Source organism: Frateuria sp. Soil773 (genome assembly GCF_001428405.1).
Classification (GTDB): domain Bacteria; phylum Pseudomonadota; class Gammaproteobacteria; order Xanthomonadales; family Rhodanobacteraceae; genus LMSL01.
This window is the reverse complement of sequence record NZ_LMSL01000014.1, coordinates 1-110,340: the sequence shown is the minus strand read 5'-3', so window position 1 is coordinate 110,340 and position 110,340 is coordinate 1. Positions and strand designations below refer to the sequence as shown.

108 protein-coding genes, 1 pseudogene and 1 riboswitch (1 of these 110 only partly in view) are annotated in these 110,340 nt (G+C 70.8%); of the genes and pseudogenes, 44 read left to right on the top strand and 65 right to left on the bottom strand.

From position 1 onward, the window contains the following. Positions 1-1,869: the 3' portion of a CocE/NonD family hydrolase gene (locus ASG87_RS07070; RefSeq protein ID WP_056002922.1), read on the top strand. Its footprint begins 69 nt before the window's first position; the window shows 1,869 of its 1,938 coding nt (coding positions 70-1,938); the start codon falls outside the window, past its left edge; it ends in the stop codon at positions 1,867-1,869. A gap of 46 nt (positions 1,870-1,915) precedes the next feature. Here the strand turns inward: ASG87_RS07070 and ASG87_RS07065 are convergent, their stop codons facing one another. The 13 genes from ASG87_RS07065 to folE all read right to left on the bottom strand — a co-directional run bounded on the left by ASG87_RS07065 (position 1,916) and on the right by folE (position 13,680). Next, positions 1,916-2,512, bottom strand: a complete 597-nt coding sequence (locus ASG87_RS07065) for a DUF938 domain-containing protein (RefSeq protein ID WP_056002919.1) — start codon at positions 2,510-2,512, stop codon at positions 1,916-1,918. A 7-nt stretch (positions 2,513-2,519) separates the two neighbouring features. Further along, positions 2,520-2,717, bottom strand: coding sequence for a hypothetical protein (locus ASG87_RS07060; RefSeq protein WP_056002916.1), 198 nt, complete (start codon positions 2,715-2,717; stop codon positions 2,520-2,522). 97 nt (positions 2,718-2,814) lie between these two features. Continuing rightward, entirely contained in the window at positions 2,815-3,393 is a 579-nt protein-coding gene (locus ASG87_RS07055; RefSeq protein WP_056002913.1) for an NnrU family protein, read from the bottom strand. Positions 3,394-3,464: 71 nt separating this feature from the next. Next, the gene (locus tag ASG87_RS07050; RefSeq protein ID WP_056002910.1) at positions 3,465-4,022 is read right to left on the bottom strand and encodes a HutD family protein; all 558 of its coding nucleotides are present in this window, start codon (positions 4,020-4,022) and stop codon (positions 3,465-3,467) included. A 141-nt stretch (positions 4,023-4,163) separates the two neighbouring features. Then, the gene (dinG, locus tag ASG87_RS07045) at positions 4,164-6,269 is read right to left on the bottom strand and encodes an ATP-dependent DNA helicase DinG (RefSeq protein ID WP_056002907.1); all 2,106 of its coding nucleotides are present in this window, start codon (positions 6,267-6,269) and stop codon (positions 4,164-4,166) included. A 92-nt stretch (positions 6,270-6,361) separates the two neighbouring features. Next, positions 6,362-7,021 (bottom strand): DsbA family oxidoreductase, encoded by a 660-nt coding sequence (locus ASG87_RS07040; RefSeq protein ID WP_056002904.1) that lies wholly within the window; start codon positions 7,019-7,021, stop codon positions 6,362-6,364. A gap of 83 nt (positions 7,022-7,104) precedes the next feature. Then, positions 7,105-8,472, bottom strand: a complete 1,368-nt coding sequence (locus ASG87_RS07035; RefSeq protein ID WP_235499586.1) for a type II toxin-antitoxin system HipA family toxin — start codon at positions 8,470-8,472, stop codon at positions 7,105-7,107. Between the two features lie 2 nt (positions 8,473-8,474). Continuing rightward, entirely contained in the window at positions 8,475-8,732 is a 258-nt protein-coding gene (locus ASG87_RS07030) for a helix-turn-helix transcriptional regulator (protein ID WP_056002898.1), read from the bottom strand. 75 nt (positions 8,733-8,807) lie between these two features. After that, positions 8,808-10,466, bottom strand: coding sequence for an NAD(P)/FAD-dependent oxidoreductase (locus tag ASG87_RS07025; RefSeq protein WP_056002894.1), 1,659 nt, complete (start codon positions 10,464-10,466; stop codon positions 8,808-8,810). A 232-nt stretch (positions 10,467-10,698) separates the two neighbouring features. Next, positions 10,699-11,205, bottom strand: a complete 507-nt coding sequence (locus tag ASG87_RS07020; RefSeq protein WP_056002891.1) for a DUF1993 domain-containing protein — start codon at positions 11,203-11,205, stop codon at positions 10,699-10,701. A 48-nt stretch (positions 11,206-11,253) separates the two neighbouring features. Then, positions 11,254-12,597: a TCR/Tet family MFS transporter gene (locus tag ASG87_RS07015; RefSeq protein ID WP_056002889.1), complete on the bottom strand. Its 1,344-nt coding sequence runs from the start codon at positions 12,595-12,597 to the stop codon at positions 11,254-11,256. A gap of 151 nt (positions 12,598-12,748) precedes the next feature. Beyond that, complete coding sequence (locus tag ASG87_RS07010) at positions 12,749-13,078, bottom strand: EF-hand domain-containing protein (protein ID WP_056002886.1); 330 nt, start codon at positions 13,076-13,078, stop codon at positions 12,749-12,751. Next, positions 13,078-13,680 (bottom strand): GTP cyclohydrolase I FolE, encoded by a 603-nt coding sequence (folE, locus tag ASG87_RS07005; protein WP_056002883.1) that lies wholly within the window; start codon positions 13,678-13,680, stop codon positions 13,078-13,080. Before folE ends, ASG87_RS07010 begins: the two co-directional genes overlap by 1 nt. A gap of 250 nt (positions 13,681-13,930) precedes the next feature. Between folE and ASG87_RS07000 the strand changes: the two genes are divergently transcribed. Together ASG87_RS07000 and ASG87_RS06995 are read left to right on the top strand one after the other, a co-directional pair. Continuing rightward, positions 13,931-14,575: a hypothetical protein gene (locus ASG87_RS07000; protein ID WP_157510931.1), complete on the top strand. Its 645-nt coding sequence runs from the start codon at positions 13,931-13,933 to the stop codon at positions 14,573-14,575. Continuing rightward, positions 14,572-14,784: a helix-turn-helix transcriptional regulator gene (locus tag ASG87_RS06995; RefSeq protein ID WP_235499585.1), complete on the top strand. Its 213-nt coding sequence runs from the start codon at positions 14,572-14,574 to the stop codon at positions 14,782-14,784. The genes ASG87_RS07000 and ASG87_RS06995 overlap by 4 nt, the downstream gene beginning before the upstream one ends. A 237-nt stretch (positions 14,785-15,021) precedes the next feature. Here the strand turns inward: ASG87_RS06995 and rmuC are convergent, their stop codons facing one another. The 6 genes from rmuC to ASG87_RS06965 all read right to left on the bottom strand — a co-directional run bounded on the left by rmuC (position 15,022) and on the right by ASG87_RS06965 (position 21,224). Then, positions 15,022-16,470: a DNA recombination protein RmuC gene (gene rmuC, locus ASG87_RS06990; protein ID WP_056002877.1), complete on the bottom strand. Its 1,449-nt coding sequence runs from the start codon at positions 16,468-16,470 to the stop codon at positions 15,022-15,024. A gap of 45 nt (positions 16,471-16,515) precedes the next feature. Further along, on the bottom strand, positions 16,516-17,607 hold the full coding sequence (locus ASG87_RS06985; RefSeq protein WP_056002874.1) for a DNA topoisomerase IB: 1,092 nt from the start codon (positions 17,605-17,607) through the stop codon (positions 16,516-16,518). Positions 17,608-17,711: 104 nt separating this feature from the next. Continuing rightward, positions 17,712-18,884, bottom strand: a complete 1,173-nt coding sequence (locus ASG87_RS06980; protein ID WP_056002871.1) for a class I SAM-dependent rRNA methyltransferase — start codon at positions 18,882-18,884, stop codon at positions 17,712-17,714. A 57-nt stretch (positions 18,885-18,941) separates the two neighbouring features. Further along, on the bottom strand, positions 18,942-19,376 hold the full coding sequence (locus ASG87_RS06975) for a hypothetical protein (protein ID WP_056002868.1): 435 nt from the start codon (positions 19,374-19,376) through the stop codon (positions 18,942-18,944). A 457-nt stretch (positions 19,377-19,833) separates the two neighbouring features. Beyond that, complete coding sequence (locus tag ASG87_RS06970; RefSeq protein WP_056002865.1) at positions 19,834-20,787, bottom strand: serine/threonine protein kinase; 954 nt, start codon at positions 20,785-20,787, stop codon at positions 19,834-19,836. Continuing rightward, positions 20,784-21,224: a hotdog fold thioesterase gene (locus tag ASG87_RS06965; RefSeq protein WP_056002862.1), complete on the bottom strand. Its 441-nt coding sequence runs from the start codon at positions 21,222-21,224 to the stop codon at positions 20,784-20,786. The genes ASG87_RS06970 and ASG87_RS06965 overlap by 4 nt, the downstream gene beginning before the upstream one ends. Positions 21,225-21,286: 62 nt before the next feature. Between ASG87_RS06965 and ASG87_RS06960 the strand changes: the two genes are divergently transcribed. Next, positions 21,287-22,342: a 2Fe-2S iron-sulfur cluster-binding protein gene (locus ASG87_RS06960; protein WP_056003062.1), complete on the top strand. Its 1,056-nt coding sequence runs from the start codon at positions 21,287-21,289 to the stop codon at positions 22,340-22,342. 287 nt (positions 22,343-22,629) lie between these two features. On the opposite strand, the gene ASG87_RS06955 is transcribed toward ASG87_RS06960, so the two are convergent. The 3 genes from ASG87_RS06955 to ASG87_RS06945 all read right to left on the bottom strand — a co-directional run bounded on the left by ASG87_RS06955 (position 22,630) and on the right by ASG87_RS06945 (position 24,101). Next, positions 22,630-23,073 (bottom strand): rhodanese-like domain-containing protein, encoded by a 444-nt coding sequence (locus ASG87_RS06955; protein WP_056002860.1) that lies wholly within the window; start codon positions 23,071-23,073, stop codon positions 22,630-22,632. Positions 23,074-23,164: 91 nt separating this feature from the next. Beyond that, positions 23,165-23,578: a hypothetical protein gene (locus ASG87_RS06950; RefSeq protein WP_056003059.1), complete on the bottom strand. Its 414-nt coding sequence runs from the start codon at positions 23,576-23,578 to the stop codon at positions 23,165-23,167. 52 nt (positions 23,579-23,630) lie between these two features. Further along, positions 23,631-24,101 (bottom strand): YiiD C-terminal domain-containing protein, encoded by a 471-nt coding sequence (locus ASG87_RS06945; protein WP_056002857.1) that lies wholly within the window; start codon positions 24,099-24,101, stop codon positions 23,631-23,633. 76 nt (positions 24,102-24,177) lie between these two features. Between ASG87_RS06945 and ASG87_RS06940 the strand changes: the two genes are divergently transcribed. The 7 genes and pseudogenes from ASG87_RS06940 to ASG87_RS21175 form a co-directional block, all read left to right on the top strand. Then, a complete protein-coding gene (locus ASG87_RS06940) occupies positions 24,178-25,017 on the top strand; it encodes a uroporphyrinogen-III synthase (RefSeq protein WP_082582804.1) in 840 nt (279 codons plus the stop codon). Between the two features lie 486 nt (positions 25,018-25,503). Further along, positions 25,504-27,021 carry an oligopeptide:H+ symporter gene (locus tag ASG87_RS06935; protein WP_056002854.1) on the top strand — a complete coding sequence of 506 codons (1,518 nt, stop codon included), beginning with the start codon at positions 25,504-25,506 and terminating at the stop codon, positions 27,019-27,021. A gap of 220 nt (positions 27,022-27,241) precedes the next feature. Then, positions 27,242-28,402: a uroporphyrinogen-III C-methyltransferase gene (locus ASG87_RS06930; protein ID WP_082582803.1), complete on the top strand. Its 1,161-nt coding sequence runs from the start codon at positions 27,242-27,244 to the stop codon at positions 28,400-28,402. Continuing rightward, complete coding sequence (locus tag ASG87_RS06925; RefSeq protein ID WP_056002848.1) at positions 28,399-29,655, top strand: heme biosynthesis HemY N-terminal domain-containing protein; 1,257 nt, start codon at positions 28,399-28,401, stop codon at positions 29,653-29,655. Before ASG87_RS06930 ends, ASG87_RS06925 begins: the two co-directional genes overlap by 4 nt. A gap of 69 nt (positions 29,656-29,724) precedes the next feature. Further along, complete coding sequence (locus ASG87_RS06920) at positions 29,725-30,357, top strand: HAD family hydrolase (protein WP_200949022.1); 633 nt, start codon at positions 29,725-29,727, stop codon at positions 30,355-30,357. A gap of 103 nt (positions 30,358-30,460) precedes the next feature. Next, a pseudogene (locus ASG87_RS06915) lies at positions 30,461-31,403 on the top strand (alpha/beta fold hydrolase); the annotation flags it as partial. A 4-nt stretch (positions 31,404-31,407) separates the two neighbouring features. After that, positions 31,408-31,471, top strand: a 64-nt coding sequence (locus ASG87_RS21175; RefSeq protein ID WP_268761801.1) for a hypothetical protein, incomplete at its 5' end; no start/stop codon positions are given. 3 nt (positions 31,472-31,474) lie between these two features. Here ASG87_RS21175 and ASG87_RS06910 read toward each other — a convergent pair. The 3 genes from ASG87_RS06910 to polA form a co-directional block, all read right to left on the bottom strand. Then, a complete protein-coding gene (locus ASG87_RS06910; protein ID WP_056003054.1) occupies positions 31,475-33,859 on the bottom strand; it encodes a 3'-5' exonuclease in 2,385 nt (794 codons plus the stop codon). A gap of 74 nt (positions 33,860-33,933) precedes the next feature. Then, entirely contained in the window at positions 33,934-34,152 is a 219-nt protein-coding gene (locus ASG87_RS06905) for a hypothetical protein (RefSeq protein ID WP_056002839.1), read from the bottom strand. Positions 34,153-34,620: 468 nt separating this feature from the next. Continuing rightward, on the bottom strand, positions 34,621-37,368 hold the full coding sequence (polA, locus tag ASG87_RS06900; RefSeq protein ID WP_056002837.1) for a DNA polymerase I: 2,748 nt from the start codon (positions 37,366-37,368) through the stop codon (positions 34,621-34,623). A 93-nt stretch (positions 37,369-37,461) separates the two neighbouring features. Here polA and ASG87_RS06895 point away from each other — a divergent pair, with 93 nt between their 5' ends. Next, positions 37,462-37,905 carry a DUF2782 domain-containing protein gene (locus tag ASG87_RS06895; protein ID WP_056002833.1) on the top strand — a complete coding sequence of 148 codons (444 nt, stop codon included), beginning with the start codon at positions 37,462-37,464 and terminating at the stop codon, positions 37,903-37,905. 12 nt (positions 37,906-37,917) lie between these two features. Further along, positions 37,918-38,349: an EamA family transporter gene (locus ASG87_RS06890; protein ID WP_056002830.1), complete on the top strand. Its 432-nt coding sequence runs from the start codon at positions 37,918-37,920 to the stop codon at positions 38,347-38,349. A gap of 204 nt (positions 38,350-38,553) precedes the next feature. Here the strand turns inward: ASG87_RS06890 and ASG87_RS06885 are convergent, their stop codons facing one another. The 13 genes from ASG87_RS06885 to cutA form a co-directional block, all read right to left on the bottom strand. Beyond that, on the bottom strand, positions 38,554-39,264 hold the full coding sequence (locus tag ASG87_RS06885) for a glutathione S-transferase (RefSeq protein WP_056002827.1): 711 nt from the start codon (positions 39,262-39,264) through the stop codon (positions 38,554-38,556). Between the two features lie 160 nt (positions 39,265-39,424). Further along, entirely contained in the window at positions 39,425-41,035 is a 1,611-nt protein-coding gene (gene purH, locus ASG87_RS06880; RefSeq protein WP_056002824.1) for a bifunctional phosphoribosylaminoimidazolecarboxamide formyltransferase/IMP cyclohydrolase, read from the bottom strand. A gap of 135 nt (positions 41,036-41,170) precedes the next feature. Beyond that, the gene (locus ASG87_RS06875) at positions 41,171-41,452 is read right to left on the bottom strand and encodes a helix-turn-helix domain-containing protein (protein WP_082582801.1); all 282 of its coding nucleotides are present in this window, start codon (positions 41,450-41,452) and stop codon (positions 41,171-41,173) included. A 208-nt stretch (positions 41,453-41,660) separates the two neighbouring features. Next, a complete protein-coding gene (locus tag ASG87_RS06870) occupies positions 41,661-42,500 on the bottom strand; it encodes a zinc-ribbon and DUF3426 domain-containing protein (protein WP_056002821.1) in 840 nt (279 codons plus the stop codon). A 94-nt stretch (positions 42,501-42,594) separates the two neighbouring features. Beyond that, positions 42,595-43,494 carry a 50S ribosomal protein L11 methyltransferase gene (gene prmA, locus ASG87_RS06865; RefSeq protein WP_056002818.1) on the bottom strand — a complete coding sequence of 300 codons (900 nt, stop codon included), beginning with the start codon at positions 43,492-43,494 and terminating at the stop codon, positions 42,595-42,597. Positions 43,495-43,542: 48 nt separating this feature from the next. Next, complete coding sequence (locus tag ASG87_RS06860) at positions 43,543-43,812, bottom strand: hypothetical protein (protein WP_056002815.1); 270 nt, start codon at positions 43,810-43,812, stop codon at positions 43,543-43,545. A gap of 128 nt (positions 43,813-43,940) precedes the next feature. Then, on the bottom strand, positions 43,941-45,308 hold the full coding sequence (gene accC, locus ASG87_RS06855) for an acetyl-CoA carboxylase biotin carboxylase subunit (protein ID WP_056002813.1): 1,368 nt from the start codon (positions 45,306-45,308) through the stop codon (positions 43,941-43,943). Between the two features lie 46 nt (positions 45,309-45,354). Beyond that, positions 45,355-45,738: a four helix bundle protein gene (locus ASG87_RS06850; protein WP_056002806.1), complete on the bottom strand. Its 384-nt coding sequence runs from the start codon at positions 45,736-45,738 to the stop codon at positions 45,355-45,357. Positions 45,739-45,754: 16 nt separating this feature from the next. Next, positions 45,755-46,228: an acetyl-CoA carboxylase biotin carboxyl carrier protein gene (gene accB, locus ASG87_RS06845; protein ID WP_056002802.1), complete on the bottom strand. Its 474-nt coding sequence runs from the start codon at positions 46,226-46,228 to the stop codon at positions 45,755-45,757. A gap of 56 nt (positions 46,229-46,284) precedes the next feature. Further along, complete coding sequence (aroQ, locus tag ASG87_RS06840) at positions 46,285-46,743, bottom strand: type II 3-dehydroquinate dehydratase (protein ID WP_056002799.1); 459 nt, start codon at positions 46,741-46,743, stop codon at positions 46,285-46,287. A 143-nt stretch (positions 46,744-46,886) separates the two neighbouring features. Continuing rightward, positions 46,887-47,408, bottom strand: coding sequence for a TlpA disulfide reductase family protein (locus ASG87_RS06835; RefSeq protein WP_326937884.1), 522 nt, complete (start codon positions 47,406-47,408; stop codon positions 46,887-46,889). Beyond that, the gene (locus ASG87_RS06830; RefSeq protein ID WP_056002792.1) at positions 47,408-49,612 is read right to left on the bottom strand and encodes a protein-disulfide reductase DsbD; all 2,205 of its coding nucleotides are present in this window, start codon (positions 49,610-49,612) and stop codon (positions 47,408-47,410) included. Before ASG87_RS06830 ends, ASG87_RS06835 begins: the two co-directional genes overlap by 1 nt. Before the next feature lie 331 nt (positions 49,613-49,943). Next, the gene (gene cutA, locus ASG87_RS06825) at positions 49,944-50,270 is read right to left on the bottom strand and encodes a divalent-cation tolerance protein CutA (protein WP_056002789.1); all 327 of its coding nucleotides are present in this window, start codon (positions 50,268-50,270) and stop codon (positions 49,944-49,946) included. Between the two features lie 227 nt (positions 50,271-50,497). Between cutA and ASG87_RS06820 the strand changes: the two genes are divergently transcribed. The 5 genes from ASG87_RS06820 (at position 50,498) to ASG87_RS06800 (ending at position 54,271) form a co-directional block, all read left to right on the top strand. Then, positions 50,498-50,791 carry a co-chaperone GroES gene (locus ASG87_RS06820; protein ID WP_056002787.1) on the top strand — a complete coding sequence of 98 codons (294 nt, stop codon included), beginning with the start codon at positions 50,498-50,500 and terminating at the stop codon, positions 50,789-50,791. Between the two features lie 125 nt (positions 50,792-50,916). Continuing rightward, positions 50,917-52,560: a chaperonin GroEL gene (gene groL / locus ASG87_RS06815; protein WP_056002784.1), complete on the top strand. Its 1,644-nt coding sequence runs from the start codon at positions 50,917-50,919 to the stop codon at positions 52,558-52,560. Positions 52,561-52,843: 283 nt separating this feature from the next. Continuing rightward, positions 52,844-53,020 (top strand): CopG family transcriptional regulator, encoded by a 177-nt coding sequence (locus ASG87_RS06810; protein ID WP_056002781.1) that lies wholly within the window; start codon positions 52,844-52,846, stop codon positions 53,018-53,020. 1 nt (position 53,021) lies between these two features. After that, the gene (locus ASG87_RS06805; RefSeq protein WP_056002779.1) at positions 53,022-53,369 is read left to right on the top strand and encodes a glyoxalase/bleomycin resistance/dioxygenase family protein; all 348 of its coding nucleotides are present in this window, start codon (positions 53,022-53,024) and stop codon (positions 53,367-53,369) included. Positions 53,370-53,410: 41 nt separating this feature from the next. Then, on the top strand, positions 53,411-54,271 hold the full coding sequence (locus ASG87_RS06800; RefSeq protein ID WP_056003047.1) for a class I SAM-dependent methyltransferase: 861 nt from the start codon (positions 53,411-53,413) through the stop codon (positions 54,269-54,271). Positions 54,272-54,504: 233 nt separating this feature from the next. Here the strand turns inward: ASG87_RS06800 and ASG87_RS06795 are convergent, their stop codons facing one another. Then, entirely contained in the window at positions 54,505-56,409 is a 1,905-nt protein-coding gene (locus ASG87_RS06795; protein WP_056002777.1) for an LTA synthase family protein, read from the bottom strand. Between the two features lie 123 nt (positions 56,410-56,532). On the opposite strand from ASG87_RS06795, the gene glnE reads away from it, so the two are divergent. Both glnE and ASG87_RS06785 read left to right on the top strand, forming a co-directional pair. Further along, positions 56,533-59,373 carry a bifunctional [glutamate--ammonia ligase]-adenylyl-L-tyrosine phosphorylase/[glutamate--ammonia-ligase] adenylyltransferase gene (gene glnE / locus ASG87_RS06790; RefSeq protein WP_056002775.1) on the top strand — a complete coding sequence of 947 codons (2,841 nt, stop codon included), beginning with the start codon at positions 56,533-56,535 and terminating at the stop codon, positions 59,371-59,373. A gap of 296 nt (positions 59,374-59,669) precedes the next feature. Further along, on the top strand, positions 59,670-60,365 hold the full coding sequence (locus ASG87_RS06785; protein WP_056002772.1) for an MgtC/SapB family protein: 696 nt from the start codon (positions 59,670-59,672) through the stop codon (positions 60,363-60,365). Positions 60,366-60,386: 21 nt separating this feature from the next. On the opposite strand, the gene ASG87_RS06780 is transcribed toward ASG87_RS06785, so the two are convergent. Beyond that, the gene (locus ASG87_RS06780) at positions 60,387-61,373 is read right to left on the bottom strand and encodes a mitochondrial fission ELM1 family protein (RefSeq protein ID WP_056002769.1); all 987 of its coding nucleotides are present in this window, start codon (positions 61,371-61,373) and stop codon (positions 60,387-60,389) included. 128 nt (positions 61,374-61,501) lie between these two features. On the opposite strand from ASG87_RS06780, the gene ASG87_RS06775 reads away from it, so the two are divergent. The 6 genes from ASG87_RS06775 (at position 61,502) to ASG87_RS06750 (ending at position 66,425) form a co-directional block, all read left to right on the top strand. Then, the gene (locus tag ASG87_RS06775) at positions 61,502-62,095 is read left to right on the top strand and encodes a malonic semialdehyde reductase (RefSeq protein ID WP_056002766.1); all 594 of its coding nucleotides are present in this window, start codon (positions 61,502-61,504) and stop codon (positions 62,093-62,095) included. Between the two features lie 42 nt (positions 62,096-62,137). Then, entirely contained in the window at positions 62,138-62,731 is a 594-nt protein-coding gene (locus tag ASG87_RS06770; protein WP_056002763.1) for a YceI family protein, read from the top strand. A gap of 135 nt (positions 62,732-62,866) precedes the next feature. Beyond that, on the top strand, positions 62,867-63,076 hold the full coding sequence (locus ASG87_RS06765) for a zinc-finger domain-containing protein (RefSeq protein WP_056002760.1): 210 nt from the start codon (positions 62,867-62,869) through the stop codon (positions 63,074-63,076). A gap of 82 nt (positions 63,077-63,158) precedes the next feature. Next, positions 63,159-64,286 carry a glycosyltransferase gene (locus ASG87_RS06760; RefSeq protein WP_056003044.1) on the top strand — a complete coding sequence of 376 codons (1,128 nt, stop codon included), beginning with the start codon at positions 63,159-63,161 and terminating at the stop codon, positions 64,284-64,286. A 71-nt stretch (positions 64,287-64,357) separates the two neighbouring features. After that, a complete protein-coding gene (locus ASG87_RS06755; RefSeq protein ID WP_056002757.1) occupies positions 64,358-65,656 on the top strand; it encodes an O-antigen ligase family protein in 1,299 nt (432 codons plus the stop codon). After that, a complete protein-coding gene (locus tag ASG87_RS06750) occupies positions 65,646-66,425 on the top strand; it encodes a glycosyltransferase family 2 protein (RefSeq protein WP_056002754.1) in 780 nt (259 codons plus the stop codon). Before ASG87_RS06755 ends, ASG87_RS06750 begins: the two co-directional genes overlap by 11 nt. On the opposite strand, the gene ASG87_RS06745 is transcribed toward ASG87_RS06750, so the two are convergent. Further along, positions 66,408-67,295 (bottom strand): DUF535 family protein, encoded by an 888-nt coding sequence (locus tag ASG87_RS06745; RefSeq protein WP_235499584.1) that lies wholly within the window; start codon positions 67,293-67,295, stop codon positions 66,408-66,410. The two genes, ASG87_RS06750 and ASG87_RS06745, sit on opposite strands and share 18 nt — an antisense overlap. Before the next feature lie 130 nt (positions 67,296-67,425). Further along, positions 67,426-68,340, bottom strand: coding sequence for an LpxL/LpxP family Kdo(2)-lipid IV(A) lauroyl/palmitoleoyl acyltransferase (lpxL, locus tag ASG87_RS06740; RefSeq protein WP_056003041.1), 915 nt, complete (start codon positions 68,338-68,340; stop codon positions 67,426-67,428). 104 nt (positions 68,341-68,444) lie between these two features. On the opposite strand from lpxL, the gene waaA reads away from it, so the two are divergent. After that, positions 68,445-69,710: a lipid IV(A) 3-deoxy-D-manno-octulosonic acid transferase gene (gene waaA / locus ASG87_RS06735; protein WP_056002748.1), complete on the top strand. Its 1,266-nt coding sequence runs from the start codon at positions 68,445-68,447 to the stop codon at positions 69,708-69,710. 79 nt (positions 69,711-69,789) lie between these two features. Here the strand turns inward: waaA and ASG87_RS06730 are convergent, their stop codons facing one another. The 3 genes from ASG87_RS06730 to ASG87_RS06720 form a co-directional block, all read right to left on the bottom strand. Beyond that, positions 69,790-71,136, bottom strand: coding sequence for a TolC family outer membrane protein (locus ASG87_RS06730; RefSeq protein WP_056002745.1), 1,347 nt, complete (start codon positions 71,134-71,136; stop codon positions 69,790-69,792). Between the two features lie 33 nt (positions 71,137-71,169). Further along, positions 71,170-71,829, bottom strand: a complete 660-nt coding sequence (locus ASG87_RS06725) for a protein-L-isoaspartate O-methyltransferase (protein ID WP_056002741.1) — start codon at positions 71,827-71,829, stop codon at positions 71,170-71,172. Positions 71,830-71,991: 162 nt separating this feature from the next. Then, positions 71,992-72,324: a hypothetical protein gene (locus ASG87_RS06720; protein WP_157510929.1), complete on the bottom strand. Its 333-nt coding sequence runs from the start codon at positions 72,322-72,324 to the stop codon at positions 71,992-71,994. Positions 72,325-72,424: 100 nt separating this feature from the next. On the opposite strand from ASG87_RS06720, the gene ASG87_RS06715 reads away from it, so the two are divergent. The 4 genes from ASG87_RS06715 (at position 72,425) to ASG87_RS06700 (ending at position 76,588) form a co-directional block, all read left to right on the top strand. Next, on the top strand, positions 72,425-73,075 hold the full coding sequence (locus tag ASG87_RS06715; RefSeq protein ID WP_056002735.1) for a TetR/AcrR family transcriptional regulator: 651 nt from the start codon (positions 72,425-72,427) through the stop codon (positions 73,073-73,075). A 39-nt stretch (positions 73,076-73,114) separates the two neighbouring features. Next, positions 73,115-73,209, top strand: a riboswitch (TPP riboswitch). A 108-nt stretch (positions 73,210-73,317) separates the two neighbouring features. Continuing rightward, positions 73,318-75,195 carry a phosphomethylpyrimidine synthase ThiC gene (thiC, locus tag ASG87_RS06710; protein WP_056002732.1) on the top strand — a complete coding sequence of 626 codons (1,878 nt, stop codon included), beginning with the start codon at positions 73,318-73,320 and terminating at the stop codon, positions 75,193-75,195. 149 nt (positions 75,196-75,344) lie between these two features. Next, a complete protein-coding gene (locus ASG87_RS06705; RefSeq protein ID WP_056002729.1) occupies positions 75,345-75,926 on the top strand; it encodes a ferritin-like domain-containing protein in 582 nt (193 codons plus the stop codon). A gap of 83 nt (positions 75,927-76,009) precedes the next feature. Continuing rightward, positions 76,010-76,588: an HdeD family acid-resistance protein gene (locus ASG87_RS06700; RefSeq protein WP_056002726.1), complete on the top strand. Its 579-nt coding sequence runs from the start codon at positions 76,010-76,012 to the stop codon at positions 76,586-76,588. A gap of 16 nt (positions 76,589-76,604) precedes the next feature. On the opposite strand, the gene ASG87_RS06695 is transcribed toward ASG87_RS06700, so the two are convergent. The 3 genes from ASG87_RS06695 to ASG87_RS06685 all read right to left on the bottom strand — a co-directional run bounded on the left by ASG87_RS06695 (position 76,605) and on the right by ASG87_RS06685 (position 80,179). Further along, positions 76,605-77,639 (bottom strand): zinc-binding alcohol dehydrogenase family protein, encoded by a 1,035-nt coding sequence (locus ASG87_RS06695; protein WP_056002723.1) that lies wholly within the window; start codon positions 77,637-77,639, stop codon positions 76,605-76,607. Beyond that, entirely contained in the window at positions 77,636-78,700 is a 1,065-nt protein-coding gene (locus tag ASG87_RS06690) for an aldo/keto reductase (RefSeq protein ID WP_056002720.1), read from the bottom strand. Before ASG87_RS06690 ends, ASG87_RS06695 begins: the two co-directional genes overlap by 4 nt. 282 nt (positions 78,701-78,982) lie before the next feature. Next, entirely contained in the window at positions 78,983-80,179 is a 1,197-nt protein-coding gene (locus tag ASG87_RS06685) for an MFS transporter (protein WP_056002715.1), read from the bottom strand. A 99-nt stretch (positions 80,180-80,278) separates the two neighbouring features. Between ASG87_RS06685 and ASG87_RS06680 the strand changes: the two genes are divergently transcribed. Both ASG87_RS06680 and ASG87_RS06675 read left to right on the top strand, forming a co-directional pair. Continuing rightward, positions 80,279-81,199 carry a LysR family transcriptional regulator gene (locus tag ASG87_RS06680; RefSeq protein WP_056002712.1) on the top strand — a complete coding sequence of 307 codons (921 nt, stop codon included), beginning with the start codon at positions 80,279-80,281 and terminating at the stop codon, positions 81,197-81,199. A gap of 93 nt (positions 81,200-81,292) precedes the next feature. Next, positions 81,293-82,315 carry a DUF2333 family protein gene (locus ASG87_RS06675; RefSeq protein WP_056002709.1) on the top strand — a complete coding sequence of 341 codons (1,023 nt, stop codon included), beginning with the start codon at positions 81,293-81,295 and terminating at the stop codon, positions 82,313-82,315. Positions 82,316-82,369: 54 nt separating this feature from the next. Here ASG87_RS06675 and ASG87_RS06670 read toward each other — a convergent pair whose 3' ends face one another. Then, complete coding sequence (locus ASG87_RS06670) at positions 82,370-83,083, bottom strand: hypothetical protein (protein ID WP_056002706.1); 714 nt, start codon at positions 83,081-83,083, stop codon at positions 82,370-82,372. A 250-nt stretch (positions 83,084-83,333) separates the two neighbouring features. Here ASG87_RS06670 and ASG87_RS06665 point away from each other — a divergent pair, with 250 nt between their 5' ends. After that, complete coding sequence (locus ASG87_RS06665) at positions 83,334-84,218, top strand: AraC family transcriptional regulator (protein ID WP_056002703.1); 885 nt, start codon at positions 83,334-83,336, stop codon at positions 84,216-84,218. Between the two features lie 19 nt (positions 84,219-84,237). Here ASG87_RS06665 and ppa read toward each other — a convergent pair whose 3' ends face one another. The 8 genes from ppa to gcvA all read right to left on the bottom strand — a co-directional run bounded on the left by ppa (position 84,238) and on the right by gcvA (position 93,138). Further along, positions 84,238-84,777 carry an inorganic diphosphatase gene (ppa, locus tag ASG87_RS06660; protein WP_056002700.1) on the bottom strand — a complete coding sequence of 180 codons (540 nt, stop codon included), beginning with the start codon at positions 84,775-84,777 and terminating at the stop codon, positions 84,238-84,240. A gap of 96 nt (positions 84,778-84,873) precedes the next feature. Further along, on the bottom strand, positions 84,874-85,704 hold the full coding sequence (locus ASG87_RS06655) for a 2OG-Fe(II) oxygenase (RefSeq protein ID WP_056002697.1): 831 nt from the start codon (positions 85,702-85,704) through the stop codon (positions 84,874-84,876). A gap of 125 nt (positions 85,705-85,829) precedes the next feature. Beyond that, positions 85,830-87,890, bottom strand: a complete 2,061-nt coding sequence (locus ASG87_RS06650; RefSeq protein ID WP_056003038.1) for a prolyl oligopeptidase family serine peptidase — start codon at positions 87,888-87,890, stop codon at positions 85,830-85,832. Between the two features lie 184 nt (positions 87,891-88,074). Continuing rightward, complete coding sequence (locus ASG87_RS06645) at positions 88,075-90,123, bottom strand: sodium-translocating pyrophosphatase (protein WP_056002694.1); 2,049 nt, start codon at positions 90,121-90,123, stop codon at positions 88,075-88,077. Positions 90,124-90,300: 177 nt separating this feature from the next. Continuing rightward, a complete protein-coding gene (locus tag ASG87_RS06640) occupies positions 90,301-90,705 on the bottom strand; it encodes an RcnB family protein (protein ID WP_056002691.1) in 405 nt (134 codons plus the stop codon). A gap of 272 nt (positions 90,706-90,977) precedes the next feature. Further along, positions 90,978-91,496: an RcnB family protein gene (locus ASG87_RS21230; protein ID WP_056002688.1), complete on the bottom strand. Its 519-nt coding sequence runs from the start codon at positions 91,494-91,496 to the stop codon at positions 90,978-90,980. Positions 91,497-91,632: 136 nt separating this feature from the next. After that, entirely contained in the window at positions 91,633-92,019 is a 387-nt protein-coding gene (locus ASG87_RS06630) for a VOC family protein (protein WP_056002685.1), read from the bottom strand. A 219-nt stretch (positions 92,020-92,238) separates the two neighbouring features. Continuing rightward, positions 92,239-93,138: a transcriptional regulator GcvA gene (gene gcvA, locus ASG87_RS06625; protein ID WP_056002682.1), complete on the bottom strand. Its 900-nt coding sequence runs from the start codon at positions 93,136-93,138 to the stop codon at positions 92,239-92,241. A gap of 86 nt (positions 93,139-93,224) precedes the next feature. Here gcvA and ASG87_RS06620 point away from each other — a divergent pair, with 86 nt between their 5' ends. Further along, positions 93,225-93,932 (top strand): NAD(P)H-dependent oxidoreductase, encoded by a 708-nt coding sequence (locus tag ASG87_RS06620; protein WP_056002679.1) that lies wholly within the window; start codon positions 93,225-93,227, stop codon positions 93,930-93,932. Between the two features lie 367 nt (positions 93,933-94,299). On the opposite strand, the gene ASG87_RS06615 is transcribed toward ASG87_RS06620, so the two are convergent. Together ASG87_RS06615 and ASG87_RS06610 are read right to left on the bottom strand one after the other, a co-directional pair. Beyond that, positions 94,300-95,568: a 6-phosphofructokinase gene (locus ASG87_RS06615; RefSeq protein ID WP_056002676.1), complete on the bottom strand. Its 1,269-nt coding sequence runs from the start codon at positions 95,566-95,568 to the stop codon at positions 94,300-94,302. Between the two features lie 16 nt (positions 95,569-95,584). Then, a complete protein-coding gene (locus ASG87_RS06610; RefSeq protein WP_056002673.1) occupies positions 95,585-96,013 on the bottom strand; it encodes a VOC family protein in 429 nt (142 codons plus the stop codon). Between the two features lie 226 nt (positions 96,014-96,239). Between ASG87_RS06610 and ASG87_RS06605 the strand changes: the two genes are divergently transcribed. Together ASG87_RS06605 and mpl are read left to right on the top strand one after the other, a co-directional pair. After that, positions 96,240-96,824, top strand: coding sequence for an adenylate kinase (locus tag ASG87_RS06605; RefSeq protein WP_056002670.1), 585 nt, complete (start codon positions 96,240-96,242; stop codon positions 96,822-96,824). Between the two features lie 78 nt (positions 96,825-96,902). Beyond that, positions 96,903-98,351: a UDP-N-acetylmuramate:L-alanyl-gamma-D-glutamyl-meso-diaminopimelate ligase gene (mpl, locus tag ASG87_RS06600; protein WP_056002667.1), complete on the top strand. Its 1,449-nt coding sequence runs from the start codon at positions 96,903-96,905 to the stop codon at positions 98,349-98,351. Positions 98,352-98,354: 3 nt separating this feature from the next. Here the strand turns inward: mpl and ASG87_RS06595 are convergent, their stop codons facing one another. Continuing rightward, positions 98,355-99,770: a hypothetical protein gene (locus ASG87_RS06595; protein WP_056002664.1), complete on the bottom strand. Its 1,416-nt coding sequence runs from the start codon at positions 99,768-99,770 to the stop codon at positions 98,355-98,357. Then, positions 99,767-100,699, bottom strand: a complete 933-nt coding sequence (locus ASG87_RS06590) for an ABC transporter ATP-binding protein (protein ID WP_056002661.1) — start codon at positions 100,697-100,699, stop codon at positions 99,767-99,769. Before ASG87_RS06590 ends, ASG87_RS06595 begins: the two co-directional genes overlap by 4 nt. 138 nt (positions 100,700-100,837) lie before the next feature. On the opposite strand from ASG87_RS06590, the gene ASG87_RS06585 reads away from it, so the two are divergent. The 6 genes from ASG87_RS06585 (at position 100,838) to ASG87_RS06560 (ending at position 106,545) form a co-directional block, all read left to right on the top strand. After that, positions 100,838-101,443, top strand: coding sequence for an LON peptidase substrate-binding domain-containing protein (locus ASG87_RS06585; RefSeq protein ID WP_056002659.1), 606 nt, complete (start codon positions 100,838-100,840; stop codon positions 101,441-101,443). Between the two features lie 34 nt (positions 101,444-101,477). Then, positions 101,478-102,296, top strand: coding sequence for an NAD(P)-dependent oxidoreductase (locus ASG87_RS06580; protein ID WP_056002656.1), 819 nt, complete (start codon positions 101,478-101,480; stop codon positions 102,294-102,296). A gap of 226 nt (positions 102,297-102,522) precedes the next feature. Beyond that, a complete protein-coding gene (locus tag ASG87_RS06575; RefSeq protein WP_056002653.1) occupies positions 102,523-103,887 on the top strand; it encodes a sigma-54 dependent transcriptional regulator in 1,365 nt (454 codons plus the stop codon). A 502-nt stretch (positions 103,888-104,389) separates the two neighbouring features. After that, positions 104,390-105,625 (top strand): acetylornithine/succinylornithine family transaminase, encoded by a 1,236-nt coding sequence (locus tag ASG87_RS06570; RefSeq protein ID WP_056002651.1) that lies wholly within the window; start codon positions 104,390-104,392, stop codon positions 105,623-105,625. Continuing rightward, positions 105,622-106,056 (top strand): HIT domain-containing protein, encoded by a 435-nt coding sequence (locus ASG87_RS06565; RefSeq protein WP_056002649.1) that lies wholly within the window; start codon positions 105,622-105,624, stop codon positions 106,054-106,056. Before ASG87_RS06570 ends, ASG87_RS06565 begins: the two co-directional genes overlap by 4 nt. Positions 106,057-106,125: 69 nt before the next feature. Next, complete coding sequence (locus ASG87_RS06560) at positions 106,126-106,545, top strand: VOC family protein (protein ID WP_056002648.1); 420 nt, start codon at positions 106,126-106,128, stop codon at positions 106,543-106,545. Between the two features lie 28 nt (positions 106,546-106,573). On the opposite strand, the gene ASG87_RS06555 is transcribed toward ASG87_RS06560, so the two are convergent. The 3 genes from ASG87_RS06555 to thiE are packed head-to-tail and all read right to left on the bottom strand — an operon-like array spanning position 106,574 to position 109,103. Next, a complete protein-coding gene (locus ASG87_RS06555) occupies positions 106,574-107,188 on the bottom strand; it encodes an HAD family phosphatase (RefSeq protein WP_082582798.1) in 615 nt (204 codons plus the stop codon). Continuing rightward, positions 107,185-108,471: a glutamate-1-semialdehyde 2,1-aminomutase gene (hemL, locus tag ASG87_RS06550; protein ID WP_056002645.1), complete on the bottom strand. Its 1,287-nt coding sequence runs from the start codon at positions 108,469-108,471 to the stop codon at positions 107,185-107,187. Before hemL ends, ASG87_RS06555 begins: the two co-directional genes overlap by 4 nt. Further along, entirely contained in the window at positions 108,468-109,103 is a 636-nt protein-coding gene (gene thiE / locus ASG87_RS06545; protein ID WP_056002642.1) for a thiamine phosphate synthase, read from the bottom strand. Before thiE ends, hemL begins: the two co-directional genes overlap by 4 nt. Before the next feature lie 95 nt (positions 109,104-109,198). On the opposite strand from thiE, the gene ASG87_RS06540 reads away from it, so the two are divergent. Beyond that, positions 109,199-109,393, top strand: a complete 195-nt coding sequence (locus tag ASG87_RS06540) for a rubredoxin (protein ID WP_056002639.1) — start codon at positions 109,199-109,201, stop codon at positions 109,391-109,393. Positions 109,394-109,623: 230 nt separating this feature from the next. On the opposite strand, the gene ASG87_RS06535 is transcribed toward ASG87_RS06540, so the two are convergent. Continuing rightward, positions 109,624-110,079, bottom strand: coding sequence for a DUF192 domain-containing protein (locus tag ASG87_RS06535; RefSeq protein WP_056002636.1), 456 nt, complete (start codon positions 110,077-110,079; stop codon positions 109,624-109,626). Positions 110,080-110,340: the final 261 nt, after the last annotated feature.

Genomic DNA, 110,340 nt, shown 5'->3' with positions numbered 1-110,340 from the left:
GGCCTCGCCAACGCGCAGACCGCGCCGCTGACGCCGGACATCCCCGCCAAATACGACGCGCCGACCACCGCCAACGACTACGTCAAGCGCGAGGTGATGATCCCGATGCGCGACGGCGTGAAGCTGCACACCGTCATCGTGATCCCCAAGGGCGCGAAGCACGCGCCGATCCTGTTCACCCGCACGCCGTACAACGCCAGCGGCCGCGCCGAGCGGCTGGATTCGCCGCACATGCTCGACCTGCTGCCGCAGGGCGACGAGGTGTTCGTGCGCTCCGGGTACATCAGGGTTTTCCAGGACGTGCGCGGCAAGTACGACTCGGAGGGCGACTACGTGATGACGCGGCCGCTGCGCGGCCCGCTCAACACCAGCGAGGTGGACCACTCCACCGACGCCTACGACAGCATCGACTGGCTGGTGAAGCACCTGCCCGAATCGAACGGCAAGGTCGGCATGCTCGGCTCCTCCTACGAGGGCTTCACCGTGGTGATGGCGCTGGTGAATCCGCATCCGGCCCTGAAGGTGGCCGCGCCGGAGAGCCCGATGGTGGACGGCTGGATGGGCGACGACTGGTTCCACTACGGCGCCTTCCGCCAGACCAACTTCGACTACATCAGCGGGCAGACCGCGCAGAAAGGCAAGGGCAGCGGCCTCGCGCGTGAGGGCTTTGACGACTACACGAACTTCCTGCGCGCCGGCTCGGCCGGCGACTATGCGCGCGCCCACGGCCTCGAGCAGCTGCCGTTCTGGCGCAAGGTGCACGAGCATCCGGCCTACGACGGTTTCTGGCAGGGCCAGGCGCTGGACAAGGTGATGGCGGCGCAGCCGCTGAAGGTGCCCATCATGTGGCTGCAGGGCCTGTGGGACCAGGAAGACATGTGGGGCGCGATCCACAGCTACGAGGCGGTCGAACCGAAGGACAGCGGCAACACGAAGAACTTCCTGGTGATGGGGCCGTGGCGGCACAGCCAGGTCAACTACGCGGCGTCCTCGCTCGGTGCGCTGCAATGGGACGGCGATACCGCACTGCAGTTCCGTCGCGACGTGCTCAAGCCGTTCTTCGACCAGTACCTGGTCGACGGCGCACCCAAGGCCGATACGCCGCCGGTGCTGATCTACAACACCGGCGAGAACCACTGGGACCGCTACAAGGCGTGGCCGCTGAGCTGCGACAAGGGCTGTGCCGCGAAAGCGCAGCCGCTGTACCTGGAGGCGAACGGGACGCTGTCGTTCGAGGCGCCGGCGAACACGGACGCGAAGTACGACGAGTACGTCTCCGACCCGGCCAAGCCGGTGCCATACGTGCCGCGCCCGGTGAGCTTCGCCGATCGCATATCGTGGACGACCTGGCTGGTGCACGACCAGCGCTTCGTCGACGGCCGTACCGACGTGCTCACCTACGTCAGCGAACCGCTGAAGGCGCCGCTGCACATCGGCGGCGCGCCTCAGGTGAACCTGTATGCCTCCACCAGCGGCAGCGACAGCGACTGGGTGGTGAAGCTGATCGACGTGTATCCCGACTCGGTGGCATCGAACCCGGACATGGGCGGCTACGAGCTGCCGGTCTCGCTGGACATCTTCCGTGGCCGCTACCGCACCAGTTTCGAGCATCCGCAGGCGATCGCGCCCGACCAGCCGCTGCCCTACCGCTTCGGCCTGCCCACCGCGAACCATGTGTTCCAGCCCGGCCACCGGATCATGGTGCAGGTGCAGTCCAGCCTGTTCCCGCTGTACGACCGCAACCCGCAGACCTACGTGCCGAACATCTTCGACGCGAAGCCGGCGGACTACGTCAAGGCGACCCAGCGCGTATGGCACGCGCCGGACACGGCGAGCTTCATCAGCCTGCCGGTGGTGCCGGCGAAGTAGGCGGTTGCCGGGCGAGGCATGGCCTGCGTGCGGGCCATGCCTTTCCTCAGGCGGAACCGCGGCGCCAGATCCGGCAGCGGTTGTTGGCCGGCATGGCGCGATCCTCCACCAGCGCGAAGCCGGCGGCCAATGCCAGCGCATCGGCCGCTTCGGCGTCGCGGATGGCCATGTGCGCGCCGCGCGCCTTCAGCCACTGGTCGAAGGCCGCATTGCTGTCGCTGCCGTAGCGGCCGCCCTGGTTGAAGGGGCCGTAGATCGCCAGCACGGCGTCGGCGGTGGTGACCTGCGGCAGGCGCGCGAACAGTCGCTCGACCTCGTGCCACGCCATGATGTGCAGCGTGTTGGCGCTGAACACGGCGTCATGGCGCGTGGACGGCCAGTTGCCGGCGACGTCCAGCTCGATCGGCGCCGGCGTATTGGGCAGCGCCGCCTCGTCCAGCCAGGCCCGGATGCCGGGCAGGTTCTCCGCACGGTCCGAGCACTGCCACGCCAGGTGCGGCAGCGCGGCGGCGAAGTGCACCGCGTGCTGGCCGGTGCCGCTGCCGATCTCCAGCACGCGGCGGCGGTCGGCGAAATGCTCGCGCAGCACCGCGAGGATCGGCTCGCGGTTGCGCTCGCAGGAGGGCGAGAAAGGCTTCTCCAACGGCGGATCAGGCCGGGCGGCCGCGCAGTACACGTGCCGGCAGCATCAGCAGTGCGCCGAGGAAGGCGAACACCGCGGTAACCGTGATGCCGACCAGGCGGAAGGGCAGCATCAGCAGCCACACGATCGGGTACAGCACCAGTGCCAGCAGCGCGATCGGCCAGCAGAACACCAGCAGCAACAGCCAAAGCAGGAAACCGGCCATGGAGGAACCTCGCGGCGAAGTAGGGTAGGCCGACTCTAGCGCCGCACGTGCGCTGCGCGTAGATGTCTTGCGGCACCCCCTGCCCGCAGACAGGCTTTCACACCATCGGGTTCACGCCGATCAGCCATTGATGCAGCAGGAAGGCGAAAAGCGCCCAGAGGGCGAGGCCGGCCACCACGCTGATGGCATCCCCCTTCGGCGTGCCGGCCGGATACGTGGTGCCGGCCAGCCGGTCGCGCCGGCGCGATACGGCGAACAGCACGATCGACCACGCCAGGAATGCCCCGAACAGCACCACGTCGTGCAGCATGCCGGCGGCGAGCAGGTGGCCGAATGCCCACACCTTCACGCCCAGCACCTGCGGATGGCCGAGCTTCGCCTTGAAATGGTTGTTCGGCACGCGCGCCGCCGCGAACAGCACGAAGGCGATCAGGGTGAACAGCGCATTGAGATGGCGCAGCCACAGCGGCGGCACGTAAAGCAGCACCGGCTGCTGGCGCGCCAGCCCGAAGCCCCAGCAGATCAGCACGAAGCCGACGATCGCCACGACCGAGTACGCGGCCTTCCAGGGCTTCTCGCCCAGCCGGGCGAACTGCCGGTTGCGCCAGTCGTTGGCGAAGATGCGCAGCGAATGGACGCCGAGAAAGATCACGAGGCCGAGGATCAGCACGGGCATGGCGATTGTCTCCGGGGAGCGGGGCGGGCACGAGTATAGGCAGCCCTGCGCCGCGCAGAGGGTGACATTTGTCAGGCCGCGGGCATGATGCGCACGACCAAAGCGATGGCCTCGTCCCGCAGGACGAGGCGGCTTCCATCCGGCTGCCAGGCGTCGCCGGCGTGCAGGCGGCCGGCTTCGGTATCGATGGCGCCGCGCGCGCAGTAGACCAGGGCCACGGCCGGATCCGGCCGGTATTCGCCCGGCTCGCGCCGCACCTGCAATCCGCCGCGCGCCTGCGCGCGCCGCACCATCAGGTTGAAGTCGCGGGTGGGGCCGCCGGCCAGCCTTACCGCCACCTGCGCCTCGCCGGGAAAGGCGAACGGCTCGCACGGCGCGGTCAGTGCGTGGGTGCGGCCGTCGTCCAGCGTCATCGTGAAGCCCTCGCCGTCGAGCAGGGCGATGGTGCGGTCGATGCCGGGAAAGGACGAGAACGGCGCGGCGCTGCCGACCTCGGCGATGCTCACGCGCCACAGGAAATCGTCCATGCCCGCGGCCGGCGGATGGACGGCTATTTCGCGGGTGCGGCCGAGGCCGTTCTTCCAGGGCCGCGGCGGGCAATCGTGCAGGCGGATGATGGGATGGGGCATGGGCGGTCAGGTGTGCTGGCTAGGCGCCTCTCCGTGCTTGCGCGAAAGAGGCCGGGAAAGGAGCGGTTCGGGCTTGCGGCGAGATCTGGCGTTGCGCCCGGCACTCCGCAGGCGTTCGACGGCAGCGGCGGCGCGGCCCGCTCACGCGGTGTGCTCGATCACCCGCCGGAACGGCGGCAGCGCCTTGAGCATGCCGCTGCCGTAGCGCTTGGTGACCACGCGGCGGTCGAGCAGCACGATGCGGCCGCGGTCGTTCTCGCTGCGGATCAGGCGGCCGCAGTACTGGGTGAGCAGGCGCGTCGCCTCGGGGATCGAGACCTCGATGAACGGGTTGCGGCCGCGCGATTCCAGCCACTCGGCATAGGTCGCGCCGACCGGGTCGGTCGGCACCGCGAACGGCAGCTGGGTGATCACGACGGTCTCGCACAGCTTGCCGGGCAGGTCGAGGCCCTCGCCGAACGAGGCCAGGCCGAACAGCGTGCTGCCCTTGCCGGCCTCGATGTCGGCGGCGTGCTCGGCGATCAGTTGCGCCTTGCCCAGCGAACCTTGCGCGCGCACCTTGCGCACGTGTTCGATCGGCAGCTTCTGCAGCACGCGGTCGAGCTTCGCGCGCGAGGTGAACAGCACCAGGTTGCCCGCGTCCCAGTCGAGGTTCGCGGCCAGCCAGTCGCTGATCTCCTGCGCGTGGGCCTCGCGCGCGTCGGGCAGCGAGGCCATCGCCGGCACTTCGAGCCGTGCCTGCGCGGCGAGGTCGAACGGCGAGGGCAGGCTCAGCGTCACCGCGTCGTCCGGCAACCCCACCGCGTCGGCGAAGCCGCGGAAGTTGCCGCCGGCGCTCAGCGTCGCCGAAGTCATCACCACCCCGCTGGCGTTGCCCCACAGCACGTTGCGCAGCAACCCGCCGGCGGACACCGCCGAGGCGTGGCAGACCAGTTGCTGGTCGTTCGCCAGGGTGACCCAGCGCGCCAGCGGCGGCCCGTTGTCCGGATCGTCGCTGGACCAGGCGCGCCAGGTGCTGGCCTGCTTGCCGATGCGCTCCAGCGCGATGCCCAGCTCGCGCGACAGCGCCTCCTGGGTCGGGCCGCCGTCGGTCATCTCCACCACCGCGCGCCGCACCGCGGTCAGCCAGCGCTGCACCTCGGCGGTGAGCAGGTACAGCGCGCGCGCGTGCTCCACCCAGGCGTCCGGCAACTGGCCGAGCGAGCCCCGGTACATCGGCTCGGCCTCGCCCGGGTCGGGCAGCCAACCCAGGCGGATTTCGCGTTCGAGTTCCTCCAGCGTGTCGCTGAGTTCCTGCAGCTTGGCGTCGCCGGCATCCAGCGAGAGCTTGCCGAGGGTTTCCTTGTCGGTCAGCGAATAGGCCGCGTGCACCTGCCGGCCGAGCCGGCTCAACTGGCGCACGGTGGCGGTCATGTAGACCTCGGCGGCGCCGCGGTCGATCGCCTTGCCCGGCACGTGGTGGCCTTCGTCGAAGATGTACAGCGTCTCGTCCGGCCGCGGCAGGATCACCCCGCCCCAGCCCTCGTCCTCGCCGGGCATGGTGAGGTCGGCCAGCACCAGGTCCTGGTTGGCGACGATGATCTCGGCGTCGCCCACCGCGCGGCGCGCGGCGAAGAACGGGCAGGCCATGAACTGGCCGCACTTGCGCCCGGTGCAGCCGCCGGCGCTGGTGGTCACCATCGGGCGCAGCAGGTCGCCGACCGCGTCCGGCGCGCTGTCCATGTCGCCGTTCCATTCGCCCTTGTCGAACGCGCTCGCGAGCTTGGCCAGTGCCTGCTTGTCGCGCGCCTGCGGCGGCCGGCTCCACAGCGCCAGGTCCGCATCGAAACCGGCCAGGCCCATCTGCGCACTGTCGTTGAGGCTGTTGGCGGCCATCGCCAGGTTGCGCGGGCACAGGTAGCGGCCGCGACCCTTGGCCAGCGCCACCTTCGCCTCGATGCCGTTGAGCTTGAGGTAGAGCGGGATGTCCCGCTGCACAAGCTGTTCCTGCAAGGCCACGGTCGCGGTGGCGATCAGCAGCTTCTTCTTCTGGAAGCGCGCCACCGCGACGCCGGCGATGAGGTAGGCCATCGACTTGCCGGTGCCGGTGGGCGCCTCGATCGCCGCCGCGCCGCCCTGGCGGGCCAGCGCCTTGGCGACCTCGGCGATCATCTTTCCCTGCGAGGCGCGCGCGCGGAAGCCCGGCAGGCCGTCTTTCAGGCGCGCGTAGGCGGCGCGGATGGCGTCTTTGGTGGTGTCGGCAAGCATGGGTGGACCGGTGGCGGGCCGCCCATGTTAGCGGGCATTGGCGCCGCCGTGCCGTGAGGCTTCCGCCGGCGCAGGGCTGCCGGCCGTACCTCTCAGCCGGCCGCGGCGATCTGCCGCAAGGCCTGCTCGAACACCTCCGGCGGCTGGCCGCCGGAGATCAGGTGCTGGCGGTCGATGATGATCGCCGGCACCGAGTGGATGCCGTGGCCGGCGTAGAACTGCTCCTGCGCGCGCACCTCGTCCGCGTACAGGCCGTCGGCGAGTACGCGGCGCGCCTGCGCGCCGTCCAGGCCGGCCTTTTCGGCCACGCGCGCCAGCACGTCGTGCGAGCCGACGTCTTCGCCGTCGGTGAAGTACGCCGCGAACAGCGCATGCTTCAGCGCCTGCTGGCGCCCTTCGAGCTCGGCCCAGTGCAGCAGCCGGTGCGCGTCGAAGGTGTTGTAGATGCGGCCGCGCCGTTCCATGTCGAAGGTGAAGCCCACCGCCGCGCCGCGCTGGCGGATGCCTTCGCGGTTCTGCGCCAGTTGCGCGGCCGACATGCCGTATTTCTTCGCGAGGTGTTCGCCGACGTCCTCGCCTTCCGGCGCCATCTGCGGGTTCAGCTCGAACGGCTGGAAATGCAGCTCCGCCTCCACTTCGCCGTCGAGCCGCGCCAGCGCCTGCTCCAGCGAGTTCAGCCCCACCGCGCACCACGGGCAGGACACGTCGGAAACGAAATCGATGCGCAGTTTCCTGGCGGCGGGGGTGTTCATCGGGACATCTTCCAGGCGGGGAATGCCGCAAAGGTTGGGGTGGCCCCGGCTTGTTCAAGGCGCGGGCGCGGACCGCCGCCTGCTCAGGCCTTCCGGCGCGACGCGCCGGCGCGGCGGTCCGGCTCCTTCGCCAGCCGCTTGACGGCCGACGTCATGCCGTCCGCCACGCTGTCGAACAGCGCCGCGGGAAAATCGTCCGGCAGGCGCTTCGCCACCGCGTCGAGCACGCGCGGGGTGCGCTCGACGAGATCCCCGACCATCGCCACGGCGCGGTCGGCGAGGCCGAGGCTTTCGGCCATGCCTACCCAGTGCCAGCGGTGGATGTCGTGGATCAGGTAATGGCGGTTGCCGCCTTCCACCGCCATGGCCAGGCGGGCCTTGCGCGGGTCCATCCGGTTCGCGCCGCGGCCCTGGATCGGCCAGGTGGACAGGATGTCGTACAGCGGTGTGCGACGGTAGCGCCCGCCGGCGAGCAGGGCGAGGCTGAAGTTCTTGGCGTGGCCGTCGGTGGCGGCCATGATCCAGAACAGCAGTTGCGCCTTGAAGAAATCCTCGCGGTCCGTGCCGGCATTTTCGGAGCCGCGCAGGATGTCCATGATCCGGCGGATGCCGGGGCCGCCGTCGCTTTCGTACTTGCGGCCGGGAGGCAGGCCGGTGGCCTGGCAGAAATCTTCCTGCGGGATGCGCAGCCAGTAGTTTCCGTCGCGCGCGCGAATGCGGTCGAAGCGTTCGACGATCAGCGCCTTCCGGTCCTCGAACCGGCCGATCTCGACCCGGGCGACCGGCAGGCCGTATTCGCGCACCAGCTCCATGCACAGCCATTCCAGCTCGACCGACATGCGCATGTCGGCCTGCACGTTGCCCACCAGCCCCAGCGGCAGCTTGAAGATGTGGGTGGACGGCGTGGCGCCGTGCGGGATGCACCAGCGCCCGCGATGCCGCAGCAGCGCGGTCTTTTCCTGCGCGCCGGCGATGGACAGGCGGAACGCGTCGTCGTCGGGCGGTTCGCCCGGCAACCGGAGCGCGGTGGCGCTGCGCAGCACGTTCGCCACGCCGGCCTCGTCGAGCGGCGTGGCCTCGACGCGGCGGATGTCGCCCGGTTCCGTCCCCGCCGGCAACAACTGGATGGCGCCGACGCAGTCGCGGCCGATCGCGGCGAGCAGGTCGAACGGGGCGGTGGAGCGCGCGCCGTACCGGTCGCGCAGGCGTTGCAGGATGCGCTCGTTGTCCGGGATCAGGTTTTCGAAATACGCGGCCACCCGGTCGCCGCGCAGCGACTGGTCTCTTCCGTTGGCGGGACCGAAGGGCAACGACAGCGACAGCGGCCGCCCTTCGGCCGAGCGGATCCAGCCGGCGTCGTAGGTCAGCCGGTCGGCGCTGCCCCTGGGACGTTCCCAGGTGCCGACGAACCGGCCGTTCATCCAGATGTCGAGGGCCAGGCCGGAGGCCACGGCTACCATTCCGGCTCGGCGGCATCGCGCAGGTTCATCGCGGACTTCTCCTGCAGCAGGAGCTCCAGTCCCAGGACCTGGCACAGCCGGCAGATGCGCTCGAAGGATGCCTTGCTGGCATTGTTCTCGAGCCTGGAGAAGGCCTGCACGCTGATGCCCAGCTGCCTGGCGACGTCGGACTGGGTAAGTCCGCGGCTCAGGCGCGCGCCGCGCAGCAGGTCGCCCAACTGGGCGGGAAGGCGTATCGGCATCTGGCGCATGGTTCAACCTTCAGGTTGATTCGGCGAGATTCAATGTACAGGTTGATTCGACGCATTTCAACCTGGAGATTGAATTCAATGGCCGCCGCCATGGCCTGTCATGTCCAGCGCCACCGCCTCGGCCACCCGGATGCCGTCGACCGCGGCCGAGAGGATGCCGCCGGCGTAGCCGGCGCCTTCGCCGGCCGGGTACAGGCCGCCGGTGTTGAGGCTTTGCAGGCTGTCGTCGCGCTTGATCCGCACCGGCGAGGAGGTGCGCGTCTCGACGCCGGTAAGCACGGCGTCGTGCATGGCGAAGCCCTTGATCTGGCGGTCGAACGCAGGCAGCGCCTCGCGGATCGCGGCGATCGCGTAGTCGGGCAGCGCGCTGTCGAGGCTGCCCAGGGTGACGCCGGGCTTGAACGAGGGCTGCACCTCGCCGAACGCGTGCGAGGCGCGCGCCGCAAGGAAATCTCCGACCAGTTGGCCGGGGGCGTTGTAGTTCCCGCCGCCCAGCGTGTAGGCATGGCTCTCCAGCGCGCGCTGCAGCGCGATGCCGGCGAGCGGGCTGCCGCTGCCGTCGAAGGGCGCGAAATCGACCGGGTCGATGCCGACCACGATCGCGGCGTTGGCGTTGCGCTCGTTGCGCGAATACTGGCTCATGCCGTTGGTGACCATGCGGCCGGGCTCGCTGGTGGCCGCCACCACGGTGCCGCCGGGGCACATGCAGAAGCTGTACACCGAGCGGCCCTGGCCGGGATGTGCGCCCTTGCAGTGGTGCACCAGCTTGTAGTCGGCCGCGCCGAGGATCGGGTGGCCGGCCTGCGGGCCGAAACGGGCGCGGTCGATGAGCGACTGCGGATGCTCGATGCGGAAGCCGATCGAGAACGGCTTGGCCTCCACGTAGACGCCGCGCGCGTGCAGCATGGCGAAGGTGTCGCGCGCGCTGTGGCCGATCGCCAGCACCACGTGGTCGGTGCGGATCTGCTCGCCGCCGGCGAGCACCACGCCGCGCACCTGCCGGCGGCCGTCGCCGGCCGGTTCCAGCAGCAGGTCGTCCACGCGCTGGCCGAAGCGGATCTCGCCGCCGAGCGACTCGATCGTGGCGCGCATGTTCTCCACCATCGTCACCAGCCGGAAAGTGCCGATGTGCGGCTTGCTGACGTAGAGGATCTCCTCCGGCGCACCGGCCTCGACGAACTCGGTGAGCACCTTGCGGCCGTGGTGCTGCGGATCGCGGATCTGGCTGTACAGCTTGCCGTCGGAGAAGGTGCCGGCGCCGCCCTCGCCGAACTGCACGTTCGATTCCGGGTGCAGGTTGCGCTTGCGCCACAGGTCCCAGGTGTCCTTGGTGCGCTCGCGCACGGACTTGCCGCGGTCCAGGATGATCGGGCGGAAGCCCATCTGCGCCAGCACCAGCCCGGCGAACAGGCCGCACGGGCCGGTGCCGATCACCACCGGACGCAGCGGCAGGTCGCGCGGCGCCTGCGCCACGAAGCGGTAGCCGGTATCCGGCGCCGGCTGCACGTGGGCGTCGCCGGCGTGCCGGCGAAGCACCGCCTCCTCGTCCGCCACGTCCACGTCGAGTGCGTAGATCAGCACGATCGCGCCGCGCTTGCGCGCGTCGTAGCTGCGCTTGGCCACGCTATAGCGGATCGGCGCCTTCGCCCCGATGCCTAGTTTCGCGCGGATCGCCGCCGCGATCGCGTCCTGGGCATGGTCGAGGGGCAGCTTGATGTCGGTCAGGCGCAGCATGCGGGGTCCGTGGAAGGCAGCGATGGTTGCGGGCGGGCGGATTTTCGCATGCCCGGCGCATGCCGTTCGCGCCGCCGGTTGGTGAGGACGGCGTCTGCGTGCGCGGCATGTCGCGCGGGGCGGGCTGCTTCCCGGTCTCGTCGTGGCTGGACGCCCCACGGCACCGGCGCAAGGCGCCCGGGAACCGGGGCTCGCGCGCCCCGGTTCCCCGCGCGCGACGCGCGGCCCGAGCTCAGTTGCGGCCGATGTAGTCGTTCTTGCCGATCCCGACGCCGGCCTGGCGCAGGATCGCGTAGGCCGTGGTGCAGTGGAAATACAGGTTCGGCAGCACGAAGCCGAGCAGGTAGCTCTCGCCCTCGAAGTCCAGCTCGCCGCTGCGCATCTTCAGGTGGATGGCGCGCGTCTCGCTGCCATCGATCTGATCGGGGCGGAAGGTCTTGAGATAGTCGACCGCGCGCTCGATCCGCGCGTACAACTCGGCGAAGCCGGCCTCGTTGTCCTCGAACGTGGCCGGCTCCACGCCGGCCAGCCGCGCGGCGCCGCGCGTGGCCATGTCGGTGGCGATCTGCACCTGGCGCACCAGCGGCAGCATGTCTGGGGTCAACCGGGTCTGCAGCAGTTGCTCGGGCGGGTACTGCTTGTGCGTGGCGTGCGCCTCGCCCTTGCGCAGCACGTGGGCGAGGTTGGTCAGCGCCCGGATGAAGCCGGGAACGGATGCGGAATACATCGAAATGGTCATGGGTCGACTCCGGTGGCGGATGCCGCGGCCCGCAGGCCGCGGCGGGGATCAGGACGTGCCCGGCGGCAGCTCGGCGCCGCGGGCGGTCAGCGCAGGCGGCACGTCGCCGGGCAGAACCGCCGGCAGCGGCTCGTCCGGCGCGTTCGACAGCGGCGCGGTCTCGTGGCGGGTGACCCGCCAGGCGATCGCCGTGCCGACGACCAGCAGCGCGGCCGCCAGCACGAAGGCCAGGCCGGGCAGGTGCCACGGCGCCTGCGGCGCGATCGAGAACGCGAACACCTGCGCGAACAGGTAGGGTCCGAAGATGCCGGCGAAGCTGCCCAGGCTGGTGATCGCGCCCTGCAGCCGCCCCTGTTCGGACGGATCGACCTGGTGCGTCATGATCGACTGGATCGGCGGCCCCGAGAGACCCCACAGCGCCATCAGCGGAATGCCGAACAGGAACAGCCAGCCGGTGCCGGCCAGCCCCATCAGCAGGAACGAGCCGACGCCGCAGGCCATGCCGGCCAGCAGCACGCGGCGCTCGCCGAAGCGCGGCGTGAGCCGGCCGGTGAGGAAGGCCTGCACCGAGCCGTCGCAGGCGCCCACCAGCATCAGCACGAAGCCCACCGCCTGCGGGCCCCAGCCGTAGCGGTAGTCCGCGTACAGCACGAAGGTGGTCTGCAGCACGTAGTGCGCGAGGTAGACCAGGAACATCACGACCGCCAGCCCCAACACCTGCGGGTAGCGCCGCAGCAGCTTCAGCGAACCGAGCGGATGCGCGCTGTGCAGCTCGAAGCGCGGCGTGCGGCGTTCCTTCGGCAGCGACTCGGGCAGCACCAGCAGGCCGTACAGGAAGTTGCACAGCGCCAGCCCGGCGGAGACCCAGAACGGCAACCGCAGCGAGATGTCGCCGAGGAAGCCGCCCAGCCCCGGCCCGACGATGAAGCCGAGCCCGAACGCGCCGCCGAGCATGCCGAACGCGGCCGCGCGCTTCTCCTTCGGCGTGATGTCGGCGATGTAGGCGTTGGCCGTGGTGAAGCTCGCCGCGGTCATGCCCAGCACGATGCGCGCGACGAACAGCAGCCACAGCGTCGGCGCCAGCGCCAGCACGATGAAGTCCAGCGCCAGGCCGAGGTTGGAGATCAGGATCACCGGGCGCCGCCCGAAGCGGTCCGCCAGCGCGCCCTGCACCGGCGAGGAGACGAACTGCACGAAGGCGAACACGGTGCTGAAGATGCCCACCCACCAGGCCGCGTTGGCGATGCCGCCGCCGGCCAGTTGCTCGATCAGGTGCGGCAGCACCGGGATGACGATGCCGAACGCCAGCATGTCCAGCAGCACGGTGACGAAGATGAACGCGACCGCCGCGCGGCGGCGCGGCTCGCTGATCGGGGTGACGGGCTGGTCCATGGAAGGAGTGGCTGGGGAAAGGCGAACGATAACCCAATGCCCGGCCCGGTGTTCGAGCCGTTTCGTCATTTTCGGAGGAGGGCGCTCGCGCGGTCTCCGCCATGGCGGGAGGCCCGCCGCCGGGAGATTTCCGGGGCGCTTTCTCCCCGGGCTACGCCTGCGGCGGCGCGGTCAGTTCGCGCGCATCGAGGTGGCCGTCATGGTTGCGGTCGAGCTTGCGGAACTGCGCGCGCAGGTTGGCCCGGTAGCCTTCCAGCGTCACCTCGCGGCCGCGGCCGCCGGGCAGTTCGCTGCGTTCCAGCACGCCGTCGCCGTTGGCGTCCATGCGCTGGAAGCCGGCGCTCATGTAAGCGACGTACTCGGCTTCGCCGACCCGGCCGTCGCCGTCGGTGTCGAACCGCCGCAGGTAGTCCTCGCGCGAATCCTGCGCGGCGGCGGCCAGCGGCAGCAGCAGCGCCGCGCACGCGAGGATCCGCCGCATCAGCGCACGCCGCCGTGGATGCCGATGAACTGCAGGAACTCGGCGCGGGTGCGCGCGTCGTCGCGGAACGCGCCGAGCATCTGGCTGGTGACCATCGACACGCCGCGCTTGTGCACGCCGCGGGTGGTCATGCATTCGTGGCTGGCGTCGACCACCACCGCCACGCCGGCCGGCTGCAGGTTGTCCTGGATGCACTGCGCGATCTGCGCGGTGAGCTTTTCCTGCACCTGGAAGCGGCGCGCATAGCCTTCCACCACGCGCGCGAGCTTGCTGATGCCGACCACGCGGTTGGTCGGCAGGTAGCCGACGTGCGCGCGGCCGACGATCGGTGCCATGTGGTGCTCGCAGTGGCTCTCGAACTCGATGTCGCGCAGCACCACCATCTCGTCGTAGCCGGCCACTTCCTTGAAGGTGCGGCGCAGGTACTCGCCCGGGTCTTCCAGGTAGCCGCTGAACCAGTCGCGGTACGCCTTCACCACCCGCCTCGGCGTGTCCAGCAGGCCCTCGCGCGAGGGGTCTTCGCCGGACCAGCGCAGCAGCGTGCGTACGGCTTCCTCGGCCTGTTCCTGGCTGACGTCGTTCGGGTTGCGCGGGTCGCTCATGCGGATGCCTCGGGTGTGCGGACCTGCGAGTTTAGCGTCCGTGCCGGATCGCGTCTGCGTTGCGGGGATGCGGTGCGGTCGCGCCGCATCCCACGGCCGCGCCGCGGGAATCGCCCGGCCGGGTTGCCTCGGCCGAAGCCCGGCACGGGAGCGCGCCGGCCCGGGATGCCTGCCCAGGCGCGTCTTCGAGTACGTTTGACATTACATGATGTAATTTATAGATTACATATCGTCCTGTGGAGTAGACATCATGCCTCGATCCCTGCGCTATGCCGTGCTGGTTCCGCTGTCGGTCCTCGGGTTCTACGTGCTGTTCGTGCTGCCGGACATCGACCTGGGCTGGCCCGGCGGGCTCGCCCTGCTCGCCGGCGCGTGGACCGTCTGGTACCTGCTGTGGGCCACGCTGCAGGAATCCGCCGCCGCGGCGAAGGCGGGCGAGTCGGCGGCACCGGTATCGCCCGGCGAGCAGCGGGCCTGGATCGGCGCGGCCTTCACCGCCGCGATCCTCCTCTACTACGCCCTGCGCGGCCCGCAGATGGTGGCCGCCGACGGCACGATGGCGCCGGAAGCGTCGGCGATCGGCAGGCACATCGGCATGCTGGTGGTCGGCTGGCTGGTGGTGATGCGGGTGCTGCGCGGCCGCCAGCGCGACACGGTGGAACTGGACGAGCGCGACCGCCAGATCGAGGCGCGCGCCGGCAACTGGGCGCGCTGCGGCCTGTCGGTGTTCGTGATCGCGCTGGCCGTGATGCTTGCGTTCTCGCCGCTGGAGCGGCTGCGCTGGGCGGGACCGGTGGCGGTCTCCATCGTGCTGGTGTGCGGCCTGATCGCCACCAGCCTGCTCGAATACGCGGTGGCCGGCGTGGCCTACTGGCGCGACCGGCGCGGATCGTGACCGGCACGCCGATCGACAACGTCATCCGCCGGCTGCGCTTCGAGCACGGCGAGATGACCCAGCAGGCGCTGGCCGATGCCTGCGGCATCACCCGGCAGACCGTGATCGCGCTGGAGGCGGGCCGCTACGCGCCGTCGCTGGAACTGGCCTTCCGCATCGCGCACGCGTTCGGCGTGGGCGTGGACGACGTGTTCCAGTGGAAGCGCTGAGCGCCCGCGCCGAAAGCCTGTTCAAAATCTCCCTGCCGAATTGGAATCCCTTGTGCTCCCCGCTTGTCATTCCTGCGAGGCGCTTTTCAACAGCCGAAGGGCCGGTCAAGCAGGAATCCAGCGACTTTGATGCCTCCAAAAAAACCAAAGGCACCGGATCCCAGCTTGACCGGCCCTACGGCCGTTGAGAGCCGCTGGGATGACGCTTCGTAGGAGATGCTTGGGGAGAGCGGGCTTTCAGATCTCCGCCTCGTCGTCGCCGCCCTCGTCCGGCGCCGGCAGCACGTCGCCCAGAAGTTCCCGCGCCTGGTCGCCGGGCAGCGACTCGACGCCGCGCAGCTTCTTCTCGATGGTGCGGGTCTTGCGGCCGGCGTCGCTGATGCTCTTGCTCACCGTGTTGAGCTGGCGCTCGGCCTTCTCCAGCACCAGCCCGAACTTGCCGAACTCGCTCTTCACCGCGCCGAGGATCTTCCATACCTCGCTGCTGCGCTTGGCGATCGCCAGCGTGCGGAAGCCCATCTGCAGGCTGTTGAGCAGGGCGCTCAGGGTGGTGGGGCCGGCGACGGTGACGCGGTGGTCGCGCTGCAGGCCCTCGAACAGGCCCGGGCGGCGGATCACCTCGGCGTACAGGCCCTCGGTGGGCAGGAACAGCACGGCGAAGTCGGTGGTGTGCGGCGGCGCCACGTACTTGCCGGCGATCCGCCGGGCCTCCTCGCGCACGCGCGCCTCGAGCGCGCGCCCGGCGACGGCCGCGGCCTCGGCGTCGGCGCCGTCCTGGGCGTCGAGCAGGCGCTGGTAGTCCTCCACCGGGAACTTCGCGTCGATCGGCAGGTAGACGCGTTCGCCCTCGTCCTGCCCGGGCATGCGGATGGCGAACTCGACGCGCTCGTTGCTGCCCGGCACGGTGGCGACGTTGGCGTCGTACTGGTCGGCGGTGAGCATGTCCTCGAGCAGGGCGCCCAGTTGCACCTCGCCGAAGATGCCGCGCTTCTTCACGTTGGTCAGCACGCGCTTGAGATCGCCCACGCCGGTGGCCAGGTTCTGCATCTCGCCCAGTCCGCGCTGCACCGCCTCGAGCCGCTCGGAGACCAGTTGGAACGACTGGCCCAGCCGGGTCTCCAGCGTGCTTTGCAGCTTCTCGTCGACGGTGGCGCGCATCTGCTCCAGCTTCGCCGCGTTGTCCTGCTGGATCGCGCCGAGCTTGGCCTCCAGCGTGGCGCGCACCTCGGCCATGCGCTTTTCGTGCTCGGCGCTGAGCGCGGCGAAGCGCTGCTGCTGCTGCTCGCCGAAATGGTTGAGCGCCAGCGTGGTTTCCGCGCGGCTCTTGCGCGCGTCCTCGGCCAGCCGCTGCGCCAGCGCCTGCAGGCCGTTGTCGGTGCGCTCGGTGAGCTGGTGCAGGCGCTGGCCGAAACCGTCGATGCGCTCGGCCTGCTGCTGCGACATGCCGGCGAGCTGCTCGCCGACGTGGCCGCGGAAGCGGTCGAAGCCCTGCTGCAGTTCCTCGCGCCCGCTGCGCTGCTCCTCGCGCAGCGTGCGCTGCAGGCGCTCGCCGTCGTCCTTCAGCGCGTCCAGCCGGGCGGCGAGCCCGGCGTCGCCGCGCCCGCGCAGCAGCACGATCGCCTGCAACACGAGCACTGCCAGCACGGCGACGAGGAGGAGGGACAGCAGCAGTTCGACGGCAGGCATGGCAGGTTCCGCAGGGCGATGCCGGCCAGTTTACGCGTTGGCGTATCAATCGCTGCGACCGGGCGCGGCGCGCAGGCGCCGGCGCAGGAAGCGCAGGGTGCGTTGTTCCGACTGGCGCGGATGGGCGGCGGCGGTGGCGGGAATGGCGCGCCGCAGGCTGCCGTCCGTCCAGCCGGCAATGACCTGCGGGTGGATGTACGAGGCGCGGCACACCGCGGGCGTGTTGCCGAGCAGGGCGGCGACCTCTTTCACCGCCGCGGCGAGGGCGTTGCGCACGGCCCGCTCGCCGCCTTCGGGCAGGGGCGTGCGGGCCAATACGCGGGCGGCCTGCACGGTGCCGCCCCAGGTGCGGAAGTCCTTGGCGCTGAAGTCGCTGCCGCAGGCATCGCGCAGGTAGTCGTTGACCTGGCCCGAATCGACCGGCTGCCGCCGCCCGTCGTCGTCGACGTACTGGAACAGCCGCTGGCCGGGCAGTTGCTGCACGCGGCGCACGATCCGCGCGAGGCGCCGGTCGTCCAGCGCCACCTCGCGCTCCTGGCCGCTCTTGCCGCGGAAGGCGAAGCGCAGCCGGCCGCGTTCGGCGCGCACGTGACGCGAGCGCAGCGTGGTGAGGCCGTAGCTGCCGTTGTCGCGGGCATAGCCCTCGTTGCCGATGCGGATCAGGGTGTCGTCGAGCAGCCGGACGACCAGCGCCAGCACCTTCGCGCGCGGCAGGCCGGGCAGCGCGAGGTCGCGCCGGACGCGTCGCCGCAGGGACGGCAGCGCCGCGCCGAACGCCAGCAGCCGGTCGAACTTGCCGTGGTCGCGCACGCTGCGCCAGCGCGGGTGGTAGCGGTACTGCTTGCGCATCCGCGCGTCGCGGCCGGTGGCCTGCAGGTGGCCGCGCGGATCGGGGCAGATCCATACCTGCGTATAGGCCGGCGGGATCGCCAGCGCACGGATGCGCGCCAGCTCGTCGCGATCGGCGATGCGCCGGCCGCGGGTGTCGCGGTAGCTGAAGCCCTTGCCGCAGGCGAGCCGCCGGATGCCCGGCCGGGCATCGCTGACATAGACCAGCCCAGCGGCGCGTGCCGTGCGCCGTTGCTCCGGCGTGGACGGTTCCGGCGCGGGGGGCTTGTCGGGTGGCTGCGCGGGCATATGCCGGCCGAGTCTGGCGATCGGCGATCAAGGCGGCGTGTACGCCGACGCCGCATGCCGGGGGAAGGGCCGCGCGACGCCGGCGCCGCGGGCGGGCCGCCGCTTCAGTCCACCCGGCAGAACAACGCCTTCAGGTAGCGGCTTTCCGGCACGTCGGCGCGCACGGGATGGTCGGCGCCGGCGCCGCGCACGTCGAGGATCTGGATCTCGCGGCCGGCGTTGAGCGCCACCCGGCGCAGCATCTCCAGGAAGTCGGCCTCGCTCACCAGGCCGGTGCACGAGCAGGTCAGCAGCAGGCCGCCGCGCGGGATCACGTCCAGCGCCATGCGGTTCATCGCGAAGTACTTCTTCAGCGCGTCGAACACCTTGTTGCGGTCGCGGGTGAGCTTGGCCGGGTCGAGCACGACCGCGTCATAGGTCTCGCCGCGCGCGGCGGCTGCGCGCACCCAGTCGAAGATGTCGGCCTGCTGGAAGTCCACCGCGACGCCGTTGGCGTCGGCGTTGGCGCGGGCGATGCCGAGGATGCCGGCGTCCATGTCGACGCCGGTGGCCGAGCGCGCGCCGGCCGCCATCGCGTGCACGGCGAAGCCGCCGGCGTTGCAGCACAGGTCCAGCACGCGGCGGTCCCGGGCCAGTTCGGCGAAGCGGCGGCGGTTGTCGCGCTGGTCGGCGAAGAAACCGGTCTTGTGGCCGCAGCCGGGCGCCGCGTGGAAGCGCAGGCCGTGCTCGTGCACCTCGACCGCCGCCGGCACCTCGGCGCTGCGGCAGTCGAACGATTCCTGCTTCTGCACGTGCGATTCGGCGAACCAGTACAGCCGCGCGCCGGGGAAGTGCGCCTGCAGCGCGTCGTGGATCGCCTCGCGGAATTTCCACATGCCGGCGGCGAAGTACTCGACCACCAGGATGTCGGCGTAGCGGTCCACCACCAGGCCGGACAGGCCGTCGCCCTCGCTGTGCACCACCCGCCACGCGTCGCTGGCGCGGTCGAGTTGCAGCAGTTCGCGGCGCAGTTGCACGGCGCGGCCGATCCGGCGCGCGATCCAGCCGGCGTCGATGGTTTCGGCCGGGTCGGCGCTGAGCAGGCGCAGGGCGATGCGCGCGTGGCCGTTCCAGAAGCCGCGGCCGACGAAGCGGCCCTTGGCGTCCTGCACCTCCACCACGCTGCCCGGCGGCAGCCGCGCTTCGGGCTTGTGCACCTGCGCCGACCAGACCCAGGGGTGGCCTGGGGCGCGGTCGGATTTCAGGCGGATCGCGGGGAGCTGTTGGGGCGTGGTCATCCGCACATGATAGCTGCTGCGCGGCGGTTTCCCGCGCCGCGGCAAGTGCGGGCGAGGTCAGCGCAGCCGCAGCACCAGCCAGGACAGCAGCGCCAGCAGGTTGATGCCGAAGCGCGACACCGCCGGGCCGGCGATGGCCAGGCCGAAGCCCTGGCTGCCGAAGCTCCAGTCCAGCCAGGGCCGGGCCAGGTGGGCGGTGGTGACGAGGTTGAGGTAGGCGCCGCAATGCAGGGCGAAGCTGAAGACGGGCGTGGCGATCAGCGGCAACTGCAGCAACTGCGCCCAGCGCGACAGCGCGACGCCGCGCTCGCTGCCTTCCACCAGCAGCACGCCGGCCACCAGCACGAAGCCGAACAGCAGCAGGCCGACCAGCGCGTGCAGCGTGTCGTAGGTCGAGCCCAGCGGCAGCAGCCGGCGCAGCATGGCGCCCGTGCCGTACAGGCCGCCGGCGATTTCGAGGATGCCGATCAGGCGGAACAGGAAGCTGCGCACGCGTCACTCCGGGCAAAGCGGCAAGCTTAAGCCCGGGCGGGGTCTCCGAATACCCCGCGCTGCCGGCGGGTGGGCTGGACAGGGCATGCGCAGGGCCGGTCGCCGGGAAGCAGGCCGCGTGCCGCCGCACCGCAGGGCGGTCGTCCGTTAGTTGCAGAGGTTCTGCCGGGGGTGCGTTCTCCCGTCGCTGGCCGGGGGCGATGGGCGTGGATGGATAGACGTCCATTCGACACTCGCCCGAAGACGTGCCGGGATTGCCTCGGTGCCTTGTTTGCGGTCTGTCTGTCGATCCGGCCGCCTTCCCGTCATGCCTGCGAAAGTGGGCGTTCGAAAACGCAACGACGCTGGATCCCGGCTTGACCGGCCCCGCGGCCGTTGAAAGCCGCCGGGGCGACGGCGACGCCCCGCGTGGGAATGCCTGGGGATTGCAGGCAGGCTCCTGGACAGCCGGTACGGTTCAGTCCGCGCCGAGTTCCGCAGCCAGCTCGTGCAGGTCGGCGATGTGCTGTTCCCACCAGCGCGCCTCGGCGGCGAACGGGAACGCGGCGGGAAAGGCCGGATCGTGCCAGCGCGCGGCGATCCAGCCGGCGTGGTGCAACTGGCGCATCGCGCGCAGCGCGGGGACCAGCGCCAGCTCGGCGTGGTCGAAGTCGCGCATCGAGGTGTAGCCCTCCAGCAGCGCGTCCATCGCCGCGTCGTCGGTCGCGAGCATCCACAGGTCCTGCACCGCCGGCCCCATGCGTGCGTCGTCGAGGTCGACGAAATGCGGGCCGTGGTCGGTCCACAGCACGTTGCCGGGATGGCAGTCGCCATGCAGGCGCAACTGGCGCAGCGGTCCCAGCGCCGCCTCGCGGGCGGCGATCGCCGCGTCAAGCCGCTGCGCCGCGGCGCGGTAGTGCGCATGCAGCGCAGCGGGCAGCAGGCTCGATGCGAGCACCGCCTGCATCGGCTGTCCGACCATCGTGGCGCGGTCCAGCCGGCCGCGGTGCGCGAACGCGGTGCGGGCGCCCACGCCGTGCATCCGCGCGATCAGCCGGCCCAGCCACGCCAGTTGCTCGGCCGATTCCAGCGAGGGCGCGCGGCCGCCGCGGCGGGGCGAGAGCGCGTAGCGGTAGCCCCGGTGCGCCAGCAGGGTGCGGCCGCCGAAGGCCAGCGGCGCGACCACCGGCAGCTCGGCGTCGGCCAGTTCCCGCGCGAAGGCGTGTTCCTCCAGGATCGCCGCGTCGCTCCAGCGGCCCGGGCGATAGAACTTGGCGATCACCGGCGCGCCGTCTTCCAGGCCCACCTGCCAGACCCGGTTCTCGTAGCTGTTCAGCGCGAGCAGGCGGCCGTCCGGCCACAGCCCGCAGGCCGCCACGGCATCGAGGATCAGGTCGGGGGCCAGGCTGGCGTAGGGCGTATCGCTGCTCAACGCGGGCCGACCACGCGCGCCGGCACCACCGCCATGGTGAGGCGCGAGATGCACACCAGCGCGCCTTCCTCGTTCTCGATGCGGATTTCCCACACCTGGGTGGTGCGGCCGATGTGCAGCATCCGCGCGGTGCCGGTCACCGTGCCCGCGCGCACGCCGCGGACGTGGTTGGCGTTGATGTCCAGGCCCACCGCCAGCTCCTGTGCCGGATCGAGCGTGAGCATGGCGGCGGTGCTGCCCAGCGTCTCGGCCAGCGCCACCGAGGCGCCGCCGTGCAGCAGGCCGTAGGGCTGGTGCGTGCGCCGGTCCACCGGCATGGTGCCCTGCAGCCAGTCGTCGCCGACCGCGGTGATGCGGATGCCGAGCGCCTCCATCATGGTGTTCGCGCTCCAGCCGTTGAGGCGGGCCAGGTCGGTAGGCTGCTTCCACAGGCTCATCGTTGATTCCTTTGCGTCGAGCCCACATTGTTGTCCGCTCCCGTCGCCGCGACAATGTGCAGGTGCATACCGTTACCCTCAAACCGTCCGGCCACCGTTTCCAAGCGGCCCCCGGCGAAACCGTGCTGGAAGCGGCGCAGCGCGCCGGCGTGGCGCTGCCGTATTCCTGCCGGGCGGGCGTGTGCGGCAGTTGCAAGGCGACCCTGCTGGAAGGCCGCTGCGAGTATCCGTTCAACCCGCCGGTGGCCCTGGATGCGGGCGAACTGGCGCACCACGCGGTGCTGCTGTGCCAGGCCGTGCCGACCACCGACCTGCTGCTGCAGGCGCGCGAGGTGCCTTCGGTGGAAGACATCGTGCGGCGCCAGCTCGAGGTGCGGGTGGCCGACAAGTGGCGGCTTGCGCCCGACGTGGTCGGCCTGCGCCTGCTGCCGCACGACGGCGAGCCGGCGCTCAAGCGGCTGCCGGGCCAGTACCTGGACATCCTGCTGGAAGGCGGCAAGCGCCGCCCCTTCTCGATCGCCAACGGCCCGCAGCCCGACGGCGCGATCGAGCTGCACGTGCGGCACGTCGCCGGCGGCGGCTTCACCTCGTGGGTCAGCGACCGCCTGCGTATCGGCGACCGCCTGCGCATCGAGGGCCCGCTGGGCACCTTCGTGCCGCGCGAGGATTCCGAGCGGCCGATGATCTTCATGGCCGGCGGCACCGGTTTCGCGCCGATCAAGGCGATCGTCGAGCATTTCATCGGGCTGGGCACGCGCCGCCCGATGCAGGTGTACTGGGGCGCGCGCAGCGAAACGGAGCTGTACCTGCGCACCCTGGCCGAGGGTTGGACGCGCGACGTGCCGAACCTGCGGTTCCATGCCGTGGTGTCGGAGCCGGGGGCCGCCGCGGGCGTGCGCCGCGGGCTGGTGCACGAGGCGGTGCTGCAGGACCATCCCGACCTGTCGGCCTGGGATCTCTACATGAGCGGGCCGCCGGCGATGATCGACGCCGGCCGCCAGCGTTTCCTCGGCGCGGGCCTGCCGGAGGAGCGGCTGTACTACGACTCGTTCGAGTACGCGCCCGACGTGCTGGCGCAGATCCTCGCCGCGCGGGCGGGGATCAGGCACGTGCGCTAGCTGTCCGTCCGCCTGAGGCGGGCCGGAACGCCGCGATTCGCGGTGCATGGCTGGAATGCCAAGTCGCTGGATGACCAGCCCTTCGGCTGTTGAAAAGCGCCTCCGGCCTGACCGGCCCTGCGGTCGTTGAAAGCCGCCAGGATGACGAGCATGAGCCGGGGTGACCGATATGGGCCGGAATGACGGGTACGAGCCAGTATCGGGAGGCGTCGCGGCACGCCGCGCCGGATACCGTATGTCCGAGGGCCAGGGCGAGGTGGCCCAGGGCCATGCCTCCGGCGAGTCGCCTACTTGTTGCCCTTGGCCACCGGCAACTGCGCCTGCTGCCACGCCATCACGCCGCCGCCGAGCGTGTAGACCTTGGCGAAGCCGGCCTTGACCAGCCGCTGCGCGGCCTTGTCGGCGCCGCGGCCGTCCTTGTCCATCACCACCACCGGCAGTTCCTTCGCCTTGGCGAGGTCCTTGTGCTCCGGGTCGAACTGGCTCATCAGCACATGGCGCGCGCCCGGCACGTGCGCCTTCTCGAAGTCGGCGCGGGCGGACAGGTCCACCAGCAGCGGGTTCTCGCGGTTGATCAGCAGGGTCAGCCCGGCCGGGGTCAGTTCCTTGAACTTGCGCAGCAGGCGGGTGGCCTCCATCGCCACCAGCGCGACCAGCAGGATCACGAACAGCGCGGCCAGCGCGAAATGGTTGCCCAGGAAGGTGGGCAGCTGATGCAGGAAGTCGTTCATCGCCAAGGGTCCGCCGGCGCGGGGCATCCGCGCAAACGACGGATTATCCGGCACCGGCCGGGCGCGCGCAAAGCGGGGGCGGCGGCGCGGGCTATTCGCCGGTGATGTCCGGCAGGCCGGACATCAGCCACCAGCGGTTCTTCTCAGGGTCGTAGCGCCACACCTGGCGATCGATCACGCTGCGCTCGGACTGGGTGTGCAGGTTCACCAGGTTGATCTGCACCACCTGGCGCACCTCGTTCTCGCCGCTGGGCTGGGGGCCGGCGTCGTCGTTGTAGTCGCTCACCTTGAGCTGCTTGTAGCGCTCCATGTCCAGCGCGCTGGGCGGATGCGCCGCACGCTCCTTCGGATCGACGAACTGCAGCGCGGTGGAGAAATCGCCCCAGCGCAGCGTGTTGGCGTAGGCGTTGAGCGTGTGGATCAGCGCCTGGTTGCGCTGGTCGGAGGCGCAGCCGCCGAGCAGCACGGCGGCGAGCAGGGTGAGCAATAGCGGCAGGCGTCGCATGCGGTGGTCCCCCATCGAGAAGCCCCCATTCTGCCGCAAGCGGCCGCCGGCATCAGCCCCGGCGCTTGGCGACGAAGCGCGCCTCCAGCACGGCCGCGGGCTTGCCGTCGGTGCCGGGCACCTCGCAGGCGACCTCGATGCGCGCCTTGCCGCGCGCCGCCAAGGTGTCGAAGAACGTCGCCCAGCCGGCACCGTCGGCCAGCCGTGCCTCGGCCAGGAAGTCGTTCCACACCGGTTGCAGGTAGCGCACGCCGGATTCGGCGACGAACACGTCGCAGTCCTCGCCGCGCTGGCGCAGGGCCAGCTCCACCAGTGCCCAGCCGGCCAGGGTCATCGCACTGACCAGGCTGCCGCCGAAGGCGCAACCCTTGTCGTTGACGTTGGGCGCCAGCGGCAGGGCGAGGCCGAGCCGATCGCCGTCGTAGTGCTCCAGCCGCAGGTCCATTGCGCGCGCCAGCGGGATTTCGCGGCGGATGAAATCGGCCAGCGCCAGGGCCTGGGCATGCGGGGCGGTGGTGGTCACGGGAAGCGAGGATCCGGCAGGCATCGGGCCGCAGAGTGTAGGGCAACGGGCAGATGCGACGGCTACACTGCGCCGCATGAAGCCCGAACGCGCAGGCGCCGACAAGCCAGTCACCGCAGCCCGGGAGAATGCAGCCCGGGAGAACGCAGCCCGGGAGGGCCTGCGCGGCCGCGTCGTGGTGATCACCCGGCCCGCCGGCACCGCGGCCGCGCTGGCGCGCCAGGTGCGCCGGCACGGCGGCGTGCCGCTGCTCTTGCCCGGGCTGGCCCTGCGCGCGGCGGACGATCCGGCAGCCGCGCGCGCGGCGTTGCGCGATGCGCTGGACGCCGAGTTGCTGCTGTTCACCAGTCCCGCGGCGGTGCGCTTCGCCGCCGCGCTCTGCGAACTGCGCACGTCCGCCGACGTCTTCGCGGTCGGCCAGGGCACCGCGCGCGCCTTGCAGCGGCACGGCCTGCAAGCGCAGGCGCCGCGTCAGCGGCAGGATAGCGAAGGCGTGCTCGAACTGCCGGCGTTCGCGCAGTTGCACGGCCGCCGCGTGGCCCTGGTCGGTGCCGACGGCGGCCGCGGCGTGCTGCGCCGGCAACTGGCGGCGCGCGGCGCGCGGCTGCGCGAAGTGCATGTATACCGCCGCACCGCGCCGCGGCTGGATCGCCGGCACACGCAGGCGCTGATGCGGCTGCCGGCCAGCGCCCGCGTGCTGCTGTCCAGCGCCGAGGCGCTGCAATGCCTGCGGCAGCGGTTGCCCGCGCCGGCGTGGAGGCACTTGTGCGCGGCCACCGCCGTCGTGAGCAGCGAGCGGCTGGCGGCGGCGGTCGGAGCGGCCGGTTTCGCCCGCATCGTGCTGGCTTCGTCGGCGTTGTCCGCCGACCTGCTGGCGGCCGCCGCGCGGCGTGCCGGGCCGTCCGCGAAGGCTTGAGGCGCGCCGCATGTCGATCCATCCGTAGGTAGCGTTCCGGCGCGGCAGTGGGATGCCTGGGCCTTGCCCGGCCCGTTGCGGCTTTGCCCGGATTCGAGCGGCTGCCGGAGCAGCCTCGGGGCGACCGTGGACGCGATCCGGGCGGGTGCTGCCCGCCCGGATTTGTGCGGAACTCGGCACGGATCGCGCTGGCATACGACAAGACATCGCCAGAGCGCGCGGGCCACGATGAATGCCGGGTTCCGATGCCAGGCGCCAGGCTGGCGGCACGGGGATGCCGCACGGTCGGGATCGCCGCGGCCGGAAGGTCTGTCCGAATGAGCGGCGTGCCTGTCCCGACCGATGCGGCCATCGTCCCGCGGACGGTCCGTCGGTCGATCGCGGCGGTTTCGGCCAGTGGCCCGCCGGTCGGTGCGTATCGACGACGGCCGGCCGTCCACGCACTCGCATCCCGTCGCCGGCGCGTTGCGCGCCAATTCGTCAACCATGGGGGAGTCCGTGAGCCAGCCCATCGACATCGTGCCGGCGGCGGAGCCGGTCTATCCGCAGTGGCTCGGCCATCCGCGTCCGCTGTGGATGCTGTTCATGACCGAGTTCTGGGAGCGCTTCGCCTTCTACAGCGTGAGCTGGGCCATCGCGCTGTATGCCGTGGCGCAGTTCTACCACGGCGATGCGGCCGGCCAGGGCTGGGCCGGCGCGATCTTCGGCACCTATACGGCGTTGATCTTCAGCACCGGCATTTTCGGCGGCTACGTGGCCGACAGGATGATCGGCTGCCAGCGCGCGATCCTGATCGGAGCCCTGGTGATGGCGGCGGGATTGTTCGTGCTGACGATACCGAGCAAACCGGCCTTCATGGGCGGATTGTCGATGGTGGTCGTCGGCAACGGCCTGTTCAAGCCGAACATCTCCTCGATGGTGGGCCGGCTCTACGGCCGAGACGACCCGCGCCGCGACCGCGGCTTCACGCTGTTCTACATGGGCATCAATGCCGGCGCGCTGGCCGCGCCGCTGCTGACCGGCTGGCTGGCCTCCACGTTCACGGCCACGCCGCTCGAACAGAACTATCGGCTGGTGTTCGTGGCCGCCGGCATCGGCATGGTGCTCAGCTTCCTGTGGTTCTGGTTCGGGCGCCGCCAGCTGGGCGAGGTAGGGCGACCGCTGCCCGGCCAGGCGGCCCGTTCGCGCGCCTGGCTGGTGCTGGCCGGGGCCCTGGCGTCGATACCGCTGGTGTACCTGCTGCTGTCGCGGATGGGGACGGTCGCGTTGCAGTGGCTGATCGGGGCGCTCGCGGTGGCGGTGTCCGCGCTGCTGGTGCGCGAGGCGCTGTCGCACGGCCGCATCCAGTTGCACCGCGTATGGGCGATGCTGATCGTCTTCGGCTTCAACGTGCTGTTCTGGATGTTCTATTACCAGCTCGGAAGTTCCTTCAACTTCCTGGCGCAAAATCTGGTGGACCGCAGGATGTTCGGCTGGGAGTTCCCGGTGAGCTGGTTCCAGTCGATCAGCCCGCTCACCATCATCGTGCTGGCGCCCGCGGTCAGCGTGGCCTGGGGGTGGCTCGGCAGGCGCCGGGCCGAGCCCTCGATCCCGTTCAAGTCCGGGTTGGGGCTGGTCTTCAACGGGCTGGGTTTCCTGGTGCTGACGTATGCGCTGGCGCACCTGCTGGGGAGCCGCGGCCTGATCCCGTTCTGGCCGCTGGCCGCCTGCTACGCCTTGCAGACGGTGGGCGAGCTGTGCCTGTCGCCGATCGGGCTGTCGATGGTGACCAAGCTGGCGCCGCCGCGGCTGGTCGGGCTGGCGATGGGCGGCTGGTTCCTGTCCACGGCGGCGGGCGGCAACCTGTCCGGCCTGCTGGCCTCCCGCATCAGCGGCGAGCACGGCATGACGGCGGCTTCGGCCTTGTCCGGCTTCGGCTTCGGGTTCTGGCTGTTGCTGGGTACGGGGAGCGTGCTGCTGCTCGTATCGCCGCTGATCAACCGGTTGATGCATGGAGTCAGGTGAAGGCTCTTTCGCGGGAGCGCCTGTCGTGGCGGCCGCGGGGATGGCGCGAGGAGATGGATCGCGTCGGAGGCCGTGCCCGCGCCGGCCCTGCCACGGTGCGCCGGTTTCGCCCGCATCGCGCAGGCGCCGCCGGTGCTGTCCGCCGGCCGTCGCGTGGCGTGCCGGACCGTTCACAAAAGCTTGAGGCGGCGCCGCGACGCGGGCTGCTAGCATGGCGCGCATGAGCCAAGACACGCCTGCCTCCGACCACGCCGCGCCGTCCGCGGCGGTTCCCGCTCCCCGCCCTGCGCCCGCGCCGGTGCGCGCGCCCGCGCCGCGCCGCGGCGGCAGCCTCGCGCTGGCCGTGGTGCTGGCCCTGATCGCCGTCGGCGGCAGCGCCTACGTCGGCTGGCGCCAGTGGCGGCAGGAACAGGGCAGCGCCGACGACAGCCGCGCCGTCGCCGCGCTGCAGGCCCGTGTCGGCACGCTGGAAGGCACGCTCGACACGCTCGGCAGCGAACGCAGCTCGCTGCGCCAGCGGCTGGCCGATGCCGACCAGGTCAACCGCTCGCTGCGCGAGGAACTGCTCGGCCAGGCCGAGCGCCTGCGCAACATCGAGGATGCGGTGACCAAGCTGTCGGAGAAGAGCCTGTCCGGCCACGACACCATGCTGCTGGACGAGACCGAATCGCTGCTGCGCATGGCCGGCCAGCGCTACCTGCTGTTCCACGATGCCGAAGGCGCGGCCGCCGCGTACGCGCTGGCCGACCAGAGCCTGGCCGCGGTCAACGACGGCGCGTTCTCCGGCCTGCGCCAGAGCATCCAGGCCGAGCGCGAGGCGCTGGCGCGCAGCCAGCCGCAGACCCGCGACGCGCAGTTGGCGACCCTGGGCCGCCTGCGCGACGGGCTGGCCCAGCTGCCGCTGAAGCCGCTCGACGCCACCGCCGCCGCGCCGGCGGACGACGCGTGGTCGCGCATCCGCCGCGCGCTGGCCGGCGTGGTCAGCGTGCAGCGCGACAACGGCGCGCCGCTGGCGGTCGCCGATGCGCGCTTCGCGCGCGAGCTTGCCGCGCTCGACCTGGCGCAGGCGCAGGCCGCGCTGCTCGCCTACGACAGCGAGGCCGCGCAGGCGGCGCTGCGGCGGGCGGATGCCGACCTGGCCGGCCAGTTCGATGCCGCCGACGCCTCGGTGCGGCAGGCGCGCGGCGAACTGGCCGCCCTGCTCGCCAACCTGAAGCCGGCCGCGCCGGTGCAGCTCGGCGCTGCGCTGGCCGAACTGCGCAACCTGCGTGCGGTGCACGCCCTGAAGCCGGCCGAGGCGCCGGGCGCCGGCGCGGCCAACGGCCCGTCCGCCGCACCGGCGGCCAGTTCCAGCGCCGCGCACGCGGAGGCGAAGCCGTGAGGTTGTGGCGCTGGATCCTGCTGCTGATCGCGGTCGCCGCGGTGGCCGCGTTCGGCTGGCACTGGGTGGCGGACGATCCCGGCTACGTGCTGGTGCGCCTGCGCGGCTGGCGGGCGGAAACCACGGTGGTCGCCGCGCTGGTCATCCTGCTGCTGGCGTGGGCGCTCATCACCTTGCTGTGGCGGCTGGCGCGCTGGCCGTTCGGCGCGATCTCGCGCCGGCACCGGCGGGTCAGCCAGCAGCGGCTGGGCGAGGGCCTGGTCGCGCTGATGGAAGGACGCCACGGCGACGCCGAGCGCGACCTGCAGCGCGCCTCGCGCTTCGAGGCGCTGCGCGGCCCGGCGCTGCTCGCGGCCGCCGAGGCCGCGTCGCGCCGGGGCGAGCACGGCCGCGCGCTGGAGGCGCTGGCCGAGGCCGGCCAGTCGGCGCCGCGCGCAGCCCGCGTGCTGCGTGCCCGCGTGCTGCGCCGCGACGGCAAGCCGGCCGAGGTGCTGGCCCTGCTGGCGCCGGAGGCCGACAGCGGCAGCCTCACCCCCGGCGGCTGGCGCGAGCTTGCGCTGGCCGCGCTCGCCGCCGGCGACTACCGCCGCGCGCGCACGGCGCTGGAGCCGCTGCAGAAGAGCGGTGCGCTCGGCAGTCGCGGCTACGCGGAGCTGGAGGCTGCCGTGCTGGTCGCCTCGATCCGCAACGCGGCGGACGGCGAGGCACTGAACACGTTGTGGTCGCAACTGCCCAAGAGCCAGCGCCGGCTGCCGGCGGTGATCGACGCCTACGCCCGGCGCGCGGCCGGCTTCGGCCTGGTGCTGCCGGCCATGGACGAACTCGAATCCGCGCTGCGCCGCGAGTGGTCGCCGCTGCTGGTGGAGACCTGGGGCGCGCTCGGCAACGAGGATCTCGACGCGCGCCTGCGCCGCGCCGAAGGCTGGCTCGACGCGCACCCGAACGACGCCGGCCTGCTGCTCGCGCTGGGCCGCATGTGCGTGCGGCAGAAGCTGTGGGGCAAGGCGCAGCAATACCTGGACCGCGCGCTGGCGCTGCAGCCGGGCGCGGGCGTGTGGGAGGCGCTGGGCGATGCCTATGCGGGGCAGGGCGACGCCGTCCTCGCGCAGCGCTGCTACCGCAATGCGCTGGCGTTCGCGCGCGGCGACGCGGTCGAGCCGCTGCCGGCCGGCCTGCGCCCGACCCGGCTGGATACGCGCCCGATCGCGGTGGAGGAGCGCGACGAACATGGCGTGCCGCGGTTGCGCGAGTGAACGTCCCGGCAGCCTGAGGCCGCCGATGGCATGCCCTCCGTTCCACCGGCCTGGCGCGGGGAAGTCCCGGTGAGCCTGGATGCCGTGATCTTCGATTGCGACGGCACGCTCGTCGACAGCGAGTCGCTGAGCAACGAGGTATTCGCCGAGGCGCTGTCCGCGCACGGATTTCCCCTGACCGGCCGGGAGGCGATGGAGCGGTTCCGCGGGCTGGAACTCGCCGCGTGCCTGCGCGAGATCGAGGCGGCGCTCGGCAGGAAGCTTCCGGCGCATTTCGCCATCGAGCTGCGCCGGCGCACCGCCGCGATCTTCCGCGAAAGGCTGCGGCCGGTCGACGGCGCGATGGAACTGGTGCAGGGCCTGGCGCTGCCGAAATGCGTCGCCTCCAGCGGGCCGCGCGAGAAGATCGAGCTGAGCCTGTCGCTCACCGGCCTGCTCGCGTTCTTCGAGGGGCGCATCTTCAGTTGCTACGAGATCGGCGCATGGAAGCCCGACCCGGACATCTTCCTGCACGCCGCGGCGCGGCTGGGCGTGCCGCCCGGGCGCTGCGCCGTGGTCGAGGACAGCCTGCCGGGCATCCGGGCCGGGCTGGCCGCGGGGATGCGGGTGTTCGCGTTCCAGCCCGACGCGGTCGACCCGCGCATTCCCGAGGGCGTGCCGGTGATCCGCCGGCTGGCGCAACTGCGCGACGCGCTGGCGTAGCCGCGGCGGGAGCGGGGCGGTCCGGCCGGCAGCACGCCCCCCCGAACCGTGAACTTTCCCTCCGGTGCGCCGGTCCCAGGCTCGACCCGAACCGGAGAGACGTATGGGACATGCGCGTTCTGGATGCCTGGGCATGGCCTGCACCGCCCTGCTGGCTGCCACGGCAGCCGCTGCCTCGCCGGTGCCGGCGAAGACGCCGGACAGCTATGCCGGGCCGGGCCGGATGGTCGCCATCGGCCAGGGGCGCAGCCTCGATCTGCGCTGTAGCGGCAAGGGACCGGCGACGGTGCTGCTGGAATCCGGTTCGCAGGCCGATTCGGCGAGCTGGTTCCGGGTACAGCCGATGCTGGCGGCGCAGGCGCGCGTCTGCTCCTACGACCGCGCGGGCTACGGCTTCAGCGCCGAGGGGCCGCTGCCGCGCGGGCTCGACGCCGACGTATCCGACCTGCACGCGCTGATCCGCGCGGCCGGCCTGCATACGCCGCTGGTGCTGGTGGGCCATTCGCTGGGCAGCAACATCGTGCGGCGCTATGCGGACGAGCATCCGGGCGATGTCGCCGGGATGGTGCTGGTCGATCCACCGGCGCAGGGCCTGGGCCGTTTCATGCCGGCGCAATGGATGAAGGACGACGCGACGTTGAACGGACAGCGCGACGCATTCATCGCAGGCTGCGAGCGAGGCGCCGAACGCGGCGAGCTGGCCAAACCGTCGCCGGCGCTGGCATCGTGCATCGACGGGCCGGCGCCGTGGCAGAGCGCGGCCGTGGCCGTGGCCGGCCATGCGCGCATGCTGCGCCCGGCGTTCTGGCACACCGTGCGCTCGGAACTGGCGCAGAACGTGCGCGTGTTCGCGCAGCCGGTGCCGAAGGGCGAGGCGCATGGCGACATGCCGCTGGTGGTGCTGCAGGCCGCCGGGACGTATGCCGATGCCCCCGCGGACGTGCGCAAACCCCTGGAGGCGGCGCGCGACGCCACCCAGCGGAGCATCGTGGCGACCTCGACCCGCGGCGAGCTGCGCAAGGTGGCCGACACCACGCACGACATCGNNNNCCAGCCGCAGGCCGTGGCCGATGCGGTGGCGCGGGTGCTGAAGCGGCTCGCCGCCCGCGGCTGAGCGCTACAGCGGCGTGAGGTTGGCGTAGGCCGCCACCAGCCACTTGCTGCCGGCGTCGGCGAAGTTTACCTGCAGCCGCGTATGCGCGCCGCTGCCTTCGGCGCTGATCACCACGCCCTCGCCGAAGCTGGGGTGGCTGACGCGCTGGCCCAGCTTCACCGGCAGCGGTTCCTCCAGCGAGGCGGCTGCGGCGAGGCGGCCGGCGCCGGCGTACAGCGGCCGGGTCACCTGCACGCGCGGGCGCACCTCGTCGATCAGCTCGGCCGGCATCTCGGCGAGGAAGCGCGACGGCCGCGCCAGCATCTCGGTGCCGTGCATGCGGCGCGATTCGGCATGGGTCACCACCAGCCGCTCGCGCGCGCGGGTGATGCCGACGTAGGCGAGCCGGCGCTCCTCTTCCAGCCGGCCTTCGTCCTCGACCGAGCGCTGGCTGGGAAACAGCCCTTCCTCCATGCCGACCAGGAACACCAGCGGAAACTCCAGCCCCTTGGCCGAGTGCAGCGTCATGAGCTGCACGCAGTCGTCCCACGCCTCGCCCTGGCCCTCGCCGGCTTCCAGCGCGGCGTGGGATAGGAAGGCGGGCAGTTCGCCGAGGCCGGCCTCGACGTCGTCGGGCGTCAGCTCGAAGCGGCTGGCGACGTTGACCAGCTCGTCCAGGTTCTCCACTCGCGCCTCGCCGTTGCCGCGGCTGTCCTTCTCGTAGTGGTCGCGCAGGCCGGTGCGGGTGATTGCGTGTTCGACTTGTTCGGCGAGGGTGAGGACGGGATTCGGGATTGGGGGTTCGGGATTTGCAAGAGCAACTGCATCCGGCGCCGTCACGGTTCCTGCTTTGACGAATCCCGAATCCCCAATCCCGAATCCCGCAAAAGTCTGCGCCATCTGGTCGACCAGCGCGAGGAACGCCTTGACCGCATTCTTCGCGCGCCCGGCGAGTTCGCTGCCGCCGGAGAGTTCGCCCAGCGCGGCTTCCCACAGCGAGGTGTTCTCGCCGCGCGCCCGGCGGCGCAGCGCGTCCAGGGTGCGGTCGCCGATGCCGCGCGGCGGGGTGTTCACCGCGCGCTCGAAGGCGGCGTCGTCGTGGCGGTTGGCGGTGAGGCGCAGGTAGGCCAGCGCGTCCTTGATCTCGGCGCGCTCGAAGAAGCGCAGGCCGCCGTAGACGCGGTACGGGATGTCGCGCTGGATCAGTTGTTCCTCGAAGTTGCGCGACTGCGCGTTGGAGCGGTACAGGATCGCGCAGTCCTTCGCCTGCCCGTGCTCGGCGATGTACTCGCGGATGCGCTCGACCACGAAGCGTGCCTCGTCCTGCTCGTTGTAGGCGGCGTACAGCGCGATGCGCTCGCCCTCGCCGCCGGCGGTCCACAACTGCTTGCCCAGGCGGCCGCCGTTGCGCGCGATCACGCTGTTGGCGGCGTTGAGGATGGTGGAGGTGGAGCGGTAGTTCTGCTCCAGCTTGATCGTGCGCGCGCCGGGGAAGTCGCGCAGGAACTGCTGCATGTTCTCCACCCGCGCGCCGCGCCAGCCGTAGATCGACTGGTCGTCGTCGCCGACGGCGAAAACCTGTCCGGTTTTCGCGGGAATCGGGAATGGGGAATGGGGAATGGGGAGAGCAGCAGCCGAAAGCGCGGCATCCGCTTCTCCGATTCCCGATTCCCGATTCCCGATTCCCAGGTGCGCGCCCGACAGGACGCGCACCCACGCGTACTGCAGCGTATTGGTGTCCTGGAACTCGTCGATCAGCAGGTGGCGCCAGCGCTGCTGGTAGTGCTCCAGCACGGCTGGGTTCTTCAGCCACAGCTCGTGCGCGCGCAGCAGCAGCTCGGCGAAATCGACCAGGCCGGCGCGCTGGCAGGCCTCCTCGTAGGCCTGGTAGATCTGCACGAAGGTGCGCGTGACCGGGTGGTCGCGGTGTTCGATGTCGCGCGGGCGCTTGCCCTCGTCCTTCCAACTGTTGATCTGCCACATCGCCTGGCGCGGCGGGAACCTCGCGTCGTCCAGCCCGAGTCCGGCGACCACGCGCTTGATCTGGCGCTGCTGGTCGTCGGCGTCGAGGATCTGGAAGCCTTCGGTGAGGCCGGCCTCGCGCCAGTGCCGGCGCAGCAGCCGGTGGGCGATGCCGTGGAAGGTGCCCACGGTGAGCCCCTGGGTGCCGCCGGGGATCAGCGCCTCCAGCCGCGCGCGCATCTCGCCGGCGGCCTTGTTGGTGAAGGTGACGGCGAGGATGGCCCGCGGCGGCACGCGCTCGACCTGGGTGAGCCAGCCGATGCGGTGGGTCAGCACGCGGGTCTTGCCGGAGCCGGCGCCGGCCAGCACCAGGTAGTGGCCGGGCGGGGCGCAGACGGCTTCGCGCTGCGCGTCGTTGAGCGAATCGATCAGGTGGGAGACATCCATCCGCGCCATTGTAGCGGCGCCGACGAAAACCGCCGCGCAAGGCGGCGGTTTTCGTCGCTCGTGCGGGCCGCCGGTCAGCTTTTCTTGACGAAACCGCCCACCGCAAGCAGTCCGCCCAGCACGATGCCCGCGATGCCCAGCCACTGCGGCACGGCTTTCTCGTGGGTCGCCTCGATCTTGGCGGGGCCGAGCTGGGCGACGGTGTCGGTCTTCTTGTAGCTGCCGTTGCCCAGGGTGACCCAGATGCCTGCGATCAGCAGGATGATGCCGGCGATGATGAGTCCTGCGCGCATGGATGCCTCCCGTGGTGTGTCGGTGCAGGATAGGCGACGGTTCCGTGCAGAAAACGTGGAGACGGAAGGTAAAAAAAAGCCCCGAAGGCTAGGGGGGAGCCTTCGGGGCCGGGTAGCGGCGAAACCCAGGGGAGAGGTCCGTCGCCATGGCGATCCGTACAGGGAGGTGTGCGGATCCGTGGATGCCGTTGCGTGCATCCGGATACTTCGAACGCGCGGCTGCGGAAAAGTTGCAGCGGGTGCGGCGAAAATGTTTAGCGCGGATTCATTTGACGAAAATTCAACGGAATTCGGGGTGGGCGCATGGAGATGCGGCCGGTTTTTCGCGATGGCCGTCTGAATGGAGTCCTTGCGTCGAGGGGGAAGGCACCGGATTCCGGCTTTCGCCGGAATGACGGCGGGGCGGATGGCTGGCGGTCCGGTGGGGATGGGGCGGCATGGTGCAGTCCGCCCCTCCCCTCGTTGGGCTCAATGCGCCTCGTCCCAGTTGGCGCCCACGCCGGCCTCGACCAGCAGGGGCACCGACAGTGCGGCGGCGCCGGACATGCGCTCGACCACCGCGGCGCGCACCGCCTCCACGGCGTCCTCGCGCACCTCGAACACCAGTTCGTCGTGCACCTGCATCAGCATGCGCACGTCGTCGCGCCCATCGATCCAGGCGGCCACGGCGATCATCGCGCGCTTGATGATGTCGGCGGCGCTGCCCTGCATCGGCGCGTTGACCGCGGCGCGCTCGGCCCCGGCGCGATGGGCCTGGTTGCGCGAGTTGAGGTTCTCCAGGTACAGCCGGCGGCCGAAGATCGTTTCCACGTAGCCGTCGCGGTGCGCCTGCTCGCGGGTGGCGTCCATGAAGGCGCGCACGCCGGGATAGCGCGAGAAGTAGCGCGCCATGTAGTCGCCGGCCTCGCCGCGGTCCACGCCGAGCTGGCGGGCCAGCCCGAACGCGCTCATGCCGTACATCAGGCCGAAGTTGATCGCCTTGGCGGCGCGGCGCTGGTTGGGCGTCACCTCGTCGGGCTTCAGGCCGAACACCTCGGCGGCGGTGGCGCGGTGCACGTCGCCGCCTTCGCGGAAGGCGCGCAGCAGGCCCTCGTCGCCGGACAGGTGCGCCATGATGCGCAGCTCGATCTGCGAGTAGTCCGCCGCCAGCACCTTCCAGCCCGGCGGCGCGATGAACGCCTGGCGGATGCGCCGGCCCTCCTCGGTGCGCACCGGGATGTTCTGCAGGTTCGGGTCGGACGAGGAAATCCGCCCGGTCGCCACCGCGCCCTGGTGGTAGCTGGTATGCACGCGGCCGGTGCGCGGGTTGACGATGCCGGCCAGCTTGTCGGTGTAGGTGGAGCGCAGCTTGGCCAGGCCCCGGTAGTCGAGGATCAGCCGCGGCAGCTCGTGCTCGTCGGCGATCGCCTCCAGCGCCTCCTCGTTGGTCGAGGGCTGGCCGGTCGGCGTCTTCAGCCGGGCCGTCAGTCCCAGCTCGTCGAACAGGATCGCCTGCAACTGCTTGGGCGAGTCGAGGTTGAACTCGCGCCCGGCCAGGCCCCGGGCCTGCTGCTGCAGTTCCAGCATGCGCTTGCCGAGCTGCTGGCTCTGCAGGCGCAACTGGCCGGTGTCGATCAGCACGCCGCACTGCTCCATCGCCGCGAGCACCGGCACCAGCGGAATCTCGATCGACTCGTAGACCGCGCGCAGCGTCGGCACGCTTTCCAGCAGGGGCCACAGCGCATGGTGCAGGCGCAGGGTGACGTCGGCGTCCTCGGCGGCGTAGCGGCAGGCGGTGTCCAGGTCCACCTGCGAGAACGGGATCTGCTTGGCGCCCTTGCCGGCCACCTGTTCGTACTTCACCGTTTCGTAGCCGAGGTATTTGCGCGCCAGCGAGTCCATGTCGTGGCGGGTCGCGGTGGCGTTCCACACGTAGGATTCGAGCATGGAGTCGTGGCGCAGGCCGCGCACCGCGATGCCGTAGTGCGACAGGATGTTGATGTCGTACTTGGCGTGCTGGCCCAGCTTGCCCTTGGCCGGGTCCTCGAAGACCGGCTTGAGCGCGCGCAGCACCTCGTCGCGGTCGAGCTGCTTCGGCGCGCCCGGGTAGTCGTGGCCCAGCGGGATGTAGCAGGCCTTGCCGGGCTCCACCGCGAAGCTGACGCCGACGATGTCGGCCTGCATCGCGTCGATGCTGGTGGTCTCGGTGTCGAACGCGATCAGCTCGGCCTCGCGCAGCTTCCGCAGCCAGGCGGCGAACCGTTCCGGCGTGGTGACCAGCTCGTAGTCGCCGGGGCGCGCGAGCGATTCGTCCGGCGCCGCGGGCCGGTCGGGCAGGACGACGGCGGCGGCGACCTCGACGATCACGCCGCCCGCCTCGGGCGCCGGCGCGGCCCCCGCGTCCAGGTCCTTCAGCGCGGCCTTGAATTCGTAGCGGGTGAACAGCGCGCGCAGGGCATCGGTGTCGCGTTCGCGCAGGGTGAGGTCGGTGGCGGACAGTTGCAGCGGCACGTCGGTCTTGATCGTTACCAGCTCGCGCGACAGCGGCAGCGCCGGCAGCGCCGCGCGCAGCGCCTCGCCGATCTTGCCGCCGACCTTGTCGGCGTTGGCGATCACACCGTCGAGCGAGCCGTACTCGGCAAGCCATTTCGCCGCGGTCTTGGGCCCGCACTTGGGCACGCCGGGCACGTTGTCCACGCTGTCGCCGGTGAGGCTCAGGAAATCGACGATGCGTTCCGGCGGCACGCCGAACTTCTCGGTGACGCCGGCGACGTCCAGCGTGCTGCTGGTCATCGTGTTGACCAGGGTCACGTGCGGGCCGACCAGTTGCGCGAGGTCCTTGTCGCCGGTGGAGATCACCACGTCGATGCCCTGCGCCTGGGCCTGGCGCGCCAGCGTGCCGATCACGTCGTCGGCCTCCACGCCGGGTTCGCACAGGATCGGGAAGCCGAGCGCGCCGACGATCGCCATCATCGGCTCGACCTGCGCGCGCAGGTCGTCCGGCATCGGCGGGCGGTGCGCCTTGTACTGGTCGTACAGGGCGTTGCGGAAGGTCGGCCCGGGCGCGTCGCAGACGAAGGCCAGGTAGTCCGGCTTCGCCTTCAGCGTGGAGCGCAGCATGTTGACCACGCCGAACAGCGCGCCGGTGGGCTCGCCCTGGGCGTTGCTCAGCGGCGGCAGGGCGTGGAAGGCGCGATAGAGATAGGACGAACCGTCGATGAGGATGAGCTGGGCCATGCGGGCATTCTCGCATGCGCGGCGCAGGCGGGCGTTCACCCGCCGCGGGAGCGGGGCGCTGCTATGCTCGGCTCCCCTTCGGAGATTGCCGCCATGAAATCCGTCGCGATGCTCGTTGTCGCCTGCGCGCTGTCCGTTCCGGCCGCGTTCGCACAAACTTCCGCCCCGCCGCCGCCGGGCATGCACGACCCGGGCGTGAAGGCGTCGGCGCCGGCGAAATCCGCGCCCGCGGAAAAGCTGAACCTGAAGGCGCCGCCCCAGGCCGGCGCGCCGGTGCCGCGGGACGCCCGCGGCGAGGCGCCGCCGGAGGTAAAGGTGCGCCAGGAAGGCGACAACACCGTGCAGGAGTTCAGCCGCAACGGGCAGGTCTACATGGTGGTGATCACGCCCAAGGCAGGCGTGCCGCAGACCTACATGGTCGATCCGCAGGGCCGGCTGGTCGACGAGCACGGCCAGAAGCCGCCGGGCACGGTGATGTACAAGGTGCTGGAGTGGGGCAAGAGCCGCCCGGCCGAGGCGGACGACGGTGGGCGCTGATCCCCTGCCGCGATGAACCTGCGCGAAAGCTGGCTTTTGTTCGCCCTGGGTTCGGCGTTCTTCGCCGCGCTCACCGCGCTGTTCGGCAAGCTCGGCGTGGCGGGGATCAATTCCAACCTCGCCACCTTCATCCGCACGCTGGTGATCCTCGTCGTCACCGCCGGCATCCTCAGCCTGCGCGGCGAATGGGCGAAGCCGTCCGGATTGCCGGCCGGCAGCTGGCTGTTCCTGGTGCTGTCGGGGATCGCCACCGGGCTGTCGTGGCTGTGCTACTACCGCGCGCTGCAGCTGGGCCCGGTGAGCCGGGTCGCGCCGATCGACAAGCTGAGCGTGGCGATCGCGATCGTGCTTGGCCTGCTGTTCCTCGGCGAGACGCCGAGCCTGCCGCTGCTGGTCGGCGGCGCGCTGATCGTGGCCGGGGCGGTGGTGATCGCGCTGTTCTGATCTCCGTCTCTATCCAGGCATTCCGGCCACCCCCGTCATCCCAGCGAAAGCCGGGATCCAGCGTCGTTGAGCTTTGGAGCATAAAGTCACTGGATTCCTGCTTGACCAGCCCTTTGGCTGTTAAAAAGCGCCTCGCAGGAAGGACGGCGAGGCGGTTGGAGCGGCGGACAGCGTGAACAGCCCTTTGAGCCCCTATGAGCTTGTTCAGTCCGGGTCGTCCAGTTCCGGGTAGTGGCGGAAAATGCCGTCCTCGTTGAAGGCGAGCCTGCGCGGCGAAGCGAGGTAGGCCGCGATGCGCGGCCGTTCGGCGACCCGCTGCGCGAGCGCGTACAGGCGCGGCAGCCGCGGCCGCAGCCGCCGCATCGCGTTGGGGTAGGCGTAGTCGAGCCCGGCCATCAACTGGAACAGCGACAGGTCGACGTAGGAGTGCTCGCGCAGCACGCAGCGCCCGCCGCCCAGTTCAAGCGCCTGCTCGAAATAGCCGAGGAACTTGGGCAGGCGCTCGCTGCGCAGGTGCCGGGCGCGGCGCTTCGCCTCCGCGCGCTGGTCCTCGTAGTACAGGCTGGAGGCGATCGGATGGTGGCTGTCGTGGATCTCGGCGACCAGGTCGGCGAGGGTGAGCTGCAACTGGTTCGCGTACAGCCGGCGCGCCTCGCTGTCCGGTACGAGGTCCAGCCTGGGGCCGAGGTACTGCAGGATGTTCGCCACCTGCGCGATGACCAGGCGCCCGACCTTGAGAAACGGCGGGGCGAACGGCAGCGCGCCGCCGTGGCTGCCGTCGAGGAAGCCGTTCATGGCCTGGTCGCCGTGCTGGCGCGCCACGTCGTCGTAGTCGGCGGCGGCGTCCTCGAGCGCCAGCCGGACGAACTCGCCGCGGCCCTGGATGCCGGTCCAGTAGTACAGCTCGTAGCGCATGGCAGTCTCCGGATCGAAGACTCCGATGCTGGGACGCGCGACCTCAACGAGGCGTGAGCATGGCCCGGGGCCCGCAGGCGGAGGCGACTTGGGCCGCGACGCCGCCGGCCTTCGCAAGAGGGCGGGGCGCCGCGGCCGGAGCCGCTCCGGTGCACGGCGATCAGTGGCGGAAGTGGCGCATCCCGGTTAACACCATCGCCATGCCGTGCTCGTCGGCGGCGGCGATCACCTCGGCGTCGCGCATCGAGCCGCCCGGCTGGATCACCGCGGCGATGCCGGCCGCCGCGGCCGCGTCGATGCCGTCGCGGAACGGGAAGAAGGCGTCGGACGCCATCACCGAGCCGCGCACTTCCAGCTTCTCGTCGGCCGCCTTGATGCCGGCGATCTTCGCGCTGTACACGCGGCTCATCTGGCCGGCGCCGATGCCGATGGTCTGGCGGTCCCTGGCGTAGACGATGGCGTTGGACTTCACGAACTTCGCCACCTTCCACGCGAAGATGAGATCGTCGATCTGCTGCGGCGTGGGGGCCGCTTTCGTCACGATCTTCAGGTCATCGGCCTTGACCATGCCGGTGTCGGCGGTCTGGATCAGCAGGCCCGAGCCCACGCGCTTGGACTGGTTGCCGGGATGCGCGCCGATCAGGTCGCCGTCGGCCGGCAGCGGGATCTCCAGCACGCGCACGTTGCCCTTCCTGGCGAACGCTTTCAGCGCCTCGTCGGCGTAGCCCGGCGCCAGCACCACCTCGACGAACTGGCGCGCCACGATCGCCTGCGCGGTGGCGCCGTCCACTTCGCGGTTGAACGCGATGATGCCGCCGAAGGCGGAGGTGGGGTCGGTCCGGTAGGCGAGGTCGTAGGCCTTGCCGATGCCGTCCAGGCTCACCGCCACGCCGCAGGGGTTGGCGTGCTTGACGATCACGCAGGCCGGCTTGGCGAAGCCGCGCACGCATTCCCATGCGGCGTCGGCGTCGGCGATGTTGTTGAACGACAGTTCCTTGCCCTGGAGCTGGCGGAAGGTCGCCAGGGTGCCCGGCGCCGGGTACAGGTCGCGATAGAACGCGGCCTGCTGGTGCGGGTTCTCGCCGTAGCGCAGGTCCATCAGCTTCACGAAGCGGCCGTTGGCCTGGCCGGGGAAGGCGGCATGGCCGGCGACCGCGTCGTGCGCCTCGTTGAGTTCCAGGCCGGACAGGTAGTCGCTGATCGCGCCGTCGTAGTTCGCCACGTTGTTGAACGCGGCGACCGACAGCCTGAAACGCGTGGCGCGCGAGAGGCCGCCGTGCCGCTCGATCTCGGCCATTGCCTCGTCGTACTGCGCCGGATCGGTGAGCACGCCCACGTCGTTCCAGTTCTTCGCCGCCGAGCGCAGCATCGCCGGGCCGCCGATGTCGATGTTCTCGATGGCCTGCTCCAGCGTGCAGCCGGGCCGGGCCACGGTGGCCTCGAACGGGTACAGGTTCAGCACCAGCAGGTCGATCGGCTGGATGTCCAGCTCGGCCATCACCGCGTCGTCGGTGCCGCGCCGGCCGAGCAGGCCGCCGTGCACCTTCGGGTGCAGGGTCTTGACGCGGCCGTCCATGATCTCGGGGAAGCCGGTCAGCTCGCTGACGTCCTGCACCGCGATGCCGGCCTCGCGCAGCGCCTTCGCGCTGCCGCCGGTGGACAGCAACTGCACGCCGGCGGCGGCCAGCCGGCGCCCCAGATCGACCAGGCCGGTCTTGTCGGAGACGCTGAGCAGGGCGCGGCGGACGGGGGTGACGGCAGGGCTGGGCATGACGGCTTCCAAGGCGGTGAAACCGCGCATTATAGCCGAGCCGGCCGGGGCCGGAGGCCGGGGCCGCGCGATTGGGTTTGGACGTCTATCCGCCCGAATGCAAGGCGTTGCGCGGAGGCCGGAGGCCGCGCGGGATCAGAGCAGGCCGTGCTGGGCCAGCTTCTTGCGCAGGGTGGCACGGTTGATGCCGAGCACGACGGCGGCGCGGCTCTGGTTGCCGTCGTGGAACGCCAGCACCTCGCGCAGCAGCGGGCCTTCCACCTCGCGGATCACCAGCGCGTGCAGGCCCTCGTCGCAGGCGGTGTCGCCGATGTCGGCCAGATAGCGGCGCACGGTGCGGCTGACGCATTCGCTCAGCGCGCTCTGCGACGAGGTCTCGCGGGCAGCCTCGGAAGCAGGCAGTCTGACGGCGTTCACGGCATTCCCTCTCAACTTGCGACGCAGCGGCTACGTGGGCCACTGCCATGGTTTTTGCTGGTTGCCGCGGAAGGCGGCGGGCGCATCGTGCCGGTGGGTGGCCGTTGCGAAGGGGTCGAGTGTACCCGCGCGTGTGGATAAATTTAAGTGCTTGCATCGCAGGCCGGAAGATGCCTGCGCCGTCCATCGGACGAGTCCGAAATCGCCGCTATTCGAAGCCGAATTCGAACGCCACCGCCTTGCCGTCCGGGTCCTCGACCTCGAACAGCAGCGCGGCGTTCGCGCCAGGCGCCAGGCCCGCGCGCTGCAGCGCGTCGTCGCCCAGGTATTCGGACGGCCGCAGCCGCCGCATCGCCACCCGCTTGCCGGCGGCGTCGGAGAGCACCAGGGTCACCACCGGGTAAGGCTGGGCGAACGCGGCCGTGTTGCGCACGGTGGCGCTGATCATCAGTGCGTCGCCCACGCTGGGATGCGCCTGCACGTCGCGGGCGACCAGCCGCAACTGGCGCACGTCCTGCACCAGCGGCAGCCGGCAGCCGAGGCTCTGGCAACTGCGGCGCAGCCAGGGGCCGACGTGCGGATCGGCGATCAGCGCGTCGCGCTTGGCCCAGGCCAGTTGGACGCCGAGCAGGAGCAGCAGCACCAGGCAGACCACGATCCACGGCCAGCGCCGCTCGCCGTGCCGCTCGCGCCGGGGGCGGGCGCGCCGTTCGCGCCGCGGCTTGCGCGATTCGCGCGCGAATCGCGGCGCGAAGACCAACTGGGTGAAATCCTCCGCGGCGGCCGCGGGCTCCCCGGTGGCCTCGGCGGCCGCCGCCGGCGCATCGGCGCGGGGGCGGTAGACGGCCAGCTCGACGCGCGGCGGCTGCAGCGCCTGCTCGTTCGGCACCAGTTCCATGAACGGTTCCGGCGGCAACTGGCCGGTGAGCGTGGCGATGCTGTCGAAGCCGGCGCCGCAATGCCCGCAGGTGACGTGCCCGTGTGCCTGGACCAGCACATGCACGTCCAGCGAGAACACGGTCAGGCATTCGGGGCATTGCGTATACATGCGGTCCGTTACGTCCGGGATCGGGCAAGCCTAGTGCAGCGTCCGCGACAAATCACCCGCGGCGGCACCCGGGTCGGCGCGGGTGAGACCTGGCTCAAGCGCGCCGGCGCCCGCTGATGCGCACCCAATCCTCGCGCGTGTCCACGCGCAGTTCGTCGAACCATTCGGCGTAGCGCTGCAGCAGCTCGTCCTGCTGGCCGTCGAGGATGCCGGAGATGGCGAAGGGCGCGCCGGGCCTGGCGGCGGCGGCGAACGTCGGCGCCAGCTCGCCCAGCGGGCCGGCCAGGATGTTGGCGACGAAGACGTCGGCGGGCGCGCCGGCGAAATCCTCCGGCAGGTACAGCGCGAGCCGTCCGGCGACGCCGTTGCGCCCGGCATTGTCGGCCGAGGCGACCAGCGCCTGCGGGTCGTTGTCCACGCCGGCGGCGCTGGCGGCGCCGAGCTTCAGCGCGGCGATGGCGAGGATGCCCGAGCCGCAGCCGAAGTCGGTCACCGTCCTGCCGGCCAGGTCGAGGCTATCCAGCCATTCCAGGCACAGCGCGGTGGTGGGATGGGTGCCGCTGCCGAAGGCGAGGCCGGGGTCGAGCCGCACCACCACGATGTCGTCGCCGGCCGGCGGTTCGATGTTCCAGGGATAGATCCACAGCCGCCGGCCGAACGGCATCGGCTTGAACTGGTCCATCCAGGCGCGTTCCCAGTCCTCGTCGGCGACCTCGCGGAAGGCGAGGTGCGCCGGCTCCAGCCAGGGCAGCAGCTCGCCCAGCGCCTCGCCCAGCCCGCGCCGGTCGGTGTCCGCCTCGAACAGCGCGTTCAGGGTGATCGTGGGCCACAGCGGCAGCTCGCCCACGCCGGGCTCGAAGATCGCCTGCTCGTCGGGCGTTTCGGCGTCCGCGTCCTGCAGCGTGATCGACAGGGCGCCGAGGTCGTCCAGCGCCTCCTCCGCGCGGGGCTGCTGTTCGGCACGGACGGTGAGCGAGAGTTCAAGCCAGGGCATGGTGGGGATCCTGCGGAAGGCCGGCGCGGTCGCCGGAGGATGGCGCGTTCAGCCCGGCGGCGTGCCGAGGAAGGCGTCGTGGCGGTGGTAGTGGTCGAGCGCGCGGGCGAAGTCGGCCAGGCCGGAACGCGGTTCGCGGCTGCGCTGCACGGCCAGCACCTCGGCGAAATCGGCCGCCGCGAGGAAGTGCCGCAGGCGCTGGTCGGCGGCGAAGGGCGGCAGCGCCTCGCCGTGGTCGTCGATCAGCGCGGCTTCCTCGTCCTCGGCGTGCGAGAGGTACAGGCGGCAGGAAGGCTCGCCGATCGCGCCGCCAGGCATAGCGGTCCCAGCCGTCGCCTTCGTCGAAGGCGGCGGTGACGGCGTCGATCGCTTCGCGCAGGGTCAGCAGCTCGAGCATGGACGTTGCAGGTCGGCGGGCCGCGCCGGGGCGGCCCGCCGGCGGGGCCTCAGCCGCCGCCGGCGGCTTTTTCCTTCTGCTCGGCCATGCGCTTTTCCAGGTAATGGATGTTCTGGCCGCCGTGCTGGAAGCCGGCGTCGGCCATGATGCGCTGCTGCAGCGGGATGTTGCACTTGACCCCTTCGATCACCGTTTCGGCCAGCGCCATGCGCATGCGCGCGATGGCGGTGTCGCGGTCCGGGCCGTGCACGATCAGCTTGCCGATCATCGAATCGTAGTTGGGCGGGATGCGGTAGCCGTCGTACAGGTGCGTGTCCACGCGCACGCCGGGGCCGCCCGGCGCCTCGAAGCGCTTCACCGTGCCGGGGCTGGGCATGAAGGTGTCGGGATCCTCGGCGTTGATGCGGCACTCGATCGCATGGCCGGTGATGACGATGTCTTCCTGCCGGATCGAGAGCTTCTCGCCGCCGGCGATCAGCAGCTGTTCGCGCACCAGGTCGATGCCGGTGATCAGCTCGGTCACCGGATGCTCCACCTGGATGCGGGTATTCATCTCGATGAAGTAGAAGCGGCCGTTCTCGAACAGGAACTCGAAGGTGCCGGCGCCGCGATAGCCGATGCGGAGGCAGGCGTCCACGCAGACCTTGCCGATCGCGGCGCGCTGCTCCGGCGTGATGCCCGGCGCGGGCGCCTCCTCGACCACCTTCTGGTGGCGGCGCTGCATCGAGCAGTCGCGCTCGCCCAGGTGGATCGCGTTGCCCTGGCCGTCGGCGAGCACCTGGATCTCCACGTGGCGCGGGTTCTCCAGGAACTTCTCCATGTACACCTGATCGTTGCCGAACGCCGCCTTGGCTTCCGACTTGGTCATGGTGATGGCGTTGCCCAGGTGGGCCTCGGTGCGCACCACGCGCATGCCGCGGCCGCCGCCGCCGCCGGCGGCCTTGATGATCACCGGGTAGCCGATCTCGCGCGCGATCTTGATGTTGGCGTCGACGTCGTCGCCGAGCGGGCCGCCGGAGCCGGGCACGCACGGCACGCCGGCGGCCTTCATCGCGCGGATCGCCTCCACCTTGTCGCCCATCAGGCGGATCACGTCGGCGGTCGGGCCGATGAAGACGAAGCCCGACTGCTCCACCTGCTCGGCGAAGTCGGCGCGCTCGGAGAGGAAGCCGTAGCCCGGATGGATCGCCTGGGCGTCGGTGATCTCCGCCGCGGCGATGATGCGCGGGATGTTGAGGTAGCTGTCGACCGACGGGCCGGGGCCGATGCAGATCGACTCGTCGGCGAGGCCGACGTGCTTGAGGTTGCGATCCACGGTGGAGTGCACCGCCACGGTCTTGATGCCGAGGCTGTGGCAGGCGCGCAGCACACGCAACGCGATTTCGCCGCGGTTGGCGATGACGACTTTTTCTAGCATGGGAATCGGGAATCGAGAATGGGGAATGGGAAGATCAACATCGTATTCATCGCGCCCCCTTGGGCTTGTCGAGTGCGTTGAGCAGTGCAGTGAGTCTTGCGAAAACGCGGTTGATGAGATCACTCGTGGGCTGGCATGCCCGTGCAAGGCCCAACCGGATCGCGACCTGGTACTGAGTATCCAACTCCGACAGCGAGCCCCTGGCGATCGAGAGAAAGCGCTGGTACTCCAGTCTGGAACGGCGTCCAGCGCCTTCCGCGATGTTCGATGGGATGCTGATTGCCGCGCGGCGAATCTGCGACGTCAAGCCGAAACGCTCAGTGTCGGGAAAATTTGAGGAGAACTGGTAGATCGCTTCGACCAAGTGCATGGCGTCTTGCCATACATGCAGATCCTCGTGCGGTCGCTTGAACGATTCCCCATTCTCCATTCCCTATTCCCGGCCGTCAGGCAATCACGAACATCGGTTCGTCGAATTCCACCGGCTGGCCGTTTTCGATCAGGATGGCCTGTACGGTGCCGGCCACGTCGGCCTCGATCTGGTTGAACATCTTCATCGCCTCGATGATGCCCAGCGTCTCACCGGCCTTGACCTGCTGGCCGACCTTGACGAAGGCGGGCGCGCCCGGGGTGGCGGAGGCGTAGAAGGTGCCGACCATCGGCGCCTTCACCACGTGGCCGGCGGGCAGCGCGGCGGCGGCCGCGGGCGCCTCGGCGGCCGGCGCGGCGGCCACCGGCGCGGCCGCGGCGGGCGCGCTGGCGATCTGCGCTGGCGCGGCGGCCGGTGCCGGGGCCAGCTGGGTCATGCCCTTGGGCACGCGCGACAGGCGCACGACTTCCTCGCCTTCCTTGATTTCCAGTTCCGCGAGGTTGGATTCCTCGAGCAGGTCGATCAGCTTCTTGATCTTGCGCAGATCCATGGGATGGCCTTCTGTCAGGTGCCGCGCGGGGCGGCATGAAGTGAGATGGGTGGAATCTAGGGTGCCGTCGGCGCGGGGCGGCCGAGCCGGCCGATCGCCGCTTCCAGCGCCAGCGAGTAGCTGTCGCCGCCGAAGCCGCAGACGACGCCGACCGCGAGGTCGGCCAGGTACGAATGGCGCCGGAACGGCTCGCGCGCGTGCACGTTGCTCAGGTGCACCTCGATGAACGGGATCGCCACCGCGGCGAGGGCGTCGCGCAGGGCGATGCTGGTATGGGTGAATGCGCCGGGGTTGATCAGGATCAGCGCCACCCGCTCGTCGCGCGCCTGGTGGATGCGCTCGATCAGGGCGTGCTCGGCGTTCGACTGGAAGCTGTCCAGCGCGTGCCCGGCCTCGGCGGCGCGGGCGGCCAGGCGGCCGTCGATGTCGGCCAGGGTGTCGTGGCCGTAGACCTCCGGCTCGCGCGAACCCAGCAGATTGAGGTTGGGTCCGTGCAGGACCAGGATCTTCGCCACGCTTCTTACCTTGGCACCGCCGGGGCAGCCCGGACCGGCGCAGTGTGCGCGCAGCGAGGGATGTTGTCCAGTTCGGCGCAGATCGGCGCAGATCGGCGGAGAAGCCCGGATTAGACTGTGCGCCGGCGTATGTCGCGCTTCGCTCAGCCGCCGTCGGGGGCGGCCAGCCAGCGGTCGAGCAGGGCGTCATCGAGCATGCCGCGGCGGGTCGCGAGGATGCGCCCCTGCGCATCCAGCAGCACGCTGTAGGGCAGCAGTTCGGGTTCGTTGCCGAGCTGGCGCGAGGTATCCGGGGCGCCCAGCAGGATCGGGTAGTTCACCGGGTGCCGGGCGAGGAAGGCGCGCACCCGGTCGGGCTCGTCCATCGCGATGCCGACGACGATCGCCCCGCGTTCGCCGAACTTCGCCTGGGCCCGCGCCAGCGCGGGCATTTCCTTGAGGCAGGGCGTGCACCAACTGGCCCACAGGTTCAGCAGCACGCGCCGGCCGCGGTAGTCGGCGATCCGGTGCGGGCGGCCGTCGAGGTCGCGCAGCCGCAGGTCGGGGCCGGGCCGGCCGGCCACCGCCGTGCCGGCCCGGCTCTGCCGCGAGGCATGCTGCAGCCAGCCGCCGGCCGCGGCGGCGAGCACCGCCAGGCCGAGGATCAGCCAACTGGCCCGGCTCATCATTCCGCGGCCGCCGCGGTCAAGGCCTGCTCGACCAGCGACGCCGTCAGCACGGTGGGCAACTGCCTGCCTTCGCCGCCGTGCTTCGGGAACACCACGTACAGCGGCACGCCCGGCGAGTGGTACTGCTGCAGGAAGGCGCTGATGGCCGGGTTGACGTCGGTCCAGTCGCCCTTCATGTAGACCGCGCCGGTGCGCTTGAGCAGCGCGCGGAAGGCGTCGGTGTCGAGCACGGTGTGCTCGTTGGCCTTGCAGGTGACGCACCAGTCGGCGGTCATGTCGACGAACACCGGCGTGCCGGCCTGGCGCAGTTCGGCGAGCTTCTCCGCCGAGTAGGCGACCGTGCCATCGACCTTGGCCGCCGCCGCATTGGGCCGCTGCACCTGGGCGAGGTAGTACAGCGGCACGGCGACGAGCACGGCCAGCACCACCACCAGGGCGCGCGCCAGGCCGCCGCGTCCGCGGCTGCGCTCGAACCACCACAGGGCCATCGCCAGCAGCACGGCGGCCACCAGCAGCAGGCCCACCGCGTCGGCGCCGCGCTGGTTGGCCAGCACCCAGGCCAGCCAGGCCGCGGTGAGGTACATCGGGAACGCGAGCACTTGCTTGAGCGTTTCCATCCAGCGCCCGGGGCGCGGCAGCAGGCGCGCCAGCGCGGGCACGAAGCCGATCGCCAGGAACGGCAGCGCCAGCCCGAGCCCCAGCGCCAGGAACACCAGCAGCGCCGACAGCAGCGGTGCGGCGAACGCATAGGCCAGCGCGCTGCCCATGAACGGCGCGGTGCAGGGGCTGGCCACCACCACCGCGAGCACGCCGGTGAAGAAATCGCCGGCCGGGCCGGTGCGGCCGGCCAGCGCGGCGCCGGTATTGCCCAGCGAAGCGCCGAACTGGACCATGCCAGACATCGACAAGCCCACCGCCAGCATCACCAGGGCCAGGATGCCGACCAGCAGCGGCTGCTGCAGTTGGGTGCCCCAGCCCAGCGCGTGGCCGGCCGAGCGCAGCACGACGATGCCCACGCCCAGCGCAGCGAAGCTGAGCAGCACGCCGGCGGTGTAGTACAGCGCGTGCCGGCGCGCCGCGGCCGGGCTCTCGCCGCTTTCCAGCACGCCGACCGCCTTGATCGACAGCACCGGCAGCACGCACGGCATCAGGTTCAGCACCAGGCCGCCGCCCAGCGCGAGCAGCAGCGCGGCGAGCAGGCTGACCTGCAACGGACCCGCGGCGCCGGCGGGTGGCGACTCCGGGGCCGGCATGGCGGCGGTGCCGGCAGTGGGCGTCGCGCTGCCCAGCTCGACGGTCAGTGCGCGGGTCATCAGCGGGTAGCACAGGCCGCCTTCCTGGCAGCCCTGGAAGCTGGCCTCCAGCGCCAACTGCTTGCGGCCGGCGAGGTCGCCCTCCACCGCCACCGGCAGTTCGAGCTGGCCGAAATACACGGTGACGTCGCCGTAATGCTCGTCGTGGTGCGCGGTGCCGGCCGGCCAGGCCGGCTTGAGGCTGAGGCCGGGTGCGTCCTTGAGCTTGAGCGTGGTCTGGTCGCGGTACAGGTAGTAGCCGTCCGGCATCGTCCAGCGCAGCAGCAGCCGGCGCGGGTTCTGCGCCAGCGCCTCGAAGCGGAACGCCTGCTCGGCCGGCAGCGGGGCGCTGTCCATGCCGGCCGCGGCGGGTGCGGCGCTGCTGCCCAGTTGCTTGAGCGCCGCGCCCAGGGTGCCCGCGCCGGCCGCCGCATCGCCCGCGGCGGCCGTGCCGGCGGGCAGCGGCAGGTCGAGCTGCTCGGTATGCGGCGGGTAGCAGATCTTCGGATCGACCTCATGGCAGCCCTGGTACTGCACGCTCAGCTTCAGCCGGCCGGTGCCGGCGGCGACGCTGTAGGGCAGGGTGGCGTCGACGCCGTGGTGGTAGGTCTCCACGTCGCCCAGGTATTCGTCGTGGTGCTTCTCGCCGTCCGGCAACCGTGCCTCGCCCAGGGTCACACCGTCGCCGCCCTTGAACTTCATGCGGCCGCGGTAGAGGTAGTAGTCCGGCGCGATCGTCCAGTGCAGCTTGAGCACGCCCGGGGTGGAGGCGTCGGCGCTGAGTTTGTAGGCCTCGGTCACCGGCAGCAGATCGTCGACGTCCTGCGCGGAGGCGGCCGGCGCGGCAGCCAGCGCGGCGAGCAGGATCAACAGGTACGAGGCCAGGCGGCCGTGCAGGGAGGAACGCATCGCAGCTCCAGCGGGTAGGGATCGCGCGCGGGTGCGTACCGGCAGGCGCGTATAGGGGTGATTATGGCCCAGCTTCCGGCCGCGGGCCGGGTATGCGGCGTCATGCCCGTTCCGGCTGCCGGGGCGCTAAGGGCAGCGGCCCGGCGGTGAGCGCCACGCTGAGCTAAGGTTGTCGCGCGGCCGCCTGCCCACGCGCAGAGGAGGATGGCCTGGCCGCCGCGCTGGAAGCGTTGCGACCAGCGGCACACTAGCCAGAAGGTCGCCGGATCGATGGCGGCGTTCGCCGCCGCGTCGCGGCCGCCGCCGGCCGCGGCCGCGCCTCCGGCCCGGTTCAGCCGGCGACGCCGGCGCGCACCCAGTCCAGATAGGCGGCATGGCCGCGTTCCACCGGCACGGCCACCAGCTCCGGCAGCTCGTATGGATGCAGGGCGAGCAGGCGCGTGCGCAGGGCCTCGAAGCGGGCGGCGGTGGTCTTGATCAGCAGCAGTTCCTCGCTGTCGGTGACCACGTCCCCCTGCCAGCGGTAGGTCGAGCGGACGCCCGGCAGCCGGTTCACGCAGGCGGCCAGCGCCTCGCCGACCAGTGCCTCGGCCAGCCTGCCGGCGCTGGCGGCATCGGGACAGGTGCAGAAGCAGAGCAGGACGTCGTCGTCGGACATGGCGGTGGATCGCTGGCGGGACCGCTAGCGTAGCGCGCCGGCAAGCCCCGGACCCGCGGGCCTTGAAAGGCGCCGTCCGCTCCCCCATTGCAGGTCCAGTCGCCGGTCGGACCTCTTGCAGAGGCGCTTTGCGGCGCTAGAATTGGCACTCATCGGCATCGAGTGCTAACAATGCGCCGGTCCGGTCCGCTTTTCCGTCCAACAAACCCCAAGCTGGAGTCCCGTCCATGAGCAAACTGCGTCCGTTGCACGATCGCGTCATCGTCAAGCGCCTGGAAGAGGAGCGCGTCTCCGCAGGCGGCATCGTCATCCCCGACAGCGCCACCGAGAAGCCCACCCGCGGCAAGGTCATCGCTGCCGGCACCGGCCTGATCCAGAGCGACGGCAAGGTCCGTCCGATGTCGCTGAAGGAAGGCGACGTGGTGCTGTTCGGCAAGTACGCCGGCCAGGAAATCAAGATCGACGGCGAAGAGCTGGTCTTCCTGAAGGAAGACGACATCGTGGCGGTCATCGAGGGCTGATCGGCTTGATTGGCTGAGCGCGAGAAAAGAAAAACCGCGCACGCCAGTCGCCTTCGGCTCCTTCTTGCGACGCTTTCGCAAGCTTTCCCCTTACTCAATTTCAAAATTTTTCAAGGAAAAATTTTATGGCAGCCAAAGAAGTCCGCTTCGGCGAAGACGCCCGCTCGCGCATCCTGAAGGGCGTGAACACCTTGGCCAACGCGGTCAAGGTCACCCTCGGCCCGAAGGGCCGCAACGTCGTGCTCGAGAAGAGCTTCGGCGCCCCGACGATCACCAAGGACGGCGTGTCCGTCGCCAAGGAGATCGAGCTGTCCGACAAGTACGAGAACCTGGGCGCGCAGATCGTCAAGGAAGCCGCCTCCAAGACCTCCGACGTGGCCGGCGACGGCACCACCACCGCCACCGTGCTGGCGCAGGCGTTCATCCAGGAAGGCCTCAAGGCCGTGGCCGCCGGCATCAACCCGATGGACCTCAAGCGCGGCATCGACAAGGCCGTGACGGCCGCCGTGGGCGAGCTGAAGAAGCTGTCCAACCCGACCGCCGACGACAAGGCGATCGCCCAGGTCGGCACCATCTCGGCCAACTCCGACAGCGCCATCGGCGACATCATCGCCACCGCGATGAAGAAGGTCGGCAAGGAAGGCGTGATCACCGTCGAGGAAGGCTCGGGCCTGGACAATGAACTCGACGTGGTCGAGGGCATGCAGTTCGACCGCGGCTACCTGTCGCCGTACTTCATCAACAACCAGCAGAGCCAGCAGGTCGAGCTGGACGACCCGTACATCCTGATCCACGACAAGAAGGTCTCCAACGTGCGCGAGCTGCTGCCCGTGCTGGAGGCCGTCGCCAAGGCCGGCAAGCCGCTGCTGATCGTCGCCGAGGAAGTGGAAGGCGAGGCGCTGGCCACCCTGGTGGTCAACACCATCCGCGGCATCGTCAAGGTCGCCGCCGTCAAGGCGCCGGGCTTCGGCGACCGCCGCAAGGCGATCCTCGAGGACATCGCGATCCTCACCAACGGCCAGGTCGTGTCCGAGGAAGTGGGCCTGTCGCTGGAGAAGACCACGATCAACGACCTGGGCCGCGCCAAGCGCGTGGTGATCACCAAGGAAAACACCACCATCATCGACGGCGCCGGCGAAGCCGAGCGCATCCAGTCGCGCATCGGCCAGATCAAGGCGCAGATCGAGGAGACCTCCTCCGACTACGACCGCGAGAAGCTGCAGGAGCGCGTGGCGAAGCTGGCCGGCGGCGTGGCCGTCATCAAGGTCGGCGCCGCCACCGAGGTCGAGATGAAGGAAAAGAAGGCCCGCGTCGAAGACGCCCTGCACGCTACCCGTGCGGCCGTCGAGGAAGGCGTGGTCCCGGGCGGCGGCGTTGCGCTGATCCGCGCGCTGAAGGCCGTGGAAGGCCTCAAGGGCGACAACACCGATCAGGACCTGGGCATCGCGATCACCCGCCGCGCGCTGGAAGCGCCGCTGCGCGCGATCGTCGCCAACGCCGGCGAAGAGCCGAGCGTGGTGCTGAACAAGGTGAAGGAAGGCAAGGGCAACTACGGCTACAACGCCGCCAGCGGCGAGTACGGCGACATGGTCGAGATGGGCATCCTGGACCCGACCAAGGTCACCCGTTCGGCCCTGCAGCACGCTTCGTCGGTCGCCGGCCTGGCGATCACCACCGAGGCGATCGTGGCCGAGCTGCCGAAGAAGGAAGAGCACAGCCACGGCGGCCCCGCCGGCGGCATGGGCGGCATGGGCGGCATGGATTTCTGAGCCCCCGGGGCTGCAAAGCCTCCGCGCCAAGTGCGATCGAAAGCCCCGCCTCGTGCGGGGCTTTCTTTTTGGCGCAAGCGGCTGTCGCCCAAGACGGCGGGCGCATCGCCGGTCGCCGGCGCGGATGCGCTCCCGCGCTTTCCCGCAACAGGCCTTGCGCGAGGCGGGCGAGTGGTGGTCGGCGCATCGTGCCTTCGGTGAATCGCCCGTGTGACGAATCGCCTGTGTGCCGCTTTGGCGCGGCATCATTGACAGCAAGCTATATTGCTAGCAATATAGCCTCATGGCCAATGAGGACGTCAAACAGTTCAACGTGTACTTGCCGGTCGGATTGATCCGGCAGGTGAAGCATTACGCCATCGAGTCGGAACTGTCCTTGTCGGCGCTGGTGGCCGAGGCCTTGCGCGCCTACCTCGCCTCCGGTGGCAGCGACGGCGCATATCCGCAGAAGGAGCAATGACATGGTGACCGAGGGCATCGAGGCCATCTTCCTGACCACCCACAACTGGGGGAAGGCGGCCAGGTTCTTTCAGACGCTGGGCTTCACCCTGGAATTCGAGACCGACCATCACTCCGGCCAGCTTCGCAGTGGCGCCGGCCCCTATCTTTTCATCGCCGAGATTCCCGAGAGCCAGCCGCCCGAGGCGCATCCCGTGCTGAAGATCGCCGATGCCGACGCTTTCCAGCCCGAAAGCGCGGTCGAGGTGGTCACGCCGTTCGAGGACACCCATTGGGGAACCCGGGAAATGACGGTCCGCGATCCCGACGGGCGCATCTGGAGAATCCAGGCACCGGGCAGGCAGGCTTGAGCCGGGTCGATTCCACGTTCCGGCCGGACACGGACAAGCGCATGCCTGACAAGCCAACCGCAATCCCGGACAGCACGGCGGTGCGGGTCGCCCTGTGGCGCGCCCTGCACCTCGAGGCCGATCCGCCGCCGCACGTGCTCGAAGACCGGGTCGGGCTGCAACTGGCGGCGCCGGAAGCCGGGTGGCGCAACCGTCCGGACATGGAGCCCCGGTTCACCCGCAGTTTCCGCGCGGCCATCGTGGCGCGCGCCCGCTTCATCGAGGACCTGGTCGCCGAACGGGCCGGCCTGGGCGTCGAGCAGTACGTCATCCTCGGCGCCGGGCTGGACACGTTCGCCCAGCGCCGGCCGGAGATCGCCTCGCGCCTGCGGATATTCGAGGTCGATCCGCCCGGCCCGCAGGCGTGGAAGCGGCAGCGATTGGCCGAGCTGGGCCTTGGCGTGCCGGAGGGGCTGCATTTCGTGCCGGTCGACTTCGAGGCGGGCGACGCCTGGTGGCGGAAGCTGGCCGAGGCGGGCTTCGACGCCGCACGGCCCGCGGTCGTGGCGTCCGCCGGCGTCAGCATGTACCTCACCCGCGACGCCATTGCGGCCACCCTGCGCCAGGTGGCGATGCTCGCCCCGGGGACGACGCTCGCCATGACCTTCCTGCTGCCGCTGGAACTCGCGGAGCCGGAGGCGCGTCCCGGGCTGGAACTGGCGGTACGCGGCGCGCAGGCAAGCGGGACGCCCTTCGTCAGCTTCTTCACGCCGGCGCAGATGCTGGCGCTGGCCCGCGAAGCGGGCTTCAGGGAGGTCCGGCACGTGTCGGCCGCTGCGCTTGCCCAACGCTACTTCGCGGGCAGGCAGGATGGCCTCAGGCCGCCGGAGAATTCGGAGGAACTGCTGCTGGCGAGCGTCTAGCCGGAGGTGGCGATAGCGGCTCCGGCGCGTAGTGCATGCCGCGCGAGTTCCTGGCCGCAGCCGCCTGCGTCCGCGCGGTTGCCGGCGCCGGCATCGCCGGCTACGGGCGGGCCGCCATCACGGGCGTTGTTGCCTACGCGCATCATCGAACGTGCCGCATCGACGATCCGATGCCTGACATCGCGGGCGCACACGGAAGGAGCGTGTCCTCGCCGGCAGGCGTGCTGCGGATCTTACTGGCGGGCGCCGTTCGCGGCGGCCTCCATCATGCGATCCGAGCCGTTGGCATAGCGGACCTCGGTCGTCGTCGGCTGGACGGACGCGGGCAGCAGCTTGCCCAGCTTGCCCTTCAACTGCAGCATTGCCACGCTGGCCATCTCGCGGTCGGTCTGCTGTTCGGCCGCGTCCACTTCCTGCTGCGGCGCGCCCGGCGCACGGGTCAGCGAGGCCAGTTCGGGCGCCAGCACCTGGGTCAGCGCGAAGTAGGCGTCGTCGTGGATGCCGGCCTGCTCCAGCAGCTTGCCCGGCAGCATCCAGGAGGCCAGGCTCTGCTCTTCGGCCTTGCCGGGGTTGCGGGGATCGATCAGCAGCCAGGTGCCCGGCTCGCTCAGCATGTCGCCGTCGTCGACGAAGCCGGCGATCTGGTAGCTGTTGCTCAGCGCCGGCAGGTGGTCGCCGTAGAACAGCAGCAGGGTCGGGCGCTCGCGCTGCGCCAGCAGCTTGGCCAGCCGGCCCAGTTCGGCGTCGGCGTGGCCGATGTGGAACAGGTAGTTCTGCAGCTCCAGCTTGTCCTTGCCGGTGATGCCATCCGGCACCGGGATCGCGTCGCGCGCGGCGGTGTCGCTGGGCGTGGTGTCGTACGGGCCGTGCGCCTCGATGCTGATCGCAAACAGGAACTGCGGCGGGCCGGCGTTCTCCAGCTGGGCCATGATCTCGTCGGTCATCGCGCTGTCGGCCATGTACATGCCGTCGTTCGGCGAGCCCTTGGGGAACGCCGACTGCGACACGAAGCGGTCGAAGCCGATCGCCTTGAACGCGGTGTTGCGGTTCCAGAACGCGGGATCGTTGCCGTGGATGGCGACGGTCTCGTAGCCGTGCGAGCGCAGCGTGCGCACCAGGCCCGGCACCACCTTGTTGTTCATCTGCAGGTACGGGAACTGCAGCTCGTCGAAGTAGCGCAGCGACAGGCCGGTGAGCACCTCGAACTCGGTACGGATGGTGCCGCCGCCGAAGGTGGGCACGTGCAGCGGGCCGCTGCTGCCGTGCCTGGCCAGCCGCTTCAGGTTCGGCGTGAAATCGCTGTGCTCGTAGCCCTTCACGATGGACGGGTCGAAGAACGATTCGCTCTGCACCACCACGATGTCCGGCCGCTCGCCGGGGCTGGGGGAGGCGGCCTGCAGGCGCTCGCGCAGGGCCGGGTCGATCCGGCCGATCAACTGCTTCGCCGCGTCCGGGTCGGCCTTGCGCTGGCCGTGGCCGTATTGCAGGTGGAACATCATCAGCGAGCTGATCAGGCCCGAGTGGGTCGCCGTCGAGCTGGCCGACCACGGCTCCAGCCACAGCTTCTGGCCGTTGTAGAGCTTCGCCCAGGCCTGCGCGCCGCCGAACAGGCTGGCCAGGCCCAGCGCCAGCGCGATGCCGCCGGCCAGCCGCTTGCCGTGGGTGCGGCGGGCGAACAGCGGCGGCTCGTAGCGCCACAGCGCGATCACCGCCAGCACGCCGGCAAGCAGCGCCAGGTAGGGCCACGGGCTGTGCGGCAGGTAGCCGCCGAGCAGGTGCGCGCCGCCCTTGCGCAACTGGCCGACCATGCGGAAATCGGCCGGCATCAGCGGCGTGCCCAGGTTGCTGACCTTCAGGGCGTTGACGCCGTAGACCAGCCCCTGCAACAGGAACACCAGGCCGAACGACAGCACCAGGCGCCGGGTCAGCACCAGCAGCAGGCTGGCCACCAGCAGGCCGGGCCACGCGTTGGCCAGCAGGAACAGCGGCTGGTCGAGCAGGCGCTGCGGCGACACGCCGATGCCGCCGTCGACCAGGCCCGTCAGCAGCGTGAAGACCAGGCTCGCCAGCAGCAGCAGCGCCACGCGGCCCAGCGCCGCGCGCTTGTCGTTCGTGTTCGCAGGTACGGTGTTCGGCATGGCAGTCCCGGCTGTCATGGCTTGGATGTTGGACTGTAACGGGACGGAAATGAATCATTTGTTCGAGCCGGACCCCGGGTTGCTGCCGGTTCATGATGCGCCGCACTGCGGCACAATGGCCCGATGCCTGCCACTGAATCCCCGGCGCTACAGGCGCTGATCGACGACCGCTATGCCGAGCTTTCGGCCCGCTGCCGCGCCGCCGGCGTGCCGCTGCACGACGATGCCGGCGTGTCCGAGCGGATCCGCCGCACCCTGCTGGCCAGCGATTTCGCCTTCGAGGTCTGGTGCCGCCAGCCGCAACTGCTGGCGCCGGCCGGGCTGGAGCGGCTGCGCGCCGGCGGCGACGCGGCCGCGCGGATCGAGGCGCTGAAGCTGCCCGACGACGAGGCGGCCTGCCTCGCGGCGCTGCGCCGGTTCCGCCACGCCGAGGCGCTGCGGCTGGTGTTCCGCGACGTCAACGGCCTGGACGACCTGCCTGAGACGCTGTCGGCGACCAGCGTGCTGTACGAGGCCCTGCTGGGCGCCGCGCTGGACTGGTCCGAGCGCATGCTGGCCGGGCGCTACGGCCATGCGCACAGCGGCGACGGCGAGCGCCAGCGGCTGGTGGTGGTGGGCTTCGGCAAGCTCGGCGGCGGCGAGCTGAACTTCTCCTCCGACATCGACCTGGTGCTGGCCTATCCGCGCGGCGGGCAGAGCGACGGCGCGCGGGCGCTCGACAACAGCGAGTACTTCGTGCGGCTGGGCCGGCAACTGGTGCGGCTGCTCAACGAGCCCACCGTCGACGGCATCTGTGCCCGGGTCGACCTGCGCCTGCGCCCGTTCGGCAACGCCGGCCGGCTGGCGCTGTCGTTCGCGGCGATGGAGCAGTACTACCAGAGCGAGGGCCGCGACTGGGAGCGCTACGCCTGGATCAAGGCGCGCCCGGTGGCCGGCGACCGCGCCGCGGGCAAGCAGTTGCAGGAGCTGCTGCGCCCGTTCGTGTACCGCAAGTACCTCGACTACACCGCCTTCGCCGGCCTGCGCGAGATGAAGGCGCTGATCGACGCGGAAGTCGCGCGCAAGGACCTGGCCGACAACCTCAAGCTCGGCCCCGGCGGCATCCGCGAGATCGAGTTCATCGTGCAACTGACCCAACTGATCCGCGGCGGCCGCGAGCCGTCGCTGCGCGTGCGCGGCCTGCTGCCGGCGCTGACCGCGTGCGAGGCGCGCGGGCACATCGTGGCGTCGCGGGCGAAGGCGCTGCGCGAGGCCTACGTATTCCTGCGCCGGGTCGAGAACCGCGTGCAGATGCTGCGCGACGCGCAGACCCACGACATCCCCGACGACGCGCTCAGCCGCGAACGCATCGCGCGCGGCCTCGGCCTCGCCGACTGGGAGCAGTTGGCGACCGAGCTGGCGCGCCATCGCGCCAACGTCAGCGAGGAGTTCGCCGCGGTGCTGATGCCCGAGGGCGGCCGCAGCGCCAGCGTCGCGGTGGCCGATGCCGCGCTGTGGCAGCAGGTCTGCGCCGAGTCGCTGGAGGCATCCGCGCTGGAGCATTCCGGCTTCGTGCCCGGCGCCGACCTGGCCGAATGCCTGCTCAAACTGCCGCAGGCGGCCACCGTGCGCGCGATGTCGGCGCGCTCGCGCGAGCGGCTGGACCGGCTGATGCCGCAACTGTTCGCCGCCGCGCGCGCCAGCGCCGCGCCGGTACCGTGCCTGCTGCGGCTGTGCCGGCTGGTGCAGGCGGTGGCGCGGCGCTCGTCGTACCTGGCGCTGCTGGAGGAGCAGCCCGCCGCGCGGCTGCGGCTGGCGAAGCTGTTCGCCGAAAGCGCCTTCCTGGCCGAACGGGTGATCGCGCAGCCGCTGCTGCTGGACGACGTGCTCGATCCGCGCATCGACCAATTGCCGCTCAAGCGCGCCGACATCACCGCCGAGATCGCGCGCGTGCTGGGCACGCTGGACGAGCGCGAGGCCGAGGCGGAGCTGGAGCGCATCAACGAATTCAAGGCCAGCAACGCGTTCCGGCTCGGCCTCGCCTTCAACGACGGCCGCGCCGACGCGGTGGCCACGGCGCGCCGGCTGGCGGCGCTGGCCGAGTCGGTAGTGATCGCGGTGACCGCGCTGGCCGAGCGCGAGCTGGCCGCGCAGCACGGGCGCCTGCCAGGCGAGGGCTCCGGCTTCGCCGTGCTCGGCTACGGCAGCCTCGGCGGCGAGGAGCTCGGCTTCGCCTCCGACCTGGACCTGGTGTTCGTCTACGACGGCAGGCGCGCGCATGCGATGAGCGACGGCGCGCGGCCGCTGGAGGGTTCGCGCTGGTACCAGCGGCTCGCCCAGCGCGTGATGAACTGGCTGACCGTGCTGACCCGCGCCGGGCGCCTGTACGAGGTCGATACGCGGCTGCGCCCGGACGGCTCCAAGGGCCTGCTGGTCGGCAGCCTGGACGCCTTCGTCGCATACCAGCAGGGCCGCGCGTGGACGTGGGAGCACCAGGCCCTGCTGCGTGCGCGCCCGGTGGCCGGCGATGCCGCGCTCAACGCGGAGCTGGCCGAGGTGCGGCGCACCGTGCTCGCGGTGCCGCGCAAGCACGATGCCGTGCTGGCCGAGGTGGGCAGCATGCGCCAGCGCTGGCGCGCGGAGCGCGACCGTTCCGATGCGGCCCGGTTCGACCTGAAGCAGGGCCATGGCGGCCTGCTCGACATCGAGTTCGCCCTGCAGGGGCTGGTGCTGGCGCATGCGGCGGGATCGCCCGAACTGCTGGGCACCACCGCCAATGCGGGCCTGATCGAGGCCTGCCGCGCGGCCGGCCTGCTCGACGCCAACCAGGCCGCGATCCTCGCCGTGGCGCATGCCGACCTGCTGCAGCGCGCGCTGGCCTGCACGCTGGACCTGCGCTCGCGCATCGCCCCGCGCGACGAGGCGTTGGAGCAGCTATGCGCGAGCGTGCGCGAAGTGACCGGCGCGCTCGGTTTCGCGTTCTGAGAGCCTGTTCAAAGTCTCCCTGTCGGACTGCATCCCCTCGCGCTCTCCGTTCGTCATTCCTGCGCAAGCAGGAGGCGCTTTTCAACAGCCGAAGGGCTGGTCATCCAGCGACTTTTCCCTTCCCCAAAACCTTAGAGGCACTGAATCCACGGTTGACCGGCCCTTCGGCCGTTGAAAGCCGCTGGGATGACGCTTCGTTGGGATGCCTGGAGGCTTTAAACAGGTTCTGGGCGGAACGCGCGCGGCTTGCGCCGACGCCTGCAGGCGCCGTACGGTGAGGCGGCACGGGAGGCGACATGATCGATACGTGGGAAATTCTGCTGCGCCTGCTGCTGGCGGCCCTGCTCGGCGGCGTGATCGGGCTGGATCGCGAGCGGCGCGAATGGGCCGCCGGCCTGCGCACGCACATGCTGGTGTGCATGGGCGCGTCGCTGGTCATCATCGTCTCGGCGTTCGGATTCGCCGACGTGCTGGAGCAGCCGCACGTGGTGCTCGATCCCTCGCGCATCGCCGCCCAGGTGATCAGCGGCATCGGCTTCCTCGGCGCCGGCACGATCCTGTTCGTGCAGCGCGAGCAGGTGGTACGCGGGCTGACGACGGCGGCGGGGCTGTGGGCGGTGGCCGCGATCGGCCTGGCGGTCGGTGCCGGGCTGTACGCCGCGGGCGCGCTGGCGACGCTGGTGGCGTGGGCGATCCTGGCGGTGCTCAAGCCGCTGCAGCGGCGCCTGTTCGCGCGGCGCAACGGCCGGCCGCGGCTGCTGCTGCGGATCGGCGGGCCGCAGGCGCTGGCCTCGGTGGAAGCGGTGGTGACCCAGCAGCACCTGCCGCTGCTGAAGATCGTGCTGCGCCGGCGCGAGGACGGCGAGGACGAGCTGTCGCTGCTGTTCGACCGCCGCGTCCGCAGCGAGCAACTGGTCGCGCTGGCCGATGCGCTGCGGGCCATCGACGGCCTGGCCTCGATCCAGTTGGACGCCACGCCGCGACAGGCGTGAGCGGGGCGGCCGGCGGCGCGCTCAGGATGCGTCCGGCCCGGGATCGATGCGGGCCTCGATCCGCTGCCGCAACTGCGCGGCGATCGTCGCGGTCTCGCGCAGCGGCGCCGGCTGGCCTGCGACCTCGGCGTCCAGGTCGTGCAGCCATCCGCCCGCGCGCAGCGCGCGGTGGAAGGATGCCAGCTTCGCCGGCAGCGGCGCGGCGACGAAGGTGTGCACCGGGCAGCCGACCGCGCAGGCCTCGCTGAGCATGTTGACCGAATCGGGGGTGACCACCAGGCGGTCGGCCCAGCCGAGCACGCCGGGATAGGGATTGCTGCCGTCGTCCGAGCCGGCCCAGTGCAGGCCGGGGACGTCGCCGAGCCGCTGGCGGAGCAGGTCGGACACGGCCGGCGGCGTGCGCCGGGAGGCCAGCACCAGCAGGCTGCCGCCTTCGCGGCGCTGGCGCGCGCGCAGCCGCTCGGCCAGTGCGGCGGCGTAGCCGGCGTCCAGCGCGATGCCCTTGCGCGGGCCGCCGAGCAGCACGCCGACGCGCGGCCGCGGCAGGTCGGCCAGGCCGGGGCAGGCATCGCGGCCGTCCGCCAGCCAGTCGTCGTCGACCGGGTTCAGCGAGCCCAGCGGCTGCAGCACGTTGGGTCCGCACAGCCGGTCGTGGCGGGGGGCGATCACGCTGTTCCAATGCGCCGGGTCGATGCGCGGGTCGAGGATCTGCACGGTATGGCAGCGGCCCTGCGCGAGACGGCGCAACTGGCGGGTGAACAGCGCGGCGGCGCGGCCGCAGCCGATCGCCAGGGCGGGCCAGGGCGGGGCGAACAGTTCGCGCTGCGCGGCCGGCAGCGCCAGTCGTCCGCCGATGGCGAGGCGCGGGGCGAGCCAGGACCACGGCCAGCGCGGTTCCAACTGCAGGTGGCGCACCGGCACGCCGAGCCGCCCGGCCAGCGCCAGCGCCTGGCGCTGGTTGCCGGTGGCGTCGTCGGTGATGACCCAGCAGGGGCCGGGCAGTTTCATCGTGGGCGGCATCGTGGCGGCATTGTTTCCCGAAACGGCACGGTACGTTCCCCTGGTGCCCGGTCTGCACGGCGCCGCGGGCCTTTACACTAGGCGCTTGTCGCGCCCCTGCCCCGAGAAGGATACCCATGCACGAGCTGCTTTCCGATACCGCCCTCGACCAGTTGTTCCGCCAGGCCCGCACGTTCAACGCCTTCCTGCCGAAGGAAGTGAGCGACGAGCAGTTGCGGCAGTTGTACGAACTGGCGAAATTCGGCCCGACCAGCGCGAACTCCTCGCCGATGCGGGTGGTGTTCGTGAAGTCGCCGGAGGCCAAGGCGAAGCTCTCGCCGTTCATGTCCGACGGCAACCGCGCCAAGACGCTGGCGGCGCCGGTCACCGCCATCGTCGGCAGCGACCACGCCTTCCACGAGAGGCTGCCGCAGTTGTTCCCGCACGCCGACGCGAAGAGCTGGTTCGAAGGCAACCAGCCGCTGATCGACACCACCGCGTTCCGCAACGCCACGCTGCAGGGCGCCTACCTGATCATGGCGGCGCGCGCGCTCGGCCTGGACTGCGGTCCGATGTCCGGCTTCGACAACGCCGGCGTGGACGCGGCGTTCTTCGCCGGCACCGCGGTGAAGTCCAATTTCCTGATCAACATCGGTTACGGCGACGCCAGCCGCGACCTGTTTCCGCGCAGTCCCCGGCTGCCGTTCGACGACGCCTGCCGGATCGCCTGAGCTCCGTTACGCTTGCCCCGCCACCCCGCAAGAGGAATTGCCATGCGTGCATTGAAGTATCTCGCCCTCGCCGGCCTGCTCGGCGCCGCCGCGTCGGTCCAGGCCGCCCCGGTCACCTACAAGCTCGACCCCACCCACACGATGGTGTTGTTCAGCTGGAGCCACTTCGGCTTCTCCAATCCCACCGCGAACCTCGGTCTGGGCGAGGGCACCTTGGTGTTCGACGAGAAGGATCCGGCCAAGTCCTCGGTGGAGGTGACGCTGCCGCTGGCCAACCTGGACACCCACGTGACCAAGCTCGACGAGCACCTGAAGAAGCCGGATTTCTTCGACGCCGACAAGTTCCCGGTGGTGACCTTCAAGAGCACCCAGGTGCAGGCGCTGGGCGGCCGCAGGTACAAGGTCGTCGGCAACCTGACCGTGCACGGCGTGACCAGGCCGGTAACGCTCAACGCCACCCTGAACAAGGTCGGCCCGCATCCGATGAGCAAGGCGCAGTCGATCGGCTTCGATGCCACCGCCATGCTCAAGCGCACGGATTTCGGCATGGGCGCCTACGTGCCGAACGTCAGCGACCATATCGATATCCGCATCACCACCGAAGGTTCGGTGGAGAAGGACGCGGCGGCCAACTGAGCCGGCCGCGCGCGGCGACGGGTCGCACCCGCGAGGGTGCGGCTTTTTCGTGTCCCGCCGTCGTCGTCGCAGGCTCCGGCGCGCAGCGGCGGCCTGCTACCATTCGGCCCTGATGTGTCCTGTTGGAGCCCTGCCATGTCGCGTCCCCTTGCCGCGGCGGCGCCGCTGATCCCGGCCAATGCCGAGAACCGTTACGAAGTGACGCGTGCGGACCTGCCCCTGTCCTGCCCGATGCCGGGCATGACGCTGTGGAATTCGCACCCCAAGGTGTACCTGCCGATCGTCGACGACGGCGGCGAATCGACCTGCCCCTACTGCGGCGCGCACTACGTCTTGCGCGACTGATTGCCGGTTCGGGTGCGGTTGAGGTGGCGGCAGGCATGATCGCTGCTTGTCTTCAGGGATGAAGGTCGCCATCCAGGAGCTCATGTCAGCCGTTACCGCCCCCGCACGACGCCTGACCGTCGTCCAGTTGATCCCGGCGCTGCAGTCGGGCGGCGCCGAGCGCTCGGCGCTGGAGATCGCCCGCGCCCTGGTGGCGGCGGGCCATCGGTCGGTGGTGGTTTCGGCCGGAGGCCGGCTGGTGGCGCAGCTCGAAGCCGAAGGCAGCGAGCACGTGACGCTGGACCTGGGCCGCAAGTCGTTGCGCACGCTGCTGCAACTGGGCGCGCTGCGGCGATTGCTGCGCGAGCTGAAGCCGGACATCGTGCACGCCCGGTCGCGCCTGCCGGCCTGGCTGGGCTGGTGGTCGCTGCGCGGCATGTCCCCGGTGCCGCATTTTGTCACTACTGTGCACGGATTGAACTCGCCGGGTCGCTACAGCTCGATCCTGCTGCGCGGCGAGCGGGTGATCGCGGTATCGCAGACCATGCGTGACTACGCGCTCAGCCACTACGCCTGGCTGGACCCGGCTCGGGTGCGGGTGATCCCCCGCGGCATCGACCCGCAGGCGTTTCCCTATGGCCACCGCCCGGACGATGCCTGGCGCAAGGCGTTCTTCGCCGAATTCCCGCAGTTGGCCGGTGCGCCGCTGCTGACCCTGCCGGGGCGCGGCACTCGCCTGAAGGGCCACCACGACGCGATCGAGCTGGCCGCCGACCTCAAGCACCGCGGCATCGAGGTGCGCCTGCTGCTGCTGGGCGTGATCGAGCCCGGCCGCGAGGCCTACGTCGAGGAGTTGCGCCAGCTGGTCCGCGCACGCGGGCTGGAGGCCCAGGTGGTGCTGACCCCGCCGCGCAACGACGTGCGCGACATCTACGCCAGCTCGGCGCTGATCCTGCAGCTTTCCAACCGGCCCGAATCGTTCGGCCGCACCGTGGTCGAGGCGCTGTCGCTGTGCCGGCCGGTGCTCGGCTACGCGCATGGCGGCGTCGGCGAGCTGCTGGCCGAGCTGTACCCGGCCGGCCGGGTGCCGCTGGGCGACCGCGAGCGGCTGGTCGAGCGCGCCGCCGAACTGCTGCGGGTGGCGCCGCCGATCCCGATGCTGCAAAGCTACCGCCTGGACGACATGCAGCAGGCCACGCTGGCGCTGTACGACGAGCTGACGAGCGCCTGAGGTTCCGCGGCGGGGCGCCACCGCGTCGCGGCGGTCACCTACAATCGGGCCTGTTCCCGACAGGCCCCGTGATGCCACTCATCGACCGTCTCCGCGCCGCGCTGCGTTCGCCCCTGCTGCCGTACTGGCTGGTCGTCGCCTTGCTGCCGCTGGCGCGCAGCGCCGAGATCGGTACCTTCCTGTGCCTGCTCGGCTGCGTGCTGCTGTTCGCGCGCCATCCGCAGGCGCTGCGCCAGCACGCCGGCGCGCGGCTGCTGCTGTGGCTGCTGGCGGCGTACGTGGGGGCGGCGCTGCTGTCGGCGTTCGATGCGCTCGTGCCCGGCAAGAGCTGGGGCACGGTGGCGGCGCTGCTGCGCTACGTGCCGCTGGGGCTGTATGCGTGCTTTGCGATCCGCCGCGAAGCGCGCCTGCATGCGCTGTACCTGGGCGTCGCCGCGGTGGTCGGGCTGTGGGTGCTTGATGCATGGCTGCAGGCGCTGACCGGCTGGAGCCTGGGCGGCCATGCCGAGGCGGAGCGGATCTCCGGCATCTTCGGCGCGGACAACCTCAAGCTCGGCCCGGCGCTGGCGGTGCTGTCGCCGTTCGCGTTGTGGGCGGCGCGGAGGCGCTGGGGCTGGCGGGGGCTGGCCGCGGCCTTCCTGCTGCTGCTCGGCCCGGTGCTGCTGGCCGGTTCGCGCGCCGCCTGGCTGAGCTTCGCCCTGGTGGCGCTGGCGTTCGGCTGGCGCGAGGCGCGCTCGCCGCGGCGCTTCGCCGCGATCGCTGTCGCCGGCGTGCTGGCGCTGGCGCTGGCCGGCGCAGTCGCCTGGCAGGCCTCCACGCGCTTCCACGAACGGATGACGCGTACGCTGGCGGCGTTCGACGGCCACGAGCAGGGGCTGGACCAGGCGCTGTCCGGCCGGCTCGACATCTGGCGCACCAGCGCGCGGATGATCGCCGCGCATCCGTGGAACGGCGTGGGCGTGCGCGGCTTCCGCTACGCCTATCCGCACTATGCGCCGGCCGGCGACCACTTCCTGGTGGCCGAGCCCTGCGGTCCCGGCGAGGGCGCCTGCCATGCCCACCAACTGGTGCTGGAGGTGCTGGCCGAAACCGGCGCGGTCGGGCTGCTGCTGTGGCTCGCGGCCGCCGCGTGGGCGCTGCGGGCCTGGCGGCGCGCGGGAGCGGCGGCGCGGGAGCGGGCGTTTCCGGTGAGCGTGGCGCTGGGCGCGATGCTGTTCCCGCTGAATACGCACCTGGCGTTCTATTCGGCCTGGTGGGGGCTGCTGTTCGCCTGGCTGCTGGGGCTGTGGTGCGCCAGCCTGTATGCGGCCGGCAACCCCACCTGGCCGCACGACGAAAATCTCTCGCTGGAGACTCGCGATGGCGCGTGAGCCGCTGTCGGTGGTGCTGATCACCTACAACAATGCCGACACCCTGGAAGCCTGCCTGCGCGAGGTGGACTGGGCCGAGGAGATCGTGGTGCTCGATTCGGGTTCCACCGACGCCACGCTGGCGATCGCCGCGCGGCACGGTGCGCGCATCGCGGCGCACCCGTTCGACGACTACGGCCCGCAGAAGCAGCGTGCCTACGCGATGGCCAGCCACGACTGGATCCTCAACCTGGATGCCGACGAGATCCTGTCGCCGGGCACCCGCGAGGTGATCGAGCAGGCGCTGGAATCGCCGCGCCACGCCGGCTTCCGGTTGCCGCGGCGCGAGCGGATGTTCTGGACCGTGCAGCACCGGCGCAGTTGGCGCAACGGCCACCTGCGCCTGTTCGACCGCCGCCGCGGCGGCATGAACGACGTGGAGGTGCACGCGGCGGTGGAAGTGCGCGGCCCGGTGAAGACGCTGCGCCGCGCCGACTTCGTCAACGACGGCGACAGCGACATCGCCACCCGGGTGGAGAAGATCAACCGCTACACGACCGGCATGGTGGCGCACAAGCTGCGCAAGCGGCAGCGTTTCACCGGCCTGCGCATGGTGTGCTACCCGCCGCTGTTCTTCCTGCGCCAGTACGTCGGCAAGCGATACTTCCTCAGTGGCTGGGCCGGCTTCATCGCCAGCGTGTGCGGCGCGTTCTACGCTTTCCTGAAGTACGCCAAGCTGCACGAGGCGCGCGAACGCGCGCGCCGCGAGGATTCAGGCGGCCTGCGCTAGCGCCGTCTCCAGCTTCAGCGTCTGCAGCAGCATGTGGCAGGCATGGCGGCGCAGCGCCTCGCGCCTGCGGAAGGCCGAGCGGTGGCGACTTTCCACATCGCGCTCGTCGCGCTCGGCCTCCCGTGGCGGCAAGTCGTAGTAGCCCCGCCTGCCGGCCGTGCCGCCGCACTCGTTCCAGAAGCCGTCGTAGTCGGCCTTGATCTTGTCGGGCTTGCCAGCGAAGGGGTGCGAGGCATTGTCCACGCCTCGCACCCGTTCCACGTCCAGCGCCCCGGCCAGTGCGTAGGCCATCGACAGCAGCAGGTTCTTCGGCCGCAGGTTGTACGCCTGCCGGGTGAACTCGCGCACCGCTTCCAGCCCCATGCCGGGCTCGGCGCCCTGCACGCATCCGATCAGCAGGCTGCGGCCCTGGTCGCCCAGGGTGAAGATCAGCGAGGACAGCCGCCGTCCCTGCATGTCGAGCAGGTAGAGGCCGAGCTCGCCTTCCAGGCCCTTGTTGGCCGGACGGCGCAGCGCCAGCACGGCGTGGCCGCCGTCCTTGAGCGAGAGCCGCCCGTCCAGGCGCAATTCGCCGTCGACGTAGATCGCCTTCACCGTCGTCGCGGGCAGGCGCTGGATCAAGGTGGCGTAGTGGTCGCGCACGATGGCCAGGCGCTCGCCGGGGCGCAGCTCGCGGTTGATGTAGCCGTGGTGCCAGCGCTCGTGCAGGCGCGGCTGCACGGCGACGATGCGGCGCATCGGCAACGAACCGTAGAGGCATTCCAGCCACTCGCGCTGCGCCCGGTGGCGCAGCAGGCAGCGCCATGCGTATTTGGCGGCCTTGGCCCAGCGCCTGGCGCCGCGCGCGCCCCAGTCCCCGCGGTTGCGCATGGATCGCGCAAAGATCCGCCATGCCATAGTCGTCCTGCCTCGATATTGAAATGAGGCTATCTAGCGATGGCTTCCTTGCGCCAATCTGTCGGCGCCGCGAGGCCGGTAGGGCGAAGTTCAGCCTCGCCGCTCAATACACCGGCGGCGCGCCCGCCGGGCGGGTCTTGAAGCGCTTGTGCACCCACAGGTATTGCTCGGGCGCCTCGCGCACCATCTGTTCGATGCAGGCGTTGACGCGCGCGGTGTCGTCCAGCACGTCGCCGGTGGGGAACGGCTGCAGCGGCGCGCCCAGCCGCATCGCGTAGCCGCCCTCGGGCAGGCGGCGGTGGAAGAACGGGATCACCACGGCGCCGGACATCCTGGCCAGGTGGTGGGTGGCGGTGATGGTTGCCGCGGGGACGCCGAAGAACGGCACGAACACGCTGTCCTTGCTGCGCATGTCCTGGTCGGGCGCGTACCACAGCGTGCCGCCGCCGCGCAGGTATCTCACGGTGCCGCGCAGGTCGTCCTTCTCGAACATCGCCTCGGCGTAGCCGAGCCGCGCGCGCAGCACCGCCCACTCGAACACGGCCGAATCCATCCGCCGGTACATGCCGGCGATCGGGATGCGCCGCGAGACCAGCCGCGCGCACAGTTCCAGGTGCGAGAAGTGCCCGCCGACCAGCAGCACGCCCTTGCCCTGCGCGCGCGCCGCCTCCAGGTGCTCGATGCCTTCGAGGCTGACCGGCAGGCGCGCGACGGCCCGGTCCGAGCCCATCCAGCCCAGGGCGAACTCCACCATCATCAGGCCGATGTCACGCAGGTGCGCGTCGACCAGCGCCGCCCTCGCCGCGGCGTCGAGCGCGGGAAAGCACAGCGCGATGTTGGCCTCGGCGATCCGCCGCCGCGGCGAAGGAATGCGCATGACCAGGCCGCCGAGCCGGCGGCCCAGCCACAGCAGGGCCGGATAGGGCAGCCGCGCGATCAGCCAGATCGCGGCCGCGCCCAGCCACGCCGGCCAGTGGCGCGGCGCGAGCAGGGAGCGCGGGAAGGAAGGTCGGGGCATGCCGGGCATCGCGGCATTGTAGCGGCGCGGTGCCGGTCCGGCTCGCACGTGGACCGCTCGCTATACTGCGAAACCGCCAGGTGCCTCGCGGCAGGGGACTTTCGTTGCGCTATCTCTATATCTTGGTGATGTACCTGGTGACGCCGTTGATCGTGCTGCGCCTGCTCGCGCGCGGCGTGCGCTACCGCAACTACCACCGGCGCTGGCGCGAGCGCTTCGGCTTCTTCGAGACGCCCGGGCTGCGCGGCAGCATATGGGTGCACGCGGTCTCGGTGGGCGAGGTGAATGCGGCCGAACCCCTGATCAAGGCGCTGCGCACGGACTATCCGAACGCGCCGCTGGTGCTCACCACGGTGACGCCGACCGGCTCGGCGCGGGTGCGCCAGTTGTTCGGCGACAGCGTGTTCCACGTCTACCTGCCGTACGACCTGCCGTTCGCGGTGTCACGCTTCCTGCATCGGGTGCGGCCACGGCTGGCGATCATCGTGGAAACCGAGATCTGGCCGAACCTCTACCACGCCTGCAAGCGGCGCGGGATCCCGCTGATGATCGTCAACGCGCGCCTGTCCGAGCGGTCGCTGCGCGGCTACAAGCCCATGCTGGGGCTGGTGCGCTCGGCCCTGCGCAGCGTCCGGCAGATCGCCGCGCAGTCGCGCTCCGATGCCGCGCGCTATCGCCTGCTGGGAGCCGACCCCGAGCGGATCGTGGTCAGCGGCAACCTGAAGTTCGACATGCCGGTGCCCGACGGCGCCGTGGCGGCCGGCGCCGAACTGCGCTGCCAGTGGGGCGCGCGGCGGCCGGTATGGATCGCGGCCAGCACCCACGAGGGCGAGGAACTGCCGGTGCTGGAGGCGCACCTGGACGTGCTCAGGCGCCTGCCCGACGCACTGCTGCTGATCGCGCCGCGGCACCCGGAACGCTTCCGTGCGGTCGAGGGCTCGGTACGCAGCCTCGGCTTCTCGATGGCCACCCGCAGCGTCGACAAGGCGCCCTCGGCGGCCCATCAGGTCTTCGTGATCGACGCGATGGGCGTGCTGATGCCGTACTACGCGGCGGCCGACGTGGCCTTCGTCGGCGGCAGCCTGGTGCCGATCGGCGGCCACAACGTGCTGGAGCCGGCGTCGCTGGCGCGGCCCGTGCTGGTGGGGCCGCACACGTTCAACTTCGAGGAGATCACGCTCACCCTGATCCGCGAGGGCGGCGCATTGCTGGTGCCCGACGGCGCGCGGCTGGGCGGCGCGGTGCTGGAGCTGCTGCGCGACACCGTGCGGCGCGAGCACATGGGGCGGATGGCGCGCGAGGTGTTCGACAGCGAGCGCGGCGCGGTGCGCCGGGTGATGACGCTGATCGACACCCTGCTGCAGGAGTAGCCGCCGGCGCGGATGGCGCAAAGCGAAACGGCCGGATCGCTCCGGCCGTTTCTCCATGGTGCCGCGGGTGCGAGCCCGGTTACTGCAGCAGCGCGTTGATCGCTTCCACGTCCTTCAGGTCCGCGGTGCCGGCGGCCTGCTTCAGCAGCAGCTTGTTCAGCACGAACTGGTGGCGCGTCTGCGAGTAGTTGCTCTGTGCCTGGGTCAGGTTCTGCTGCGCGATCAGCACTTCGACGATGGTGCGGGTGCCGACCTCGAAGCCCGCCTGGCTAGCCGCCAGCGCGCTCTCGGCCGAGGTCACCGCGGCCTTGCTGGCCTCGACCTGGCTGATCCCGGCGATCACCGAGCGGTAATAGTTGAGCGTGTCGCGGGTGACCTGGCGGCGCTGGATCTCCAGCCCGTCCTGGGCGGCGTCGCGGTCGTAGATCGACTGGCGCACGCGCGACTGGGTCGCGCCGCCCTCGAAGATCGGCACGCGCAGGGTGAGCCCGATGGTGTTGCCGAAGCGGCCGTTGCCGGCCCCGGCGCCCTGCGACGACAGCCGGCCGTTCTCCAGCCAGGTGGAGTTCTTGCTGCGGATCAACTGGGCGTTGACGGTCGGCAGGTGGCCGGCGCGCGCCGAGTTGACGCTGTGGTTGGCCGCCTCGACGCTGTACTGCTGCGACAGGATGTTCGGGTTGGTCTTCAGCGCCTGGGCGACCCACGCGTTCGGGTCGTTCGGCGCCGGCGCGTCCATCGGCAGGTCGTCGCGCAGCTTCTTCAGGTCGGTCGCCGGCTTGCCGGTGATCTGGGTGAGCGCCTCGCGCATGTCGTTGAGCGTGTTCTCGGCGCTGATCACCTGTGCGGTGGCCAGGTCGTGCTGCGCCTTGGCGTCGTAGACGTCGGTGATCGCCGACAGGCCCACGTCGAAGCGCTGCTGCGCCTGGTCGAGCTGGCGCTTGAACGAGGCTTCGCTGGCCTTGGCGAATTCCAGCGCGTCCTCGCTGGTCAGCACGTTGAAGTAGGCCTGGGTCACCCGCACGAACAGGTTCTGCAGCGCGGCCTGGTACAGCTCGCTCTGCGCGTCGGACTGCGAGTGCGCGGCGCGCAGGTTGGCGATCTTGCTCAGGTCGAAGATGGTCTGGTCGACCTCGCCGGAGATCGTGCGGGTGCGGCTGTGGCCGAAGTCGTACGTATCGCCGTTCTCGTCCCGGCCCTTGCCGCCGTTGCTCGACTGGTTGAGGGTCAGGCCGGCGGAGATCTGCGGCAGCAGCAGCGCGCGGTTCTGCGCGACGCCCTCGTGGACCGACAGCCGGGTCGCATCCGCCTGCGACAGCACCGGGTCATTGGTGCGTGCTTCTCGGTATGCATCCAGCAGGTCCTCGCCGTGACCGGGCAGCGCAACCGCCGACAGGGCCAGTGCAAGGGTAAGAAGCTTCAAGCGCATTGGGTCGCCTCGTGGGAATCGTGGGTGGGAATTTCAGAAAACGAACCGGCGCGGCGGTTCGGCATGCGCCAGGTAGGGCAGGTCGGTTTCCAGCAGGATCGTCTCGCGGTAGCGGCCCGAGCCTTCGTGCGTGAGCAGCACCAGTTGTTGCGCCGGCGATTCGCCGCGCACCGCCAGCAGGCGGCCGCCCGGCTTCAGCCAGCCGAGGAAGCGCGGCGGGATCTGCCACACCGCGCCGGTCACCGCCAGCGCGTCGAACAGGCCGGCGGGCTGCCAACCGTGGACGGCCTCGCCGGTCACCAGCTCGACGTTGCCGATGCCGGCGGCCTGCAGCCGCTGCGCGGCGGCGGCGGTGAAGTCGGCATGCATGTCGATGCTGGTCACCTGCGCGGCCAGGCTGGCCAGGCAGGCGGTGAGGAAGCCCGAGCCGGTGCCGATCTCCAGCACCCGGTCTTCCGGCTGCAGGTCGAGCGCCTGCAGCACGCGGCCTTCCAGCACCGGCTTCATCATCACCTCGCCGTGGCCCAGCGGCAGGCACACGTCGGCGAAGGCCAGCCCGCGATGCTCGGGAGCGACGAAATCCTCGCGGCGGACGCGGGCCAGCACGTCGAGCACGCGGGCATCGAGCACGTCCCAGGGGCGCACCTGGTTCTCCACCATGTTCTGTCGCGCCTGCTCGAAATTCATCGCCATCTCAGCTGGTGTCCCGTCGAAATCGAAAAAGGTCAAAAAGGATAAGCGGTTAGGCCATTTCCGACAATCACTAGCCTGCGGCCTGGGGCACGCCGCTCGAAGTGCCGGAAGTCATCGCGCTGGCCTGACGGAAGTCATGCGTGGCGCGGTGTCCGCGGACACTCAGGCGCTCAGGCGGCGCTCCGACGAGAGGCCGCCGCCGATCGACGGCAGGCGCTGCATGGCCTCGGCCACCAGTGCGTACAGGCTGGCGTCCAGCCGCCGCAGGCGGGTCGCCAGGTCGGTGCCGCCGCGCTGCTGCGCGGCCAGGCACAGCCAGGCCAGCCAGCGCGCCAGCCGGTGGCGGTCGACCACGTCCAGCGCCGCCAGCGCCAGGCGGGCGCGGAACGCCTGGGAACGCGCCCCGGCCCGGGTGCGTTCCAGCCAGATGCCCAGCGTGCGCTGGGCATGGCGGTACACTGGACTGAGTTGGAGTTCGGCGCTCGTGCTGGACATGGCGGATATTTCCGAAGGCAACTGGAATAGTCGGGACACTGGAAATAATTGAACCGATGCGTATAATAAAGTCGATTTTGTCATTTGTGAAGGTGTCGCCATGAACTCCGCCGTGCAAACCAAGCCCCAGGGACCTGGCCGCCCGAAGGACATGGAGAAGCGTGCGGCGATCCTGGAAGCGGCCAAGAGCCTGTTCATCCGCAACGCCTTCGCCGGCACCAGCATGGACGCGGTGGCCGCCGAGGCGGGCGTGTCCAAGCTCACCGTCTACAGCCATTTCGGCGACAAGGACAACCTGTTCCGCGAGGTGATCCGCGCCCACGTGCACGACCTGCTGCCGGAAGACACCTACCATTTCGACGCCGGCGACGACATCCGCGAGACCCTGCTGCGGGTGGCGCTGACCCATGCGCGCCTCGACTGCGACCAGCAGACCGTGGGCACCTTCCGGGCGATCCTCAGCGACTGCCGCCAGGGCAACCCGCGCTACGGCAGGCTGATCTGGGAAGAAGGGGCGATGCGCACGCATGGCCTGATGGAACGCCTGCTGCAGCAGGCGGTTGACGCCGGCCGCCTGGAGATCGACGACGTGCCGCGCGCGGCCGGCCAGTTCATCGCGCTGATCAAGGGCAACCTGATGATGCGGCGCATGTTCGGCTGCGTGGAATGCAACGACAGCTACGCCGCCGAGATCGAGGCCACCGCCCGCGCCGGCGTGGACATGTTCCTGCGCGCCTACCTGCCGCGCTGAACGCGCTCGCCTGAATCCCCGCTTCGTGCTTGAATAGCCCCCTTGAAGCGGGGGTGCCGACCACGGTCGGCTGAGAGAGTCCCTTCGAACCTGATCCGGTTAGCACCGGTGTAGGGAGCTTCGCCGCACGGCGCCGGCCGTGCGTCCGGCGCCGCCGCTTCGGCCGTCCCGCGCGAACCCTTCGCGCGGTACCCGCACCTCCCCGGTGCGGTCCCTCCAGCCCGAAGCAGGACGACACGCCGATGAATGCCCAGCCCTCCGACCTCGCGCGCGCCGCGCAGGAACTTTCCGAAGCCGTCGTGCGCCCGATCCCGGGTTCGCGCAAGGTCTACGTGCAGGGCAGCCGGCCCGACCTGAAGGTGCCGCTGCGCGAGATCGGCCAGGCGCAGACGCCGACCCTGTTCGGCGGCGAGGCGAATCCGGCGGTCACCGTGTACGACACCTCCGGCCCGTACACCGACCCGGACTACGCCGTCGACCTCGCGGCCGGCCTGCCGGCCCTGCGCGCCGCATGGATCGCCGAGCGCGGCGACACCGAGCAACTGCCCGGGCTCAGCTCCGAATTCGGGCGTCGGCGCGCGGCCGATCCGAAGCTCGACCCGCTGCGCTTCGCCGGCACGCGCGCGCCGCGCCGGGCGAAGGCGGGCGCCAACGTCACCCAGATGCACTACGCGCGGCGCGGCATCGTCACGCCGGAGATGGAGTACATCGCGATCCGCGAGAACCAGAAGCTGGAGGCGCTGGCCGGCAGCGCGCTGCTGGAGCAGCACCCGGGCCAGCCGTTCGGCGCGGCGCTGCCCGCACGCATCACGCCGGAGTTCGTGCGCGACGAGGTGGCCCGCGGCCGCGCCATCATTCCCTGCAACATCAACCACCCGGAAAGCGAGCCGATGATCATCGGCCGCAACTTCCTCACCAAGATCAACGCGAACATCGGCAATTCCGCCGTGTCCTCGGGCATCGCCGAGGAGGTGGAGAAGCTGGTGTGGTCGATCCGCTGGGGCGGCGACACGGTGATGGACCTGTCCACCGGCAAGCACATCCACGAGACGCGCGAGTGGATCATCCGCAACTCGCCGGTGCCGATCGGCACGGTGCCGATCTACCAGGCGCTGGAAAAGGTCGACGGCGTGGCCGAGAACCTCACCTGGGAAATCTTCCGCGACACCCTGATCGAGCAGGCCGAGCAGGGCGTGGACTACTTCACCATCCATGCCGGCGTGCTGCTGCGCTTCGTGCCGCTCACCGCCAGGCGGGTCACCGGCATCGTCTCGCGCGGCGGCTCGATCATGGCCAAGTGGTGCCTCGCGCACCACAAGGAGAACTTCCTCTACACCCACTTCGAGGACATCTGCGAGATCATGAAGGCGTACGACGTCGCCTTCTCGCTCGGCGACGGGCTGCGCCCGGGCTGCATCGCCGACGCCAACGACGCGGCGCAGTTCGGCGAGCTGGACACCCTCGGCGAGCTGACCCGGATCGCCTGGAAGCACGACGTGCAGGTGATGATCGAGGGGCCCGGCCACGTGCCCATGCACCTCATCAAGGAGAACATGGAGCGCCAGCTGGAGAAATGCGCCGAGGCGCCGTTCTATACGCTCGGGCCGCTCACCACCGACATCGCGCCGGGCTACGACCACATCACCAGCGCGATCGGCGCGGCGATGATCGGCTGGTTCGGCACGGCGATGCTCTGCTACGTGACGCCGAAGGAGCACCTGGGCCTGCCCAACAAGCAGGACGTGCGCGACGGCATCATCGCCTACAGGATCGCCGCGCATGCGGCGGACCTCGCCAAGGGCCACCCGGGCGCGCAGGTGCGCGACAACGCGCTCAGCAAGGCGCGCTTCGAGTTCCGCTGGGACGACCAGTTCAACCTCGGCCTGGACCCGGAGAAGGCGAAGGAATTCCACGATGAGACCCTGCCCAAGGATGCCCACAAGAGCGCGCACTTCTGCTCGATGTGCGGGCCGAAGTTCTGCTCGATGAAGATCACCCAGGACGTGCGCGACTACGCCGCCGAGCACGGCACCGGCGAGGCCGAGGCGCTGGCCGAGGGCATGGCCGGGAAGGCCGCCGAATTCCGCGCGCAGGGGGCCGAGGTGTACCGCAAGGCGTAGTCCCGCGGCCTCCCGGCCGGACGCGCGGGGTGGCCGGGCGGCGGCGTGCGGTCCGGCCCGCCGGGCCGGGCCGGCTTTGACGCCGCCGCTACATCGCGTGGCTAGACTAGGTCGGCCGCAGCCATACGCCACGCGAAGGAACTCCCACCATGGCCACTACGTCGAAGCCGTTTCTTTCCGATATCGAGACCATCCGCAAGCGTGCGCGCGAGCACATGAAGCGCGGCGCGGTCACCGACAGCTACACGCTGGACCGCGATACGGTACTGAAGCTGCTGAACGAGGCGCTGGCCACCGAGATCGTGTGCGTGCTGCGCTACAAGGCGCATTACTACCTCGCTTCCGGCATCAACGCGAAGAGCGTGGCGGCCGAATTCCTCGAACACGCCAACGAGGAACAGCAGCACGCCGACCAGATCGCCGAGCGCATCACCCAGCTCGACGGCACACCCAACTTCGAGCCGGACGGCCTGTCCACCCGCAGCCACGCCGAGTTCGTGGTGCCGGAGGATCTGGCCTCCATGATCGAGGAGAACCTAGTCGCCGAACGCATCGCGATCGACAGCTACCGCGAGATCATCAACTACGTCGGCGACCAGGACACCACCACCAAGCGCATGCTCGAAGGCATCCTGGCGATGGAGGAAGAGCACGCCGAGGACATGAAGACGCTGATGGAGGATTTCGGCAAGAAGGGCGAGCCCGCCAAGCCGGGCAAGCGCAAGGCGTGAGGGTCGCCCGGCCCGGCTCGCGCCGGGCCGGATGCCGGCCGCCGCGCAGGCGGCCCATGCTGCCGTGAGTGGGGAGAAACGACATGAACCAGTACGACGCCGCACGATCGAGCGCTTTCGCGGACATGGCGGAGCACCTGCGCCGCAACTGGGGTTGGCTGATGGCGCTGGGCGTGCTGCTGCTGATCCTCGGCGTCATTGCTCTGGCGGATTCGGTGGCGGCCACGGTGGTGTCGGCGCTCGTGTTCGGCTGGATCCTGCTGGTCGCAGGCATCGTCGAAGGCGTGCAGGCGTTCCGGCACCGTGCCAGCGGCCACCTGCTGCTGCACGTGCTGAACGCGGTGCTGGCCCTCGTCGTGGGTGTCGTGCTGTTGCAGAATCCCGTCGGCGGCGCGATCGGCCTGACCCTGCTGCTGGCGGTCTACTTCGTGGTGGCCGGCGTGTTCCGCATCGTGGCGGCCTGGAGCACGCATGCCCCCGGGCGGGGCTGGTTGATCTTCAACGGGATCGTGACCCTGGTGCTCGGCCTGCTGGTATGGTCTCAATGGCCGGTCAGCGGCCTGTGGGTGATCGGCGTGTTCATCGGCATCGACCTGATCGTCGCCGGCTGGTCGCAGATAATGACCGCCATGGCGGTGCGCAACCTGCCTGCGCGGGCCTGAGGGTTCGCATCCGCCGCTAGCGTCCCGAAGAGGATGGCCAGCCGCTCAGCGCCAGCTTGCCGATGCTGGCGCCCGATTCCAGCCGGCGATGCGCCTCGCGCAGGTTCTCGGCGCTGATCGGCGCCAGCGTGTCGCGGCGTATGTCCTTCAGTTCGCCGGCGTCGACCAACTGCGCCACGCGGGCAAGGATGCGGCCCTGCTCGGCCATGTCCGGCGTGCGGAAGCGCGGGCGCGCGAACATCATTTCCCAGTGGATGCCGATGCACTTGGCCTTGTAGGGGTCGCCGATCCTGAGCGCGCCCTTCGGCTCCACGATCAGGCCGAGGTGGCCCTGCGGCGCCAGCAGTTCGCCCAGCGCGTCCCAGTAGCGGTCGGTGTCCGCCAGATTGATGGCGGCATCGACCTGCGCGAAGCCGAGTGCCGCCAGTTGCGGCGCCAACGGCTGGCGATGGTCGACCACGTGCTGCGCGCCCATCGCGCGGCACCAGTCCGCGCTCTCGGGGCGCGAGGCGGTGGCGACCACGGCGAAGCCGGCGCGCCGCGCCAGCTGGATCGCGATGGAGCCCACGCCGCCGGCGCCGCCGATCACCAGCAGCGACTTGCCCGCGCCGCCGCGTTCGCTGTCGAACGGCATGCGCTGGAACAGCAGCTCCCACGCGGTGATCGCCACCAGCGGCAGCGTGGCCGCCTGGGCGAAGTCCAGCGTGCGCGGCATCGCCGCCGCCAGCCGCACGTCGACCAGCTGGTATTCGGCGTTGCTGCCCGGGCGGGTGACGTCGCCGGCGTAGTACACGCGGTCGCCGGGCCGGAAGCCCTGCACGGCGTCGCCCGCCGCCTCGACCGTGCCGGCGGCGTCGTAGCCCAGCACCTTCGGCTGTGCCTCCACCTGCGGCTTGGGCGAGCGCACCTTGGTGTCCACCGGGTTCACCGAGACGGCTTGCACGCGCACCAGCAGATCGTGCGCGCCGGGTTCCGGCCGGGGCAGCTCCACGTCGAGCAGCGATTCGGGATCGTCGATGGGCAGGTAGCGGGTGAGGGCGACGGCTTTCATGGGTTCGGCTCCGTGGGGACGGGATACGCGGCCACCGGCGGCGGATTGCGCTCGGCGAACTGGCCGTTCCAGTAGGGATAGTAAGGATACGGCGGCATCACCGCGCTGGCGGCGTCCAGCGCCGCGACCTGCGCGGGCGCGAGGTTCCAGCCGACCGCGCCGAGGTTGTCGGCGAGCTGCCGCTCGTTGCGCGCGCCGATCAGCACGCTGGACACGGTGGGGCGCTGGAGCAGCCAGTTGATCGCCACCTGCGGCACCGTACGGCCGGTTTCCGCGGCGACGGCTTCCAGCGCATCCACCACGCGGTACAGCCGTTCCTCGTCCACCGGCGGCGCGAAGCCGGCGGTGTCGTGCAGGCGGCTGCCGGCGGGCAGCGGCTGGCCGCGGCGGATCCGGCCGGTGAGGCGGCCCCAGCCCAGCGGGCTCCACACGATGGCGCCCAGCCCCTGGTCCTGGCCCAGCGGCATCAGCTCCCATTCGTAGTCGCGGCCGACCAGCGAGTAGTACGCCTGGTTGGCGACGAAGCGCGCGCGGCCGTGGCGGTCGGCGGCGGCCTGCGATTTCATGATCTGCCAGCCGGAGAAGTTCGACACGCCGAGATAGCGCAGCTTGCCTGCGCGCACCAGGTCGTCTAGCGTGGACATCACCTCGTCCACCGGCGTCATCGCGTCGAAGTGGTGCAGTTGCAGCAGGTCGATCCAGTCGGTGCCGAGCCGCTTCAGCGCGCGCTCCACGCCGCCGATCAGGTGATGGCGCGAGGCGCCTGCGTCGTTCGGGCCGTCGCCCGCGCGCAGCGTCAGCTTGGTGGAGACGATGGCGCGGTCGCGGCGGCCCTTCAGCGCGGCGCCGAGGATTTCCTCCGAGGCGCCGTCCGAATAGACGTCCGCGCTGTCGAACAGGTTGGCGCCGGCGTCCAGGCAGAGGTCGACCAGGCGCTTCGCCTCGGCGACGCCGCTGCTGCCCCAGGCGCTGAACAGCGGGCCCTTGCCGCCGAAGGTGCCGGCGCCGAAGCCCAGCGCGGGTACCTTGAAGCCGGAACGGCCGAGGAAACGGTATTCCATGATGAATCTCCGTTGGTGGGAAGGCATTCGTACCGAAGCGTGTTCAATGAGGTGAGGCGCCTCGGCTTCTATCGACTCGTCATTCCGGTATCGACTCGTCATTCCGGCGCAGGCCGGAATCCAGCGGCCGCGAGGCTCGAGTGACCGTGGCCGCTACTGGATGACCGGGCCTTCGTCTGTTGAAAAGCGCCTCCGGCCTTCGCCGCGATGACGATCCGGGTCCGGTGGCCGCCGCCGGCAATGAAGTCGTTCTCTGGCCGTGCCTCGTGTGAGCGGCATGCGTCAGGCCTGCGGGCAGACTGCGGCCGCCCGGGCGGGGCGCCGGCCGCGCAGCGCGTATGCCGCCAGCGCGATGCCGACCACCGTCACCAGCGTGGCGACCCACGGCAGCGCGGCCAGCCCGGCGCCGCGCGCGATGGCCTGGCTGCCCAGCCACGCGCCCAGCGCGTTGGCCAGGTTGAACGCGCCGATGTTGAGGCTGGAGGCCAGGCTGGGGGCGTCGGCGGCCTGGCGCAGGATCCACAACTGCAGCGGCGCCACGGTGGCGAACATCGCCATGCCCAGCAGGCCGGTGAACAGCACCATCGACCACGGCGCATGCTGCGCGAAGCCGAACACCGCCAGCACCGCGGCCAGCGCCGCCAGGGTGCCGATCAGCGCGCTGGACAGGCGGCGGTCGGCGAGCCGGCCGCCGAGCGGGTTGCCGATCGCCATGCCCAGGCCGAACACCAGCAGCACCGGCGAGACCATCGCGTCGCCGAAGCCGGTGACGCGGGTCAGCAGCGGCTCGATGTAGGTGTAGACCACGAACACGCCGGCGAAGCCGAACACCGTGGTGGCGAGGCCGAGCAGCACCGGCGCGCCGGCGATGGCGCGCAGTTCCGTGCCCAGCGCCGCGGGCGCGGTTTCGCCGCGGGTGGGCGGCACCAGCACGGCCAGCGCCAGCATCGCCAGCACGCCGATCGCGGTCACCGCCCAGAACGCCGCATGCCAGCCATGGTGCAGGCCCAGCCATGCGCAGGCCGGCACGCCGACCAGGGTGGCCAGCGCCAGGCCGTTGAACATGGTGGCGATGGCCGATGCCTTGCGCTGCTCGGGCACCAGCGAGGTAGCCACCACCGCGCCCACGCCGAAGAAGGTGCCGTGCGCCAGCGAGGTGAGCACGCGCGCGGCCATCAGCGCGGCATAGCTTCCGGCCAGCGCGCAGGCGAGGTTGCCCAGGGTGAAGGTCGCCATCAGCCCCAGCAGCACCGCCTTGCGCGGCAGGCGGCGGGTGGCCAGGGTGATCGCCGGCGCGCCCACGAACACGCCGAAGGCGTAGCCGGAGATCAGCAGGCCGGCGGTGGCGATGCTCACGCCGAGGTCGCCGGAAACCTGCTGCAGCAGGCCCATGATCACGAATTCGGTGGTGCCGATGCCGAAGGCGCCGACGGCCAGCGCGTACAGCGCCGGCGGGGTACGGGAAAGAGGGGAAGCCATGGTGTCGCTCTCCTTGACGAAGCGCGCAGCCTAGGCACTTGTACTATCAACAGAAACCATCAAGATGGCGATTCATTTTCAATGATTCGTTGAAAAACTATGGATCGCCTGGACGACCTCGCCCTGTTCCTGCGCGTGCTGGACCAGGGCTCGATCAGCGCCGCCGCGCGCAGCCTGGACATCTCGGTGGCGGTGGCCAGCCAGCGCCTGCAGCGGCTGGAGCGCGGTCTGGGCGTGCGGCTGCTGCAGCGGACCACGCGGCGCCTGCATCCCACCCCGGAAGGGCGGCTGCTGGCCGAGCAGGGCCGCGCGCTGGTCGAGGACCTGGACGCGCTGACCGCAGACCTGCGCCAGAGCGCCGGCAGCGTGTCCGGCACCCTGCGCGTGACGATGTCGGCCGCGTTCGGCCGCCAGTACATCTCGCCGCTGCTGCCCGAGTTCATGGCGCGCTATCCGAAGCTGCGCCTGTTCGCCCACCTCAGCGACGAGCTGGTGGACGTGGTGGGCGCCGGCTACGACCTCGCCATCCGCATCGGCGCGCTGGACGACTCCAGCCTGGTCGCGCGCCGGCTCGCGTCGAACCGCCGGCTGCTGTGCGCCTCGCCCGACTACCTGCGCCGGCACGGCCGCCCGCGCACGCCGGCCGAGCTGGCGAAGCACGAATGCGTGCTGCTGTCCGGGCGCGACGGCCGGCAGGACGTGTGGCGCCTCGTCGACCGCCACGGCCGCGAGCATGCGGTGCGCGTGCAGGGGCGCTTCGAGACCACGCTGGGCGAGCTGATCCGCGATGCGGTGCTGGCCGGGCAGGGCATCGCCCTGCATTCGCTGTGGCACGTGCACGAGGAACTGGCCGACGGCCGGCTGGAAGCGGTGCTGCCCGACTACGCCCCGCCCGAGAGCGCGATCTGGGCGGTGACGCCGCAGCGGCGGCTGGTGCCGCCGCGGGTGCGCGCCTTCACCGATTTCCTGGCCGGGAAGCTGGGCGATCCGCCGCCGTGGGAGCGCCGGCGCGTTCCGTAGCGCAAGGTCGGCGGCCGTTGCGGATGCGCGTTGTAAGCTTGGCCGCGTCGCTTGCCGCACGATTCGTTGCCGCACAAACCAAGGAAGCCGTTCATGCAGCCGCAGACCTCCACGTCCCCCTCGCGCCACGGCCTGGTACGCGCCGTCGTGCTGATTTTCGCCGTCCTGGTCCTGGCCGTGTGCGCCCTGATGTGGTGGTGGGACACCGAGCCGGCGCCGTTCGACCCGATGGCCGTCGCCAAAAGCCGGATGGCCGAACGCCAGCGGCCGATGGCGGTGGGCGTCGTCACCACGTCCACCCTGATCGAATCGGTGCAGGTGCTGCTGGACAAGCGCGGCGGCTACCTGAGCAACGACAAGCTGCCGCCCGGCGTGCTGATGGACAACCTGCCGAACTGGGAATTCGGCTCGCTGACCGCCTCGCGCGACCTGGTGCGCGCGCTGCGCAACGACTTCAGCCGCTCGCAGACGCAGTCGACCGAGGACAAGGACCTGGCCGACGCCGATCCCCTGCTCAACAGCCCCAACGACCGCTGGCTGCTGCCCAGCTCGGAGAGCCAGTACCGCAAGGCGATCCGCCACCTGGACGGCTATCTCGACCGCCTCGGCGACAACGACGACGGCAACGCGCACTTCTACGCGCGCGCCGACAACCTGGCCGACTACCTGCAGGTGGTCTCGGCGCGGCTCGGCTCGCTATCGCAGCGGCTGTCGGCCAGCGTGGGCCAGATCCGGCTGGACACGGTGCCCTCGGCGGACGTGCCGGCCGGCGCCAGCACGGCGCCTGCGCCGGGCGGCGGCCAGTTGGTGAAGACGCCGTGGACGAAGATCGACGACAACTTCTACGAGGCGCGCGGCTACACCTGGACGGTGCTGGCCCAGCTCAAGGCGATCCAGCACGATTTCGGCCCGATCCTGCGCAGCAAGAACGCCGACGCCAGCCTGGGCCAGGTGATCCGCGAGCTGGAGGAGGCGCAGAAGCCGCTGCACAGCCCGATGGTGCTCAACGGTTCGCCCTACGGCTTCTTCGCCAACCACTCGCTGGTGCTGGCCAACTACGTGTCGCGCGCCAACGCGGCGATCATTGACCTGCGCGAGCTGCTCAAGCGCGGCTGAGCACGCGCGGTTTCCGGCGCGGGAAGCATTCCCGCGCCGGGCCGGCCGCGGCCGCTACCGGATCGTCAGGCGGTAGACGAAGGTGAGGTCGGTGCCGTTGCTGTCGTGGTTGTGCCGCACGAGGGTGTGCGTGCCGGGCGACATCGGGCGGAACATCATGAAGTAGCCGTAGACCACGCTGGGCTGGTAGGCGCCGGTGAGGCAGGGATCGAACTGCGCCTCGCTGGGATCGCCCTTGAGCGCGAACAGATCCTCCGAGGTATAGATGTAGCGCTTCGGATTGAAGATCGGCCGCCCGTCCAGCCTGAGGTCGAGTTCGTCGACCATGTTGTAGTTGCGCGCGTCGGCCACCAGGAAGTCGTACAGCGACTGCCCCGGCTTCGGCCCGAAGCTGGGATCGGGGCACGGCCAGTCGTCGGCGATGCTGCCGATCTGCAGGAAGATCGCCTTGCCCCGCGGGATCGTGCAGCTTCGCGTATAGGTGCCGGACGACGGCGCGGCGATCGGCGCCAGTTGCCATACCGGCCCGGACTGGTCCACCGCGCAGTCCGCGCCGGTGGGGTCCAGGTACGGGTTGTGCTCGAACGGCTGCGCGTAGATCCACTGCCAGTTGAGTTCGGCCCAACTGGCGATGCTCTTGCCGAAGGGCCGCGAGTCCTTCGGGTACAGCATGGGGTTGAGCCAGTCGTCCAGCGACGACGGCTCGGCCGCCCAGGCCGCGGAGGTCATGCAGCAGGCGGCGAGCAGGGCGCACAGGGTCTTGGTCATGGCCGTTCTCCTTGCAGGCTGGGGGCGGGGCGCGTGGGGGAGGCGCCGTCGCCATCGTGGGGACGCATCGAACGGGAGCGTCGCCAGCATCGCTCCGGGAGGGCGGGGCCGCTTTCAGAAACGTGCGCGGTTCGCGGCAGGGCGCGGGCCGCGCATGGCGGCCCGTCCGCGCAGCCGTTTCGCCGGCTCCGCGGACGGCGCCGGGGGTATGATCCGGCCATCGGGAAAGACGCTTGGCGGAGGCGGGCGGATGTCGATCCTGCAGGTCGTCCTACGATCGTCCTCGTTCACCGTGGTGGACCAGGTCTGCCGGCATCCGCGGGTGAACTGCGGCGGCCCGAGCGGCGACGAGCCGGCGCGCTTCATCTTCACCCGCCGCGGCTCGTTCGCGGTGCACGCGGGCCGGCGGACCTGCTTCGCGCAGCCGGGCAAGGCGGTGCTGGTGCGCAGGAACGTCGAGTACCGCATCGCGCATCCGGACGCCGGCGGCTGCGACTGCTGCACCGACGTGTGGATCGACGATGCCGTGCTGGACATGCTCGGCATGGGCGGCGCGGCCGAGCCGCCGTGCCGCGAATTCCCCCACGACCTCGAATTCCAGCGCACCCACCTGGAGATGTTCCACGGTTTCCGGCACGACGGCGATGCGGCGCGGGAGGCGGACGAAGTGCTGCTGGACGTGCTCGGCTGCCTGCTGCGCCCGGACGGTGCGGGCCGCGCGCGCCCGCGCAGCGCCGTGGCGGCGCGGCAGGTGGCGCGGGTCGAGGAGGCCATCGTCGGCCACGCCGGGGACAACCTCGGGATCGATGCGCTGGCGAGGCTCGCCGGCTGCTCGCCGTTCCACCTGTGCCGGATCTTCCGCGAGAGCACCGGGCACTCGCTGCGCCAGTTCCGCCTGCGGCTGCGGCTGGGCGACGCGCTGGGGCGGCTGGGCGAGGGCGAGGAGGACCTGGCGGCGCTGGCCTGCGACGTGGGCTTCAGCAGCCACAGCCACATGACCGAGGCGTTCCGCAGGGCGCTGGGCGCGTCGCCGCGGGTGCTGCGCGAGGAACTGCGGCACAGCGACCTGCGGCGCCTGAAGGGGCGCCTGCGGGCGATGCCGTCGATGGGGCGGCACGCGCCGGCGCGGGGCTAGCGCGGCGCGTGCGGGCCGGTCAGGCCTTGCCGTTGGCCTGGTAGCGGGCGATGCCGGCGGTGATCTCGGCCTTGGCCTCGTCGGCGCCGACCCAGCCTTCCACCTTCACCCACTTGCCCTTCTCCAGGTCCTTGTAGTGCTCGAAGAAGTGGCCGATGCGCTCCAGCCAGTGCGGCGACACGCCCTTGATGTCGTCGATGTGCGCGTAGCCGGGGAAGATCTTCGGCGCGGGGATCACGACCAGCTTCTCGTCGCTGCCGGCCTCGTCGGTCATCTTCAGCATGCCGACCGGGTGGCAGCGGATCACCGAGCCGGGGATCAGCGGCAGCGGCAGGATCACCAGCGCGTCCAGCGGGTCGCCGTCGCCGCCCAGGGTGCCCGGCACGTAGCCGTAGTTGCACGGGTAGCGCATCGGGGTGGACAGGATGCGGTCGACGAAGATCGCGCCGCTTTCCTTCTCCACTTCGTACTTGACCGGTTCGGCGTCCTTGGGAATCTCGATGACGACGTTGATTTCGTCCGGCACGCTGCGGCCGGCGGGGACGTGATGCAGACCCATGGGGTGTCCTTGCAGAACGGAGGAAAGAAGGCCGGCAAGGATACGGCAAATCCTGTTGCGCCGCAGCAGATCGCGTGCGCGCGGTTCATCCGCGGGCTAGCGGAAAGGCCGCTCGCGCAGCCACTTCGTGGCGATCCATTTCTCGCCGCGCTGCACCGGCAGGCCGGCGTGCAGCGACACGCCGTCGTTGGCCTCGTAGGCGAAATAGACGGCCGAACCGCGCAGCGCGGTCACCGTGAGGCCGAGGTTGGGGAAGCCGGTGCCGCCGCCGGCCTCGGGCGTGTTGAGGTACATCACCACGCTGGCGACGCGCTGGCCGCCGCGCGCGGTGACCGCCGCGAAGCCCGGCTGGCCAGGGTCGAACCAATCGTAGTGCGGCTCGTACTCCTGGCCGGGCAGGTAGTGCAGCACCTGGAGCCCTTCGCCGTGCTCCACCGGCAGGTCGAACAGGTCGGCGATGCGCTGCTCGATGCGCGCCACCAGCGGCGATTCGCCGAGCGCGAAGAACATGCCCGCGCTGGTGCGGCTGGCGTCGACCTGCTGCGTGCCGTCGACCGCCACCGTGCGCGCGCGCTGCAGGCGCGGCCGCGCCTGCCCGATCAGCCCCTCGCACTCGTCGTCCGCGAGCATGTGTTCCAGCACGCGCAGCGGGGGGCGGTCGAGGCCGAGCGCGATGCGGACCTCATGGCCGTCGATGCGCGCCAGCGGGCCCGCGGGATGGCGCGTGCGCCGGCCGGCCGGCCTCTCGACCGTGCCGCGCAGCGCCTCGGCGGGGAGGTTGAGCACCTCGGCCACGATGCGCCGGCTCGCCCGCGCCTCGTAGCCGGCCTGGCGGAGCAGTTCCAGCACCTCCGGCACGCCGTGGCCGGCGCGGGCGGTGTCGAGTATCCATTGCCGCAGTTCGTTGCGGATCGTCGGTGTCTTCATGCGGAGCGTGGGCCCGCCCGGGAAGCCGGCGCGGAGGGCGGTTGACGGGCCGCCTACTCTACGCGAGTCGCGGCCGGCGCGNNGGGGCCGCCTTGCAAGGCCGCCCCGCCGCCGGCTTGCGCCGGTTACTTCACGTGTTCCCACAGGTAGGTGTAGCCCAGCGCGCTCATGAACGCCGCCTGCTTGTTGTCGGCCGCAGCACCGTGGCCGCCCTCGACGTTCTCGTAGAAGCTGGCGTCGTAGCCCAGCGCGCGCATCTTGGCGTACATCTTGCGCGCGTGCACCGGGCCGACGCGGTCGTCGCGGGTCGAGGTGGTGAACAGTACCGGCGGATACTTCTGGCCCGCCCTGGCGTTGGTGTACGGCGAGAAGGTCTTGATCCACGCCCACTCGGCGGGCTTGTCCGGATCGCCGTACTCGGCCATCCACGACGCGCCGGCCGAGAGATGGGTGTAGCGCCGCATGTCGAGCAGGGCCACCTGGCTGACGATGGCGCCGTACAGTTGGGGGTACAGCGTGAGCATGTTGCCCATCAGCAGGCCGCCGTTGCTGCCGCCCATCGCGGCCAGGTGCTTCGGCGAGGTGACCTTGCGCGCGAACAGGTCCTCGGACACCGCGGCGAAGTCCTCGTACGCGCGCAGCCGGTTGGCCTTCAGCGCGGCCTTGTGCCAGCGCGGACCGTACTCGCCGCCGCCGCGGATGTTGGCGATCACGTAGACGCCGCCCTTTTCCAGCCAGGCGCGGCCCATGCTGCCGCTGTAGCCCGGCTGGAGCGAGATCTCGAAGCCGCCGTAGCCGTACTGCAGGGTCGGGTTGTTGCCGTCGAGCTTGAGCTGCTTGGGCGCGATCTCGAAATAGGGCACGCGGGTGCCGTCCTTGGAGCGGGCGAAGTGCTGGCTGACCCGGTACTTCGAAGCGTCGAAGAAGCTCGGGCTGTCCTTCAGCGCCACCGGCTCGCCCTGGCCGAGCGTGCCGTAGTACAGCGTGGTCGGCTGCAGGAAGCCCGACACGGTGAGGAAGTAGTCGTCGCTGTCGTCGGCGTCGATGCCCTCGGCCGCGATGGTGGACAGCGCGGGCGCGCCGCCCAGCGGCTCGCGCTTCCACGCGCCCGGCTGCGGCGTGAGCACCTCCAGCTTGTTCACCACGTCGTTCATCACGTTGAGGATGAGGTGGTGGCGCGTCCACGAGTAGCCGTCCAGCGCGGTGGTCTCGGAGGGCTCGAACAGCACGGTCAGCTCGCGCTTGCCGGCCATGTAGTCGTCGAAGTTGGCCGCCAGCAGCGAGCCGGACTTGTAGGTCTTGCCGCCCACGGTCCAGTCGCTGCGCGGCGTGACCAGCAGCCACTCGCGCTCGACGTCGGTGGTGGCGTCGTTGGGCACGTCGACCTTGGCGAGCTTGCCGTCCTTGCCGCGCAGGTAGGTCTCGCTGTCGTAGAACGCCAGCGCGCGCTGCACGAAGTCGCGCTGGAAACCGGGCGTGTTGTCGCGGAAGGCGGCGATCGACATGTCGCTGGGCTTGCCTTCGTAGACGGTGATTGCCGATGCCAGCGGCGTGCCGCGCTTCCACTCCTTCACGATGCGCGGATAGCTCGACTCGGTCATCGAGCCGGGGCCGAAGTCGGTGCCCACGTAGATATGGTCCTGGTCGATCCAGGCGACCTGGCTCTTGGCTTCCGGCAGCTCGAAGCCGCCCTTCACGAACTGCTTGGTCGACAGGTCGAACTCGCGCACCACGTCGGCGTCGGCGCCGCCCTTGGACAGCGAGACCAGGCAGCGCCGGTAGTCCGGCTTCAGGCATTGCGCGCCGTGCCATACCCAGTTGACGTTCTCCGCCTTGCCCAGCGCGTCGAGGTCGATCACGGTCTCCCACGCCGGCTGCGCCTTGCGGTACTCGGCCAGGGTGGTGCGCCGCCACAGGCCGCGCGGGTGCTGCTTGTCGCGCCACAGGTTGTAGAAGTGGTCGCCGATCTTGCTGACCATGGGGATGCGCGCGTCCGAATCGAGCACTTCGAGGATGCGCGCGTCGAGCTGCCGGAAGGCGGCGTTCTGCGTGTATTTCTCCACGGTGGCGGCGTTGTTCTGCCTGACCCAGGCGAGCTGCTTCGCGCCGTCGATGTCCTCCAGCCACAGGTTGGGATCTTCGGTGGCCTGTGCGCCGGCCGGGGCGGTGGTCTGTGCGTGCGTCATGCCGCCCAGTGTGACGCCCAGCGCCAGGCTCAGCCAGAGCGATGTCTTCGTTGCCATGCGTATACCCCTGCAAGTGAAGGCCCGAGTGTGGCGGCGCGACGGTGGCGGCCGCGTGTGACTTAAGTCATGCCCGGAAAGCCGAAGGCCCGCGAACGGGCCTTCGGATCGGGTGGCGCCGGCCGGGTTACAGCAGCGGGATCAGCAGCAGCGCCACGATGTTGATGATCTTGATCAGCGGGTTCACCGCCGGGCCGGCGGTGTCCTTGTACGGGTCGCCCACGGTGTCGCCGGTGACGGCGGCCTTGTGCGCCTCGGAGCCCTTGCCGCCGTGGTGGCCGTCCTCGATGTACTTCTTGGCGTTGTCCCAGGCGCCGCCGCCGGTGGTCATCGAGATCGCCACGAACAGGCCGGTGACGATGGTGCCGATCAGCACGCCGCCCAGCGCCTGCGCGCCGGCCTCGGCGCCGCCGAGCCACTTGAAGCCGAACACCACCAGCACCGGCACCAGCACCGGCAGCAGCGAGGGCACCAGCATCTCCTTGATCGCCGACTTGGTCAGCATGTCCACCGCGCGCGAGTAGTCCGGCTTGGCGGTGCCTTCCATGATCCCGGCGATCTCGCTGAACTGGCGGCGCACTTCCACGACCACCGCGCCGGCGGCGCGGCCGACCGCCTCCATCGCCATCGCGCCGAACAGGTACGGGATCAGTCCGCCGATCAGCAGGCCGATGATCACGTAGTGGTTGGACAGGTCGAAGCTGATCGTCGGCACGTTGAAGTGCTGGCTGAGGTTGTGCGTGTAGTCGGCGAACAGCACCAGCGCGGCCAGGCCGGCCGAGCCGATCGCGTAGCCCTTGGTGACGGCCTTGGTGGTGTTGCCCACCGCGTCGAGCGGGTCGGTGACGCCGCGCACTTCCGGCGGCAGCTCGGCCATCTCGGCGATGCCGCCGGCGTTGTCGGTGATCGGGCCGTAGGCGTCCAGCGCGACCACCATGCCGGTCATCGAAAGCATCGCCGTGGCGGCGATCGCGATGCCGTACAGGCCGCACAGCGCATACGCGCCCCAGATCGCCGCGCACACCGCCAGCACCGGCAGCGCGGTGGACTTCATCGACACGCCGAGGCCGGCGATGATGTTGGTGCCGTGGCCGGTGGTGGACGCCTGCGCCACGTGCCGCACCGGCGCGTATTCGGTGGCGGTGTAGTACTCGGTGATCACCACCATCGCGCCGGTCAGCGCCAGGCCGATCAGGGCGCAGCCGTAGAGGTGGCCGACGCCGTAGCCCGAGTCCGCCATCAGCGAGGAGGTGATCGGCCAGAACGCGATCGCGGCGAGGATCGCCGACACGGCCACGCCGGCGTACAGCGCGTTCATGATCTTCGGCCCGCGCGCCTTCACGAAGAAGGTGCCGATCACCGAGGCGACGATCGAGGCGCCGCCCAGCAGCAGCGGGAACAGCACGCCGTTGCTGCCGGTCTGCTCGGCCATCACGCCGCCGAGCAGCATGGTGGCGATCAGGGTCACCGCGTAGGTCTCGAACAGGTCGGCGGCCATGCCAGCGCAGTCGCCCACGTTGTCGCCCACGTTGTCGGCGATCACCGCGGGGTTGCGCGGGTCGTCCTCGGGGATGCCGGCCTCGACCTTGCCGACCAGGTCGGCGCCCACGTCCGCGCCCTTGGTGAAGATGCCGCCGCCCAGGCGGGCGAAGATCGAGATCAGCGAGGAGCCGAAGGCCAGCCCGACCAGCGCGTGCAGGGCGGCCATCGTCTCGTAGCCGAAGTGCTTCAGCACCAGGTAGTAGGCGGTGACGCCGAGCAGGGCCAGGCCGACCACCAGCATGCCGGTGATCGCGCCGCCGCGGAACGCCACCTTCAGCGCCGCGGCGAGCCCGCCGCGCGCGGCCTCGGCGGTGCGCACGTTGGCCTGCACCGACACGTTCATGCCGATGTAGCCGGTGGCCCCGGAGAGGATCGCGCCGATCGCGAAGCCGATCGCGGTGCCCCAGTCCAGCGCGAAGCCAACGATCAGGAACAGTACGGCGCCCACCGCGCCGATGGTGGTGTACTGCCGGTTGAGGTAGGCGCGCGCGCCTTCCTGGATCGCCGCGGCAATCGCCTGCATCCGCTCATTGCCGGAAGATTGCGCCAGGATCCAGCGCACCGAAAACGCACCGTAAAGAATCGCTACTACCGCACACGCCAGCACGATCCACACGCCATACTGCTGCAGCATCGGAGCCTCCCCATGAGTTGTAGTAAAACCGCCCGGAACGGGCGGTCGACCCGGAGTATAGGCAGAGGGCCGGAGGTATTCCGTTGTGCGGCGCAGCGCATGCGCCGGGCCGTTCGCCCGCGCACGAAAAAGGGCGGCGCCCCGTGGCGCCGCCCTCGTCGTGGCCATGCGTGACGGTCAGCGGGTCGCGATGTCCAGGATGACGCCGGTGGCGATCGCGACCAGCAGGTAGTCGTTGTCGGCGCGTACCCAGTGGTAGCCGTGCGGCGGGTGGCGCAGGCGGTAGTGGCGGTAATCGCGCACCACGTAGACCGGGCCGCCGTAGCGGTGGCCGCGCTGCCAGTGGTGGCGCGGCCCGTAGTAGCGCGGCCCGTAATGGTGGACCACGCGGTAGTCGTGGCGGCGGTAGTCATCGCGGCGATAGTCGCGGTGACGGTAGCGGTCGTGACGGTCGTAGTGGCCGTGGCGATCCTGCCAGCCATGGTGGTCCGGGCGGCCGTGGCGGTCGTGGTCGCGGGCCGCCGCCATGCCGCTGAAGGCGAGCAGGCACAGGGCGAGCAGCAGGGGGCGCAGGATCTTCATGGCTCTCTCCGGTCGTGCCGCAGGGCGGCAGGCGATGCAGCGTAGGAAATTGCGTCTGAACGGAGGGTATGCCGGAACCGGCGGCCTTTCAGTCGGCAGTCATGCCCGTGACGGCGTTCGCACGGATGGGGCGAGGCAAGGCATGGCCGGCCTCGCACGGTTTTTTCCACGCATCGGGTGCGGCAGGTTTTCGGCCTGGCCTTTCCCGTATGCCAACCGGCCCGGTACGGCCGGAACCGTGGTCCGCTTCCGCAGGCCGCCCTGGCGGGCCGCTACCGCGACACGATGTCCAGGATCACGCTGGTGGCGATGGCCACCAGGAGATAATCGCCCTCGTCGCCGCGCACCCAGCGATAGCCGTGCGGCGGCTGGCGCAGGCGGTAGCGGTCATAGTCGCGCACGACCACGATGGGGCCGTCGTAGCGGCGGCCGCGCTCCCAGCGATGGTCGTGGCGGTAGCGGCCGGTGTCGTAGACCCGGTACCCGGCCTGCCGGTTGATGATGGCTTCCTGCCGGCGCTGCCAGGCTTCGTCGCGGTCGCGCTGCCAATCGGCGCGGCGGCGCAGTTCGTCCTGCTGCCGGCGCTGCCATTCCTGGTCGCGCTCCCGATGCCGTTGCTCGCGCTCGTGCTGCTCGACGCGGCGCTGCCAGTCCGGCTTGCCGTCGTCGTGGCGGTACTGCCCGCGCGGGTCGCCGTGCCACTGGCCGTCGTCCTGCGGCGCGGCGAAGGCGGTGCCGGCAAGCGCGCACAGCGCGACGGCCAGGCCGGCGCGGAGGAGCGGAAGGGACATGGGGCCTCCTGCATGGCGCGGCAGCGCGCCTTTCGCGCAAACCTACGGATGGCTGGCTGAACGCGCGATGGCGGCCGTCATGATTTTTCGGCCTATGTCCATGTCGTGCCGCCACCGCCCGGGGCATGCCCGAGGATCAGACGGCCGGCGCCGTGGCCTTTCCATTCCCATGGTGGCCGACCTCGATCAGCAGCCCGTCCGGCCCATGGAAGTACAGCAGGGTGCCCCGCCGCGTCTCCAGCACGCCGCGGCCGGTATCCACGCCGGCCGCCTGCAGGCGTTGCTGCATGGCATGCACGGCCCGCGCGCCGTCGACCAGGAAACCGATGTGGAAGCCTTCCGGATAGGCCGGCGCCTCGTCGTGCAGGCGGCTGAGCACCAGCACGAAGCCGTCCGTGCCGTGCAGCACCGCCAGGCGACCGTTGGGCGTGCGGTGGATGCGGCGGAAACCGAAGTGCTCGGCGAAGAAACGGGCGCTGGCGTCGACGTCGCCGACGCACAGGTCGAGATGGTTGAGCTGCATGGAAAACCCTCCGTTGGACAGTGGAAGGGTCGCCGCCGCCGCTCTGGCTGCCGGACGCACAACGACCCGAAGCGGATCGCCGGGGCGATCCGGGTCGTCGTGGGAGCTAGCGCAAGCGCTGAACAGAACCGCGCGCAGGACGTGCGCGGGCGCCGGAATCACCGAACCGGCCGGGTCTTTTTCGACGTGCGGCAAGTGTAGCAGGCGCCGCGCAGGCGCTCAGGCGAGCGTGCGCAGCCAGTCGCGCAGCGCGGCCACGGCGGGATCGTCCGCGGTGCCGACGGGGTGGACGAACAGGTAGTCGAGCCCGTCCAGCGCCGGCCCGAACGGCGCCACCAGGGTGCCGCGCGCCAGTTCGTCGGCCACCAGCGCGGTGTCGAGCAGGGCCACGCCCTGGCCGGCGATGGCCGCCTCGATGGCGTGGGTCTCGTCGCTGAAGGTGACCCCGCGCGAGACGTCGAGCCGGCGCAGGCCGGCGGCGCGGCGCCACGCGGCCCAGTCCTGCGGGTCGCGGAAGGCGGACTGCCACTGGTAGTGCAGCAGCGGGTGGCGGGCGAGGTCGGCCGGCGTGCGCAGCTTCAGCGCAGGGCTGCACACCGGGGCGAAGCGCGTGTGCAGCAGCGGCTCGTGCCGCAGGCCGCGGTACGGGCCGCGGCCGTAGCGGATCGCGGCATCGATCTGCTGCGCGGCGAAATCCACCGGCCGGGTGGAGGCGTGCAGGCGCAGGTCGAACGCCGGATGGGCCGCCTGGAAACCGGCCAGCCGCGGCACCAGCAGGCGCGCCACGAAGGCCGGCGTGGCCGATACGGTGACGATGCGCCGCCGCTTCGGCCGCAGCAGCGGCGCCAGCGCGTCGGCCATCAGGTCGAAGCCCTCGCGCAGGGCGGGAAACAGCATGCGGCCTTCCGCGGTCAGCGCCACCCCGCGCGCCTGGCGCTCGAACAGGGCGACGCCGAGCCGCTGCTCCAGTTGCCGGATCTGGTGGCTGATCGCGGTGGCGGTCACCGCCAGCTCGTCCGCGGCCAGGCGGAAGCTCTGGTGCCGCGCCGCCGCCTCGAACGCGCGCAGCGCGGCCAGCGGCGGCAGGCGCCGCCCGATAGGTGAGCTGGATTCATCCATGGGCTGAGAAAGTATCGTTTTTCATGGGTAAGAATGGTTCATAGCATGCGCGGCACCTGAGCATAACTCACCCAAGGAGCCTGCCCATGACCACCCTGCTGCACATCGACGCCAGCGCCCGCGGCGGGCGTTCCGACCTGCACGCCCACGGTTCCCACACCCGCCGGCTGAGCGCGCGTTTCGTGGCGCGCTGGCATGCCGCGCGCGCCGCCGATCCGGTGTTCTACCGCGACGTGGGCCAGGTGCCGCCCGCGCCGGTGGACGATGCCTGGATCCACGCCGCGTTCACCCCGGAACCGGCCCGCGCGCCGTGGATGCGGGCGCGGCTGGCCGAGAGCGACCGGCTGGTGGACGAACTGGTCGGGGCGGACCTGATCGTGGCCGGCGTGCCGATGTACAACTTCGGCGTGCCCGCCGCCTTCAAGGCCTATATCGACAACATCGTGCGCGTGGGGCGCACCTTCGGCTTCGACCGCGCGCGCCAGGGCGAACCGTACTGGCCGCTGCTTGCCGAGCGGCCGCGCACCCTGGTGCTGCTGGGCTCGCGCGGCGACTACGGCTACGGCGGGCGCATCGCCGCGATGAACCACGTGGAGCCGGCCGTACGCACGGCGTTCGGCTACATCGGCATCCGCGACGTGCGCGAGGCGGCGGTGGAGTACGACGAGTTCGGCGGCGAACGCCTGGCCGCCTCGGTGCGCGAGGCCGAGGCGGCGGTCGATGCGCTGGTGGACGAGTTGCTGGCAGAGCGCGCCGCGGCCGCCGCGCCCTTGGCGCTTGCGGCCTGTTCATGATCCGTCCGTCGGGCCGGACATCCCCACGCTCCGTCATTCCTGCGAAAGCAGGAATCCAGCGACTTGATGCCCCGAAACCCAAAGGCACTGGATCCCTGCTTTCGCAGGGATGACGCGTCGTTGGGGGCGCCCGGCAGCGTGGACGGGCGTCTACGGCGTGAACGCCGGCAAGTTCTTCGCCACCGCCACGTTCTTCAGCCGTACGTAGTCCGACTTATCCGTCCACCGGACCGGAAATCCCCACCCTCGTCATTCCTGCGCAGGCAGGAATCCAGTGACTTGATGCTTCGAAACCCGGAGGCACTGGATCCCTGCTTTCACAGGGATGACGCTTCGTTGAGGCTGCCCGGGGAACATGGACGAACGTCTACGGCGTGAACGCCGGCAGCTTCTTCGCCACCGCCACGTTCTTCAACCGCACGTAATCCGGCAGGCCGTCCCTGCCGTTGGGCGGCGGTGCCTCGCCGCGGATCAGCGGCGACAGGTAGCGGCGGGCGGCGGCAGTGATGCCGAAGCCGTCGCGGGCGATGAAGCTCCTCGGCAGCTTCTTCTCGCGGTTGGCGATCTTCGCCAGCGACGCCGGTTCGGTCTTCCAGCGGTAGGGCGCGTCGGACGTGCGCACGATCACCGGCATCACCGCGTTCATGCCGGCCAGCGCATAGTCCACCGCGGCCCTGCCCACGGCGTAGGCTTGCTCGGCGTCGACCCTGGAGGCAAGGTGGCGCGCCGAGCGCTGCAGGTAGTCGGGCAGCGCCCAGTGCACCTTGTAGCCGAGCCGGCCCTTCACCAGCGATGCCAGCGTGGGCGCCACGCCGCCGAGCTGCACGTGGCCGAAGGCGTCGCGGGTGCCGGCGTCGGCGAGGAACTGCCCCGCTGCGTTGCGGATGCCCTCGGAGGCCACCACGGTGCACCAGCCCACGCGCTCCACCGTGGCCTTCACCTTCGCCAGGAAGGCGGCTTCGTCGAACACGTTCTCGGGGAACAGGATCACGTGCGGGGGCGCGTCCGCGCCCTCGCCGGCCAGGCCGGCGGCGGCGGCGATCCAGCCGGCGTGGCGGCCCATCACTTCCAGGATGAATACCTTGGTGGACGTGGAGGCCATCGAGGCCACGTCGAGGCTGGCCTCCAGCGTGGAGACCGCGGTGTACTTCGCCACCGAGCCGAAGCCGGGGCAGCAGTCGGTGACGGCCAGGTCGTTGTCCACCGTCTTGGGCACGCCGATGCAGTGCAGGTCGTAGCCCATCGCCTTGCCCAGCCGAGAGAGCTTCAGCGCGGTGTCGGCCGAGTCGTTGCCGCCGTTGTAGAGGAACCAGCGGATGTCGTGCGCGCGCAGCACCTCGATCAGCCGCGCGTACTCGGCGCGGTTGTCGTCCAGCGACTTCAGCTTGTAGCGGCACGAGCCGAACGCGCCGCCGGGCGTATGGCGCAGCGCGGCGATGGCGGCCCTGGATTCCTTCGCGGTGTCGATCAGCTCTTCGCGCAGCGCGCCGAGGATGCCGTTGCGCGCCGCATAGGCCGGCACGCCGCGCGCGCGCGCGGCCTCGATCACCCCGGCCGCGGTGGCGTTGATGACGGCGGTGACGCCGCCGGACTGCGCATAGAGCAGCCGACCTTCGTGCTTGGACTTGGTTGCCATCGTTACGGAGCCTTTCTCAATCCGGCAGGGCGAGGTTGCCGTGCCCATCAAACACGAAGTACGGGTTGAATGCGAACTCCCACAGGTGGCCGTCGGGATCGGCGAGGTAGCCGGAATAGCCGCCCCAGAAGGCGTCCTGCGGCGCCTTCAGCTCGCGCGCGCCGGTGGCGAGGGCGGCGGCGAACCACCGGTCGACCTCCTCCTTCGACGCGGCATTGCGCGCCAGCGTGACGGCGGCGAAACCGGTGGGCAGGTCTTCGACCATCGCGTCGTCGGCCAGCGCCTCGCGGCCGTACAGCGCAAGCACGCCCGCGCCGCCCTTGAGGAACGCGATGTTCTCGTTGCTGGCCGAGGAGGCCAGCCAGCCCCAGGCTTCGTAGAACCGGCGCGAGCGCGCCAGGTCGGCGACCCCCAGCGTGACGATGTGGATGCGAGGTATCGGCACGGCGGTTTCCTCCTCCAGTGTCCGCAGAGCTTAAATCCTGCCCGCCCGCGGCGTCGCCGTGGCGCCTGCGCGCCGCGGCCAAGCCTTTTGGCAACAGATACTTGCCGCTTTTGTGCGGCTTTCGTCGTTTGACGTTGCCGCCGCCAGAAGCTAATTTGGACGCCACTTTTCCTGCATCCGGCGGGCCCCGCAGCGTGCGCGGCCCGCCGGATATCCTTGGAGCACTATGCGACTCGTCCTACTCGGTCCGCCCGGTTCGGGCAAAGGCACCCAGGCTGCGCGTCTGAAGGTGGAACTCGGCGTACCGCACATCTCGACCGGCGACATGCTCCGCGCGGCGGTGGCGGCGGGCACGCCGACGGGCCTGAAGGCGAAGGCGGTGATGGATGCCGGCAAGCTGGTGTCCGACGACATCCTGCTCGCCATGCTGGAGGAGCGGCTCTCGCAGGACGACGTGAAGGGCGGCTTCATCCTCGACGGCTATCCGCGCAACCTGGCCCAGGCCGACGCGCTGGACCACCTGCTCGCCAAGATCGGCCAGCCGCTGGATGCCGTGGTCAAGCTGGACGTGCCCAACGAGACGATCATCGGCCGCTGCGAAATCCGCTTCGCCGCCGAGCACCGCAAGGACGACGACCCGGTCGTCGTGCGCGACCGCCTGAAGGTCTACGCCGAGCAGACCGCGCCGGTCGCCGACTTCTTCGCCCGCCGCGGCAAGCTGCAGGTGGTGGATGGCGTGGGCACGCTCGACGAGGTCACCGCCCGCGTCAAGCGCGCGCTGGCCGACGAATCGGCCGCCGCCAACGGCTGACACTCCGGGCCGCCGCAAGGCGGCCCGCTGCTTTTGGGCCGGCGCGGCGCCGGCCTGCTCCATCGAAACGGGTCATCCATGCGTCTGCACATCCTCGGCATCTGCGGCACCTTCATGGGCGGCGTCGCCGCGCTTGCACGCGAGCTCGGCCTGGACGTCGAAGGCTCGGACGCCAACGTCTACCCGCCGATGAGCCACCAGTTGGAGGCGCTCGGCATCCGCCTGATGGAAGGCTATGCGGCCGGCCACCTGCAGCCGGCGCCGGGGCGCGAGGGAATCGACCTGGTGGTGGTCGGCAACGCCATGACGCGGGGCAACCCGTCGGTGGAGTACATGCTCGACGCGCAACTGCGCTATGTCTCCGGCCCGCAATGGCTGGGCGAGACGGTGCTGGCCGGGCGCGAGGTGCTGGCGGTGGCCGGCACCCACGGCAAGACCACCACCACCAGCCTGCTCGCGCACCTGCTCGAAAGCGCGGGCATGGCGCCGGGCTTCCTGGTCGGCGGCGTGCCGGGCAACTTCGGCGTCTCGGCGCGGCTGGGCGGCACGTTGGCACACGCGGGCCCCGAACCCTCATCCGGCGCTCCGCGCCACCTTCTCCCGGGGGGAGAAGGGAGGGCGGCGGCGCCGTTCGTCATCGAGGCGGACGAATACGACACCGCGTTCTTCGACAAGCGCTCGAAGTTCGTGCACTACCGGCCGCGCATCGCCATCCTCAACAATCTCGAATACGACCACGCGGACATCTTCCCCGACGTCGCCGCGATCCAGCGCCAGTTCCACCACCTGGTGCGCACCGTGCCGGGCAATGGCCGGCTGGTCGTCAACGCGCACGACGAGCGCCTCGCCGAGGTGCTGGCGATGGGCTGCTGGACGCCGGTGGAAACCTTCGGCATCGGCCGCGGCGACTGGCAGGCCGAGCTGGTCGAGGCCGACGGCAGCGTGTTCAGGGTGACGCGCAAGGGCGAACCGGTGGGCGAGATCCGCTGGCCGCTGCTCGGCCGCCACAGCGTGATGAACGCGCTGGCCGCGCTGGCCGCCGCCGCCGCCGCGGGCGCCGATCCGCGTGCGCTGCTGCCGGCCTTCGCCGCGTTCGAGAGCGTGAAGCGGCGCATGGAAGTGGTGGGCGAGGCGGACGGCGTGCGCGTGTACGACGACTTCGCCCATCACCCCACCGCCATCGCCACCACCCTGGCCGGGCTGCGCGCGAAGGTGGGCAAGGCGCGCATCCTGGTGGCGCTGGAGCCGCGCTCCAACTCGATGCGCCAGGGCGCGCACGCCGACGCGCTGGCGCCTTCGCTGGCCGACGCGGATGCAGTGGTGTTCCTGCACCGCCCGGAACTGCCGTGGGACGCGCACCGGGTCACCGGCGCCCTGGACGGCCGCGGCCGCACCGCGCCCACGGTCGATGCGCTGCTCGCCGCGCTGCGCGCCGAAGCGCGCCCGGGCGACCACGTGGTGTTCATGTCCAACGGCGGCTTCGAGAACGCGCCGCGGCGCTTCGTCGAACGGCTGGGCGGACGCTGAGGTTCACTCCAGCGGTGCGTCGAAGCACGGCGTGCGGCGCTGGTATTCGCGTTGTGCGCCCAGCCACACCGCGATGCCGAAACCCAGCGTGACCAGCGCGAGCGCAGCGCCGCCGATGGCGTAGCCCAGCACCCCGAGCAGCCAGTAGCCGCCCCAGTAGGTAGCCATCGCGCCCAGCGTCACCGCGATGTCGACCACTGCCCGGCCCAGGCGGCCTTCCGGCCCGATCAGGTGCACCGCCAGCGCCACCAGGCTGGCGCCGGTGCCCACCAGCAGCGCGTCCAGCAGCATGCGCCACGGCGCGGCGGCGTGGGTGAACACGATCCCCAGCGCGGTGTAGGCCACCGTGGTCAGCACGGTGATCGGCACCAGCACCAGCAGTGCGTCGGTCAGCGTCTTCTGGTAGTCGGCGCGGGTGGCCGGCGCCAGGGTGAGGTAGAGGTCGGCGAGGTTGGGCCGCATGCGGCGCATGCCCTGGCCCAGCCGCGGGAAGCGCGTCAGGCCCAGCAGGATCGCGTAGGCGCCCACGGCCGCCGCGTTGAAGTGCTGCCGGTGCATCGCCACGACCACGTAGAACGACACCAGCACCGCCACCAGCACCAGGCGTAGCGCGATGGCCTGCGGGTTGTCGTGCGGCAGCAGCAGCCGGCGCACCAGCACCATGCGCCGCTGCGCGGAAGGGCGTGCGCGCCAGCGTGCCAGCGCCTGCGCCATGGCGTACTGCGCGGTGGCGTCGAACACCTTCAGGATGCGCTTGCCCACCGCGCCGCGGCGCGCCGGTGCGCCGTCGGCGCCGCGCAGGCGCGAACGGCCGAGCTGGGTGTTCTCCAGCGGCGAGCTGTCGATCTCGCGGTCCTCGACGTGCAGCAGGTTGCGCAGCGCCAGCCGCAACAACAGGACGGCCAGCAGCAGCGCCAGCGGCACCGCCCAGGGCGAGGCGGCCAGCGCACGGGCGACCTGCACCGCCAGGCCGGGTTTCCAGCCGGCCAGCACGAACAGCGCCCACACCAGCAGGTTGAGGTAGCGCTCGCTGCCCGAGGCCAGCCCGAACGCGCCCAGCAGCAACAGCAGCGCACCGGCCAGCAGGGCATGCGGCACGCCCAGCAGCAGGCCGAGCGCGGTGGGTAGCAGCACCCATTGCAGCAGGTGCAGCAGCCCGATCCCGGCGAGCCGTCGGCGGAAGCCGGGCAGCAGCAGGCTGTCGGGCTGGCACACGCCGCGCAGGTCCATGCCCAGCAGCATCGACCACAGCCAGATGCCTGCGCCGATCAGCATCGCCGCCATCCACGCCGCAGCCTCGCCCGTCCACGGCACGCTGCCCAGCGCCACCGCGCCGGCCAGCCAGATCGATTGCAGCAGCGCGGCGGCCAGCGGCGCATGCCGCAGGGGCAGCAGCCACAACTGCCAGATCGCCCTCATGCCAGTTCCACGAACAGGTCTTCCAGGGTGGGCTGCTCGATGCGCAGGGCGGCGCCTTCGCGTTCCGCCAGCGCCTGCAGGCTGTCCGGCTGCGGGTCTTCCACCAGCAGTTGCGCCTCGGGGCCCTTCAGCGTGGCCTTGAGCAGGCCGGCCACGGCGGGCGCCTGGGTCCAGCCCTGCGCGCGGGCGAGCACGACGCGCTTCATGCGCTCGCGCAGTTCGCCGAGCGGGCGGGTGAACACGATCGCGCCGTCGCGCAGCAGGGCGATGTCGGCGTCGGCGCGCTCCAGGTCGGCGGTGATGTGGGTGGAGAAGATCACCGTCTTGCCCGGCGCGCGCATCAGTTCCAGCAGCTCGGCCATGAAGGCGCGGCGCGCCTGCGGGTCGAGGCTGGCGACCGGCTCGTCCAGCACCAGCAGGTCGGGTTCGGGCGCGATCGCACGCACGATCGCCAGCTTCTGCCGCTGGCCCTGCGACAGCTCGCCGATCTTCTGCTTCGGGTCGAGCTGCCAGTCGGCGAGCAGGCGCGCGGCGAGCGCGTGGTTCCAGCGCGCGTAGAACGCGGCGGTGAAATCGAGATAGGCGCGCACCTTCATCCACGGGAACAGGTCGAAGGTCTGCGGTACGAAGCCGATGCGGTGCAGGCGTTCGCCACCGGGCTCGGCCATCGCTTCGCCGAACAGCTCCACCGTACCGGCATCGATCGGCGACAGCCCGAGCAGGCAGCGCAGCAGGGTGGTCTTGCCGGCGCCGTTGCGGCCGAGCAGGCCGATCACGCGTCCGGCCGGCACGTCCCAGTCGATGCCGCGCAGCACCTCGCGCTTCCTGAAGGACTTGTGCAGGCCGCGCACGCACAGCACCGGCCGCCGCGCCTGCGCGGCGGGTTCCGGCGCGGCGGCCACGGGCGGTGCCATCGCGGTGCTCGACATGCGCAGACTTCCCCTTTCCGGTCGTGCGCCGCAATGTGGCCGCTGCGGCGCGGATCGTCCAGTGACGACTGTCACCGATCATCCGGCGACGTCGCCCCGGCGATGCCCGCTGCGGCGCCCGCTGGCTACACTGCGCGCATGGCCGCCGCGAAAGACCCGTCGATCGACCTGCCACTGTTCCCGCTGGACACCGTGCTGTTTCCGGGCGGAAGGTTGCAACTGCGCATCTTCGAGCCGCGCTACCTGGACATGGTGCGCGAATGCGCGCGCCGCGGCAGCGGTTTCGGGGTCTGCCTGATCCTGCGCGGGCGCGAGAGCGGCGCGCCGGCGGTGCCGACCGCGATCGGCACGGTGGCGCGGATCGCCGATTTCCACAGCCGCGGGGACGGTCTGCTCGGCATCGTCGCCGAAGGCGGCGAACGCTTCCGGGTCGCCCGCTGCCGCGCCCGCGCCGACGGCCTGCTGCGCGGCGAGGCGGTGCTGTGGCCGGACGAGCCGCACCAGCCGGTGCCGGTGGAGTTCGCGCTGTTGCAGGGCATCCTGGAGCGGCTGATCGAGACGATGGCGCCGCATTGGCGCGATGCGCCGCGCAGTGCCTACGACGATGCCGGCTGGCTCGGCTTCCGGCTGGCCGAACTGCTGCCGCTGGCGACCGACGAGCAGCAATTGCTGCTGGAGCTGACCGACCCGCTGCGGCGGCTGGCCGAGCTGCGCGATATCCTGCCCCGCTTCCAGAAGGGCTGACGCCCTGCATTCCTCCATCCCGACGGGACACACCATGACCAGCCTGGCCGGCAAGACCCTGTTCATCACCGGCGCCTCGCGCGGCATCGGCCTGGCGATCGCGCTGCGCGCCGCCCGCGACGGCGCCAACGTCGTGATCGCCGCCAAGAGCGGCGTGGCCAATCCGAAGCTGCCCGGCACCATCCATACGGCGGCCGCGGCGGTCGAGGCCGCCGGCGGCAGGGCGCTGGCGCTGAAGCTCGACATCCGCGAGGCGGACCAGGTCGAGGCCGCGGCGGCACAGGCGGCCGAGCACTTCGGCGGCATCGACATCGTGGTCAACAACGCCAGCGCGATCTGGCTGGCCGGCACCGCCGACACGCCGGTGAAGCGCTTCGACCTGATGCACCAGGTGAACACCCGCGGCACCTTCCTGGTCACCCAGGCCTGCCTGCCCTATCTGAAGCAGGCCGCCAACCCGCACGTGCTGATGCTGGCGCCGCCGCCGAACCTCGATCCGAAGTGGTTCGCCCCGCATACCGCCTACACCATCGCCAAGTACGGCATGAGCCTGTGCGTGCTGGGCATGAGCGCGGAGTTTGCGCCGCTGGGCATCGCGGTCAACGCGCTGTGGCCGCGCACGGTGATCGCCACCGCGGCGATCGCGATGATCGACGGGGTGAAGGCGGAGCATTGCCGCACGCCGCAGATCGTCGCGGACGCGGCGCATGCCATCCTGGTGCGGCCGGCGCGCGGGTACAGCGGCCATTTCGCGATCGACGAAGAGGTGCTGCGCGCCGCCGGCGTGGAGGACTTCGGCGCCTATGCCGTGCAGCCGGGCGCCGCCCTGCTGCCGGACCTGTTCCTCGACTGAACGCATGCCCTCGGCCACATGGCCGAGCCGCTCGGGCGTCCGCTGTAGGACAAGGCGCCGCGCACGCGGTTGCGCCGGCGCAACCGGGCTTTCGCACGGCTCCCGCAAACGGCGTGAAACGTATAATCTGCGATGCGTATCACATTTCTCATTCGGAGCAATGGGGAAGTGCCGGCCGCCCTCTGGGCGGCCGATCGACACGGTTCCGGGGGGCGGGAGTGGCGATATGGGAACGACTGAATCCACGGCCAGGCGTTGCGTCATCTGGTTCGGGCAGCCCAGCGGGACGGAGCAGGGGAGTCTTGCGCGGTCGGGCTGGCCGGTGCGCGTCGCCGATGCGGGAGGGCTGCGCGGCAGGGTCGGGCTGCGCCCGGGCGATGCGGTGGTGGCGCTGGCCGACCTCAGGCAGGGCGACGGCCGCGCGATCGAAGCGATGGAGCGGGCGATCGTCGAGCATCCGGGCCTGCCCTGGATCGCCCTGATCTCGGCGGAAACCCCGGCCCACGAGCCGCTGGCCGCGCGCATCCTGCACGACTGCCTGGATTTCTTCACCAGCCCGATCGACATGCCGCGGCTGCTGGAGGCGCTGGCCCGGCTCAGCGAAGGCTGGCCGGCGCCGTCGGCGGCGATCGAGCCGGACATGCCGGGCATGGTCGGCCGCAGCCCGCCCATGCTGGCGATGTACGCGAGCCTGCGCAAATACGCGCCGGCCGAGCTGCCGGTGCTGATCACCGGCGAGACCGGCACCGGCAAGGAGATCGCGGCAAGCACCCTGCATCGGCTTTCGGCGCGCGCGGCGCGGCCGTTCGTGGCGATCAACTGCGGCGCGCTGCCCTCCAACCTGGTGCAGTCGGAGCTGTTCGGCCACGAGCGGGGCTCCTTCACCGGCGCCAATGTGCGCCGGATCGGCCACCTCGAAAGCGCCGACGGCGGCACCGTCTTCCTCGACGAGATCGGCGACCTGCCGCTGGACGCGCAGACCAGCCTGCTGCGCTTCCTGCAGGAGGGCACGATCGAGCGGGTCGGCAGCAGCCGGCCGATCCGCGCCGACGTTCGCGTGCTGGCGGCCACCCACGTGGACCTGGAGAAGGCGGTGGCGGCGCGGCGTTTCCGCGAGGATCTCTACTACCGCCTGAACGTGCTGCGGCTGCCGATGCCTCCCCTGCGCGAGCGCGACGGCGACGTGGTGCTGCTGGCGCAGTATTTCCTCGACACCTTCCAAGGCCGCCACGGCGGCGGTCCGCGCACCTTCAGCAGCGCGGCGCGCCGCGCGATGCGCCAGTTCGCCTGGCCGGGCAACGTGCGCGAACTGCTCAACCGGGTGCAGCGCGCGGCGGTGGTCGCCGAGGGGGCGATGATCGAGGCGGGCGATCTCGACCTGCCGCACGGCGGCAGCGAGAACGGCCGCGCCGACGAGGAGCCGGCCGGGCTGGGCCAGGCGCGGACCATGGCCGAGCGCGACGCGATCATCGCCTGCCTGCGCGAGAGCCGCTTCAACATCAGCGAATGCGCGCGCCGGCTGCGCATCTCGCGGGTGACCGTGTACCGGCTGTGCAAGAAGCACCGGCTGGCGCTGGACGACCTGCGCTGACGCCGGGCGGAATGCGTTTCCCGAAGCCGGCGCTCCATCCAAGGGAGTCCCCCGGCCCGCAGGGGACGGGCCGGGGGATCCGCTGGTGCCCGGCACAGGGAAGCCGGGTTACCGCCCACGCCGCCGCCGGATGGGGTTGCTCCGGTCGGCTTCTCCGTTGAACCGAGCAACGGCCGTGCCAGGCCGCCCGGCGCCGTGCCGGCGGGGCTTGCGCGGCCGGCCGGCGTCCGCGGGCGGGACGGCACTGTTGCATGTCCTGTACACCTGCCGACCGTCGCCGATGGTCGTATCGCCAAGGCTGGCGCGGCTGCCCGGCGCCGTGGCCGGGTGTCACGGAAGCGATACGCTGTCCGCATTACAGCCCGCGCCGGCATGGACGCCGGCTCCGTGCAAATGCCGGGGGCAGGTTCTACGATGTGCGCGATCCGCCCGGCACCGGCCGCGGCGGCTTCCCTTCGACGAACCTGACGGTGCCGCGCGCAGGCGGCACCTGGAGCAAGACATGCACGAATCCGCGCCGGCCGCCCCATCGCTGACCGACCTGGGCAAACGCTACTGGCTGCCGGTGTACAAGCCGCGTGATCTGGTGCTCGACCATGGGCGCGGGGCCCGGGTGTGGGACACCGCCGGCCGCGAGTACATCGATTTCGGCGCCGGCATCGCCGTGAACGCGCTCGGCCACCAGGATCCCGACCTGCTCTCCGCGCTCACCGCGCAGGCGCAGAAGCTGTGGCACAGCAGCAACGTGTTCTATACCGAGCCGCCGCTGCGGCTGGCCGAGGAACTGGTGCGCGCCGCGCCGTTCGCCGAACGGGTGTTCCTGTGCAACTCCGGCGCGGAGGCCAACGAGGCGGCGATCAAGCTGGTGCGCAAATGGGCGGCCTCGAAGGGGCGCCCGCCGGAGCAGCGCACGATCGTCACCTTCAGGGGCTCGTTCCACGGCCGCACGCTGGCCACGGTCACCGCCACCGCGCAGCCGAAGTACCAGCAGGGCTACGAGCCGCTGCCGGCGGGCTTCCGCTATCTCGATTTCAACGACGTCGCCGCGCTGGAAGCGGCATTCGCCGAAGGCGGCATCGCCGCCGTGATGCTGGAGCCGGTGCAGGGCGAGGGCGGCGTGCTGCCGGCCGCGCCCGGGTTCCTCCAGCGCGTGCGCGAACTGTGCGACCGGCATGAGGCCCTGCTGGTGCTCGACGAGATCCAGTGCGGCATGGGCCGCACCGGCAGCCTGTTCGCGCACGCGCACGACCATGTCGTGCCCGACATCGTGACCCTGGCCAAGGCGCTCGGCTGCGGCTTCCCGATCGGCGCGATGCTGGTCGGCCCGCAGGTGGCCGAGGTGATGCAGTTCGGCGCCCACGGCACCACCTTCGGCGGCAACCCGATGGCGGCGACGGTGGCGCGGGTGGCGCTTGCCAAGCTCGCCTCGCCGGGCGTGCTGATGAACGTGGAGCGGCAGGCGAACGACCTGCGCGCCGGATTGGCGCGGATCGACCGCGAGCTGGGCCTGTTCGCCGAGGTGCGCGGCCGTGGCCTGATGATCGGCGCGGTGCTGGCCGATGCGTACAAGGGCCGGGCCGGCGAGATCCTCGACCATGCCGCCGCCCACGGCCTGCTGCTGTTGCAGGCCGGGCCCGACGTGCTGCGCTTCGTGCCGCCGTTGACCATCGACGACGACGAGGTGGCGGAAGGCCTCGCGCGCCTGCACGCCGCCCTCGCGGCCTTCGCCGCGGCGTGACCGCGGCCTGCCCGTTCTGCGCGATCGCCGCTGGCGCCGCGCGGGCCAGCCTGGTGCTGGACGAAGGCGGCGTGCTGGCCTTCATGGACCTGCGCCAGGCCGTGCCCGGGCACGTGCTGGTGGTGCCGCGCCGGCACGTGCCGGACATCTACGCGCTGGCCCCGGGCGAGGCGGCCGGCGTGATGCAGGCCGCGGTGCGGGTGGCGCGGGCGCTGCGCGCCGAGCTCGATCCGCCCGGTTTGAACCTGTGGCAGTCCAACGGCGAGGCCGGCGGCCAGGAAGTGTTCCACTTCCACCTGCACGTGCAGCCGCGCCAGCCGGGCGACGGCCTGATGAAGGTCTATCCCGGCCCGCCGCCGCACGGCGGGGCTGCGCAGCTCGATGCGCTGGCGCAGGCATTGCGGGCGCGGCTGGAGCCTTCGTCGCACTAGCCGTTCGCGCGGCCCTGCCGCGGCAGCCGCTACCATGGGCGGCCGTCGAACCCGATCGAAGGTGATTCCATGAAGTATCTGCACAGCATGGTGCGCGTCCGCGACCTGGACGCCTCGCTGCGCTTCTATTGCGAAGGACTGGGCCTGCGCGAGGTGCGCCGCACCGAAGTGCCCGAAGGCAGGTACACCCTGGTGTTCCTGGCGGCGCCGGAAAGCCCCGAGGCGGAAATCGAGCTGACCTGGAACTGGGGCTCGCAGGAGGATTACGGCTCGGCGCGCAACTTCGGCCACCTGGCGTTCCGCGTCGAGGACATCTATGCGACTTGCGCGCGGCTGCAGTCGATGGGCTACACCATCCATCGTCCGCCGCGCGACGGCCACATGGCCTTCGTGCGCTCCCCGGACCTGATCTCGGTGGAGCTGCTGCAGGACGGCCGCCTGCCGCCGCAGGAGCCGTGGGCCTCGATGCCCAATACCGGTAGCTGGTAATCCGCCGTCCGCGGGTGCCGGCAGCGGCTCAGGACAGGCCGAACCCCGCCAGTGCCTGCCGCAGGCCGGCCGCGTCGGTGAAGCGATGCGCGTGCAGCCCCGCCGCGCGGGCGCCTTCCACGTTCGCCGGGTTGTCGTCGACGAACAGCGTCGCCTGCGGCAGCGCATCCAGCGCCTGCAGGCAGCGCAGATAGGCTTGCTCCGCCGGCTTGGCGGCGCCGAACTGCGCCGCGCAGAAGGCGCGTCCGGCGAACAGCGGAAACAGTTCCGGGACGATCGCCGGCAACTGCTGCGCCATCAGCCAGCCGTTGTTGGTGAGCAGGCCAGGCGCGGCGCGGTCCGCAAGTGAGGCGGCCAGCGCCAGCACCTCGCTGCGCGCGCGGGTCGCTGCGCGCCGGGCGGCGGTCCAGTCGGCGGCGACGACCACGGTGTCCAGCTCGCGGCCCAGCGCGTCGAGATAGGCCTGCGCATCCAGCACGCCGGCATCGGCGTCCTCCTCGATGCCTGAGGCGTAGATCGCCGCGCGCACCGCGGCGGACGTGCGGCCGGTCAGGCGCGCCAGCGTCCCCACGCGCACGTCACGGTCGTAGTCGACCAGTACGCCGTCCAGGTCGAACAGCACGCAGCGGATCGCGGGATTCACGCGTGCCGCTTCGCCTCGCGCAGCGCGCCGCGGGCCGCCTCGAAGGTCGCCGCCAGGTCCTCGTCGCTGTGCGCGCTGGACAGGAAGCCGGCCTCGAACGCCGACGGCGCCAGGTACACGCCGCGCTCCAGCATGCCGTGGAAGAAGCGGTTGAACAGGGCGCTGTCGGCCGCGGTGGCCTGCGCATAGCTCGTCACCTGCCCGCCGGCGAAGAACAGGCCGAACATGCCGCCCACGCGGTTGGTGCTGAAGGGCACGCCTTCGCCGTCGGCCACCGCCTGCAGGCCGTCGCACAGCAGCCGCGTGCGCGCGGCGAGCCGGTCGTGGAAGCCCGGCGCCTGGATCAGTTCGAGCATCGCCAGGCCCGCTGCCATCGCGATCGGATTGCCGCTCAGCGTGCCGGCCTGGTAGATCGGGCCGGCGGGGGCGATCTGCTCCATCAGGTCGCGGCGTCCGCCGTACGCGCCCACCGGCATGCCGCCGCCGATGATCTTGCCGAAGGTGGTGAGGTCCGGCGTGATGCCGTAGTACGCCTGCGCGCCGCCCAGCGCGACGCGGAAGCCGGTCATCACCTCGTCGAAGATCAGCAGCGCACCGTGCTGCGTGCACAGCGCGCGCAGGCCCTGCAGATAGCCGTCCGCCGGCGGGATGCAGTTCATGTTGCCGGCGACCGGCTCGATGATGAGGCCGGCGATGTCCGCGCCGTGCTCGGCGAACAGGGCGTTCGCGGCCTCCAGGTCGTTGTACGGCAGGGTGAGGGTGAGGTCGGCGTTCGCCTTCGGCACGCCCGGCGACGTCGGCACGCCGAAGGTCAGCGCGCCGGAGCCGGCCTTCACCAGGAAGCTGTCGCCGTGGCCGTGGTAGCAGCCCTCGAACTTCACGATCTTGCTGCGGCCGGTGGCGCCGCGGGCCAGCCGGATCGCCGACATCGTTGCCTCGGTGCCGGAGTTGACCATGCGCACCATCTCGATCGACGGGATCAGGCGCGTGATGGTCTCGGCCATGGTCACTTCGGCAGGGCAGGGCGTGCCGAACGACAGCCCGCCCGCCACCGCGCGCTCCACCGCTTCGCGCACCGCGGGATGGTTGTGGCCGACGATCATCGGGCCCCACGAGCCGACGTAGTCGATGTAGCGCTTGCCTTCCACGTCCCACAGGTAGGCGCCGTCGGCGCGCGCGGTGAAGAACGGCTCGCCGCCCACCGACTTGAATGCGCGCACCGGCGAATTCACGCCGCCGGGGATCACTTGCCGGGCGCGCTGGAAGAGTTCGTGGTTGGTCATGGGCGGGATTCTCGGTGGCTGGAATAGAGGTCGGCGAAGGATCGGGCGGCGCGGCGTACGTCGGCCGCGCCGAAGACCGCCGAGATCACGGCGAGGTAGTCCGCGCCGGCGTCGATCAGGGAACCGCCATTGTCCGGCGTGATGCCGCCGATCGCCACCCGCGGCACGCCCAGCGCGGCGCTCTGCCGCAGCAGCTCGGGCGAGGCGTGCGGCGCCATCGGCTTGGTCGGCGAGGCGAAGAAGGCGCCGAAGGCGACGTAGCTGGCGCCCTGGGCGGCAGCGGCACGCGCACGGTCCAGCGAGTTGTAGCAGGACGCGCCGACGATGGCCCGCTCGCCCAGCACCGCGCGGGCCGCGGCGATGTCGCCGTCGCGCTCGCCCAGGTGCACGCCGTCGGCCTGGACGGCCGCGGCCAGCGCGACGTCGTCGTTGACGATCAGCGGCACGCCGTGCGCGGCGCAAAGCCGCTTGAGCGCCGCCGCCTCGGCCCGGCGGCGCGGCGCATCGTCGGTCTTGTCGCGGTACTGCAGCAGGCGCGCGCCGCCGGCGAGCGCCTGCGCCACGGCGTCGAGCAGGTCGGCGCGCGGGCCGTCGGTGATGGCGTAGAGGCCGTGGGGATGCAATGGAATCATGGGGATCGCCGGTTGGATTTGGGGGACGGGAAGCTTTCGCAATGGCGGGCGAGTTGCGAGAATGCGGCATTCACCAGACGGCAAGCGACGCACCGATGAATCAGAGCACCACCGAAACCACCCTGCGCAAATGGATGTGCGTCGTATGCGGCTTCATCTACGACGAGGCCCTGGGCCTGCCCGACGAGGGCATCGCCGCGGGCACCCGCTGGGAGGACGTGCCTGATACCTGGACCTGCCCGGACTGCGGCGCGACCAAGGACGATTTCGAGATGATCGAGATCGACTGATCCGGCACTCCGCTCTGCCCGCAAACGGCCCGATCCGGTCATCGCCCGGGCCGGGCCGTTTGCTTTGATGGACCTGCGTCCAGCGGGACGCGGTCATCGAGGAGTCGAATCATGCAGCAGTTCATCCCGTTCGAGGACGACTGGGATGCCCTGGAGCGGCTGTCCGTCGAAGCACTCATGCCGTACCGCGCCGGCTTGCCCTGCCGGCACGACCTGGCCGGTTCGCCGGTTCAGCGCACCGGGCCGATCTCGCCCTTCACCTCGAGCACGTCGCCGGGTTGCGCGCCGATGCGCGCCACCGTCCCCGCGGGAAGCTCCAGGACGTAGCGCGCAGGCGCATTGCTAGGATAGGTCGCGCAGGGATCGGCCTTGCAAGGCGGCACGTCCAGTTGCATCGAGACCAGCGCGCGCCGGTCGTCGAAATAGAGCATGTCCAGCGGTATCAGCGTGTTCTTCATCCAGAACGCCTGCTGGTCGGTATAAGGAAACACGAACAGCATGCCGCGGTCGGCCGCCAGTTCGGTGCGGAACATCAGTCCCTGCGCGCGGCTGGCGTCATCGGTGGCCAGCTCGATCGAGAACGTGTGTCCATGCAGGCGCACCGTCGGCGACGCTTGCGTCGCCGATGCCGTGGCGCAGGCGGCCAGCGCGGACAGCAGGAATGAAGGCACGAGCCATCGCTTCATGGAATCTCATCCGTCGGGTGGGATGCCTCGAAGTGTAGCGGCGCCGCCCCGTACGCCGTTGCAGGACACCATCGCGAGAAAAAGCGTTCTTCCCCCCTTCACAGCGGGACGGGTCGGCGCTATGATTCGCACCCCTTCGACGAGGCGTCCTCTCGCGAAGGTTTCTTCCTCACCTCCTCGCCGCAAAATTTCTTCGCAGCAGGTGTTGACGGACCGAAAGATGGATGTAGAATGGGCGGCTCACCCGGGACGAAAGGTCTT

Excerpts from the sequence above, each read along its gene's own strand:
- glnE (WP_056002775.1), top strand. The coding sequence starts at position 56,533 with ATGCCTGCCACTGAATCCCCGGCGCTACAGGCGCTGATCGACGACCGC.
- ASG87_RS06795 (WP_056002777.1), bottom strand. The coding sequence starts at position 56,409 with ATGCCGAACACCGTACCTGCGAACACGAACGACAAGCGCGCGGCGCTG.
- cutA (WP_056002789.1), bottom strand. The coding sequence starts at position 50,270 with ATGTCCGACGACGACGTCCTGCTCTGCTTCTGCACCTGTCCCGATGCC.
- ASG87_RS07000 (WP_157510931.1), top strand. The coding sequence starts at position 13,931 with ATGCCTCGATCCCTGCGCTATGCCGTGCTGGTTCCGCTGTCGGTCCTC.
- ASG87_RS06890 (WP_056002830.1), top strand. The coding sequence starts at position 37,918 with ATGAACCTGCGCGAAAGCTGGCTTTTGTTCGCCCTGGGTTCGGCGTTC.
- ASG87_RS06895 (WP_056002833.1), top strand. The coding sequence starts at position 37,462 with ATGAAATCCGTCGCGATGCTCGTTGTCGCCTGCGCGCTGTCCGTTCCG.
- ASG87_RS06755 (WP_056002757.1), top strand. The coding sequence starts at position 64,358 with ATGCCACTCATCGACCGTCTCCGCGCCGCGCTGCGTTCGCCCCTGCTG.
- ASG87_RS07060 (WP_056002916.1), bottom strand. The coding sequence starts at position 2,717 with ATGGCCGGTTTCCTGCTTTGGCTGTTGCTGCTGGTGTTCTGCTGGCCG.
- ASG87_RS06650 (WP_056003038.1), bottom strand. The coding sequence starts at position 87,890 with ATGACGCACGCACAGACCACCGCCCCGGCCGGCGCACAGGCCACCGAA.
- ASG87_RS07040 (WP_056002904.1), bottom strand. The coding sequence starts at position 7,021 with ATGAACACCCCCGCCGCCAGGAAACTGCGCATCGATTTCGTTTCCGAC.
- ASG87_RS06950 (WP_056003059.1), bottom strand. The coding sequence starts at position 23,578 with ATGCGACGCCTGCCGCTATTGCTCACCCTGCTCGCCGCCGTGCTGCTC.
- ASG87_RS07015 (WP_056002889.1), bottom strand. The coding sequence starts at position 12,597 with ATGGACCAGCCCGTCACCCCGATCAGCGAGCCGCGCCGCCGCGCGGCG.
- ASG87_RS06675 (WP_056002709.1), top strand. The coding sequence starts at position 81,293 with ATGCAGCCGCAGACCTCCACGTCCCCCTCGCGCCACGGCCTGGTACGC.
- purH (WP_056002824.1), bottom strand. The coding sequence starts at position 41,035 with ATGCCCAGCCCTGCCGTCACCCCCGTCCGCCGCGCCCTGCTCAGCGTC.
- ASG87_RS06765 (WP_056002760.1), top strand. The coding sequence starts at position 62,867 with ATGTCGCGTCCCCTTGCCGCGGCGGCGCCGCTGATCCCGGCCAATGCC.
- thiC (WP_056002732.1), top strand. The coding sequence starts at position 73,318 with ATGAATGCCCAGCCCTCCGACCTCGCGCGCGCCGCGCAGGAACTTTCC.
- ASG87_RS06630 (WP_056002685.1), bottom strand. The coding sequence starts at position 92,019 with ATGCAGCTCAACCATCTCGACCTGTGCGTCGGCGACGTCGACGCCAGC.
- ASG87_RS06800 (WP_056003047.1), top strand. The coding sequence starts at position 53,411 with ATGCCTGACAAGCCAACCGCAATCCCGGACAGCACGGCGGTGCGGGTC.
- ASG87_RS06750 (WP_056002754.1), top strand. The coding sequence starts at position 65,646 with ATGGCGCGTGAGCCGCTGTCGGTGGTGCTGATCACCTACAACAATGCC.
- ASG87_RS06620 (WP_056002679.1), top strand. The coding sequence starts at position 93,225 with ATGACCACCCTGCTGCACATCGACGCCAGCGCCCGCGGCGGGCGTTCC.
- ASG87_RS06590 (WP_056002661.1), bottom strand. The coding sequence starts at position 100,699 with ATGTCGAGCACCGCGATGGCACCGCCCGTGGCCGCCGCGCCGGAACCC.
- ASG87_RS06745 (WP_235499584.1), bottom strand. The coding sequence starts at position 67,295 with ATGCGCAACCGCGGGGACTGGGGCGCGCGCGGCGCCAGGCGCTGGGCC.
- accB (WP_056002802.1), bottom strand. The coding sequence starts at position 46,228 with ATGGATCTGCGCAAGATCAAGAAGCTGATCGACCTGCTCGAGGAATCC.
- ASG87_RS06685 (WP_056002715.1), bottom strand. The coding sequence starts at position 80,179 with ATGGCTTCCCCTCTTTCCCGTACCCCGCCGGCGCTGTACGCGCTGGCC.
- ASG87_RS06680 (WP_056002712.1), top strand. The coding sequence starts at position 80,279 with ATGGATCGCCTGGACGACCTCGCCCTGTTCCTGCGCGTGCTGGACCAG.
- ASG87_RS06640 (WP_056002691.1), bottom strand. The coding sequence starts at position 90,705 with ATGAAGATCCTGCGCCCCCTGCTGCTCGCCCTGTGCCTGCTCGCCTTC.
- ASG87_RS06670 (WP_056002706.1), bottom strand. The coding sequence starts at position 83,083 with ATGACCAAGACCCTGTGCGCCCTGCTCGCCGCCTGCTGCATGACCTCC.
- ASG87_RS06785 (WP_056002772.1), top strand. The coding sequence starts at position 59,670 with ATGATCGATACGTGGGAAATTCTGCTGCGCCTGCTGCTGGCGGCCCTG.
- ASG87_RS06930 (WP_082582803.1), top strand. The coding sequence starts at position 27,242 with ATGAGCCAAGACACGCCTGCCTCCGACCACGCCGCGCCGTCCGCGGCG.
- ASG87_RS06835 (WP_326937884.1), bottom strand. The coding sequence starts at position 47,408 with ATGAGCCGGGCCAGTTGGCTGATCCTCGGCCTGGCGGTGCTCGCCGCC.
- ASG87_RS06940 (WP_082582804.1), top strand. The coding sequence starts at position 24,178 with ATGAAGCCCGAACGCGCAGGCGCCGACAAGCCAGTCACCGCAGCCCGG.
- ASG87_RS07030 (WP_056002898.1), bottom strand. The coding sequence starts at position 8,732 with ATGCGCCAGATGCCGATACGCCTTCCCGCCCAGTTGGGCGACCTGCTG.
- ASG87_RS06770 (WP_056002763.1), top strand. The coding sequence starts at position 62,138 with ATGCGTGCATTGAAGTATCTCGCCCTCGCCGGCCTGCTCGGCGCCGCC.
- ASG87_RS06535 (WP_056002636.1), bottom strand. The coding sequence starts at position 110,079 with ATGAAGCGATGGCTCGTGCCTTCATTCCTGCTGTCCGCGCTGGCCGCC.
- ASG87_RS06850 (WP_056002806.1), bottom strand. The coding sequence starts at position 45,738 with ATGGAGAATGGGGAATCGTTCAAGCGACCGCACGAGGATCTGCATGTA.
- ppa (WP_056002700.1), bottom strand. The coding sequence starts at position 84,777 with ATGGGTCTGCATCACGTCCCCGCCGGCCGCAGCGTGCCGGACGAAATC.
- groL (WP_056002784.1), top strand. The coding sequence starts at position 50,917 with ATGGCAGCCAAAGAAGTCCGCTTCGGCGAAGACGCCCGCTCGCGCATC.
- ASG87_RS06935 (WP_056002854.1), top strand. The coding sequence starts at position 25,504 with ATGGGGGAGTCCGTGAGCCAGCCCATCGACATCGTGCCGGCGGCGGAG.
- ASG87_RS07055 (WP_056002913.1), bottom strand. The coding sequence starts at position 3,393 with ATGCCCGTGCTGATCCTCGGCCTCGTGATCTTTCTCGGCGTCCATTCG.
- folE (WP_056002883.1), bottom strand. The coding sequence starts at position 13,680 with ATGAGCGACCCGCGCAACCCGAACGACGTCAGCCAGGAACAGGCCGAG.
- ASG87_RS06980 (WP_056002871.1), bottom strand. The coding sequence starts at position 18,884 with ATGACCACGCCCCAACAGCTCCCCGCGATCCGCCTGAAATCCGACCGC.
- ASG87_RS06805 (WP_056002779.1), top strand. The coding sequence starts at position 53,022 with ATGGTGACCGAGGGCATCGAGGCCATCTTCCTGACCACCCACAACTGG.
- ASG87_RS07025 (WP_056002894.1), bottom strand. The coding sequence starts at position 10,466 with ATGCTGCGCCTGACCGACATCAAGCTGCCCCTCGACCATGCCCAGGAC.
- ASG87_RS06560 (WP_056002648.1), top strand. The coding sequence starts at position 106,126 with ATGAAGTATCTGCACAGCATGGTGCGCGTCCGCGACCTGGACGCCTCG.
- ASG87_RS06615 (WP_056002676.1), bottom strand. The coding sequence starts at position 95,568 with ATGGCAACCAAGTCCAAGCACGAAGGTCGGCTGCTCTATGCGCAGTCC.
- ASG87_RS07020 (WP_056002891.1), bottom strand. The coding sequence starts at position 11,205 with ATGACCATTTCGATGTATTCCGCATCCGTTCCCGGCTTCATCCGGGCG.
- ASG87_RS06965 (WP_056002862.1), bottom strand. The coding sequence starts at position 21,224 with ATGAGCCTGTGGAAGCAGCCTACCGACCTGGCCCGCCTCAACGGCTGG.
- ASG87_RS21230 (WP_056002688.1), bottom strand. The coding sequence starts at position 91,496 with ATGTCCCTTCCGCTCCTCCGCGCCGGCCTGGCCGTCGCGCTGTGCGCG.
- ASG87_RS06725 (WP_056002741.1), bottom strand. The coding sequence starts at position 71,829 with ATGGCGATGAATTTCGAGCAGGCGCGACAGAACATGGTGGAGAACCAG.
- ASG87_RS06580 (WP_056002656.1), top strand. The coding sequence starts at position 101,478 with ATGACCAGCCTGGCCGGCAAGACCCTGTTCATCACCGGCGCCTCGCGC.
- ASG87_RS06575 (WP_056002653.1), top strand. The coding sequence starts at position 102,523 with ATGGGAACGACTGAATCCACGGCCAGGCGTTGCGTCATCTGGTTCGGG.
- ASG87_RS06700 (WP_056002726.1), top strand. The coding sequence starts at position 76,010 with ATGAACCAGTACGACGCCGCACGATCGAGCGCTTTCGCGGACATGGCG.
- ASG87_RS06540 (WP_056002639.1), top strand. The coding sequence starts at position 109,199 with ATGAATCAGAGCACCACCGAAACCACCCTGCGCAAATGGATGTGCGTC.
- ASG87_RS06705 (WP_056002729.1), top strand. The coding sequence starts at position 75,345 with ATGGCCACTACGTCGAAGCCGTTTCTTTCCGATATCGAGACCATCCGC.
- accC (WP_056002813.1), bottom strand. The coding sequence starts at position 45,308 with ATGCTAGAAAAAGTCGTCATCGCCAACCGCGGCGAAATCGCGTTGCGT.
- lpxL (WP_056003041.1), bottom strand. The coding sequence starts at position 68,340 with ATGCCCCGACCTTCCTTCCCGCGCTCCCTGCTCGCGCCGCGCCACTGG.
- ASG87_RS06860 (WP_056002815.1), bottom strand. The coding sequence starts at position 43,812 with ATGCCTGGCGGCGCGATCGGCGAGCCTTCCTGCCGCCTGTACCTCTCG.
- ASG87_RS06570 (WP_056002651.1), top strand. The coding sequence starts at position 104,390 with ATGCACGAATCCGCGCCGGCCGCCCCATCGCTGACCGACCTGGGCAAA.
- ASG87_RS06910 (WP_056003054.1), bottom strand. The coding sequence starts at position 33,859 with ATGGATGTCTCCCACCTGATCGATTCGCTCAACGACGCGCAGCGCGAA.
- ASG87_RS06715 (WP_056002735.1), top strand. The coding sequence starts at position 72,425 with ATGAACTCCGCCGTGCAAACCAAGCCCCAGGGACCTGGCCGCCCGAAG.
- ASG87_RS06760 (WP_056003044.1), top strand. The coding sequence starts at position 63,159 with ATGTCAGCCGTTACCGCCCCCGCACGACGCCTGACCGTCGTCCAGTTG.
- dinG (WP_056002907.1), bottom strand. The coding sequence starts at position 6,269 with ATGCTTGCCGACACCACCAAAGACGCCATCCGCGCCGCCTACGCGCGC.
- ASG87_RS07050 (WP_056002910.1), bottom strand. The coding sequence starts at position 4,022 with ATGCCCCATCCCATCATCCGCCTGCACGATTGCCCGCCGCGGCCCTGG.
- ASG87_RS06605 (WP_056002670.1), top strand. The coding sequence starts at position 96,240 with ATGCGACTCGTCCTACTCGGTCCGCCCGGTTCGGGCAAAGGCACCCAG.
- rmuC (WP_056002877.1), bottom strand. The coding sequence starts at position 16,470 with ATGCCTGCCGTCGAACTGCTGCTGTCCCTCCTCCTCGTCGCCGTGCTG.
- ASG87_RS06830 (WP_056002792.1), bottom strand. The coding sequence starts at position 49,612 with ATGCGTTCCTCCCTGCACGGCCGCCTGGCCTCGTACCTGTTGATCCTG.
- ASG87_RS06695 (WP_056002723.1), bottom strand. The coding sequence starts at position 77,639 with ATGAAAGCCGTCGCCCTCACCCGCTACCTGCCCATCGACGATCCCGAA.
- thiE (WP_056002642.1), bottom strand. The coding sequence starts at position 109,103 with ATGATTCCATTGCATCCCCACGGCCTCTACGCCATCACCGACGGCCCG.
- ASG87_RS06810 (WP_056002781.1), top strand. The coding sequence starts at position 52,844 with ATGGCCAATGAGGACGTCAAACAGTTCAACGTGTACTTGCCGGTCGGA.
- ASG87_RS06905 (WP_056002839.1), bottom strand. The coding sequence starts at position 34,152 with ATGCGCGCAGGACTCATCATCGCCGGCATCATCCTGCTGATCGCAGGC.
- ASG87_RS06645 (WP_056002694.1), bottom strand. The coding sequence starts at position 90,123 with ATGCTGCAGCAGTATGGCGTGTGGATCGTGCTGGCGTGTGCGGTAGTA.
- polA (WP_056002837.1), bottom strand. The coding sequence starts at position 37,368 with ATGGCCCAGCTCATCCTCATCGACGGTTCGTCCTATCTCTATCGCGCC.
- ASG87_RS06780 (WP_056002769.1), bottom strand. The coding sequence starts at position 61,373 with ATGAAACTGCCCGGCCCCTGCTGGGTCATCACCGACGACGCCACCGGC.
- prmA (WP_056002818.1), bottom strand. The coding sequence starts at position 43,494 with ATGCCCTGGCTTGAACTCTCGCTCACCGTCCGTGCCGAACAGCAGCCC.
- ASG87_RS06730 (WP_056002745.1), bottom strand. The coding sequence starts at position 71,136 with ATGCGCTTGAAGCTTCTTACCCTTGCACTGGCCCTGTCGGCGGTTGCG.
- ASG87_RS07010 (WP_056002886.1), bottom strand. The coding sequence starts at position 13,078 with ATGCGGCGGATCCTCGCGTGCGCGGCGCTGCTGCTGCCGCTGGCCGCC.
- gcvA (WP_056002682.1), bottom strand. The coding sequence starts at position 93,138 with ATGGATGAATCCAGCTCACCTATCGGGCGGCGCCTGCCGCCGCTGGCC.
- hemL (WP_056002645.1), bottom strand. The coding sequence starts at position 108,471 with ATGACCAACCACGAACTCTTCCAGCGCGCCCGGCAAGTGATCCCCGGC.
- mpl (WP_056002667.1), top strand. The coding sequence starts at position 96,903 with ATGCGTCTGCACATCCTCGGCATCTGCGGCACCTTCATGGGCGGCGTC.
- ASG87_RS06885 (WP_056002827.1), bottom strand. The coding sequence starts at position 39,264 with ATGCGCTACGAGCTGTACTACTGGACCGGCATCCAGGGCCGCGGCGAG.
- ASG87_RS06585 (WP_056002659.1), top strand. The coding sequence starts at position 100,838 with ATGGCCGCCGCGAAAGACCCGTCGATCGACCTGCCACTGTTCCCGCTG.
- ASG87_RS06820 (WP_056002787.1), top strand. The coding sequence starts at position 50,498 with ATGAGCAAACTGCGTCCGTTGCACGATCGCGTCATCGTCAAGCGCCTG.
- ASG87_RS06655 (WP_056002697.1), bottom strand. The coding sequence starts at position 85,704 with ATGAAGACACCGACGATCCGCAACGAACTGCGGCAATGGATACTCGAC.
- ASG87_RS06870 (WP_056002821.1), bottom strand. The coding sequence starts at position 42,500 with ATGTATACGCAATGCCCCGAATGCCTGACCGTGTTCTCGCTGGACGTG.
- ASG87_RS06775 (WP_056002766.1), top strand. The coding sequence starts at position 61,502 with ATGCACGAGCTGCTTTCCGATACCGCCCTCGACCAGTTGTTCCGCCAG.
- ASG87_RS06665 (WP_056002703.1), top strand. The coding sequence starts at position 83,334 with ATGTCGATCCTGCAGGTCGTCCTACGATCGTCCTCGTTCACCGTGGTG.
- ASG87_RS06690 (WP_056002720.1), bottom strand. The coding sequence starts at position 78,700 with ATGGAATACCGTTTCCTCGGCCGTTCCGGCTTCAAGGTACCCGCGCTG.
- ASG87_RS06985 (WP_056002874.1), bottom strand. The coding sequence starts at position 17,607 with ATGCCCGCGCAGCCACCCGACAAGCCCCCCGCGCCGGAACCGTCCACG.
- ASG87_RS06595 (WP_056002664.1), bottom strand. The coding sequence starts at position 99,770 with ATGAGGGCGATCTGGCAGTTGTGGCTGCTGCCCCTGCGGCATGCGCCG.
- ASG87_RS06955 (WP_056002860.1), bottom strand. The coding sequence starts at position 23,073 with ATGAACGACTTCCTGCATCAGCTGCCCACCTTCCTGGGCAACCATTTC.
- ASG87_RS06720 (WP_157510929.1), bottom strand. The coding sequence starts at position 72,324 with ATGTCCAGCACGAGCGCCGAACTCCAACTCAGTCCAGTGTACCGCCAT.